At 72.6% G+C, this 110,445-nt stretch carries 109 protein-coding genes and 3 pseudogenes (2 of these 112 only partly in view); 48 read left to right on the top strand and 64 right to left on the bottom strand.

Annotated features, from left to right (window positions below; translation table 11 throughout):
• Together BLW85_RS31360 and BLW85_RS31355 are read left to right on the top strand one after the other, a co-directional pair.
• On the top strand, positions 1-228 hold the end of the coding sequence (locus BLW85_RS31360) for an AMP-dependent synthetase/ligase (protein ID WP_070023471.1). Its footprint begins 1,599 nt before the window's first position; the window shows 228 of its 1,827 coding nt (coding positions 1,600-1,827); its start codon lies beyond the left edge, outside the window; it ends in the stop codon at positions 226-228.
• A gap of 89 nt (positions 229-317) precedes the next feature.
• Entirely contained in the window at positions 318-1,154 is an 837-nt protein-coding gene (locus BLW85_RS31355) for an aldo/keto reductase (protein ID WP_074994338.1), read from the top strand.
• 100 nt (positions 1,155-1,254) lie between these two features.
• On the opposite strand, the gene BLW85_RS31350 is transcribed toward BLW85_RS31355, so the two are convergent.
• Positions 1,255-1,866 carry a hypothetical protein gene (locus tag BLW85_RS31350; RefSeq protein ID WP_074994335.1) on the bottom strand — a complete coding sequence of 204 codons (612 nt, stop codon included), beginning with the start codon at positions 1,864-1,866 and terminating at the stop codon, positions 1,255-1,257.
• Positions 1,867-2,076: 210 nt separating this feature from the next.
• Between BLW85_RS31350 and BLW85_RS31345 the strand changes: the two genes are divergently transcribed.
• Positions 2,077-2,772 (top strand): glycoside hydrolase family 75 protein, encoded by a 696-nt coding sequence (locus BLW85_RS31345; RefSeq protein ID WP_070023474.1) that lies wholly within the window; start codon positions 2,077-2,079, stop codon positions 2,770-2,772.
• 13 nt (positions 2,773-2,785) lie between these two features.
• On the opposite strand, the gene BLW85_RS31340 is transcribed toward BLW85_RS31345, so the two are convergent.
• Both BLW85_RS31340 and BLW85_RS31335 read right to left on the bottom strand, forming a co-directional pair.
• A complete protein-coding gene (locus BLW85_RS31340; RefSeq protein WP_074994332.1) occupies positions 2,786-3,487 on the bottom strand; it encodes an SDR family oxidoreductase in 702 nt (233 codons plus the stop codon).
• A gap of 108 nt (positions 3,488-3,595) precedes the next feature.
• Complete coding sequence (locus BLW85_RS31335) at positions 3,596-4,522, bottom strand: class I SAM-dependent methyltransferase (RefSeq protein WP_074994330.1); 927 nt, start codon at positions 4,520-4,522, stop codon at positions 3,596-3,598.
• Between the two features lie 150 nt (positions 4,523-4,672).
• Here BLW85_RS31335 and BLW85_RS31330 point away from each other — a divergent pair, with 150 nt between their 5' ends.
• Entirely contained in the window at positions 4,673-5,437 is a 765-nt protein-coding gene (locus tag BLW85_RS31330) for a phytanoyl-CoA dioxygenase family protein (RefSeq protein ID WP_074994327.1), read from the top strand.
• 25 nt (positions 5,438-5,462) lie between these two features.
• Here BLW85_RS31330 and kdpC read toward each other — a convergent pair whose 3' ends face one another.
• The 6 genes from kdpC to BLW85_RS31300 form a co-directional block, all read right to left on the bottom strand.
• The gene (gene kdpC / locus BLW85_RS31325; RefSeq protein WP_074996270.1) at positions 5,463-6,095 is read right to left on the bottom strand and encodes a potassium-transporting ATPase subunit KdpC; all 633 of its coding nucleotides are present in this window, start codon (positions 6,093-6,095) and stop codon (positions 5,463-5,465) included.
• 5 nt (positions 6,096-6,100) lie between these two features.
• Positions 6,101-8,227, bottom strand: coding sequence for a potassium-transporting ATPase subunit KdpB (gene kdpB, locus BLW85_RS31320; RefSeq protein WP_403424514.1), 2,127 nt, complete (start codon positions 8,225-8,227; stop codon positions 6,101-6,103).
• Positions 8,227-9,888, bottom strand: coding sequence for a potassium-transporting ATPase subunit KdpA (gene kdpA / locus BLW85_RS31315; RefSeq protein ID WP_074994324.1), 1,662 nt, complete (start codon positions 9,886-9,888; stop codon positions 8,227-8,229). The genes kdpB and kdpA overlap by 1 nt, the downstream gene beginning before the upstream one ends.
• A gap of 8 nt (positions 9,889-9,896) precedes the next feature.
• On the bottom strand, positions 9,897-9,986 hold the full coding sequence (kdpF, locus tag BLW85_RS39570; RefSeq protein WP_018533641.1) for a K(+)-transporting ATPase subunit F: 90 nt from the start codon (positions 9,984-9,986) through the stop codon (positions 9,897-9,899).
• 242 nt (positions 9,987-10,228) lie between these two features.
• Positions 10,229-10,978 (bottom strand): class I SAM-dependent methyltransferase, encoded by a 750-nt coding sequence (locus tag BLW85_RS31305; protein WP_070023479.1) that lies wholly within the window; start codon positions 10,976-10,978, stop codon positions 10,229-10,231.
• A 5-nt stretch (positions 10,979-10,983) separates the two neighbouring features.
• Positions 10,984-11,289: a 4a-hydroxytetrahydrobiopterin dehydratase gene (locus tag BLW85_RS31300; protein ID WP_070023480.1), complete on the bottom strand. Its 306-nt coding sequence runs from the start codon at positions 11,287-11,289 to the stop codon at positions 10,984-10,986.
• Between the two features lie 129 nt (positions 11,290-11,418).
• Here BLW85_RS31300 and BLW85_RS31295 point away from each other — a divergent pair, with 129 nt between their 5' ends.
• Together BLW85_RS31295 and BLW85_RS31290 are read left to right on the top strand one after the other, a co-directional pair.
• Positions 11,419-12,246 (top strand): helix-turn-helix domain-containing protein, encoded by an 828-nt coding sequence (locus BLW85_RS31295; protein WP_074994323.1) that lies wholly within the window; start codon positions 11,419-11,421, stop codon positions 12,244-12,246.
• A gap of 99 nt (positions 12,247-12,345) precedes the next feature.
• Complete coding sequence (locus BLW85_RS31290) at positions 12,346-13,209, top strand: helix-turn-helix domain-containing protein (RefSeq protein ID WP_070023482.1); 864 nt, start codon at positions 12,346-12,348, stop codon at positions 13,207-13,209.
• Positions 13,210-13,284: 75 nt separating this feature from the next.
• Here BLW85_RS31290 and BLW85_RS31285 read toward each other — a convergent pair whose 3' ends face one another.
• The 3 genes from BLW85_RS31285 to BLW85_RS31275 form a co-directional block, all read right to left on the bottom strand.
• Positions 13,285-13,710, bottom strand: coding sequence for an OsmC family protein (locus tag BLW85_RS31285; RefSeq protein ID WP_070023483.1), 426 nt, complete (start codon positions 13,708-13,710; stop codon positions 13,285-13,287).
• 111 nt (positions 13,711-13,821) lie between these two features.
• Complete coding sequence (locus BLW85_RS31280) at positions 13,822-15,918, bottom strand: alkaline phosphatase family protein (protein WP_074994322.1); 2,097 nt, start codon at positions 15,916-15,918, stop codon at positions 13,822-13,824.
• Positions 15,919-16,050: 132 nt separating this feature from the next.
• A complete protein-coding gene (locus BLW85_RS31275; protein WP_070023485.1) occupies positions 16,051-16,482 on the bottom strand; it encodes a hypothetical protein in 432 nt (143 codons plus the stop codon).
• Positions 16,483-16,567: 85 nt separating this feature from the next.
• Here BLW85_RS31275 and BLW85_RS31270 point away from each other — a divergent pair, with 85 nt between their 5' ends.
• Both BLW85_RS31270 and BLW85_RS31265 read left to right on the top strand, forming a co-directional pair.
• The gene (locus BLW85_RS31270; RefSeq protein WP_074996268.1) at positions 16,568-17,341 is read left to right on the top strand and encodes an MBL fold metallo-hydrolase; all 774 of its coding nucleotides are present in this window, start codon (positions 16,568-16,570) and stop codon (positions 17,339-17,341) included.
• Complete coding sequence (locus tag BLW85_RS31265) at positions 17,338-17,970, top strand: DedA family protein (RefSeq protein ID WP_074994319.1); 633 nt, start codon at positions 17,338-17,340, stop codon at positions 17,968-17,970. Before BLW85_RS31270 ends, BLW85_RS31265 begins: the two co-directional genes overlap by 4 nt.
• Before the next feature lie 55 nt (positions 17,971-18,025).
• On the opposite strand, the gene BLW85_RS31260 is transcribed toward BLW85_RS31265, so the two are convergent.
• The 3 genes from BLW85_RS31260 to BLW85_RS31250 form a co-directional block, all read right to left on the bottom strand.
• Positions 18,026-19,123, bottom strand: coding sequence for an MBL fold metallo-hydrolase (locus tag BLW85_RS31260; RefSeq protein ID WP_074994316.1), 1,098 nt, complete (start codon positions 19,121-19,123; stop codon positions 18,026-18,028).
• Positions 19,120-20,376 carry an aminotransferase class I/II-fold pyridoxal phosphate-dependent enzyme gene (locus tag BLW85_RS31255; RefSeq protein ID WP_074994314.1) on the bottom strand — a complete coding sequence of 419 codons (1,257 nt, stop codon included), beginning with the start codon at positions 20,374-20,376 and terminating at the stop codon, positions 19,120-19,122. Before BLW85_RS31255 ends, BLW85_RS31260 begins: the two co-directional genes overlap by 4 nt.
• Before the next feature lie 191 nt (positions 20,377-20,567).
• Positions 20,568-21,356 (bottom strand): hypothetical protein, encoded by a 789-nt coding sequence (locus tag BLW85_RS31250; protein ID WP_074994311.1) that lies wholly within the window; start codon positions 21,354-21,356, stop codon positions 20,568-20,570.
• A gap of 308 nt (positions 21,357-21,664) precedes the next feature.
• Between BLW85_RS31250 and BLW85_RS31245 the strand changes: the two genes are divergently transcribed.
• The 4 genes from BLW85_RS31245 (at position 21,665) to BLW85_RS31230 (ending at position 24,838) form a co-directional block, all read left to right on the top strand.
• Positions 21,665-23,461, top strand: coding sequence for a thiamine pyrophosphate-requiring protein (locus tag BLW85_RS31245; protein WP_074994308.1), 1,797 nt, complete (start codon positions 21,665-21,667; stop codon positions 23,459-23,461).
• A gap of 90 nt (positions 23,462-23,551) precedes the next feature.
• Positions 23,552-23,929: a DUF2795 domain-containing protein gene (locus tag BLW85_RS31240; protein ID WP_070023491.1), complete on the top strand. Its 378-nt coding sequence runs from the start codon at positions 23,552-23,554 to the stop codon at positions 23,927-23,929.
• Positions 23,926-24,213, top strand: a complete 288-nt coding sequence (locus BLW85_RS40350; RefSeq protein ID WP_244174945.1) for a hypothetical protein — start codon at positions 23,926-23,928, stop codon at positions 24,211-24,213. The genes BLW85_RS31240 and BLW85_RS40350 overlap by 4 nt, the downstream gene beginning before the upstream one ends.
• A gap of 82 nt (positions 24,214-24,295) precedes the next feature.
• Positions 24,296-24,838 carry a type 1 glutamine amidotransferase domain-containing protein gene (locus tag BLW85_RS31230; RefSeq protein WP_074994306.1) on the top strand — a complete coding sequence of 181 codons (543 nt, stop codon included), beginning with the start codon at positions 24,296-24,298 and terminating at the stop codon, positions 24,836-24,838.
• An 89-nt stretch (positions 24,839-24,927) separates the two neighbouring features.
• Here BLW85_RS31230 and BLW85_RS31225 read toward each other — a convergent pair whose 3' ends face one another.
• Complete coding sequence (locus tag BLW85_RS31225) at positions 24,928-25,215, bottom strand: DUF6158 family protein (RefSeq protein WP_074994303.1); 288 nt, start codon at positions 25,213-25,215, stop codon at positions 24,928-24,930.
• 57 nt (positions 25,216-25,272) lie between these two features.
• Here BLW85_RS31225 and BLW85_RS31220 point away from each other — a divergent pair, with 57 nt between their 5' ends.
• On the top strand, positions 25,273-25,533 hold the full coding sequence (locus BLW85_RS31220; protein ID WP_074994301.1) for a hypothetical protein: 261 nt from the start codon (positions 25,273-25,275) through the stop codon (positions 25,531-25,533).
• Positions 25,534-25,609: 76 nt separating this feature from the next.
• Here the strand turns inward: BLW85_RS31220 and BLW85_RS31215 are convergent, their stop codons facing one another.
• Both BLW85_RS31215 and BLW85_RS31210 read right to left on the bottom strand, forming a co-directional pair.
• Complete coding sequence (locus BLW85_RS31215) at positions 25,610-27,229, bottom strand: ABC-F family ATP-binding cassette domain-containing protein (protein WP_074994298.1); 1,620 nt, start codon at positions 27,227-27,229, stop codon at positions 25,610-25,612.
• A gap of 60 nt (positions 27,230-27,289) precedes the next feature.
• Positions 27,290-27,946 carry a histidine phosphatase family protein gene (locus tag BLW85_RS31210; protein ID WP_074994295.1) on the bottom strand — a complete coding sequence of 219 codons (657 nt, stop codon included), beginning with the start codon at positions 27,944-27,946 and terminating at the stop codon, positions 27,290-27,292.
• 146 nt (positions 27,947-28,092) lie between these two features.
• Between BLW85_RS31210 and BLW85_RS31205 the strand changes: the two genes are divergently transcribed.
• Both BLW85_RS31205 and BLW85_RS31200 read left to right on the top strand, forming a co-directional pair.
• Entirely contained in the window at positions 28,093-29,571 is a 1,479-nt protein-coding gene (locus tag BLW85_RS31205) for a bifunctional phosphatase PAP2/diacylglycerol kinase family protein (protein WP_074996267.1), read from the top strand.
• Positions 29,572-29,661: 90 nt separating this feature from the next.
• The gene (locus BLW85_RS31200) at positions 29,662-30,507 is read left to right on the top strand and encodes a class I SAM-dependent methyltransferase (protein ID WP_074994293.1); all 846 of its coding nucleotides are present in this window, start codon (positions 29,662-29,664) and stop codon (positions 30,505-30,507) included.
• 6 nt (positions 30,508-30,513) lie between these two features.
• Here BLW85_RS31200 and BLW85_RS31195 read toward each other — a convergent pair whose 3' ends face one another.
• From BLW85_RS31195 to BLW85_RS31140, 12 genes and pseudogenes are all read right to left on the bottom strand, one after another.
• Positions 30,514-30,795, bottom strand: a complete 282-nt coding sequence (locus tag BLW85_RS31195) for a gas vesicle protein K (RefSeq protein WP_074994290.1) — start codon at positions 30,793-30,795, stop codon at positions 30,514-30,516.
• Positions 30,792-30,992 (bottom strand): gas vesicle protein, encoded by a 201-nt coding sequence (locus BLW85_RS31190; protein WP_070023501.1) that lies wholly within the window; start codon positions 30,990-30,992, stop codon positions 30,792-30,794. Before BLW85_RS31190 ends, BLW85_RS31195 begins: the two co-directional genes overlap by 4 nt.
• A complete protein-coding gene (locus tag BLW85_RS31185) occupies positions 30,989-31,804 on the bottom strand; it encodes a GvpL/GvpF family gas vesicle protein (RefSeq protein ID WP_070023505.1) in 816 nt (271 codons plus the stop codon). The genes BLW85_RS31190 and BLW85_RS31185 overlap by 4 nt, the downstream gene beginning before the upstream one ends.
• Positions 31,801-32,148, bottom strand: a complete 348-nt coding sequence (locus tag BLW85_RS31180) for a gas vesicle protein (protein ID WP_070023507.1) — start codon at positions 32,146-32,148, stop codon at positions 31,801-31,803. The genes BLW85_RS31185 and BLW85_RS31180 overlap by 4 nt, the downstream gene beginning before the upstream one ends.
• Entirely contained in the window at positions 32,145-33,332 is a 1,188-nt protein-coding gene (locus BLW85_RS31175; RefSeq protein WP_074994287.1) for an SRPBCC family protein, read from the bottom strand. Before BLW85_RS31175 ends, BLW85_RS31180 begins: the two co-directional genes overlap by 4 nt.
• Positions 33,329-33,958, bottom strand: a complete 630-nt coding sequence (locus BLW85_RS31170; protein WP_074994285.1) for a DNA primase — start codon at positions 33,956-33,958, stop codon at positions 33,329-33,331. Before BLW85_RS31170 ends, BLW85_RS31175 begins: the two co-directional genes overlap by 4 nt.
• Positions 33,955-34,218: a gas vesicle protein GvpG gene (locus tag BLW85_RS31165; RefSeq protein WP_070023513.1), complete on the bottom strand. Its 264-nt coding sequence runs from the start codon at positions 34,216-34,218 to the stop codon at positions 33,955-33,957. Before BLW85_RS31165 ends, BLW85_RS31170 begins: the two co-directional genes overlap by 4 nt.
• Positions 34,219-34,253: 35 nt before the next feature.
• Complete coding sequence (locus BLW85_RS31160; protein ID WP_074994282.1) at positions 34,254-35,012, bottom strand: GvpL/GvpF family gas vesicle protein; 759 nt, start codon at positions 35,010-35,012, stop codon at positions 34,254-34,256.
• Positions 35,009-35,419 carry a gas vesicle structural protein GvpA gene (locus BLW85_RS31155; protein WP_070023517.1) on the bottom strand — a complete coding sequence of 137 codons (411 nt, stop codon included), beginning with the start codon at positions 35,417-35,419 and terminating at the stop codon, positions 35,009-35,011. The genes BLW85_RS31160 and BLW85_RS31155 overlap by 4 nt, the downstream gene beginning before the upstream one ends.
• A gap of 69 nt (positions 35,420-35,488) precedes the next feature.
• A pseudogene (locus BLW85_RS40960) lies at positions 35,489-35,758 on the bottom strand (gas vesicle protein GvpO); the annotation flags it as partial.
• A 304-nt stretch (positions 35,759-36,062) separates the two neighbouring features.
• Positions 36,063-37,910 (bottom strand): transketolase, encoded by a 1,848-nt coding sequence (locus BLW85_RS31145; RefSeq protein ID WP_074994280.1) that lies wholly within the window; start codon positions 37,908-37,910, stop codon positions 36,063-36,065.
• A gap of 50 nt (positions 37,911-37,960) precedes the next feature.
• Positions 37,961-38,581, bottom strand: coding sequence for a hypothetical protein (locus tag BLW85_RS31140; protein WP_143060476.1), 621 nt, complete (start codon positions 38,579-38,581; stop codon positions 37,961-37,963).
• A gap of 185 nt (positions 38,582-38,766) precedes the next feature.
• Here BLW85_RS31140 and BLW85_RS31135 point away from each other — a divergent pair, with 185 nt between their 5' ends.
• Complete coding sequence (locus tag BLW85_RS31135) at positions 38,767-39,726, top strand: LLM class F420-dependent oxidoreductase (RefSeq protein WP_070023533.1); 960 nt, start codon at positions 38,767-38,769, stop codon at positions 39,724-39,726.
• Positions 39,727-39,738: 12 nt separating this feature from the next.
• Here the strand turns inward: BLW85_RS31135 and BLW85_RS31130 are convergent, their stop codons facing one another.
• Positions 39,739-40,191 (bottom strand): phage holin family protein, encoded by a 453-nt coding sequence (locus tag BLW85_RS31130; RefSeq protein ID WP_074994274.1) that lies wholly within the window; start codon positions 40,189-40,191, stop codon positions 39,739-39,741.
• Between the two features lie 81 nt (positions 40,192-40,272).
• Between BLW85_RS31130 and BLW85_RS31125 the strand changes: the two genes are divergently transcribed.
• A complete protein-coding gene (locus BLW85_RS31125; protein ID WP_070023535.1) occupies positions 40,273-40,620 on the top strand; it encodes a VOC family protein in 348 nt (115 codons plus the stop codon).
• 3 nt (positions 40,621-40,623) lie between these two features.
• Here the strand turns inward: BLW85_RS31125 and BLW85_RS31120 are convergent, their stop codons facing one another.
• The 6 genes from BLW85_RS31120 to BLW85_RS31095 form a co-directional block, all read right to left on the bottom strand.
• Positions 40,624-42,615 carry a DUF5107 domain-containing protein gene (locus BLW85_RS31120; protein WP_074994271.1) on the bottom strand — a complete coding sequence of 664 codons (1,992 nt, stop codon included), beginning with the start codon at positions 42,613-42,615 and terminating at the stop codon, positions 40,624-40,626.
• Between the two features lie 40 nt (positions 42,616-42,655).
• On the bottom strand, positions 42,656-43,240 hold the full coding sequence (locus BLW85_RS31115; RefSeq protein WP_070023538.1) for a GNAT family N-acetyltransferase: 585 nt from the start codon (positions 43,238-43,240) through the stop codon (positions 42,656-42,658).
• Between the two features lie 62 nt (positions 43,241-43,302).
• The gene (locus BLW85_RS31110) at positions 43,303-44,226 is read right to left on the bottom strand and encodes a S66 peptidase family protein (RefSeq protein WP_074994268.1); all 924 of its coding nucleotides are present in this window, start codon (positions 44,224-44,226) and stop codon (positions 43,303-43,305) included.
• Positions 44,223-46,175, bottom strand: coding sequence for a S9 family peptidase (locus tag BLW85_RS31105; RefSeq protein ID WP_403424535.1), 1,953 nt, complete (start codon positions 46,173-46,175; stop codon positions 44,223-44,225). Before BLW85_RS31105 ends, BLW85_RS31110 begins: the two co-directional genes overlap by 4 nt.
• Before the next feature lie 16 nt (positions 46,176-46,191).
• Entirely contained in the window at positions 46,192-47,496 is a 1,305-nt protein-coding gene (locus tag BLW85_RS31100) for a M20/M25/M40 family metallo-hydrolase (RefSeq protein WP_074994263.1), read from the bottom strand.
• The gene (locus tag BLW85_RS31095; protein ID WP_070023545.1) at positions 47,489-48,322 is read right to left on the bottom strand and encodes a M55 family metallopeptidase; all 834 of its coding nucleotides are present in this window, start codon (positions 48,320-48,322) and stop codon (positions 47,489-47,491) included. The genes BLW85_RS31100 and BLW85_RS31095 overlap by 8 nt, the downstream gene beginning before the upstream one ends.
• 545 nt (positions 48,323-48,867) lie before the next feature.
• Between BLW85_RS31095 and BLW85_RS31090 the strand changes: the two genes are divergently transcribed.
• Positions 48,868-49,929 carry a glycoside hydrolase family 11 protein gene (locus tag BLW85_RS31090; RefSeq protein ID WP_074994260.1) on the top strand — a complete coding sequence of 354 codons (1,062 nt, stop codon included), beginning with the start codon at positions 48,868-48,870 and terminating at the stop codon, positions 49,927-49,929.
• A 127-nt stretch (positions 49,930-50,056) separates the two neighbouring features.
• On the opposite strand, the gene BLW85_RS31085 is transcribed toward BLW85_RS31090, so the two are convergent.
• From BLW85_RS31085 to BLW85_RS31070, 4 genes are all read right to left on the bottom strand, one after another.
• On the bottom strand, positions 50,057-50,776 hold the full coding sequence (locus BLW85_RS31085; RefSeq protein WP_074994257.1) for a methyltransferase domain-containing protein: 720 nt from the start codon (positions 50,774-50,776) through the stop codon (positions 50,057-50,059).
• A gap of 94 nt (positions 50,777-50,870) precedes the next feature.
• Positions 50,871-53,402, bottom strand: a complete 2,532-nt coding sequence (locus tag BLW85_RS31080) for an ATP-binding SpoIIE family protein phosphatase (protein ID WP_074994254.1) — start codon at positions 53,400-53,402, stop codon at positions 50,871-50,873.
• 152 nt (positions 53,403-53,554) lie between these two features.
• Positions 53,555-55,984 carry an MFS transporter gene (locus BLW85_RS31075; RefSeq protein WP_079172459.1) on the bottom strand — a complete coding sequence of 810 codons (2,430 nt, stop codon included), beginning with the start codon at positions 55,982-55,984 and terminating at the stop codon, positions 53,555-53,557.
• A 184-nt stretch (positions 55,985-56,168) separates the two neighbouring features.
• Positions 56,169-56,612 (bottom strand): SRPBCC family protein, encoded by a 444-nt coding sequence (locus BLW85_RS31070; protein WP_070022769.1) that lies wholly within the window; start codon positions 56,610-56,612, stop codon positions 56,169-56,171.
• A gap of 172 nt (positions 56,613-56,784) precedes the next feature.
• On the opposite strand from BLW85_RS31070, the gene BLW85_RS31065 reads away from it, so the two are divergent.
• The 5 genes from BLW85_RS31065 to BLW85_RS31045 all read left to right on the top strand — a co-directional run bounded on the left by BLW85_RS31065 (position 56,785) and on the right by BLW85_RS31045 (position 61,651).
• Entirely contained in the window at positions 56,785-57,813 is a 1,029-nt protein-coding gene (locus BLW85_RS31065) for an Rv2578c family radical SAM protein (RefSeq protein WP_074994251.1), read from the top strand.
• 147 nt (positions 57,814-57,960) lie between these two features.
• The gene (locus BLW85_RS31060; RefSeq protein WP_074994248.1) at positions 57,961-59,514 is read left to right on the top strand and encodes an alpha/beta hydrolase; all 1,554 of its coding nucleotides are present in this window, start codon (positions 57,961-57,963) and stop codon (positions 59,512-59,514) included.
• 57 nt (positions 59,515-59,571) lie between these two features.
• Positions 59,572-59,976: a RidA family protein gene (locus BLW85_RS31055; RefSeq protein ID WP_074994245.1), complete on the top strand. Its 405-nt coding sequence runs from the start codon at positions 59,572-59,574 to the stop codon at positions 59,974-59,976.
• 50 nt (positions 59,977-60,026) lie between these two features.
• On the top strand, positions 60,027-61,013 hold the full coding sequence (locus tag BLW85_RS31050; RefSeq protein WP_074994243.1) for a YihY/virulence factor BrkB family protein: 987 nt from the start codon (positions 60,027-60,029) through the stop codon (positions 61,011-61,013).
• Between the two features lie 161 nt (positions 61,014-61,174).
• Complete coding sequence (locus BLW85_RS31045) at positions 61,175-61,651, top strand: hypothetical protein (RefSeq protein ID WP_074994240.1); 477 nt, start codon at positions 61,175-61,177, stop codon at positions 61,649-61,651.
• A gap of 9 nt (positions 61,652-61,660) precedes the next feature.
• On the opposite strand, the gene BLW85_RS31040 is transcribed toward BLW85_RS31045, so the two are convergent.
• Positions 61,661-62,245 carry an adenylosuccinate lyase gene (locus BLW85_RS31040; RefSeq protein ID WP_070022775.1) on the bottom strand — a complete coding sequence of 195 codons (585 nt, stop codon included), beginning with the start codon at positions 62,243-62,245 and terminating at the stop codon, positions 61,661-61,663.
• A 397-nt stretch (positions 62,246-62,642) separates the two neighbouring features.
• Here BLW85_RS31040 and BLW85_RS31035 point away from each other — a divergent pair, with 397 nt between their 5' ends.
• The 9 genes from BLW85_RS31035 (at position 62,643) to pssA (ending at position 73,596) form a co-directional block, all read left to right on the top strand.
• A complete protein-coding gene (locus BLW85_RS31035; RefSeq protein ID WP_070022776.1) occupies positions 62,643-64,448 on the top strand; it encodes a 3-hydroxyacyl-CoA dehydrogenase family protein in 1,806 nt (601 codons plus the stop codon).
• Positions 64,449-64,593: 145 nt separating this feature from the next.
• Entirely contained in the window at positions 64,594-65,412 is an 819-nt protein-coding gene (locus BLW85_RS31030) for a TetR family transcriptional regulator (RefSeq protein WP_186785482.1), read from the top strand.
• A 414-nt stretch (positions 65,413-65,826) separates the two neighbouring features.
• Positions 65,827-67,170 carry a crotonyl-CoA carboxylase/reductase gene (ccrA, locus tag BLW85_RS31025; protein ID WP_070022778.1) on the top strand — a complete coding sequence of 448 codons (1,344 nt, stop codon included), beginning with the start codon at positions 65,827-65,829 and terminating at the stop codon, positions 67,168-67,170.
• Between the two features lie 9 nt (positions 67,171-67,179).
• Positions 67,180-69,228: a protein meaA gene (locus tag BLW85_RS31020; protein ID WP_070022779.1), complete on the top strand. Its 2,049-nt coding sequence runs from the start codon at positions 67,180-67,182 to the stop codon at positions 69,226-69,228.
• Positions 69,225-70,190 carry an HpcH/HpaI aldolase/citrate lyase family protein gene (locus tag BLW85_RS31015; RefSeq protein ID WP_070022780.1) on the top strand — a complete coding sequence of 322 codons (966 nt, stop codon included), beginning with the start codon at positions 69,225-69,227 and terminating at the stop codon, positions 70,188-70,190. The genes BLW85_RS31020 and BLW85_RS31015 overlap by 4 nt, the downstream gene beginning before the upstream one ends.
• A 5-nt stretch (positions 70,191-70,195) precedes the next feature.
• Positions 70,196-70,708 carry a MaoC family dehydratase gene (locus tag BLW85_RS31010; protein WP_070022781.1) on the top strand — a complete coding sequence of 171 codons (513 nt, stop codon included), beginning with the start codon at positions 70,196-70,198 and terminating at the stop codon, positions 70,706-70,708.
• A 3-nt stretch (positions 70,709-70,711) separates the two neighbouring features.
• Entirely contained in the window at positions 70,712-71,917 is a 1,206-nt protein-coding gene (locus BLW85_RS31005; RefSeq protein WP_070022782.1) for an acyl-CoA dehydrogenase family protein, read from the top strand.
• 181 nt (positions 71,918-72,098) lie between these two features.
• Positions 72,099-72,755, top strand: a complete 657-nt coding sequence (locus BLW85_RS31000) for a phosphatidylserine decarboxylase (protein WP_071828612.1) — start codon at positions 72,099-72,101, stop codon at positions 72,753-72,755.
• A 22-nt stretch (positions 72,756-72,777) separates the two neighbouring features.
• Positions 72,778-73,596: a CDP-diacylglycerol--serine O-phosphatidyltransferase gene (gene pssA, locus BLW85_RS30995; protein WP_070022784.1), complete on the top strand. Its 819-nt coding sequence runs from the start codon at positions 72,778-72,780 to the stop codon at positions 73,594-73,596.
• Between the two features lie 92 nt (positions 73,597-73,688).
• Here the strand turns inward: pssA and BLW85_RS30990 are convergent, their stop codons facing one another.
• A complete protein-coding gene (locus BLW85_RS30990) occupies positions 73,689-74,825 on the bottom strand; it encodes a glycerate kinase (RefSeq protein WP_074994235.1) in 1,137 nt (378 codons plus the stop codon).
• 153 nt (positions 74,826-74,978) lie between these two features.
• On the opposite strand from BLW85_RS30990, the gene BLW85_RS30985 reads away from it, so the two are divergent.
• From BLW85_RS30985 to BLW85_RS30975, 3 genes are all read left to right on the top strand, one after another.
• Complete coding sequence (locus tag BLW85_RS30985; protein ID WP_074994232.1) at positions 74,979-76,082, top strand: ADP-ribosylglycohydrolase family protein; 1,104 nt, start codon at positions 74,979-74,981, stop codon at positions 76,080-76,082.
• On the top strand, positions 76,079-76,576 hold the full coding sequence (locus tag BLW85_RS30980) for an NUDIX domain-containing protein (RefSeq protein WP_070022787.1): 498 nt from the start codon (positions 76,079-76,081) through the stop codon (positions 76,574-76,576). The genes BLW85_RS30985 and BLW85_RS30980 overlap by 4 nt, the downstream gene beginning before the upstream one ends.
• A 69-nt stretch (positions 76,577-76,645) precedes the next feature.
• On the top strand, positions 76,646-77,377 hold the full coding sequence (locus BLW85_RS30975) for an SIR2 family NAD-dependent protein deacylase (protein WP_074994230.1): 732 nt from the start codon (positions 76,646-76,648) through the stop codon (positions 77,375-77,377).
• 15 nt (positions 77,378-77,392) lie between these two features.
• Here the strand turns inward: BLW85_RS30975 and BLW85_RS30970 are convergent, their stop codons facing one another.
• The 11 genes from BLW85_RS30970 to BLW85_RS30920 form a co-directional block, all read right to left on the bottom strand.
• Positions 77,393-77,887, bottom strand: a complete 495-nt coding sequence (locus BLW85_RS30970; RefSeq protein WP_074994227.1) for a methylated-DNA--[protein]-cysteine S-methyltransferase — start codon at positions 77,885-77,887, stop codon at positions 77,393-77,395.
• A gap of 12 nt (positions 77,888-77,899) precedes the next feature.
• On the bottom strand, positions 77,900-79,387 hold the full coding sequence (locus BLW85_RS30965; protein ID WP_074994224.1) for an AlkA N-terminal domain-containing protein: 1,488 nt from the start codon (positions 79,385-79,387) through the stop codon (positions 77,900-77,902).
• Between the two features lie 77 nt (positions 79,388-79,464).
• The gene (locus tag BLW85_RS30960; RefSeq protein ID WP_074994222.1) at positions 79,465-80,334 is read right to left on the bottom strand and encodes a methylenetetrahydrofolate reductase; all 870 of its coding nucleotides are present in this window, start codon (positions 80,332-80,334) and stop codon (positions 79,465-79,467) included.
• A 182-nt stretch (positions 80,335-80,516) separates the two neighbouring features.
• Positions 80,517-81,353, bottom strand: coding sequence for an enoyl-CoA hydratase/isomerase family protein (locus BLW85_RS30955; protein WP_070022836.1), 837 nt, complete (start codon positions 81,351-81,353; stop codon positions 80,517-80,519).
• A 5-nt stretch (positions 81,354-81,358) separates the two neighbouring features.
• Positions 81,359-82,606 (bottom strand): cytochrome P450, encoded by a 1,248-nt coding sequence (locus tag BLW85_RS30950; RefSeq protein ID WP_074994220.1) that lies wholly within the window; start codon positions 82,604-82,606, stop codon positions 81,359-81,361.
• 95 nt (positions 82,607-82,701) lie between these two features.
• A complete protein-coding gene (locus BLW85_RS30945; RefSeq protein WP_070022793.1) occupies positions 82,702-84,057 on the bottom strand; it encodes a cytochrome P450 family protein in 1,356 nt (451 codons plus the stop codon).
• A 13-nt stretch (positions 84,058-84,070) separates the two neighbouring features.
• Positions 84,071-84,631 (bottom strand): GTP-binding protein, encoded by a 561-nt coding sequence (locus BLW85_RS30940; protein ID WP_070022794.1) that lies wholly within the window; start codon positions 84,629-84,631, stop codon positions 84,071-84,073.
• A gap of 3 nt (positions 84,632-84,634) precedes the next feature.
• Positions 84,635-85,018 carry a DUF742 domain-containing protein gene (locus tag BLW85_RS30935; RefSeq protein ID WP_070022795.1) on the bottom strand — a complete coding sequence of 128 codons (384 nt, stop codon included), beginning with the start codon at positions 85,016-85,018 and terminating at the stop codon, positions 84,635-84,637.
• Positions 85,015-85,857, bottom strand: a complete 843-nt coding sequence (locus tag BLW85_RS30930) for a roadblock/LC7 domain-containing protein (RefSeq protein ID WP_239697743.1) — start codon at positions 85,855-85,857, stop codon at positions 85,015-85,017. Before BLW85_RS30930 ends, BLW85_RS30935 begins: the two co-directional genes overlap by 4 nt.
• Complete coding sequence (locus BLW85_RS30925; protein WP_070022796.1) at positions 85,854-87,041, bottom strand: ATP-binding protein; 1,188 nt, start codon at positions 87,039-87,041, stop codon at positions 85,854-85,856. The genes BLW85_RS30930 and BLW85_RS30925 overlap by 4 nt, the downstream gene beginning before the upstream one ends.
• A 416-nt stretch (positions 87,042-87,457) precedes the next feature.
• Positions 87,458-87,910: a MarR family winged helix-turn-helix transcriptional regulator gene (locus BLW85_RS30920; protein ID WP_074994217.1), complete on the bottom strand. Its 453-nt coding sequence runs from the start codon at positions 87,908-87,910 to the stop codon at positions 87,458-87,460.
• Between the two features lie 123 nt (positions 87,911-88,033).
• Between BLW85_RS30920 and BLW85_RS30915 the strand changes: the two genes are divergently transcribed.
• A complete protein-coding gene (locus BLW85_RS30915) occupies positions 88,034-89,491 on the top strand; it encodes an MFS transporter (protein ID WP_074994215.1) in 1,458 nt (485 codons plus the stop codon).
• Positions 89,492-89,665: 174 nt separating this feature from the next.
• Here the strand turns inward: BLW85_RS30915 and BLW85_RS30910 are convergent, their stop codons facing one another.
• Positions 89,666-90,382, bottom strand: coding sequence for a hypothetical protein (locus BLW85_RS30910; RefSeq protein ID WP_070022799.1), 717 nt, complete (start codon positions 90,380-90,382; stop codon positions 89,666-89,668).
• Between the two features lie 812 nt (positions 90,383-91,194).
• Here BLW85_RS30910 and BLW85_RS40955 point away from each other — a divergent pair.
• Positions 91,195-91,410, top strand: a pseudogene (locus tag BLW85_RS40955) (IS481 family transposase); the annotation flags it as partial.
• Here the strand turns inward: BLW85_RS40955 and BLW85_RS30905 are convergent.
• The gene (locus BLW85_RS30905) at positions 91,406-91,741 is read right to left on the bottom strand and encodes an ArsR/SmtB family transcription factor (protein ID WP_074994213.1); all 336 of its coding nucleotides are present in this window, start codon (positions 91,739-91,741) and stop codon (positions 91,406-91,408) included. The pseudogene BLW85_RS40955 and the gene BLW85_RS30905 sit on opposite strands and share 5 nt — an antisense overlap.
• 269 nt (positions 91,742-92,010) lie before the next feature.
• On the opposite strand from BLW85_RS30905, the gene BLW85_RS30900 reads away from it, so the two are divergent.
• Positions 92,011-93,051, top strand: coding sequence for an LLM class flavin-dependent oxidoreductase (locus tag BLW85_RS30900; protein WP_074994211.1), 1,041 nt, complete (start codon positions 92,011-92,013; stop codon positions 93,049-93,051).
• Positions 93,052-93,294: 243 nt separating this feature from the next.
• Positions 93,295-94,584: an MFS transporter gene (locus BLW85_RS30895; RefSeq protein WP_074994209.1), complete on the top strand. Its 1,290-nt coding sequence runs from the start codon at positions 93,295-93,297 to the stop codon at positions 94,582-94,584.
• Positions 94,585-95,155: 571 nt separating this feature from the next.
• On the opposite strand, the gene BLW85_RS30890 is transcribed toward BLW85_RS30895, so the two are convergent.
• Positions 95,156-95,491: an ArsR/SmtB family transcription factor gene (locus tag BLW85_RS30890; protein ID WP_074994206.1), complete on the bottom strand. Its 336-nt coding sequence runs from the start codon at positions 95,489-95,491 to the stop codon at positions 95,156-95,158.
• 169 nt (positions 95,492-95,660) lie between these two features.
• Here BLW85_RS30890 and BLW85_RS30885 point away from each other — a divergent pair, with 169 nt between their 5' ends.
• Positions 95,661-96,776 carry an FAD-dependent monooxygenase gene (locus tag BLW85_RS30885; RefSeq protein ID WP_074994203.1) on the top strand — a complete coding sequence of 372 codons (1,116 nt, stop codon included), beginning with the start codon at positions 95,661-95,663 and terminating at the stop codon, positions 96,774-96,776.
• Here BLW85_RS30885 and BLW85_RS40950 read toward each other — a convergent pair.
• From BLW85_RS40950 to BLW85_RS30860, 5 genes and pseudogenes are all read right to left on the bottom strand, one after another.
• Positions 96,700-97,298: pseudogene (locus tag BLW85_RS40950) on the bottom strand (macro domain-containing protein). The gene BLW85_RS30885 and the pseudogene BLW85_RS40950 sit on opposite strands and share 77 nt — an antisense overlap.
• Positions 97,295-98,713, bottom strand: a complete 1,419-nt coding sequence (locus BLW85_RS30875; RefSeq protein ID WP_177329994.1) for a phytoene desaturase family protein — start codon at positions 98,711-98,713, stop codon at positions 97,295-97,297. The pseudogene BLW85_RS40950 and the gene BLW85_RS30875 overlap by 4 nt, the downstream one beginning before the upstream one ends.
• Positions 98,714-98,850: 137 nt before the next feature.
• Positions 98,851-99,699, bottom strand: coding sequence for an inositol monophosphatase family protein (locus BLW85_RS30870; protein WP_070022807.1), 849 nt, complete (start codon positions 99,697-99,699; stop codon positions 98,851-98,853).
• Between the two features lie 80 nt (positions 99,700-99,779).
• Positions 99,780-101,666 (bottom strand): gamma-glutamyltransferase family protein, encoded by a 1,887-nt coding sequence (locus BLW85_RS30865; protein WP_074994200.1) that lies wholly within the window; start codon positions 101,664-101,666, stop codon positions 99,780-99,782.
• A gap of 117 nt (positions 101,667-101,783) precedes the next feature.
• Positions 101,784-102,257 carry a MarR family winged helix-turn-helix transcriptional regulator gene (locus BLW85_RS30860; RefSeq protein ID WP_074994198.1) on the bottom strand — a complete coding sequence of 158 codons (474 nt, stop codon included), beginning with the start codon at positions 102,255-102,257 and terminating at the stop codon, positions 101,784-101,786.
• Positions 102,258-102,314: 57 nt separating this feature from the next.
• On the opposite strand from BLW85_RS30860, the gene BLW85_RS30855 reads away from it, so the two are divergent.
• From BLW85_RS30855 to BLW85_RS30820, 8 genes are all read left to right on the top strand, one after another.
• Positions 102,315-103,148, top strand: a complete 834-nt coding sequence (locus BLW85_RS30855) for an alpha/beta fold hydrolase (RefSeq protein WP_074994196.1) — start codon at positions 102,315-102,317, stop codon at positions 103,146-103,148.
• A gap of 182 nt (positions 103,149-103,330) precedes the next feature.
• The gene (lplAB, locus tag BLW85_RS30850) at positions 103,331-104,395 is read left to right on the top strand and encodes a lipoate-protein ligase LplAB (RefSeq protein ID WP_074994193.1); all 1,065 of its coding nucleotides are present in this window, start codon (positions 103,331-103,333) and stop codon (positions 104,393-104,395) included.
• 160 nt (positions 104,396-104,555) lie between these two features.
• The gene (locus BLW85_RS40345) at positions 104,556-105,098 is read left to right on the top strand and encodes an SAV_915 family protein (RefSeq protein WP_244174944.1); all 543 of its coding nucleotides are present in this window, start codon (positions 104,556-104,558) and stop codon (positions 105,096-105,098) included.
• Positions 105,095-105,397, top strand: coding sequence for a DUF6317 family protein (locus BLW85_RS30840; RefSeq protein ID WP_070022812.1), 303 nt, complete (start codon positions 105,095-105,097; stop codon positions 105,395-105,397). Before BLW85_RS40345 ends, BLW85_RS30840 begins: the two co-directional genes overlap by 4 nt.
• The gene (locus tag BLW85_RS30835; RefSeq protein WP_074994190.1) at positions 105,397-106,695 is read left to right on the top strand and encodes a WXG100 family type VII secretion target; all 1,299 of its coding nucleotides are present in this window, start codon (positions 105,397-105,399) and stop codon (positions 106,693-106,695) included. The genes BLW85_RS30840 and BLW85_RS30835 overlap by 1 nt, the downstream gene beginning before the upstream one ends.
• The gene (locus BLW85_RS30830; protein ID WP_074994188.1) at positions 106,673-107,209 is read left to right on the top strand and encodes a hypothetical protein; all 537 of its coding nucleotides are present in this window, start codon (positions 106,673-106,675) and stop codon (positions 107,207-107,209) included. The genes BLW85_RS30835 and BLW85_RS30830 overlap by 23 nt, the downstream gene beginning before the upstream one ends.
• Positions 107,206-107,730, top strand: coding sequence for a hypothetical protein (locus BLW85_RS30825; RefSeq protein ID WP_074994185.1), 525 nt, complete (start codon positions 107,206-107,208; stop codon positions 107,728-107,730). The genes BLW85_RS30830 and BLW85_RS30825 overlap by 4 nt, the downstream gene beginning before the upstream one ends.
• Positions 107,731-107,856: 126 nt before the next feature.
• A complete protein-coding gene (locus BLW85_RS30820; protein WP_074996265.1) occupies positions 107,857-108,525 on the top strand; it encodes a hypothetical protein in 669 nt (222 codons plus the stop codon).
• 31 nt (positions 108,526-108,556) lie between these two features.
• On the opposite strand, the gene BLW85_RS30815 is transcribed toward BLW85_RS30820, so the two are convergent.
• Positions 108,557-110,086, bottom strand: a complete 1,530-nt coding sequence (locus BLW85_RS30815; RefSeq protein ID WP_074994183.1) for an NCS1 family nucleobase:cation symporter-1 — start codon at positions 110,084-110,086, stop codon at positions 108,557-108,559.
• Positions 110,087-110,238: 152 nt separating this feature from the next.
• On the bottom strand, positions 110,239-110,445 hold the 3' end of the coding sequence (locus BLW85_RS30810; protein WP_070022816.1) for a TIGR03842 family LLM class F420-dependent oxidoreductase. It continues 816 nt past the right edge of the window; the window shows 207 of its 1,023 coding nt (coding positions 817-1,023); its start codon lies off the right edge, out of view; it ends in the stop codon at positions 110,239-110,241.

Genomic DNA, 110,445 nt, shown 5'->3' with positions numbered 1-110,445 from the left:
ATGGCGCCCGCGCAGCTGGTGCGCGACCCTGATCTGGAGACCGAGGTGCGGCGCGCGGTGGTCGCCGCCAACACCCTCGTCTCGCAGGCCGAGTCGATCCGCACCTTCCGGATACTGGCGCAGCCGTTCACCGAGGAGCACGGGCTGCTGACGCCGTCGCTGAAACTGAAGCGCAAGGCGATCGAGAAGGCGTACGAACGCGAGGTCGACGCGCTGTACAGAACGTGACGGCGGGGCGCGGGGCAGGAATGCTCGTCGGCGTGTGATCGTTGAGGACAGGAGTACCACTTGTCGAGAAGCGAAGGATCAACGAGCTCGTGAGCAGCAAGGTCCCCCCGATCATCCTCAACAACGGCGTCGAGATGCCCCAGCTGGGGTTCGGCGTGTGGCAGGTGCAGGACGACGAGGCCGAGCGGGCCGTCGCCACCGCACTGGAGGCCGGGTACCGCAGCATCGACACCGCCGCGGCCTACGGCAACGAAGAAGGCACCGGCCGGGCCATCGCGGCCTCCGGTCTGCCCCGCGAGGACGTCTTCGTCACCACCAAGCTCTGGAACAGCGACCAGGGGTACGACGCCACGCTGCGCGCCTTCGACACGTCGCTCACCAAGCTGGGACTCGACTACGTCGACCTGTACCTGATCCACTGGCCGCTGCCCGCCAGGGACACCTACGTCGACACCTACAAGGCGCTCGAAAAGCTGTACGCCGACGGCCGGGCCCGTGCCATCGGCGTGTCCAACTTCCTTCCCGAGCACCTGCGTCGGCTGACCGGCGAGACCTCCGTCATCCCGGCGGTCAACCAGATCGAGCTGCACCCCCATCTGCAGCAGCACGCGGCGCGGGAGTACCACGCCGAGCTGGGCATCGCGACCGAGGCGTGGTCGCCGCTCGGCCAGGGCAAGGGGCTGCTCGAGGTGCCGGCGATCGTGGCGATCGGGCAGAAGCACAACCGCACTCCGGCCCAGGTGGTACTGCGCTGGCACATCCAGCAGGGCACCGTCGTGATCCCGAAGTCCGTGACGCCGTCGCGGATCAAGGAGAACATCGACGTGTTCGGCTTCAAGCTGGACGACGAGGACCTGGCGGCGATCGGCGCGCTCAACGAGGACCGGCGGATCGGTCCCGACCCGGCCACGTTCGACATGGCCTGACGCCCGCCACGAGCCGGCTGCGGCACCGGACGTCCCGGTGTGCGGCCGGCTCGTGCCGTGTCCGGACGGTGTGTTCGGACGGTGCGTTCAGACGGTGCGTTCAGACGGTGTGGGCGTCGGCGTGGACGACGTCGAACTCCTCCAGGGCGACCACCGAGACATGGGCCTTGGCGGCGCCCTCGTGGCGGACGGCGGCCTGGGCCGCGCGGGAGGCCGCCAGCGCGTGGCGGTCGGTGAAGAGGGTGCCCGCGAGGCCGCGGCCGCGCTCGCGGTCCAGGAGGAGGGCCGTGCGGGCCAGGCCGGGCACGTTCTCCAGATGGGGCAGCGCCGTCGTGTGGAAGGTGTCGGCGAGCAGGTCCGCGTCCCTGGGGTCGAATTCCAGCCGCGCGACGCGCAGTGCGCCGCCGACGACGGGCCGCGGCAGGGCGTGGTAGACGGCGACCCAGTAGTGCTCGACCGCCACGGAGGCCGCGAACGGCTCCAGCAGCGCGGGCCGGCGCTCGCGCATCACCTCGTCGCTGTTGGCCTGCGCCTCCTCGGACTCCCACCAGCTGAGCGTGAGCAGTTTGCCCAGCTCCCGGTCGACGAAGACGCCCGCGCCCCGGTAGCCGGGCCGCTCCTCCAGCAGATCGTGGCCCCGGCTGTTCAGGGCGCGCAGGGCCGAGTCCAGCCGGGCCGGATCACCGGTCGCGTACACGGTGCGAACGAACATGACGCCTCGCCTCCCGGGTGCGGACACCGCCGACGCGCCGTCGGACGGCTGCCGATCCGTCCGGTGTCTCCAGTCTCGCCATCCGCGCAAACCGCCGCAATACGCACGGGTTTCGGGAGTTCGCAACCCGAGGGTTGACGCGAGCATGGCAGCTACGCCACGGTGGTGCCGCCCGGTAAGGAAACTTTCCTAACAGAAGGGTCCCCCACAGTGCGTCTTCGAACACTGACCCTCGCCATGGCCTCCGGGGCCGCCCTGCTCGCCGCCGGCCTCCTGCCCGCGAACGCGCTCGCCACGCCCGCCCCGAAGACCGCCCAGGAGGGCTCGGTCAGCGCGGCCGACCTGCTCGCCAAGGTGAAGTCCTGCTCGCAGATATCCAACGGCAAGTACAAGACCGACGACGAGACCTCGGCCACGGTTCCCGTGTGCGGCAAGAACGGCGCGGTGTTCTGGAAGGCCGACATGGACATCGACTGCGACGGCCAGCGCACCACCAACTGCAACGAGGACCGCGACCCCTGGTTCCAGGACGACACCGCCTTCCACCAGTCGGACGGCAAGCCGCTGAAGTCCGAGTCGCTGCCCTACGTCGTGGTGCCCAGCACCAGCAGCATCTGGAACTACTCCGACGCCGGGATCAAGGGCGGCGGCGTGGTCGCGGTGATCTACGACAACAAGGTGGAGTACGCCGTCGTCGGCGACACCGGCCCCACGAACATCATCGGCGAGGCGTCGTACGCCACCGCCAAGGCGCTGGGCATCGACCCCGACCCGGCGACCGGCGGCGCGGACTCGGGCGTGACCTACATCCTGTTCAAGAACTCCAAGGTCTCCCCCATCGAGAGCCACAGCGCCGCCGTCTCCCTCGGCGACCAGCTGGCCAAGCAGTTCCTGGCCGCCAACTGACGCCAGTCGTACGTCAGTTGGGCTGGCCCAGCGGGCGTACGACCACGGTGTTGACGTCGACCCCGGCCGGCTGCCGGATCGCCCAGACGACGGAGTCGGCGATCTGCTCGGCGGTCAGCAGGTGCCCCGGGGGCAGGCTGCCGTAGCCGTCCCAGAAGGGGGTCTCCACCCGGCCGGGGGCGACCAGGGTCACCCCGATGCCGAACTCCGTCACCTGACGCCGGGTGTTCTCCGCGAGGCCGGTGACCGCCCACTTGGTCGCCCCGTACAGGTTGCCGGGCGTGTTCACGAACCCGGCGACGCTGCCGACGAGCACGATCCGGCCTCGGGTCTCCTTCAGCGCGTCGACCGAGGCGCGGATCAGCAGGGCGGGGCCGAGGACGTTGGTGAGGACCATCTCGGCCCAGCCGGCCGGGTCGCCCTCGGCCACGGAGTCATGGGTGGCGAAGCCGGCGTTGGCGACGACCGTGTCCAGTCGGCCGTATGCCTCGAGCGTACGGTCGACCGCATTCCGTATATCGTCGTACGACGACGCGTCGCCGACGATCGTCTGCAGTCCTTCCGGATTCCCCAAACCGTCCGCGAAGTCCCGCAGCCGCCGCTCCGTGCGGCCCGTGACCGTGACCCGGTGTCCCGCGTCCAGCAACTGCCGGGCCACGGCCGCGCCGATGCCGCTGCCTCCGCCGGTGATGAGCGCGACCGGAGAGTCGTTCATGGTTCCCCCTTGGTTTCGGTGCACCTGTGCGGGCATCCGTGTGCCTGGTGCGTGCCGGGGAGTCCATCACTTGGAGCACTCTCGAAGTCAAGCGCCTGCCGCGCGGCTTCAGGCGGGTCGTACCGCCGTGTACACCGTGTGCGCGGACAGCACGAAGACGTCCGGCCGCTGGTGGACGCTCGCGGGGTCGGCGGGATCCAGCAGACGGTCCAGGGTGTCGCGGTCCTCGGTGGTCAGCGCGTCGGCGAAGCCCTCGCGCAGCCGGCCGAGGGAGGCGGCGACGTAGGCGCGGGCCCGGTCGGTGGCCGGGGCGGGCAGGTCCAGCAGGAAGCTGCGGGTCCCGGTGTGCCGCAGGCCCGCCGCGGTCAGCAGCGCGGGCCAGTCCTCGATCTCGGCGACCGAGCCCGGCAGTTCGGCGCGCATCCGGGCGAACCACTCCTCCTCCAGCGCGTCGAGCCGCGCTCCGAGGCCCGGACGGCCGATGCCGATGTCCCGGGGCAGGAAGCGGGAGGGCAGGCCGCCTTCGAGGAGGGCCAGGGTGCCGCCGGGGGCGAGCCGGCGGGCGAACGCGGTGAGCGCGGCCCGCTGGTCGCCCAGGTGGTGCAGGCTGCGGCTCGCCCACAGCAGGCCGGCCGGCTGCTCCAGCTTCTCCAGCACCTCGGGGAGTTCGCCGGTGAGGGTGTCGAAGCGGTCGCCGAAGCCCTCGCGGGCGGCGCGGGCGCGGGCGCGGTCCAGCAGCGGGGCGGTGCCGTCCACGGCGACGACCCGGGCGCCGGGGAAGGTCCGGGCGAACAGGCAGGACAGCACTCCGGGTCCGCTGCCCGCGTCCACGATCAGCCCCGGGTCGGGGACCTCGCCGGCGAGCCAGCCGAGGGCCTGCTCGTACAGCGGGCCGAACAGCTCCGCCTGGGCCTCCAGCAGGGGGGCCATCTCGTTCCAGTCGATGTCCGTGCCGTTGCCGTGACCGTGGCCGTGGCCGTGCCCATGGCCTTGCCCGTGGCCGTGCCGGGTGCTGTGCTGGTGGTCGTGCGCCATGGTGGTCAGCCTCTCTTCCGGGTGCCGTAAGAGTGCGACGGCACACCGGAACGTGGCAAATTCCGTTGCCGACACGGCAAAATCCGCGGCGCTCGATCGCCCGCCGAAAAACCGGATGCCCGACCGCCCGCCGTCGCCCAGGATGACCGCATGGACAACGACATGGTGGAGCGGTTCCTCGCCGACGGTTTCGTGAAGATCGAGGGCGCGGTGCCACCCCGGGTCGCCGAGGACTGCGCTCGCCTGCTGTGGCGGGAGACGGGGTACGACCCGCAGGACCCCGCCGGCTGGAAGGAGCCGGTGGTGCGGATAGGCGGCATGGCGCAAGGGCCGTTCGCGGCCGCCGCCAACTCCCCCGTGCTGCACGAGGCGTTCGACCTGCTGGTGGGAGAGCGGCGCTGGGTGCCCCGGTATTCGCTGGGCACGTTCCCGCTGCGCTTCCCGCACCCCGAGGACCCGGGCGACGCCGGCTGGCACATCGAGGGGAGCTATCTGCCCGAGGGCGCGTCCTGGTACCACACCAATCTGCGTTCCAGGGACCGGGCGTTGCTGATGCTGTTCCTGTTCAGCGAGGTGACGCACGAGGACGCACCGACCCGCATCCGGGTCGGCTCGCATCTGGACGTACCGCCGCTGCTGGAGCCGTACGGCGAGGCCGGGGTGTCGGGGCTGGACATCGCGCCGGCGCTGGTCGAGGCGAGTGCGCACCGGCAGCTCGCCCTGGCCACCGGGCGGCTGGGCGACGTCTACCTGTGCCATCCGTTCCTGGTGCACGCGGCGCAGCCGCACCGCGGCACCCGGCCGCGTTTCATGGCGCAGCCGCCACTGGATCCGGCGGTGCCGTACGAGCTGGACCGGCCGGACGGGGCGTACTCGCCGGTGGAGACGGCGATCCGCCGGGGGCTGGGCCGCTGACCCGTCCCCCGGCGGTGCCGTCGCCTCAGCCCTTGGCGACGAGGTCCCGGAGGGCGGTGTTGAGTTCCAGGACGTTCACCCGGGGTTCGCCGATGAAGCCGAGGGTGCGGCCGGTGGTGTGTTCCTCGACCAGTTTGCCGACCTCGGCCACCGGCAGCCCGGTGCGGGCGGCGACCCGGTGGACCTGGAGAGCGGCGTAGGCCGGGGAGATGTCGGGGTCGAGACCGGAGCCGGAGGAGGTGACGGCGTCGGCGGGGACCTGGGAGGGCCGCACGGGGTAGCCGGGCACGGAGTTGTCCTTGACGATCTTCGCCTTGGCGGCCTCGACCGCCCGGACGAGTTTCGGGTTGTCGGCGGCCAGATTAGTCGCTCCCGAGACCTCCAGCTTGTACCGCGTGTTGAGGGAGTTGCTGCCGAGACCGCCGGCCGGGCGGGGCTGGAAGTACTCCGGGCCGTAGCCCTGCTGGCCGATGAGGGAGGAGCCGACGACCTTGCCGTGCGAGCGGATCTCGGAGCCGTTGGCCTGATGGGGGAAGAGCCCCTGGGCGACCCCGGTGAGGGCCAGCGGGTAGACCACGCCGGTGAGCACGGTGAGGACGATCAGGGCACGCAGGCCCGCGGTGAGCAGGCGGGCGGTGTTCGTAAGGGAGTTGGTCATGTCCTTCACCCGATCCCGGGGATCAGCGAGATGAGCAGGTCGATGATTTTGATGCCGAGGAACGGGGCGACCAGGCCGCCGATGCCGTAGACGGCGAGGTTGCGGCGCAGCATCCGGTCCGCGCTCATCGGCCGGTACCGCACGCCCCGCAGGGACAGCGGCACCAGCGCGACGATGATCAGCGCGTTGAAGACGACGGCCGACAGGATCGCGGAACTCGGCGAGGACAGCCGCATGATGTTGAGCTTGTCCAGGCCCGGATAGACGGCGGCGAACAGCGCCGGGATGATCGCGAAGTACTTGGCGACGTCGTTGGCGATGGAGAACGTCGTCAACGCGCCCCGGGTGATGAGGAGTTGCTTGCCGATCTCGACGATCTCGATCAGTTTGGTCGGGTTGGAGTCGAGGTCGACCATGTTGCCGGCCTCCTTGGCGGCCGACGTGCCCGTGTTCATCGCCACGCCGACGTCCGCCTGCGCGAGGGCCGGGGCGTCGTTGGTGCCGTCGCCGGTCATCGCGACCAGTTTGCCGCCCGCCTGCTCGCGCTTGATGAGGGCCATCTTGTCCTCGGGGGTGGCCTCGGCGAGGAAGTCGTCCACGCCCGCCTCCCGCGCGATCGCCTTCGCGGTGAGCGGGTTGTCGCCGGTGATCATCACCGTCTTGATGCCCATGCGGCGCAGTTCCTCGAACCGCTCGCGCATGCCTTCCTTGACGACGTCCTTGAGGTGGATGACGCCGAGGACGCGGGCGCCGTGTTCGTCGTGGACGGCGACGAGCAGCGGGGTGCCGCCGGCCTCGGAGATCCGGTCGGCGATCCGGTCGGTGTCGGCGCCGGCGTCGCCGCCCTGCTCCTTCACCCAGGCGATGACCGAGGCGGCGGCGCCCTTGCGGACCCTGCGGCCGTCGACGTCCACACCGGACATCCGGGTCTGGGCGGTGAAGGCGATCCACTCGGCGTTCGCGAGTTCGCCCCGGTGGCGTTCGCGCAGCCCGTACCGTTCCTTCGCCAGGACGACGACCGAGCGGCCCTCGGGCGTCTCGTCGGCGAGGGAGGACAGCTGGGCGGCGTCGGCGACCTCGGCCTCGGTGGTGCCCTCGACCGGCACGAACTCGGCGGCCCGGCGGTTGCCGAGGGTGATGGTGCCGGTCTTGTCGAGGAGCAGGGTGGAGACGTCGCCCGCCGCCTCGACCGCGCGGCCCGACATGGCGAGCACATTGCGCTGGACCAGGCGGTCCATGCCGGCGATGCCGATCGCGGAGAGCAGCGCGCCGATCGTGGTCGGGATCAGGCAGACCAGCAGGGCGACCAGGACCACCAGGGTCAGATGGGTGCCCGCGTGGTCGGCGAACGGCGGCAGGGTGGCGCAGGCCAGCAGGAAGACGATGGTCAGCGAGGCCAGCAGGATGTTGAGGGCGATCTCGTTGGGGGTCTTCTGCCGGGCCGCGCCCTCGACCAGGCGGATCATGCGGTCGATGAAGGTGTCGCCGGGCTCGGTGGTGATCCGTACGACGATCCGGTCGGACAGCACCTTGGTGCCGCCGGTGACGGCGCTGCGGTCGCCGCCGGACTCGCGGATGACCGGCGCGGACTCACCGGTGATCGCCGACTCGTCCACCGAGGCGACACCCTCGACGACATCGCCGTCGCCGGGGATGATGTCGCCGGCCTCGCAGACCACCAGGTCGCCGACGACCAGCGCGGTGCCCGGTATTCGTTCCTCGACCCGGCCGGTGAGCCGGCGGGCGACGGTGTCGGTCTTCGCCTTGCGCAGCGTGTCGGCCTGGGCCTTGCCGCGGCCCTCGGCGACCGCTTCCGCGAGGTTGGCGAAGACGACCGTCAGCCACAGCCAGGCACTGATGGTCCAGCCGAACCAGTCGCCCGGGTCGGCGCAGGAGAAGACGGTGGTCAGGACCGATCCGATCCACACCACGAACATCACGGGGGACTTGACCATCACCCGGGGGTCGAGCTTGCGCAGCGCCTGGGGCAGGGACGTGACCAGCTGCCCCGGATCGAAGAGACCGGCCCCGACACGGCTCTTTTCGGGCCGGTGCCCGGTGGGCGCGTCCTGGTGGGGCGCGAGGGTGGAAGTGGACATCGCGTCCTCGTGGCTTTCCGTTCGGGTGGTCATCACGCCAGCCCTTCGGCGAGCGGTCCCAGCGCGAGGGCCGGGAAGTACGTGAGACCGGTGATGATCAGGATCGCGCCGACCAACAGGCCGGTGAACAAGGGCTTTTCGGTGCGCAGGGTGCCCGCCGTGACCGGTACCGGCCGCTGCCCGGCGAGCGAGCCGGCCAGCGCCAGCACGAACACCATCGGCACGAAGCGGCCCAGCAGCATCGCCAGTGCGGTCATGGTGTTGAACCAGTCGGTGTTGGCGTTCAGACCGGCGAAGGCCGAACCGTTGTTGTTCGCCGCGGAGGTGAAGGCGTACAGCACCTCGGAGAAGCCGTGCGCGCCGGGGTTGAGCGCGGAGTCCGGCGGGGTCGGCAGCGCCATCGACGCGGCGGTGAAGACCAGCACGAGCGCCGGGGTGACGAGGATGTAGCAGGCGGCGAGTTTCATCTCGCGGGCGCCGATCTTCTTGCCCAGGTACTCGGGGGTGCGGCCGACCATGAGACCGGCGATGAAGACCGCGATCACCGCCATGACGAGGATGCCGTACAGGCCGGAGCCGACGCCGCCGGGCGCTATCTCGCCCAGCATCATGCCGAGCATGGTGACGCCCCCGCCGAGGCCGGTGAAGGAGGAGTGGAAGGAGTCCACCGCACCGGTCGAGGTCAGCGTCGTGGCCACCGCGAAGATCGAGGAGCCGCCGACGCCGAAGCGGACCTCCTTGCCCTCCAGGGCGCCGCCCGCCGCCTGGAGCGCCGGGCCGTGGTGGGCGAACTCGGTCGCCATCATCAGCGCGGTGAACCCGAGCCAGATGGTGCCCATGGTGGCGAGGATGGCGTAGCCCTGGCGTGCCGAGCCGGTCAGCACACCGAAGGTGCGGGTCAGGCAGAACGGGATGACCAGGATCAGGAAGATCTCGAGGAGGTTGGTGAACGGCGTGGGGTTCTCGAAGGGGTGGGCCGAGTTGGCGTTGAAGTAGCCGCCGCCGTTGGTGCCCAGTTCCTTGATGGCTTCCTGGGAGGCGACCGCGCCGCCGTTCCACTGCTGCGAGCCGCCCATGAACTGGCCGACCTCGTGGATGCCGGAGAAGTTCTGGATCGCGCCGCACGCGACCAGGACCACCGCGGCGACGGCGGCGATCGGCAGGAGGACGCGCAGGGTGCCGCGCACCAGGTCGGACCAGAAGTTGCCGAGTTCACCGGTGCGGGAGCGGGAGAAGCCGCGCACGAGCGCCATCGCGACGGCCATTCCGACGGCGGCGGAGACGAAGTTCTGCACGGCCAGACCGGCGGTCTGCACGACGTGCCCCATCGTCTGCTCGCCGGAGTACGACTGCCAGTTGGTGTTGGTCACGAACGAGACGGCCGTGTTGAACGACTGCGCCGGGCTCACCGAGGCGAAGCCGAGCGAACCGGGCAGGAAGCCCTGGAGGCGCTGGAGGAGGTAGAGGAACAGGACGCTCACGGCCGAGAAGGCGAGCAGCGCCCGCAGATACGCGGGCCAGGTCATCTCGGCGTCCGGGTCGGCTCCGATGCCTCTGTAGAGCCATCGCTCCACCCGCAGGTGCCGGCGGGAGGAGTAGACCCGGGCCATGTAGGTGCCCAGGGGGACGTAGACGAGTGCGAGAGCGCCTATGAGGGCGAGTGTCTGGAGCACGCCTGCCGGTACGGGACCCATATGCCGTCTCAGAACCTCTCCGGATAGATCAGGGCGAGGACGAGATAGCCCAGGAGGGCGACGGCCACGACCAGGCCGACGATGTTCTCGGCGGTCACAGCTTCGTCACCCCCCTGGCGACGAGGACCACGAGCGCGAAGGCCGCGACCATGGTGCCGACGAAGGCCAGATCGGCCATCGTGAACTCCTGGGATGAGTCTCGGAACTACGGACGCTACGAGGAAACCTCTCCCCTGGCCGGATCCGGACCCCGTTGACGGCCCTCTTACGGCGGCGCGGCTCGCCTTGACGTGTCTCTTACGGCGGCCGGGCGACCCGCCGGCCGAAAAGGGTGATCGGGTCAGTCCACGACCGGTTTGCGGAAGGCGCAGAGGGTGAAGAGCGGGTCCGGGCGGGGCCGGTCCTGGTCCGGGAGCCCGGCGAGACGGGCGGCGTAGCACTCGGTGCGGGGGTCGTCGGGAGGCAGCCGGGTAAACCAGCCGCGGCGCAGGTCGGCGATGGCGCCGCGGGGACTGCGGCCCTGGCCGACGCCCCGGAAGACGGCCCGGCCGGCGGGGGCGAGCCCGTGCCGGGCGGCGTACGCGGTGACCTTGTCCGCGGCGTCCTCGGCGGGCCGTACCGGGCGGTCGGCGAGTACGGCGTCGATGTCGCTGCCCACGTCGTGTGCGGCGGCCTTGTCGACGGTGGTGACGTACACCCCGCCGGGCCGCAGGACGCGGGCGCACTCGGCGACGACGGCGCGCACGTCGCCGGGGTCGTCCGGCAGGTGCAGCAGCCAGATGCTGGTGACGGCGTCGAAGGTGGCGGCGGGGAACGGCAGCCGGCGGCTGTCGGCGCGGACGATTTTGCCGGGCAGACGGGCGGTGGCCATCCGGGTCATGGCGGGGGCGAGGTCCGCGCCGGTCACCCGGAGCGCGGGGCGGCCCGCGGCGATCTCACGGGTGACGATGCCGGTGCCGCAGGCGAGATCGAGGAGGCGGCGGGGACCGTCGGGTATGAGACCGAGGACGGCGGCCGCGGCGGCTTGGGCGCGGGCCTCGCCGCCGCGGGAGGCGTCGTAGACGTCGGCTTCCTTGTCGTAATCGAGCACGGCCCTCAGTGTGCGCCGTGGCCCGGGGCGATGTCCTCCACCTTGCGGGCGAGCGTGAAGTCCTTCTCGGTGAGGGCTCCGCCGGCGCTGTGGGTGGTGACGGCGAGGGCGACGCTGTGGTAGCCGAGGGTGAGGTCGGAGTGGTGGTCCAGCTCGTCCTGGATGCGGGCGATGTGGACGACCAGGGCGGCCGCGGCGAAGTGCGAGGCGAGCCGGTAGCTGCGGGTGAGCCGGCCGCCGTCCGCGGACCAGCCGGGGAGTTCGGCGAGCCGCTCCTCGATCTCCTTCTGCGACAGCGGTTCGACGGCCATGGCACGGTCTCCCTTCGGGAAGGCACGGGACGGAACCTCAGCCTGCCACGCGCGGGCCCGGGTCACGCGGGCGACGCGGCGGCGCACGGCCGGTCGTTGTGGTGACCGCTTCTCGTTTAGGGTCGGGGCATGACCATGGTCGCCGCCGAAGCCTCCGTGTCCACCGCCATCGACGGCAAGGGGGTGGGACATCTGCTGCGCGCCTGGCGGGAGCGGCGCCGTCTCTCCCAGCTGGAGCTGGCCCTGCGGGCGGACTCCTCCGCCCGGCACATCTCCTTCGTGGAGACCGGCCGGTCCCGGCCGAGCGAGGAGATGGTGCTGCGGCTCGCCGAGCACCTGGACGTGCCGGTGCGGGAGCGCAACGCGCTGCTGCTGGCCGCCGGTTACGCCCCGCGCTATCCGGAGACCCCGCTGGACGATCCCGCGCTGGACGCGCTGCGCGACGGGATGGAGCGGCTCATCCAGGGCTACGAGCCGTATCCGGCGCTGGTGGTGGACGCCGGGTACACCGTCGTCGCCGCCAACCGGGGCATCGCGATGCTGCTGGAGGGGGTGCCCGAGGAGCTGCTGCGGCCGGCGCCGAACGCGATGCGGCTGACGCTGCACCCCGAGGGCCTCGCGCCGCGGATCCGGAACCTGCGGGAGTGGCGCGGGCATCTGCTGGCCCAGATGGAACGCCAGCTCGCCCTGCACCGCTCGGACCAACTCCGCGCGCTGTACGACGAGGTGACGGCGTATCCGGTGCCCGAGGACGCACCGGGCGAGGAACCGGACGAGCCGGTGCCGTACTTCGCGCTGCCGATGCGGATCGAGCACGAGGGCCGCGTCCTGTCCTTCGTGTCCTCCATCTCCACCTTCAACACGCCGATGGACATCACCGTCGCCGAACTGGCCATCGAGACGTTCCTGCCCGCGGACGCCGCCACCACCAAGTACCTGCACACGCTCGTGGGTTGACCATGCTGTGATCCTTCCGTCCGGTCGATCTGCTGTGCGATCCGGTCCCGCGTGACAGACTGCTGCGCGCGTAAGGCGGCACACAGGGGAGGGCGTGGCGTGAGTGAGCGGCGGGCTGCGCCCACCGTGGGCCAGGTGGTGCTCGGCAAGCGGTTGCAGGAACTGCGGGAGGCCGCGGGGCTCGGCCGCGAGGAGGCCGCCCGGGTGCTGCGGGTGGCCGCGGCGACGGTTCGGCGCATGGAGACGGCCGAAGTCGCCCTGAAGATCCCGTACTTGCAGGTGCTGCTGGACACCTACGGGGTGCCGCGGGAGGAAGCGGCCGCGTTCGTGCGGCTGGCCGAGGAGGCCAACCAGCCGGGCTGGTGGCAGCGGTTCCACGATGTGCTGCCGGACTGGTTCAGCCTGTACGTCAGCCTGGAGGGCGCCGCCCGCATCATCCGCTCCTACGAGCCGCACTTCGTGCCCGGCCTGCTCCAGACGGAGGCGTACGCACGGGCCGTGCTGGAGGCGGGGACGATCGGGCAGACCGAGCCGCACGCCATCGAGCGGCATGTGTCGCTGCGGATGGAGCGGCAGCGGCTGCTGGAGCGCGAGCATCCCCCGCACCTGTGGGTGATCATGGACGAGACGGTGTTCAGGCGCCCGGTGAGCGTCTCCCCCGATGTGCTGCGCGACCAGCTGGACCGGCTGCTGGAGTACGCCGGGCGGGACGGGATCACGCTCCAGATCGCCGAGTTCGCGGCGGGCCCGCATCCGGGGACGTACGCGCCGTTCACGCTGTTCCGGTTCGCCGAGCCGGAGTTGCCGGACATGGTGTTCACCGAGTACCTGACCGGCGCCCTGTACCTGGACTCGCGCCAGGAGGTCGCCGCGCACCTGGAGGTGCTGGACCACATGACGGCCCGGGCCGCCTCGGCGCGGCGCACCCGGGAGATCCTGCGGGAGTACCGCGCCCGGCTGTGAGGGCCGGCGGCGTGCGGCCCGGGGAACGCCGGTGCCGCGCTCCGGAGCGGGGCGCGGCACCGAGGTCCCGGCGGATCAGGCGAGTTCCGCGGTGAGGGTGATGGTCGTGCCGGCGAGGGCCTGGCTGACCGGGCAGTTCTTCTTGGCGTCCTCGGCGGCCGACTGGAAGCCCTGCGCGTCCAGGCCGGGCACCTCGCCGCGCACGGTGAGGTGGATGCCGGTGATGCCCTCGCCGGGCTGGAAGGTGACGTCGGCCTTGGTCTCCAGCCGGGTGGGCGGGGTGCCGGCGCCGGCCAGGCCGTGGGAGAGGGCCATGGAGAAGCAGCTGGAGTGGGCGGCGGCGATCAGTTCTTCGGGGCTGGTCTTGCCGTTGGCCTGCTCGGCGCGCGACGGCCAGGACACCGGCTGCTCGCCGATGCCCGAGGAGTCGAAGGTGACGAGGCCCTTGCCCTCAAGAAGGTTGCCTTCCCAGACGGTGTGCGCGGTGCGCGTGGTAGCCACGATGGTTCCTTTCACGAGGGATCGCTCCCGTTGCCGGGTGTCCGTGGTCCCTATCCGATCACATCCGGGCGGCGGACGCGGAGGGTTGGGCGGTGGCACGGCCACGCGTCGTCAGGCCGCCCGCTCGTCCGTCGCGTCCTCGTCGGGTACGGCGGTGAGCGGGACCTCGGGTCCGGACAGCTCGCCGAGCCAGCGGCGCAGCACGTGGTGCACCTGCTCGGCGCCGGTCAGCCGCTCCCCGTCCGGGACCGGCGCGGACAGGTCCACCGGGGAGAGCAGGAACGGGCGGGACTGCGCCCCGCCGAGCCCGCCGTGGGAGCCGATCTGCTCCTCGAAGGCGAGGACCTCGCCGTCGGCGGGATCGTACGCGGAATTCACCATGATGTCGGCGGTGTGCGGGAACGCGTGGGTGCGGCGTACCGCCTCGACGGCTCCGGGTCCGAACCGCTCCAGCGGACCCGGGTCGCGGTCGAGGCGGGCCAGCGGGATCTCGGTGCCGTGCGGGCCCAGCACCACGCCGTCGTGCTCGGCGCTGGCCACCAGCAGGAAGCCGATGCCGGGGTGGTTGGCGAGGGTGGTGAGCAGGGCGGGGTGACGGGCGTCGATCTCCTCCTTGGTCATGCGGTGGCGCACGTCGGGGAAGGAGATCAGCCCCAGGTTGCCGGAGGCCAGCACGACCGGCTCGCTGTGCCGGGCCGGCCGGTGCTGCTCGCCTCCCTCCTCCACGGGCCGGTGCAGGGCGGCCCGCACGGCGGCCCGGGCCTCGGCGCCGCTGTGGGTGCGCTCGGCCCGGCGCGGCACGTGCAGCCCGCAGCCGGCCCGCACGAGGTCGGCGAGGGTGAGTCCGTAGCGGGACCGGAAGGTCTCGCCGGGGCTCTGCCCGTGGTCGGACAGGACGACGATGCGGTAGGGGCGCGGGGCGTGGTCGGCGACCCGTTCGAGCAGGGCGAGGCAGCGGTCGAGACGCTTGAGGACCTTCTCGGCGTCCCGGCTGTGCGGGCCGGAGTGGTGGGCCACCTCGTCGTAGGCGACGAGGTCGGCGTAGACGGCGGTGCGTCCCGCGAGCATGTCGCCCATCACCGCGGCGACCACGACGTCCCGCTCGACCACGGTCGCGAAGGCGCGGACCAGGGGGTAGAGGCCGCCGCGGGAGACCCTGGGGCGCTGCTTGCGCAGCCGGGCACGGGTGGACTCGCCGATCTCGCGGACCACCTCGGCGATGAAGGAGAGGGCGGTGCGGACGGCGTTGGCCGGGTCGGAGAAGTAGGCGAAGTAGCCGGCGCGGGAGCGGTTCTCCCGGCCGCGGCGGCGGGCCGCGATGGACAGGACGAGGGCCTGTTCCCCGGCGCCGCCGCTGAAGAGGTTGCCGCGGCTGGCGCCGTCCTCGCTGAGCAGTCCGCCGTCGCCCGTGTGCGCCACGGCACGCCGCTGGAGCTCGGCGGCGCTGGTCGGCCGGTTGCTCACCATCACCTCGCCGCGGTCCTTCTCGTACCAGCGGAAGGCGGGCACGTCGAAGGTGCTGCCGTGGAGGATGCCGAGCTGGCTGGCGCCGGTCTGGCTGGACCAGTCGGTGTGCCAGGGGGTGAGGCGGTGGGTGGGCCGTGGACCGTCGTCCCCCGCCAGCCACCGCGCCACCGTAGGCATCACCCCCCTGCCCACCGCCTCCCTGAGCACGTCGTGTCCCACCCCGTCGAGCTGGAGGAACACCAGCCCGGGCGTCACCGGACAAGGCGGATCGGTTCTGCGCCGGTGGCGGCGCGTGGCGAGGCGGTGCAGGCGGCGCCGGTACGCCTCGTCGTCGCGCACGGCGAGGGCACCACCGGTGGCCGAGGCGACGGCGGACATCACGGCGGCCACGATCACCGCGGTCTCCGGCGCGGCCGCGCCCCGCGCGGAGGGGTTGAGGCGCAGGGCGACCAGCAGCAGGGAGCCGTTGAGGAAGAAGACCAGCAGGCCGAGGACGAGGGCCGGGACGAGCAGCAGCAGCCGGACCAGCAAGGGCCACACCACGGCGGACAGGATGCCGAACGCGCCGGCGCCGCACGCGGCGGTGAGGGCGATCCGGGTGGCGCTGTCGCCGTCGGCGGACTGGAGCCGGAAGTCGGGCAGGACCAGCGCCAGCAGGAGCATGGTGAGGGTGGAGACGGCCCATACGGCGACGCTGCGCCCGATCTGACTGGCGATCCGCCGCCACCGTACGCCCCGCACTGCCGCGCTTCCTCCGTTCCGGCCCTCCCCCACCGTGCGGCGCGGGACACTGCGCCCGGTGCGCTGGGGCGACCGGGCCGGCATCCACCTTGTCATACCGGTCGGGAGCCGCCCGAACGGGTCACCGCGCGGTCACCGTCCGTCGTAGCCGGCGGTCGGCATGGACAGCCGGCGGTGCACGCGGGCCTTCATCTGCGCGTCGTACGACGGCTCGGCCCGGCCCACGGTCACCACGCGCACCCCGCGCCGCGCGCACTCGGCGGTGAACTCCTCCACGGAGGACAGGGCCCGGCGCAGCACCCGCAGGCTGGGGGCGACGAACACGTCCACGCCGGGGCGCACGCCGTCCCACAGGGCGCGGTGGTCGAAGCGGAGCCCGCCGACGAGGAGTTCCCGGGCGACGACGTAACCGTGTTCGGCGGCCCAGCGGGCGCACATGGCGTGCTGGGTGCGGGAGTCGACCAGGAAGGGGTCGTCGTCCAGCTCCTCCAGGGGGGTCAGGCTGGCGATGGCGATGACCCGTGACGGTGTGCGCGCGCCGAAGGCGCCCCGCGGCTGTCCCATGGCGTCCCCCCTCACCTCCGGTTTTCGCCGCCGACCCTACTCCTGCACGTAGGCTTCGGGGAGTCGCGTGAAGGAGGCGAAGAAGGTGCCGGTGGAGATCACCTGGTGGGGTCATGCCACCTGCACGGTGGAGGATTCGAACATACGGGTGCTCACCGATCCTCTGTTCGCCCGCCGTCTGGCACATCTGCGGCGCAGGCGCGGCGCGCTGCCGTCCGAGGAGGCGCGGCGCGCGGATCTGGTACTCGTCTCCCACCTGCACGCCGACCATCTGCATCTGCCCTCGCTGGCCGCGCTCGCCCCGGGCACGCGCCTGCTCGTGCCCCGGGGCGCGCGTCGCGCGGTACCGGGCGTGCGCCGGTTGCGGCATCTGCGCATCACCGAGGTCGCCCCGGGCGACGAGATACGGGTGGGGGAGCTGCTGGTGCGGGTGGTGCCGGCGCTGCACGACGGGCGGCGGCTGCCGGTGGGGCCGCACCGTTCGCCCGCGCTGGGCTTCGTGCTGGAGGGCGAGGCGCGGACCTACTTCGCCGGGGACACCGGGCTGTTCGACGCGATGGCCGAGCGGGTGGGTCCGGTGGACGTGGCGCTGCTGCCGGTGGGCGGCTGGGGGCCGTACCTCGGCGAGGGGCACCTGGACGCGGGGCGGGCGGCGCAGGCACTGGCCCGGCTGGCGCCGCGGGCGGCGGTCCCGGTGCACTACGGGACGTACTGGCCGATCGGTCTGGACGCGGTGCGGCCGCACGAGTTCCACGCACCGGGCGACGAGTTCGTTCGGCTGGCCGGCGGGGCCGCGCCGGACGTGGCGGTGCACAAGCTGGGGCACGGGGAGAGCGCCCGGCTGGAGGTCGCGCGGTGACATGGCTTCCCCCGGCCGCGGCGCTGGCCGCGGCCGCGCCCTCGGTCGTGCCGCCGGAGTCCACGCAGCAGGCCATCGGGTATCCGTCGTTGTTCCTGCTGGTGCTGATCGGCGCGCTGGTGCCGGTCGTGCCGACGGGGGCGCTGGTGAGTTCGGCGGCGGTGGTGGCGTTCCACCAGACGGCGCCGTTCGCGCTGGCGCTGGTCTTCGGTACGGCGTCGCTGGCGGCGTTCCTCGGTGACGCGGCGCTGTACTGGCTGGGCAGGCGGGGGATGCGCTCGCGGGGCGGCTCGCGGTGGCTGGAGGCGATACGGTCGCGGGCGCCGGAGGAGCGGCTGACGCAGGCGCGGGGGAAGCTGGCGGAGCACGGGGTGGCGGTGCTGGTGCTGTCCCGGCTGGTGCCGGCCGGGCGCATTCCGGTGATGCTGGCGTGTCTGATGGCGGACTGGCCGGTGCGCAGGTTTGTGCGGGGCAATGTGGCCGCGTGTCTGGCATGGGCGGCGACGTACCAGGTGATCGGCATCCTGGGGGGTTCGCTGTTCCCGGAGCCGTGGGAGGGCGTGGTGGTGGCGGTGGCGCTGACCGTCGTGATCAGCGCGGTGCCGGGGGTCGTGCGCCGGTTCCGGTGACGTCTACGCGGTGCGGGCCCGTGGCGGCCGGTCGCGGTCTCGCCGAGCAGGCTCGTCAGTCCAGCGTTCTGGAAGCGCCCACCGGCAGGTCCCACAGGTCCGCCCGGTCGAGTCCCGCCTTCTCCCAGGCCGTGCGCACCCGGGTGAGCGGCTCCAGCACCGGTTCCGCCGAGAGGACGAAGGTGGCCCAGTGCATGGGGGCCATGCGGCGGGCGCCGAGGTCGAGGGTGGCCTGGACGGCCTCCTCGGGGTCGCAGTGCACGTCGCTGAGCCACCAGCGGGGGTCGTAGGCGCCGATGGGCATGAGGGCGAGGTCGATGCCCGGGTAGCGGCGGCCGATGCGGGAGAACCAGTGGCCGTAGCCGGTGTCGCCCGCGAAGTAGACGCGCCGGCCGCCCGGCACGGTGAGGACCCAGCCGCCCCAGAGGCTGTGGCAGGTGTCGGTCAGGGTGCGCTTGGACCAGTGGTGGGCGGGCACGAAGTCGAAGCGGACCCCGGCGAGTTCGGCACCCTCCCACCAGTCCAGCTCGGTGACGCAGGTGAACTCCCGGCGCCGGAACCAGCGGCCGAGCCCGGCGGGTACGAACACCGGTGTGTCGCGCGGGAGTCGGCGCAGGGTGGGGGCGTCCAGGTGGTCGTAGTGGTTGTGGCTGATGACGACGGCGTCGACCCGGGGCAGGTCGTCCCAGGGCACGCCGACGGGGGTGACACGGGCCGGGGTGCCGAGGATGCGGCGGGACCAGACCGGGTCGGTGAGCACGGTCAGACCGCCCGCCTGGACGATCCAGCTGGCGTGGCCCGCCCAGGTGACGGCGAGGGTGCCGGCGTCCACGCGGGGCAGCGGCGCGGGCTCGTACGGGAGCCGGGGGATGTCGGCGAGTCCCTCCGGGCCGGGGCGTACGGCGCCCTCGCGGGCGAAGCGGGCGAGGGCCTTGAGTCCGGGCAGGGGCGCGGTGAGCCGGTCGTGGAACGTGCGCGGCCACACCCGGGGTTCGGCCAGCGGGCGGGGCTCGGCCAGCGGCGGGAAGGGGGGCGCGCCGAGGGTGGCCGGGGCGGGCGCCGGGGCCGGGCCGACCGCCGTGGGTGTCGTGGGAGCCGTCGCGGGGCCGGGGGCGGTCGGGGGCGTTCCGGGCTCGTGCGTCTGCTGCGTCATCGAGGAGGCTCCCATCGCTGAGCGTCGTCGCGGAGATCGTCGAAGACCGATTTCAGGGTGATCAACGAGCTGTGCGTCTGCGGCAGTTCTTCGGGTGCCCGAGCGGTGAGGCACTCCGTGCGCTCCTGCTCGGAGCCGCCCAGCAGGGGTGCGGTGGCGAGCCGTACGCGCAGGGCCGCGAGGTCGTCGCCGAAGCGGTGGCCGCCGGGCGCGGGCATGCCGAGCCGGGCGGTGAGAAGTTCCTCCAACTCCTGCGCGTCGCCGACGCCTCGGGCGGCGAGGGGTTCGCGCAACGGGGCGAGGTCGGCGTAGAGGTGGCGGCCGGCCGCCGGGGGGCGGGCGAGCGCGCCGGCCGCGGTGACCGTGGCGTGGGCGGCGGCGGCCAGGCGGGCGTGCAGCCGTACGGTCGCCGCGCGGCGTTCGGTGACCGGCGGGGGTTCGTCCAGGGCGTAGCAGGCGGCCGCGGCGACAGGGGCGGCGAGGCGGGCGCCGAGCGCGGTGAGGATGTCGAGGACGCGCGCGTGCAGGCGTCGTCCGTCGTCGGTGGCGGGGAAGCGGGCGACGGCGGCGGGCCAGCCGGGCGGCAGCAGGGCGCCGGCCAGGTCGGTGACGACGACGACCTGGTCGGGCCACATCTCGGCGGGGCTGAGCAGGACGGTGCCGTGCGGGTCGTGCACGGTGTCGCGCCAGGTCTCGTCGCTGACCAGGTACAGGCCCTCGGTGGCGGCGGCCTCGACGGTCTCGTGCAGCAGTTCGGGCGGGGCGACGGTGCCGGTGGGGTCGTCGGCGACGGACAGCACCAGCAGTCTGGGGTCGCCGCCCTCGGCGCGTACCCGGCGGACGGTCTCCAGCAGCGCGTACGGGTCGGGGACGCCGCCGCTCTCGGCGGGCGTCGGCACATGGAAGACGGGCCGGCCGAGGACCCGGGCGTAGGGGGCCCACCAGGCGGCGCACGGGCGCGGGACGAGGATGTCGGCGCCGTCTTTGGCGAGCGCGGCGGTGAGCGCGAGGAGCAGGGCGGGAGCGCCGGGTCCGGCGGCGATCCGGTCCGGGCCGCAGGGCAGGGCGCGGCGGGTCCAGTAGCCGCAGGCCGACTCCAGCAGGGCGGGGGCGCCGCCGACGGGCTGGGCGTCGGCGCGGCCCGCCGCGGCGGCGACCACGGCCGCCAGTTCGGGGAGGACGGGCAGTCCGTCGCCGGGCAGCGGCGGGCCGTAGCGGACCGGGCCGTGGCCCTCGGGGTCCGTCCGCCGCATGTCCGCCTCCGCGCAGTCCTGGTGCCGTCTGCCGTGCCGTCCCGGGGTGCCGCCCGGTGCGTGTTCCGGCCGTGCCGGACGATGCCCGAGGGGTGTCGATCGGTGGGTGGGTCTGTTGGGTCGGGTGGTGTCCTCCGATTGGTGTGTACCCGCTGGACGGACGTCCATGGGCCGGACGGGAGTTGTGCGGATCACACGTCGGCGGGCCGGGCTCCCCGGGCGGTGCGGACGCGTCCGTGGACGCGGTAACCGGCGCCCGCGCAGGCGGCGGCGATCAGGACGCCGCCGGCGACCAGGGCGGGGACGGACGCGCCGAAGCTGCCGCCCGTGCCGGCGGCCACGCCGTGCTGCGTCCCGGCCGGGACGCAGTCGCCGTCGTCGCCCTCGTCGCCTCCGCCTGCGCGGGGTTCGCGGCAGGAGTCCTCGTCGTCCGGGCAGCCGCCGCGGGCGCACTCGCGGTCGTCGTCACCGCAGGTGCCGTCGCCCGCCCCTGCCCTGCTCCCTTCCGCGCCGCCCGCGCACTGCCGTTCGTCGTCGGCGCACTGCTGTCCCGCCCGGCACCCGTCCTGCTCCTCGCAGGTCTCCCCCGCCCGGCACCGGCTGCCGGTCCCGGTGCACGACTTGCCCTGCGCGCATCCCGGTTGGGTGTCGCCGCAGGACTTCCCGTCGGCACAGGTGTGCGTGTCGCCGCAGGGCTTGGCCGGGGTGCCGCTCGGGCGGGAGGTGGGCCCGGGGACGCGGTCCGCGCCGTCGCCGGCGGCCGGGGCGGGGCCCGCCTGGGGCGGCCGGGTGGTGCCCGGCATCCGGGGGACCTGGTCGGTTATCGGGGCGCAGCCGGCCGACCCGGTGCCGGCGGTGGGCGCGGCGGGGGCGGCGGACCCGGTGCCGGGGCTGGGGGCCGCGGCGCCGGCGGGCCCGGCCAGGGCGAGCGCGGCGCCGGCGACGAGGGCGACGGACAGGACGCGGGCGGTGCGGCGCATGACAAGGGCTCCTCGGCGGACGGGCGGGCTGACGGTCGTACGGGCGGGGCGCCGGTACGGCAGTCGGCCGGCGCCGTGCACGGCGGCGCCCGCGGCTGCGGGGCCGTGCCCCTCGCAGTCATCACAGCCCGCCCCGGCGCCCGGCGCGCGCGGCCGGACCCCATTCGCGGGACACGGGCGCCCAGCCGGGTGACGGGAGCGGACCGGCGCGGGTCCCGGGGCCGAAGGAGGTTTTCCGGCCCCTGCACAGGTCACTCGACAAGAACTGACCGGATCGTCCGCTTCGTACCCCATCGGGGAGGTCCTTCATGAGCACGAAGGTGTCCGACCACGTCCTGGAACGTCTGCGCGCCTGGGGTGTGGACCAGGTCTTCGGCTACCCGGGCGACGGCATCAACGGACTGCTCGCCGCCTGGGGCCGCGCCGAGGACAAGCCGCGGTTCATCCAGTCCCGGCACGAGGAGATGTCCGCGTTCGAGGCGGTCGGGTACGCGAAGTTCAGCGGCCGCCTCGGGGTGTGCGCGGCGACCTCCGGACCGGGTGCGATCCACCTGCTGAACGGCCTGTACGACGCGAAGCTCGACCATGTGCCGGTGCTGGCGATCGTCGGGCAGACCGACCGGACCGCGATGGGCGGCTCCTATCAGCAGGAGGTCGACCTGCACACGCTGTACAAGGACGTCGCCTCGGAGTTCGTGGAGACGGTGACGGTCCCCGAGCAGCTGCCGAACGTGCTCGACCGGGCGATCCGGACGGCGTACGCCCGGCGCTGCCCGACCGCGCTGATCATCCCCGGTGACGTCCAGGAGCTGGACTACTCGCCGCCGACGCACGCGTTCAAGATGGTGCCTTCCAGCCTCGGCGCGAGCGAGTGGACGGCGACCCCGTCGGACGACGCGGTGCGCCGGGCCGCGGACGTGCTGAACGCCGGCGACAAGGTGGCGATCCTGATCGGCCAGGGCGCCGCGGGCGCGGTCGCCGAGGTGCGGGAGGTCGCCGAGCTGCTCGGCGCGGGCGTCGCCAAGGCGCTGCTCGGCAAGGACGTGCTCAGCGACGAGCTGCCGTACGTCACCGGGCCGATCGGACTGCTCGGCAGCAGGCCCTCGTACGAGCTGATGCGGGACTGCGACACGCTGCTGACCATCGGGTCGTCGTTCCCGTACACCCAGTTCATGCCGGAGTTCGGCAAGGCGCGCGCGGTGCAGATCGATCTCGATCCGCACATGATCGGTATGCGGTATCCCTACGAGGTGAACCTGGTCGGCGACGCCAAGGCGACGTTGCAGCGGCTGATCCCGCTGCTGAAGACCGACCGGGGCGGCCGGGAGTGGCAGGACACGGTCCGCGCCAACGTGCGGCGCTGGCACGAGACGATGGAGCGGCGCGCCGGGCTCGCGGCGGACCCGATCAACCCCGAGTACGTGGCGCGGGCTCTCGATCCGCTGCTGCCGGACAACACGATCCTCACCTCCGACTCGGGTTCGGTGGCCAACTGGTACGCCCGGCACATCACCATGCGGCCGGGCATGCGCGGCTCGCTGTCCGGGACGCTCGCGACGATGGGGCCGGGGGTGCCGTACGCGATCGGGGCGAAGTTCGCGCATCCGGACCGTCCGGTGGTCGCGCTGGTCGGGGACGGCGCGATGCAGATGAACGGGCTGGCGGAGATGATCACCGCGGCGAAGTACCGGGACCGCTGGTCGGACCCCCGGCTGGTGGTCGCGGTGTGGAACAACCAGGACCTGAACCAGGTGACGTGGGAGATGCGGGCCATGGAGGGCGCGCCGTCCTTCCTGCCGTCGCAGCAGATCCCGGACGTGCAGTACGCGGCGTTCGCTCGCACGCTGGGGCTGGAGGGCATCCGGGTGGAGAAGCCGGACGCCGTCGAGGCGGGCTGGCGGGCGGCCCTGGAGGCGGACCGGCCGTGCGTGATCGAGTTCCTGACCGATCCCGCCGTACCGCCGATCCCGCCGCACGCCAGCTGGGAGCAGATGCAGTCCGCGGCCACGGCGATCCTCAAGGGCGACGCGGACCGGGGGTCGATGGTCAAGCAGGGACTGAAGGCGAAGGTGCAGGAGTTCCCGCCGGGCCGGAGCAAGCAGTAGACACCGGGCGCGGTCCGCGCGGAGCGGGCCCGGTGTCGGTGGGGCCGCACCGGGTACGCGGGTGCGGACGATCTACCCCTGGAGGGAGACATGCAGCGAGGCAGTGACCGGCTGAACGTCCACCGGGACGACGAGATGAAGCACGAGCTGAAGGGGCTGCTGAGGTCCGGGCACCCGACGCGGGTCGAGGAGTGGAACGACCCGGAGCCGGCCGCCGACGACGACCCGGAGGTCACGGGCGGCCCGGTGGGCGGCCTGGGCTCCCCGGCCTCCCTGGAGCGGGTGCGGCTGGAGCTGGCCCGCAGCCTGAACCGCTCGGCCTTCCCTGCGCGGGCGGGCGAGCTGGCCTCGGCACTGCGCCGGGACAACGCCCCGGACCCGCTGGTGGAAGCGGTGGCGGAGCTGCCGCGCGGCGAGCGGTTCCGCAATGTTCAGCAGCTGGCCGAGGCTCTGGCCGGCGGCGAATGAGGCGGGGCCAGGCGGCGGAGATCGCACGGGGCGCCACGGTGGACGTCGGTGACGTCACCACCCGGTTCCTGCCGTGCGGGCTGCTGCCCGGCTGGTGCGCGCCGGGGCTCGCCGACTGGGCGACGCACCGGCGCACCCGTGTCGAGGACACGGCGGGGTTGAAGGAGTCCCTGACCGCACGGCGGTCGGCGGCGACCGCGAGGCACGCCGCTGGAGCAGCACACGAGTCGCTGTCCTTCGGCGCCTGGTGTCGCCGCCGACGTGTCCGCACTCCGATGAGGTGAGGTCGCTCGCGGACAGGACGAGGAAGCGGCGCGCCCGGGCCGTCGAGGACGCCCGGGGTGCCGGGAAAGGAATACGAGGATCATGCGTGTCGCGTTTCTGGTGGCGCCCGAGGGCGTCGAGCAGGTCGAGCTGACCGAGCCGTGGAAGGCCGCGAAGGACGCCGGGCACGAGCCGGTGCTGGTGTCGACCGAGGCAGGGAAGGTTCAGGGGTTCAACCATCTCGACAAGGCGGACACCTTCGACGTGGACGAGGTGGTCGGCGAGACCTCCGCGAACTCGTTCGGGGGGCTGGTGCTGCCGGGCGGGGTGGCCAACCCGGACTTCCTGCGGCTGGACGAGAAGGCCGTGGCGTTCGTGAAGGACTTCTTCGACCAGGGGCGCCCGGTCGCGGCGATCTGCCACGCGCCGTGGACGCTGGTGGAGGCGGACGTCGTACGGGGCCGGGTGCTGACCTCGTGGCCGAGTCTGAAGACGGACATCCGCAACGCGGGCGGCACCTGGGTGGACGAGCAGGTCAAGATCTGCGACCACGGCTCCAACCAGCTGGTGACCAGCCGTAAGCCGGACGATCTGAAGGCGTTCTGCAACGCGTTCCTGCATGTGTTCGCCGGAGAGGCCGGCTGAGGCGTACGGAGCGGCCGCGGGCGGTCGCAGGCGGGAGGGCCGGCCCGGCGGGCCGGCCCTTTCCCGTGCGTTACCGTGCGCGGACCGGCTCAGGTGCCGGGCGGTCCCGGGGTCACCGACTCGCCGCAGTGGCGGTCCCGGGCGCCCTCGCGGGTGCGGCCCGCGCTCACCAGGCGGCGCGGGTTGCGGCGCAGATACTCGCCCTCCAGCTGCGCCATGCGCTCGTTGTGGGCCCGCAGCGCGTCGTTGGAGCCGTACAGGAGGGCGTCGTGACGCGTGCGGTGGATCGTCTCCAGCTCCTTCATGAGCTGCTGGTCGTCCAGTCGGCTGGGGTCGACTCCGGTCATCGTGCTGCCCCGCTCGTCGTGTCCGTTCATGGGGTCCGGGTACCCGCCGGGCGCGCACTGCTCCCAAGCGGTTTTTGGGAGGAATCCATGGAGCTCGCGTTCCTGAGTCCACTGTACGAACATCCGGGGTCCTGGGCCTCCGCGTACGTCGACCTGTCCCGGCAGGACGAGGACACGGCGGCGGCGCCGCTGACCCAGGGCCCGCCGGACGGCCTGGCGCACTGGTGCACGCTGCCCCGGGCGGCCCCGCTGCCGGACCTCGCCGGGGAGGACCCGCTGTCGCCGGTGTGGTGCGTGCCGGTGCCCGGGGCGACCGGCGGACCGGCCGTGAGCGGGACCGGTCGGTGAGGGGGACCGGTACGTGAGCTGGACCGGCCGGTCCCGCCCCGTTCCAGCCCCGGCCGACCGACCCCGGCGCGCCTTCCTACCGTGCCCGCTCCACTCTCCGTTCGTCCCACACCGGTTCCTGGGTCTCGCGCACGCGGCCGTCGCTGCCGAAGACGAGGAAGCGGTCGAAGGAGCGGGCGAACCAGCGGTCGTGGGTGACGGCGAGGACCGTGCCGTCGAAGGCCTCCAGGCCCTCCTGGAGGGCCTCGGCGGACTCCAGGTCGAGGTTGTCGGTGGGCTCGTCCAGCAACAGGGCGGTGACGCCCGCCAGTTCGAGCAGCAGGATCTGGAAGCGGGCCTGCTGGCCGCCGGAGAGGCGGTCGAAGGTCTGCTCGGCCTGCTGGGTCAGTTCGTAGCGGCGCAGCCGGGACATGGCCCGCCCCTGGTCCTGCGCGTGCTCCTGCCACAGGATGTCCAGCAGGGTGCGGCCCTGGAGCTCCGGGTGGGCGTGGGTCTGCGCGAAGTGGCCGGGTACGACGCGGGCGCCGAGCTTCCACTCCCCCGTGTGCGCGACGTCCTGGCCGGCCAGCAGCCGCAGGAAGTGCGACTTGCCGGAGCCGTTGGAGCCGAGGACGGCGACGCGTTCGCCGTAGAAGACCTCCAGGTCGAAGGGGTTCATCAGGCCCGTCAGCTCAAGGCCGGTGCAGGTGACGGCCCGTACTCCGGTACGGCCGCCCTTCAGCCGCATGCTGATGTCCTGCTCGCGCGGCGGCTCCGGGGGCGGACCGGCCTCCTCGAACTTGCGCAGCCGGGTCTGCGCGGCGGCGTAGCGGGACGCCATCTCGTGGCTGACGGAGGCCGCCTGACGGAGGTTCAGCACGAGCTTCTTCAGCTGGGCGTGCTTCTCGTCCCAGCGGCGGCGCAACTCCTCGAACCGGGCGAAGCGTTCGCGGCGGGCCTCGTGGTAGGTGCCGAAACCGCCGCCGTGCACCCAGGCGTCGGCGCCGGCCGGTCCCGGCTCCACGGAGACGATCTTCTCGGCGGCGCGGGCGAGGAGTTCGCGGTCGTGGGAGACGAACAGCACCGTCTTGCGGGTCTCCTTGAGCTGCTGCTCCAGCCAGCGCTTGCCGGGCACGTCGAGGTAGTTGTCCGGCTCGTCCAGCAGCAGCACCTCGTCGGTGCCGCGCAGCAGCGCCTCCAGCACGAGGCGTTTCTGCTCGCCGCCGGAGAGGGTGCGCACCTGCCGCCACTGGGCCCGCTCGTAGGGCACCCCGAGCGCGGCGGTGGTGCACATGTCCCACAGGGTCTCGGCCTCGTAGCCGCGCACCTCGGCCCAGTCGGCCAGCGCCTGCGCGTAGGCGAGCTGGGCGGCCTCGTCGTCCACGGTCATGACGGCGTGCTCGGCCTCGTCCACCGCCTTCGCCGCCTCGCGGATGCGCGGCGGCGCGACGGAGACCAGCAGGTCCCGCACGGTCGTCTCGTCGCGCACGGAGCCGACGAACTGGCGCATCACGCCGAGCCCGCCGCTGACCGTGACGGTCCCGCCGTGCGGCTTCAGCTCACCGGAGATCAGCCGCAGCAGCGTGGTCTTGCCGGCGCCGTTCGGCCCGACCAGCGCGACGGCCGCGCCCTCGCCGACCCGGAAGGAGACATCGCCGAGCAGCGTCCTCCCGTCGGGGAGGTGGTACTCGAGGTGCGCGACTTCCAGATGTCCCATGGGGCGGCATTCTCCGGGCCCGGGGCCGGTGGCGGCAAACCGTTATCGGACAGCCCGTCCTCACCCGGTGGGGTCGAGGGGTTCGCCGGTGGGTCCGGGGGCGCCCGGCGGCCGCAGGGTGGTGGCCTCCCAGGCCAGGGCGTACCAGCCGGTGGCCGGGCTGCCCTCCAGGGTGATCATGCCGGTGTTGGCCAGCGGGCGGGCGGCGGCGAAGGCGATGTCGACGTTGCCGGCGCGGGCGGCGGTCCACACGCGGATGGCGGCGCCATGGCTGATCATCGCCACGGTGCCGGCGCCGCTGCGGTACGCCTCCTCGACCACGGCGTCGTACCGGGCCAGCGCCTCCACGCCGCTCTCCCCGCCGGGGATCCGCAGCGCGGTGTGCCCGGCGGACCAGGCGAACGCGGTGCGCATGTAGGGCGCGGCCTCCGGCGCGTCGCCGGGCAGCATCTCCAGGTCGCCGGCGGACAGCTCGCGGATGCCGTCGCGGACGGTCACCGGCAGGCCCCGGGCGGCGGCCAGCGGGGCGGCGGTCAGCCGGGTGCGGATCAGCGGGGAGGCGTAGAGGGCGTCGATGTCCTCGGCGGCCAGCACCCGGGGCAGGGCGGCGGCCTGGGCGGTGCCGAGCGGGGTGAGCCCGGGCCCCGGTGCGGCGGTGTCCAGCAGGTGGCGCACGTTGGAGAGGGTCTGGCCGTGGCGGATCAGGAGCAGGCGCATCCGGGCGTTCTCCTTGCGGCGTCCCGGCGGTGTCCTCGCGGTGCGGGGCGCGCCGTCGGCGAACGGTGGTACGGAAAGCACTGCGGTACAGAAAACCGGCACTTCAGGGTAACCGCAGCCGTATGAGCCCGGACATGGACCAGAAGATGACCCCAGATGTGGACCTGACGTCCGCGAAGAACGCCCTGCGCCCGCTGCTGACCGCCGACGCGCGGCTGTTCGAGCGGGCCGCCCGGTGGCGCTGGCCGGGGGCCGAGCGGGTGCTCCCCAGGCTGAGCCGCAGCGCCAACCACGGGGTGCTGTGGGGCGCGGTGGCCGTCGCCCTGGCCGCGAGCCGCACACCCCGGGCCCGGCGGGCCGCCGTACGGGGCCTGGCCTCGCTGGCCGTGGCCTCCGCGACCGTGAACACCCTCGGCAAGCGCTCGGTGCGCCGGGCCCGGCCGGTGCTGGACCCGGTGCCGCTGGGGCGCAGGCTGAGGCGGCAGCCGGTCACCACGTCCTTCCCGTCGGGGCACGCGGCCTCGGCGGCCGCCTTCGCCACCGGGGTGGCCCTGGAGTCCCCCGCGTGGGGCGCGGCGGTGGCGCCGCTGGCGTTCTCGGTGGCCGCGTCCCGGGTGTACACCGGGGTGCACTTCCCGAGCGACGTGCTGGCCGGCGCGGCCCTCGGCGCGGGCGCCGCCTTCCTGGTACGACGCCTCGTGCCGGCCCGCGCGGCGACGGTGCCCACCGCCCGGCCGCGCGCCGAGGTGCCGGCGCTGCCGGAGGGCGAGGGGCTGGTGATGGTCGTCAACCAGGGCTCGGGCACCGCGGAGCGGGTGCACGGGCTGCGGGGCGCGCTGCCACGGGCGGAGATCGTCGAATGCGCCCCCGCGGAGACCGGGGACGCGCTCGCCAAGGCGGCGGTGCGGGCGCGGGTGCTCGGGGTGTGCGGCGGCGACGGCACGGTGAACGCGGCCGCCGGGGTCGCCCTGCGCCACGGTCTGCCGCTGGCGGTGCTGCCGGGCGGCACCCTGAACCACTTCGCCCACGACCTGGGCGTGGAGGACGAGCGCGCCCTGGCCCGCGCGGTGCGGCGGGGCGAGGCGGTCCGGGTGGACGCCGGCCGGTTCGTCACCGACGGCACCGAGGGCCTGTTCCTCAACACGCTGAGCCTCGGCGCCTACCCGGAGCTGGTGCGCGCCCGCGACGCCTGGTCGCACCGGATCGGCGCCTGGCCGGCCGGGCTGCTGGGCGCGCTGCGGGTGCTGCGCGCGGGCCGGCACCCGCTGGAGGTGGAGGTCGGCGGTGCGCGCCGGCCGCTGTGGCTGCTGTTCGTCGGCAACGGCGTCTACCACCGCATGGGGCTCGCGCCGGGCCGCCGTACCGATCTGGCGGACGGGCTGCTGGACGTGCGGGTGGTGCACGGCAGCGGCCGGGCCGCGCTGCGCCTGCTCGCGGCGGCCGCCGCCGGCCCGCTCACCCGGTCGCCCGCCCATGCCGCCGTCCAGGTGAACCGGCTGCGGCTGACCGGGCTCGCGCCGGGCACCCCGCTGGCGTACGACGGGGAGGTCACGGAGGTCTCGGGAGAGGTGACGGTGGAGAAGCTTCCGGAGGCGCTGACGGTCTACCGCCCGCTGGCTTTCTGACACTTGGTCAGTCCACATGGCAAAACGAGGGTCTCATCATTCGGCATGCGCGCGTAGCGTGCTCCGCACAGTCGAAGAAGGAGAGCAGTCATGCCGAAGGCCCAGGAGACCGCCGTCTACACGCATGGGCACCACGAGTCGGTATTGCGTTCGCACACCTGGCGGACCGCCGCCAACTCCGCGGGCTACCTGCTCGGTTCCCTCAAGCCGCACATGCGGATCCTGGACATCGGCTGCGGCCCCGGCACCATCACCGCGGACCTGGCCGAGCTGGTCCCCGACGGCCGGGTCACGGGTGTCGACCAGGCGCCGGGCGTGCTGGAGCAGGCCCGGCGGACGGCCGCCGCCCGCGGCCTGGACAACGTCGACTTCGCGGTCGCCGACGTACACGCCCTGGACTACCCGGACGACACCTTCTGCGTGGTCCACGCCCACCAGGTGCTCCAGCACGTGGGCGATCCGGTGCAGGCGCTGCGCGAGATGCGGCGGGTGACGCGGCCGGGCGGGTTCATCGCGGTGCGCGACGCGGACTACGCGGCGATGACCTGGTACCCGGCGGTGCCGGGTCTGGACGACTGGCTGGAGCTGTACGAGCGGGTGGCCCGCGCCAACGGCGGCGAGCCGGACGCCGGACGCCGGCTGGTCTCCTGGGCGCGGGCCGCGGGGCTGCGGGACATCACCGCCACCTCCGGCACCTGGACCTTCGCCACCGAGGAGGAGCGGGCCTGGTGGAGCGGGCTGTGGGCGGACCGCACGCTCGCCTCCGCCTACGCCGAACGGGCGGTCGGGGGCGGCCACGCCACCCCCGACCGGCTGCGAGCGGTGTCCGAGGCCTGGCGGGAGTGGGGGCGGCAGGAGGACGGCTGGTTCGCGGTCCTGCACGGGGAGATCCTGTGCCGCAAGGAGAGCGCGGGGGACAGCGCCGGCGGGAACTGAGACGGCTCAGTCGCGGGGCAGCAGGGGGCCGAGCGGCCCGAGGTCCAGGTTCAGGTCCTCGGGCCGCAGGCCGTAGCGGTCGCGCAACTCGGCCATGCGGTCCTCCAGCAGCATCAGCGTCAGGCCGATCCGCTCCTCCTGCTCCTCGGTGAGGTCACCGGTGTCGAAGCGCCGTACGGCCTGCCGTTCCATCAGCTGGCGCAGCAGCTCCACCACCGTGAGCACGAGTTTCACCAGGTCGCGCTCGACCGTGTCGGGTTCGAGGTCGAGCCGTTTGGGGGCGGTCATCGCGACCTCCCGCCGGGCAGTTCGAAGGGTGAGGGCACGGTCTCGTTGACCGAGCTGATCAGCGCGTTCAGGTCGATGCGGACCAGGTCCACGTCGGCGATGCGCAGCGTGACGTCACCGGTGATGACGACGCCGCCCGCCAGCAGCCGGTCCAGCAGATCGACCAGCGCGATCTCCCGGCGTTCCACGACGGTCACCGCGCCTCCCCCGCCGTCACGCCACCGCCGGCCTCGCGGGTGCTCTCCTCGCTGAACCCGCTGAACGAGTACGCGGCCCAGGGGCCGGTCAGCTCCACCCGCAGCCCGGCCGCCTCGTCCTTCGTGCGGTCCACCAGTTCCACGAACTCCTCGGAGCGGTCGCGGGGCACCAGATAGGCCGCGTTGAGCACGTTGGTGCCGCGCGCGCCGGACAGCGCCGCGTTCTGCGGGGGGTGCAGCCGGCAGTCCTCGGCGTGCGCGCACAGCCGCTCGTGCAGGGACTGCGCGAACGCCTCGGCGGCCTGGAGGCCCTCTTCGTGGGCGCGGGTGTCCGCGCGGCGGCGGCGCAGGTAGTCCCGGCCGCTCATGGGCTTGTCGGCCGGCGCGGCGGGCGCCGCGGCCTCGGCCGCAGGGGGCTCGGTGTACACCTTGACGCCCCACTCCACCCGGCCCGCCAGCCGGTCCAGGGCACGCAGGAAGTCGGCCTCGCGCGCCTCGATCATCATGCGCACCGCGCTGTCGTCCCGGAAGACGGTGGCGAGGCGCAGCGGCAGCGGAGTGGTGACCGTGGTGAGCGCGTCGATCACGCCCTGGTGGGCGCGGGCGGTCGCGGCCAGCCAGTCCAGGTCCTCCAGGTGGGCCTTGAGCGCCTCCTCGGCGAAGTCGGCCTCGGGGACCGTACTGACGACCGCGGTCAGCCCGTGGTGCTGCAACAGGGCCGGCGGGGCCCCGCCGACGCCCGTCAGCTGGGCCTGCAGGGGCGCCCCGAGGGGACGGCAGACGGCGTAGACGTAGCGCAGCCCGGTCGTCATGGCGCCTCCTTCCGCGTGCGGTCCGGCTCCAGTTCCTCCAGCCGGGCCAGCCGCTCTCTCAGCTCGGCGTTCTCCCGTGCCAGCTCGTCCCGGCGGGCCCGGGACGAGAGGGCCGGGTCGGTCTCCCACCAGTCGATCCCCATCTCCTTGGCCTTGTCCACCGAAGCGACGATGAGCCGCAGCTTCACCGTGAGCAGTTCGATGTCGAGCAGGTTGATCCGGATGTCTCCGGCGATGACCACGCCCTTGTCGAGGACGCGTTCGAGGATGTCGGCGAGGTTCGCCCCCGAGCTGTGCCCGTAGGGTTCGGGGAAGCCGCCGGACCTCGGTGCGGGCGTCGTCATCGACGGCCCCCGCGCTCCGCGTACTCGGGTTCCTCTTCCTCGTAGTCGTCCTCGTACTCCTCGTCCTCGTCGCCCTCGCCGGCTTCGGGTTCCTCCTCCTCGTCCTCGTACTCGCCCTCGTCCTCGTACGGGCCCTCCTCCTCGTCCTCGTACTCCTCGGACTCGTCGGCGTCCTCGGGCTCCTCCGGCTCTTCGGACTCCGCGGTTTCCTCCTCGCGGTCCTCCGGCTCACCCGTGTCCTCCTCGGACTCATCGGACTCGGGTTCCTCGGACTCCTCGGACTCCTCCTCCGCGACCGCGTCCTCGTGGCTGCGGACGACCTCGCCGTCGCGTATCTCACCGCGCCAGCCGTCCTCCGCCTCCGCCTTGAGGGTGATGAAGCGGGCGAAGTGCTTCAGGTCCAGCCTGGCCCGGCGGCCCTGGGCGCGCCACAGGTTGCCCGTCTTCTCGAAGAGACCGCTGGGGTAGTACTCCATGACCAGCAGGATCCGGGTCAGGTTGTCGCCCAGGGCGTGGAAGGTGATCACACCCTTGGTGCTGCCCTTGGCACCCTCGGAGGTCCACTGGATGCGCTGGTCGGGGACCTGCTCGGTGGTGGTGGCCTTCCAGCTGCGGCTGGACAGGAAGATCTTCGCCTGCCAGTCGGTCTTGGTGTCGTCGGCGCGGGAGACGCTCTTGACGCCCTTGGCCCAGTTGGAGAAGTCCTGGAACTGGGTCCACTGGTCGTAGGCGGTGCGCAGCGGCACGCCCACGTCGATGAACTCCATGATCACGGTGGGCTTGCTGCCACTGCCCCGCTTGCTGCCCTTCTTGCCCCCACCGCCGAGGCTCTTGAACGCCTCGGTCACGCTGTCCTTGGCGCGGGACGTGCCCAGTTCCAGCGCGGTGCGCAGCGGGCCCTTGCCCTCGGCGAGCTTGCGGCCGCCGTCCAGCGCGAGCTTGGCGAAGCCCGGGCTGTTTCCCTCGGCGATGTCGTTCAGCTTGCCCGTGGTCTCGCCCAGCTTGCGGCCGAGACCGCTGAGCAGCCGCTCGGCCTGGGCGGCCAGGTATTCCTGCGCCTCCGACTTCAGCCGGTCGGCGGCCTCGCTGTGGGCGAGGTCGGTCAGGGGGTTGTTGCCCGCGGCGCCCGCGGCGTCCTTGGCCCGCCCCGCGGCCGAGCTCGCGGATCCCAGGGTCTCGGTCATCGTTCATCGCCGCCCTTCGCGGACCCGGCGCTGCGGGAGCCGGCCGGCTTCTTCGCGGTCGTCTCGCGGCGCGCGCCGGTCTTCTTGGCCGCCGTCTTCTTGGCCGCCGTCTTCTTCGCCGGGCCCGTGCGCTGCTCCGAGCCCGTCTTCCTGGCCGGTGCCTTCTTGGCGGCCGGCTTCTTGGCCTGGGACTTCCCGGCGCTCCGCGCCTCCTGCGGCTCGCGGTCCCCGTCGTCCTCGCGCTCCTCGCCGTCGCCCCGGTCCGCGCGGTCCTCGCCGTTCTCCGGCTCCTCCTCCGAGTCGTCCTCCGACGAGGCCGGGCCGCCGCGCATCTGGGCGGTGCGGTCGTGCAGGCGGTCGGCGAGGCTGCTCATCTGGCGTTCGACCATCGCCCCGGAGGCCGCCTTGCCGACACCGCGCAGTTCCTGGCGCAGCTGGTCGCCGATCTCCTTGAACTGCGGGTTGTCGCTCAGCTGCCGGCGGGCCAGCTCGGCGAGCGCGCCCGGGCCGAGGTTGAGCTTCTTGCCCGCGACCAGCGAGCCGACCGCGAGCGCCATCTTCAGCTTCCTGGTGCGTCCCAGGAGGTATCCGGCCCCTACGGCGAGGCCCAGTGTCGTCCGGTTCATCGTCCCGTTCCGTTGCCTGTGGTGTCGCCGGGGCCCTGTGTGGCCTCCAGCCGGTCGAGCAGTTCGTCCTCGCGCCGGTCGAACTCCTCCTCGGTGATCTCGCCCGCCGTCAACTGCTCTTCCAGGCGGGCGAGTTCGGCCCGTACGGTGGCGGGGTCGTAATAGATACGTTCCGCCTCGCGGAGCACCTGGTTGATCGCCCATCCGCTGCCGCGCACCGGCGCGAAGGGCAGCAGCAGCACTTCCTTGATCAGTCCCATGGACTCCTCCTTCCGGCCGGGCCGTCCGCCATCCGTCAGGGAGCCGCGGCGGTGACGTCCGCCGGCTCGGCGGGTCCCGGTTCGACGAAGCTGTACGGCGGCAACGGGCCGTTGAGCCGCAGTTCCAGGTGGGGGTGGTCGGCGCGGACGCGGTCCACGGCCTCCAGGAAGTCCCCGGCGCCGTCGCGGGCCACCAGGAACGAGAGGTTGAGCAGCCAGCCGGTGGACTGCGGTCCGGCGCTGACCGCGGCGGCGGCCGGCTCCAGCAGGCGCCGCACCTCGGCCGCGTCCTCCGCCTCGCGCGCCTTGACGGCGCCCGCGACCATCTCACCGAGGCGGATCTTGTCGTCGTAACTGCCGCCGCCCGCCTTGCGGTTGGCCTCGGCGAGGGCGCGCAGCTCGGACTGCTCGGCCATCACCAGGTGCAGCACGGCGTCCTCGACGTGATTGGCCTTGACGTTGTACTCGACCTTGCCGTCCAGGGCCGCGAGGCGTTCGCGGTAGTGGTCGGCGCGTTCGTCGAGGACCTGGATGACGGTGTCGTCGCCGGGGGCGACGTTGCCGAAGCGCATGGGCAGCACGCAGCCGGCCGCGCCGGCCTCGGCGAGCACGGTCTGGTGTGCCAGCAGGTCCCTGCGCTTGGGGCGCAGCCCCTCGGGGGCGTCGCTGACCACGGCGGCCAGGTCACCCTGGGTGAGGATCCGCACGGGCCGGGCCGGCTCGCCCACGCCGGTCAACCCCTCGGGGAGCGCCGGGTGCGAACGCGCGGTGATCCCGTAGACGTACGTGCTCACTCCTGCTCCTCCTTGCGGCGGGCCGGGGCCTTGCGCCGGGGCCGGGCCTCGCCCTCGTCTCGGGCCTGCTTGAAGGCGTCGGATATGGTCTCCGCGGCACCGGAGAGCGCGCCCTTGGACTTGCCGCGCGCACCGGATTCGGTGACCTGACCGACCACGTCGGGCAGGCCGGGGCTCTTGTTGGGGCCGGATTCGAGATCGAGGCGGTTGCACGCCTCGGCGAAGCGCAGATACGTGTCCACGCTCGCCACGACGACCCTGACGTCGATCTTCAGGATCTCGATGCCGACCAGGGAGACACGCACGAAGGCGTCGATCACCAGGCCGCGGTCGAGAACCAGCTCCAGGACGTCGTAAAGTCCGCTGCTGCCTCCGCCGCCGGTCTGCTGTGCCGGGACTACGGTCATGCCGGCCGTTCCTCCTCCTGAATAGCTGTGATTGCTCGTGGACGGGTCGGGTGCCGGGGGCCGGGCCCTCTAGTGGCCGGCCCGGGGATCGGCTCTGCCACGCTCGTAGCGGCGGACCCTGCGATAACCGGTGAGCTGCCCTTCCGGGTCGAGTTCGACCTGGTAGCCGCCCATCAGGCTCATGGTGTCCGGCACTCGGGAAAGCTCCAGCACCTCCACCTCCAGGGACCAGCCGTCCTCGGTCTGCTCGAAGGAGGAGACCGACTCCGGCACCAGCCCGGTCAGCTCGGCGAGCTGCGCGCGGGCCTGGCGCAGTACCTCCATGGGGGTGGGGCTCCGGTCGCCGCCCTTACGGGATGTCCCGGGATCCTCCCGGGAACCCTCCTTCTTCCTCCGGCGCGTTTCCCGCCCGGTCTCCTCGGATTCCGGCTCGGTCTCCTCGGATTCGGTCTCCTCGGATTCGGTCTCCTCGGGTTCCTCTTCGATTTCCGCTTCTTCCTCTTCGGGCTCTTGCGGGATTTCCTGTGAATTCCGTGTTCGCGATGTGCGATGTGTGTTCGACATGGCCACCTCTTCCTGCGGGTGGCCGCTCAATCCCAGGCCAAACCTTCACGCCCGTACGGGCACCGCGACTCCGTCCGGTTCACCGCACCACGGCCTCCTCCACCAGCAGCTTCGCCGCCGCGGCGATGCCCAGGGCGTCGATGCCGGCGGCGTGCAGCTGCTCGTCCGGGGCGGCCGAGCCCGGCATCGTGCGCACTCCGAGCCGGACCAGCCGGGGAACCGGCCGGCCGTCGCCGAACGCCTCCGCGACCGCGTCCCCGAGACCGCCCTCGGGGTGGTGGTCCTCGACGGTGAGCAGACAGCCGGTGTCCTCGGCGGCCCGGCGCAGCGTCTCGGCGTCGACCGGCTTGACCGAGTAGAGATCGATCACCCGGACCGCGATGCCGCCCTCGGCGAGCCGGTCGGCGGCCGCCAGCGCCTCGGGCACGGTGACCCCGGCGGCGACGACCGTCAGCCGGTCCTCCTCCGAGGAACGCAGCGTCTTGCTGCCGCCCACCGGGAACTCCTCGTCGGGGCCGTAGAGCACCGGCGTCTTGCCGCGCGAGGTGCGCAGATAGCGGACGCCGTCGAGACCGGCCATGGCGGCGACCAGCCGGGCGGTCTGGTTGGCGTCGCAGGGGTAGAGCACCGTGGAGCCGTACACGGAGCGGAACATCGCGAGGTCCTCCAGGCCCATCTGGGAGGGCCCGTCCTGCCCGATGGAGACCCCCGCGTGCGAGCCGACCAGGTTGATCCCGGAGCCGCTGATGGACGCCATCCGCACGAAGTCGTGGGCGCGGGTGAGGAACGCGGCGAAGGTCGCGGCGAACGGCACCCAGCCGCGGGCGGCCATCCCGACGGCCGAGGCGACCAGTTGCTGCTCGGCGATGTAGCACTCGAAGAAGCGCTCGGGGTGCGCCTTGGCGAACTCCTCGGTGCGGGTGGAGTCGCCGACCTCGCCGTCCAGGGCGACGACGTCGCCGCGGGCGGTGCCGAGCGCGGCGAGGGCGGCGCCGAAGGCGTCCCGTGTGGCCACCTCGTCCCCCTCGTCGTAGCGCGGGAGCCGGATCACCTCGGTGGTGCGGTCGTGCAGCGCCGCGGCGGCCGGCGGCTCGTTGACGCGGATGTGCAGGTCCCGGCGGCCGCCGAGTTCGGCGATGGCCTCGTCGGCGTCGGGCAGCGGCTTGCCGTGCTGGCCCTCCCGGTCCTCCACGGCGGCCACCCCCTTGCCCTTGAGGGTGCGGGCGAGGATCACGGTGGGCTGTCCGTCGGTGGACAGCGCCTCCCCGTACGCCCGGTCGATGGCGTCGGGGTCATGGCCGTCGATCTCGATGGTGTGCCAGCCGAAGGCCTGGAACCGGCGGGCGTAGGCGTCCAGGTCGTGGCCGTGCCGGGTGGGGCCGCGCTGCCCGAGCCGGTTGACGTCCACGATCACCTTGAGGTTGTCCAGCTCCTCGAACCCGGCGTGCTCGGCGGCCTCCCACACCGAGCCCTCCGCCAGTTCGCTGTCCCCGCACAGCACCCACACCCGGTAACCGGTGCGTTCCAGGCGCTTGCCGGCGAGGGCGATGCCGACGCCGACCGGCAGGCCCTGGCCGAGGGAGCCGGTGGCGGTCTCCACCCAGGGCAGCCTGCGGGGCGTCGGATGGCCTTCGAGGCGGCTGCCGAGCTTGCGGAAGGTGACCAGCTCACCGTTCTCGAGGGCGCCGGCCGCCTTGTACGCGGCGTACAGCAGCGGCGAGGCGTGCCCCTTGGACAGCACGAAGCGGTCGTTGGCGGGGTGCTCGGGACGCTCGAAGTCGTAACGCAGATGGTGCGCGAGCAGGACGGCCACCAGGTCGGCGGCGGACATCGAGGACGTCGGATGCCCGGAGCCGGCCGCGGCGGCGGCCCGTACGCTGTCGACGCGCAACTGCTGTCCGAGTTCTGCGAGTTCGGCGGTGTCCATGGTTCTCCTAGCACGAAGTGGTGGGTAAGTCCCGGCGGGTGGGCCCGGGTTCACCGGGCCGGGGCGCCGGGCGGCTCGCGCGGCGGTTCCGGCGAGGCCGAATCCGGTGGGGCGGCCCAGGGCCGGACGAGCCCGAACCGCACGCCCTGGCAGAGCGGTACGGTGCCCGGCGGCCGGTCGGCGGCCCCCGCAGGCGGTCGCCCGGCAGGGCGAGCGGGTGGCGGGCGCGGACGACCGCGCCGGCCACCGGTCCGGACGGCGGGACGCCCGACGGGGCCGACGGCGGTCAGGGCGCCGCCGGGATCGACGGCGAAGCCCGGCTCCCGGTGGTGGTACGGGCGGCGGCGCCGTCCGAGGCCGGGCGAGGCGGCCACCTCCTGTCCGGCGAGCCGGCCCTGCCGCCAGGCGTGCCGGGCGGTCGTCGGGGGGAGCGCACCGGGCTCCCCCACGTCGGGAACGGCGCTCGCGGTCCCGCACGCGAACACCCCGGGCCGGCCCGACGGCAGGGCGCCGGTCAGCGGGACGGCGACCCCGCGGGCCTCCAGGACTCCGCCGGCGACCCGCGGCGGCAGAGGCGGGTACGGGAAGTGGTCGGCGGGGTTCAGCAGGGTGATCCCGGCCCGGTACCCGCCGGAACCGGCCCCGACGATCACCACGCGCGGTCGACTCACGGTTGCGCCTCCGGCGGTGCGGCTCGTCCGAGGTGTTCCGCGTATCCGGGGGCATGGCAACGAAACGCTCGCGCGGCCCACCCGTGCGCGGGGCCCGCCGGTCCCGGCGGGCGTTTCGCGGCGGTGGGTCCGGTTACCCGGGGGCGAGCCAGTCACACCCGGTTCCCGCACGCGGAGGTGCGTCCATGCCCGAATACGGTTATTTCCTGGCGAGCGAGGAGCACGGGCCGGCGGCTCTCGTCGAGCAGGCCCGGATGGCCGAGCAGGCCGGGTTCCGGGCATTGTGGATCTCCGACCACTTCCACCCGTGGAACGCCGCGCAGGGTCAGAGCCCCTTCGTCTGGTCGGTGATCGGGGCGCTGTCACAGGCGGTGTCGCTGCCGATCGAGACGGCGGTGACCTGCCCGACCGTGCGGATGCACCCGGCGGTGACCGCGCACGCCGCCGCGACCAGCGCGGTGCTGACCGGCGGCCGCTTCCGGCTGGGCCTGGGCACCGGCGAGGCGCTCAACGAGCACATCCTCGGCGACCGCTGGCCCCCGGTGCACGTCCGCCTGGAGATGCTGGAGGAGGCGGTGCAGGTGATGCGCCGGCTGTTCACCGGCGAGGAGGTCAACCACCACGGCACGCACTACACCGTGGAGAACGCCCGCCTCTACACCGTCCCGGACGAGCCCGTGCCCATCGACATCTCCGGGTTCGGCCCCAAGGCGATCTCGCTCGCCTCCCGGGTGGGCGACGGCTACATCACGATGATGCCGAAGGACGAGATGGTCACCGCCTACCGCAAGGGCGGCGGCGGGGCCGGGCTCGTCAGCGGCGGTACGAAGGTCTGTTACGGCGCCGACCGCGACGAGTGCGTCCGCACCGTGCACCGGCTCTGGTACAACGAGCTGCTGCCCGGCGAGATGGGCCAGGTGCTGCCCTCCCCGCGCCACTTCGAGCAGCTGCACGAGCTGGTCACCGAGGACATGGTCCGGGAGAACGTCGTCTGCGGCGACGACCCCGACGACCACGTCTCGGCGCTGCGGGCCTTCGCCGACGCCGGTTTCGACCGGGTGTACGTCAACCAGATCGGCCCGGACCAGCGCGGCTTCTTCGACTTCTACCGGACGAAGGTGCTGCCGAGGCTGGCCGAGGTCTGACGCCCCGCGCCGTCAGTGGCCGCGCGGGACGTCCTCCTCCGCGGCCATGTCGGCTGGAGTGCGGGGCGGGTCGTGCGGCATCGGCGGGTACGGGAGGCCGAGCCCGCCCGGCGGGCTGGCCGGCGGGGTGCCGCCGGCCACGCGGTGCGGCGTGTGCGGGCCCCGGTGGGAGCGGGCGCCGGCGCGCAGGGCGTAGGCCGCCGCGGCCAGCAGCGCCGCGGTGATCAGCGCGGCCGCCCAGCCGGGCAGGCCGATGGCCAGGGCCAGGCCGACGGCGAGGGCCACGGCGCCGCCCGCGTACAGCGCGGTGGCGCCCGAGGCGGCGTAGAGCGTCGCGGTGCGGCGCTGCTTGCGGGTCTGCTCGCGCAGTTCCTCGCGCACCGTCACGCGCGCCACCTGAGCCAGCTCCTCGACCAGCTCCTTGTCGAGATGTTCCAGATGATCCAAAGGCTGTGAACGGTTCATGCCACGCGAGTACCCTGAGCGCACGGCGGGTAACTCCGGGGGGCCTGCGCGCCGGCGGCGGTCCCAACTAGGCTCGGCCGCATGGAGATTATGGGCGCCTCGCTGCGCATCTGCGTGGCCGACATCGAGACCGCGATCCCCTTCTACGAGCGTCTGGCCGGCGGCACGGCACAGCGTTTCGAACGCGGTGGGGTCCAGGTCGCCGCGATCGGCTCCTTCCTGTTGATGAGCGGCCCCGAGGCGGAGCTGGAGATCCTGCGCAAAGTGAAGGCGACCATCGCCGTCAAGGACGTGGGCGAGGCGCACCAGGTGCTCACCGGTCTCGGCGCCCGGATCCTGGTGGAGCCGGTGCCGACGCCGGCGGGCCGCAACCTGCTGGCGATGCACCCCGACGGCTCGATCTTCGAGTACGTGGACCAGCGCGGCTGACCCTCAGGCCGGGTCCGGGCGCATCCGGAAGTCGTAGTGGCCGGGCAGGGGTTCGTCGGTGAGCCGGGCCCACACCCGGTCGAGCACGTCCGCGCCCTCCCTGAGGTCCGCGATCTCGAAGTCCGCGTCGAAGACGGCCCTGGCCTCGGCCCCCCGCCCCTCGGCGAGCAGCAGTTCGGCCTCCAGCAGCCGGAAGCGGCCGCGCCGGCGGACGGCGGGCGGCAGGCGCTCCCAGACGGCGCGGGCGTCCGCCGTCCGCCGGGCGGCGAGCAGCGCCTGGAGGCTCTCGCGGCCGAGCGCCGCCCGGACGGCGGTCCAGGTCTCGTCGCCGGCGTCCGGGGCGCCCGCGTCCGGGAGTTCGCGGCGCGGGTGCTCGCACAGGTCGTCGAAGGCGGCGGCGTACCGGTCGGCGGCCCGTTCGTGGTGGCCGTCCGCCTGGTCGGCGACGGCCAGGCAGCGCAGCAGCGGCCAGCGGGCGGGGGCGCCGGGCAGGGCCCGTTCCCAGCTGCGGACGGCCTGGGCGCGGTCGCCCGCGTGCCACTGGGCGACGCCGAGGTGGTACTCGGTGTGCGGGGCGGCGGGCGCGGACTCCAGCAGGTCGCGCCAGTGCGGGGCGACGAGGGTCTCGCCGGGCGGCTCCGCCCGGCGCGGCGCGGGCAGCGCGCCGGTGCGCAGCAGTTCCCGCCAGGGCTCCTGGGCCTCGCCGAGGGTGGACTCGGGGAACGGGGTGCCGGGCAGCTTCCGGTTCGCGCGCAGTACTTCGAGTGCGCCCCAGCCGGAGCCGGTGGCCAGGAATTCGCCGGGTTCGGCGTCGGCGTGCGCCCGCCAGGCCGCGTACGCCGCCTCGACGCGGGCCCGGGGCAGGGCCGTCTCCAGCCGTTCGGCCGCGCCCCGGACGGCCTCGCCCCACTCCCCCTCGGCCGGTGCGTCCAGCGGGCCGTACGCCTCCAGCCAGGACACCTCGCCCCCGGCGTCCAGCGGGACGTGTTCCAGCTGGGTGCGGGCGAGGCCGGCCTGGATCTCGCAGTAGCCGCCGGTGCCGGGTTCGGTGAGCCACCGCTGCCAGCGGCGCCCGCCGGGCCCGCTGCCCCAGACGAACAGCTTGCGGCCGCGCAGCGCGTCGGTGGAGGTCTGCACCAGCCCGTGCCCGTCCGCGCCGACGGCGGCGATCCAGCGGCGCCGGCCGTCGGGTACCTCGTAGAAGTAGTCGGCGGCGTGGGGCCCGGCGAGGGGGCGGCTGCGGTCGGCGCCCTCGTACGAGGGGAAGGGCACCCGGCGCAGCCGGCGCTCGTGACCGAAGTACCAGGCCTCGTCGGCCGGGACGAGGATCCGTACCTCCTCGGGCACGGCGGTGTTGGACCACCAGTAGGTGGGCACCGGGCGGTCGTGCGGGTTGCGGATCCGGACGCCGACGTACAGGAAGTCGGAGCCGTCCGGCAGCCACAGGTCGACCTGGAAGGGCAGGTCGCGCAGCCGCTCCCACTCCCACAGGCGCAGCATCCGCCCGCCGTCCGGGGCGGGCACGGGGGCGGCGTGCAGGGGGGCGCAGGACAGGGTGGTGTGGCCGGTGGCGCCGATGTTCCATTCGATGCCGCCGGAGAACCAGGCGCCGTTGAGGGCGAAGTTCGCGGGCTGGAACACCGGGTTGCGGTAGAGGAGTTCGCGTCCGGTGGGCAGGTGGAGCAGGGAGGCGACGCGGCCGCCGAGGCCGGGCAGGACGGTGGCGCGCAGCCGGTCGTTCTCGATCACCAGGGCGTCCAGGCGGCGGGGTTCGCGGGTTCTGCCGTAGCCGTCGCGCACGCGGACCGGGAGCAGGTCGCGCAGTGGGGCGTGGCCGAGCTGGTGCGCCATGTCCCGGGGCGTCCCGCCCGGTACGCGGCCGTCGACGCGGTGGACCTCGTCGAGGGGGCGCAGCGGGGGCAGCGGGTTGTCGGGGCCCAGCTCGGCCGCGGGCAGGGTCAGTACCGCACGTCGGATCCTCGTCACGAGGGCCATGGAACCCGGCGTTCGGTGGCTCGGCCAGGGGAGCTGACGGTCAGGATTGCGCAAAGGGCGTGGTCGGCGCGGGTCGGCCGGTGGTGGGCATCTCGGCGGTGAGCGCCCAGCGTTCGTGGTCCCGCCAGTCCCCGTCGATGTAGATCATCTTCGGGGAGAAGCCCTCCAGGCGGAACCCGGCGCCCCGGGCGAGCGCGAGGGAGGCGGTGTTGCCCGGCTGGGCGTTGATCTCCAGCCGGTGCAGCCCGAGCGGACCGAACGCGTGGCCGATCACCAGGGCCAGGCCCTCGCGCATCAGGCCGCGCCCGGCGGCGTGCGCGAACGCGCCGTAGCCGAGGGCGCCGCACTGGAAGCCGCCCCGGACGATGTTGTTGATGTTGATGAACCCGGCGATGTCCCCGCCGTCCTTCTCGCACACCAGGAACCCGGCCTTCGACGGGTCCTCGATCAGCCGGCCGGCGTACTGCGCGTACGCCTCCTCGCCGTCCGGCGGGAACAGCCACGGACGGTGCAGGTCCTTGCTCTCGCGGGCGCGGGCGGTGAACTCGGGGCCGTCCCCGAGGGTGAAGTGACGGATGCCCACGCGGGGGCCTTCGGCGAGGTAGCGGGACGCGGTGTGCGGCATCCGGCCAGCCTACGACGCGTCCGCGCCGTCTCGCGCGCACGGCCCCCGCGCGGGGGGCCGGGTCAGCTCAGCGCGGGTTCCTCCAGGGTCAAGGTCGCGGTGTCCGCGTCCAGTTCGGCGGGGACGCCGAGGGGCACCGTGAGCGCGCCCTCGCAGTGCCCGAACCCCATCTCCTCGACGACCGGCACCCCGAGTCCGCCGAGCCGGTCGGCGAGGACCGCGCGCACCTCCTCGTACGGTCCGCAGCTCTCCCAGGACCCGAGCCCGATCCCGGCGACGCCGTCGAGCCAGCCGGAGCGCAGCAACTGGGTGACCAACCGGTCGATGCGGTACGGCGTCTCGGTCACGTCCTCGATCATGAGCAGTCCGCCGCGCGCACCGTCGTGGGCGAACGGGGTGCCGAGGTCGGCGGCGAGCCCGCCGAGATAGCCGCCGAGGGTCACCCCGCGGGCCCGGCCGGGCACCAGCGCCGCTCCGGCCGTGGCGATCGTCCGCACCGTCTCCGGCGCGAAGAGGGTGGCCTTCAGGTGTTCCTGCGTCCGGGCGTTCTTGACGAAGTCGATCCCGGCGGCGACCGGCCCGTACAGGGTGACCAGGCCGAGCCGGGTGGCGAACGCCTGGTGCAGGTGGGTGACGTCGCTGAAGCCGACGAACACCTTCGGCCCGGCCGCGGCCATCGCGTCCCAGTCGACCAGGTCGGCCATGCGCTGGGCGCCGTAGCCGCCGCGCGCGCACAGCACCGCGGCGACGGACGGGTCGCACCAGGCGCGTTGCAGGTCCGCGGCCCGGTCGGCGTCACTGCCCGCGAGGTAGCCCAGCGTGTCGTGGCGGTCCAGGACATGGGGCATGACGACCGGGTCGAGGTCCCAGCCGCGCAGCACGTCCAGGCCCGCCTGGAGGCGTTCCTCGGGCACCGGTCCGCTGGACGCGACGACGGCCACCCGGGCGCCGGGGGCGAGTCGCGGTGGTCGCACGAGTGCTCTCACGTGTGCAGCTCCAGTCGGGGTACGTCGGGTACGTCCAGCTTGAACACCTGGGCGTACAGGGACAGTTCGGCTTCCAGGGCGCGGATCATCGTGTCGGCCCGGCGGAATCCGTGGCCCTCCCCCTCGAAGGTGAGGTAGGCGTGCGGGACGCCCTGGCCCTGGACACGGGCGAGGAGTTCCTCGCACTGGGCGGGCGGGCAGATCACGTCGTCCAGCCCCTGGAGCAGCAGGAACGGCGCGGTGAGCCGGTCGGCGTGGGTGACCGGGGAGCGCTCGGTGTAACGGGTGGGCACCTCGGTGAACGAACCGATCAGGTACTCCAGGTAGCGCGACTCGAAGTCGTGGGTGCCGCCGGAGGCCCAGGCGGTCAGGTCCAGGACCGGGTAGATGACGGTGCCGCAGGCGTAGACGTCGGTGGTGGCCAGCGAGGCCGCGGTGGTCCAGCCGCCGGCGCTGCCGCCGCGGATCGCGAGCCGGGCGGGGTCGGCGGTGCCCTCCTCGGCGAGGGCGCGGGCGACGGCCGCGCAGTCCTCGACGTCGACCACGCCCCACTGCTCGCGCAGCCGCTCGCGGTAGGCGCGCCCGTACCCGGTGGAGCCGCCGTAGTTGACCTCGGCGACGCCGATGCCGCGGGAGGTGAAGTAGGCGATCTCCAGGTCGAGGACGAGCGGCACCCTGCTGGTGGGCCCGCCGTGCGCCCAGATGACGTAGGGCGGCAGCTCGCCGTCGGGCGCGGCGTGCCCGGGGTGGTGCGGCGGGTAGACGTGCGCGTGCACCTCGCGGCCGTCGGGGCCGGTGAAGACGCGGATCTGCGGCTCGGGGTAGTAGGCGGGGTCCACGGGGTCGCGGTGCCGCGCGCCGAGGGCGCGGGCCCGGCCGGTGGTGGTGTCCAGCTCGACCACCTCGTACGCGGTGCGCGGGCTGGCGCCGACGGCGACGATCCGGCTGCCGTGCGCGGCGAGGCTGCCGGCGAACTCGGTCCAGGGCCCGGCGGCGTCGACGATCTCGCCGGATTCGGGATCCAGGATGCCGAGTACGGTCGACCCCTTGCCGTGGACGACCGCGATCAGCCCGTTGTCGAGCGGCGCGAACCAGCGCAGGCCCAGCTGCCACAGCGGGCCGCCGAACTCCTCCTCGCGGGGGCACAGGGGGGTGCCGTCGCGGTAGAGGTTCCACCAGCCGCTGCGGTCGCTCGTGTACAGGATCCTGCCGTCCGTGGACCATTCCACCTGCGCGACGGCCTCGTCCGGGCCGCCCGCGACGGTACGCGCCTCGTGCAGGGTGCCGTCCTCCCCGACCTCCGCCACCCGCAGCTCGGTGCCCTCCCACGGCATCCGCGGATGGTCCCAGGCGAGCCAGGCGGCGCGCCGGCCGTCCGGCGACAGCCGGGGCCCGGTGACGAACCGGTGTCCGTCGGCGGTGAGTTCGCGCACCGCGGCGCGGTCCTCGGCGGCCGAGCCGTCCAGCGGTACGGCGGCCAGGACACGCCGGACGTCGCCGGGCTCCTCGCCGGTGAACTCCTCCAGCACGCACCACACTTCGCCGCGCGCGAGGTCGATGTGCGGCTCGGCCCAGCGCAGTCCCCCGCCGACCGGCGAGAGGGGGGTGAGCGGGCGGGGGGTGCCGCCGGGCTCGTACCGGTAGAGCCGCTGGTCGGCGAAGTGCGCGAACACCACCAGGGGCGCGCCCTCCTCGGCGACGGCGGTCCAGGGCCGGCCGCCGTACTCGATGACGCGGGTGCGCACGTTCCACGGCGGCGGCAGCAGCGACTCCTCGGAGCCGTCCGCGCGGCGCCGTATCAGGGCGCGCCGGCCGCCCTCGCCGGGGCGGGGCTCGGTCCACCAGGTCTCCTCGCCGACGATCCCCACCCAGTCGGGCCGGCCGTCGTGGGCGGCGGCGAGCGCGGCGTCGATGGGCGACGGCCAGGTGCCGTACGGCGTCTTCATCATGTCCTCCCCCATTTCGTCAGGCGGTGCGCAGGAAGCGGTCCAGGACACGGACGCCGAAGTGCAGCGCCTCGACGGGCACGCGTTCGTCCACGCCGTGGAACAGCGCCTGGTAGTCGAGTCCTTCGGGCAGTTTCAGCGGCGCGAAGCCGTAACCGGTGATGCCGAGCCGGGAGAACTGCTTGGCGTCGGTGCCGCCGGACATGCAGTACGGCACGACATGCCCCTCGGGCGCGAACTCCCGCACCGCGTCCCGCATCAGGTCGAACAGCCGCGCGTCCACCGGGGCTTCGAGGGCGACCTCGCGGTGGGCGAACTCCCAGGCGACGTCCGGGCCGGTGAGCCGGTCGAGGGTGGCGGTGAACTCCTCCTCGCCGCCCGGCAGATAGCGTCCGTCCACGTGGGCGACGGCCTCGCCGGGGATGACGTTCAGCTTGTAACCGGCGTCCAGCATCGTCGGGTTGGCGCTGTTGCGGACGGTCGCCTCGACCAGCTTGGCCGCCGGGCCCAGCTTCTCCAGCAGCCGGTCGACGTCGCGGAAGTCGGGCTCGATGCCGTAGAGGGCGGCCAGTTCGGTGAGGGCTGCGCGCACCGTCGGGGTGAGCCGCAGCGGCCACTGGTGCTCGCCGATGCGGGTGACGGCGGCGGCCAGCCGGGTCACCGCGTTCTCCTTGTTGACCTTGGAGCCGTGTCCGGCGCGCCCGCGGGCGGTCAGCTTGAGCCAGCCGGTGCCGCGCTCCCCCGCCGCGATGGGGTAGATCTGCCGCCCGGCGCCGTCGTGGAAGGTGAAGGCACCGGACTCGCTGATGCCCTCGGTACAGCCCTCGAACAGTTCCGGGTGGGCGTCGGCGAGGAACCCGGAGCCGTCCTCGGCGCTGGCCTCCTCGTCGGCGGTGAACGCGATGACGAGGTCCCGGCGGGGCCGTACGCCCTGCCGGGCCCAGGAGCGGACGACGGCGAGGATCATCGCGTCCATGTTCTTCATGTCGACGGCGCCCCGCCCCCACACGACCCCGTCCCGGACCTCCCCGGAGAACGGGTGCACGCTCCAGTCGGCGGCCTCGGCGGGGACCACGTCGAGGTGACCGTGGACCAGCAGGGCGTCGGCACACGGGTCGGTGCCCGCGATCCGGGCGACCACGTTGGTGCGGCCCGGGGTGCGTTCCAGCAGTCGCGGCTCCAGGCCGGCGCCGGCCAGCCGCTCGGCCGCGTACTCGGCGGCGGGCCGCTCCCGGCAGTCCCCGCCGCCCCGGTTGGTGGTGTCGATCCGAATCAGCCCGGAGGTGAACTCCACGACCTCGTCGAGGGCCTGCGGGTCAGCCATACTGCTCCTCCACGGCGGCGGAGGCGATCGTGGTGACCGCCTTGAACGTGCGGATGCCCTCGTACATGGTGGCGCTGGTGTAGACCACCTTGCGTTCACCGGCGCGCGCGACGCCCGGCACGACGGTCGCGGCCATCGCCAGATGCTCGGCGTCGAACTCCACGGCGATGGTGAACGGCCCGGCCTCGACGGGCTCGTGGCGCACGGCGAGCCGCGCGGCCTCCTTGGCGGCGGCGCGGATGTCGGCGGCGGTGCGGGCCGGGGTGCGGCAGACGGCCGCGTACCGGGACACATGGTCCTTGACCGCGACCTTCAGCGCCTCGGGCGCGTAGCCGAGCGCGTCCTCGCAGGCCACGTCGTCGCCGGTGACGAGGACGACGGGGACGCCGTACTCGGCGACGACATGCGCGTTGAGCAGGCCCTCGCTGGCGCGGACGTCGTTGATCCAGACGCCGGTGATCTGGTTGGCGAGGAAGGTGTGGGCGAGGACGCCCTCCATGCCGGCGCCGGCGTGGTAGCCGACGAAGGCGATGCCGTCGACATCGCCGTGCTGGACGCCCTCCACCATGGACAGCGCCTTGTGCCGTCCGGTGAGCATCTCGACCCGCTCGTCGAGCCGTTCGAGCAGCAGGTTGCGCATGGTCCAATGGGCCTCGTTGACGAGCACCTGGTCGGCGCCGCCGTCGAAGAAGCCCTCGACGGCGGCGTTCACGTCCGAGGTGAACATCGTCCGGCACCGCTCCCACTGCGGCGTCCCCGGCAGCACATCGGCCGGCCAGGTCACGCCCGTGGCCCCCTCCATGTCGGCACTGATGAGGATCTTCATGCTGCGCCACGTTACGCGCCGGAGGGGAAAGTTCCTACGAGCCGGAAGAAGGTCGGGGCCGATCGCCTCCCGCGCGCCGGGGCGGAGGCGCCGTGCGCCCCGCCCCACCGCGGCCGCCGCCTCACACGGAGACGTCTGGTCAGGGAGCGGCGCGGACTGTGCCATCGGTCGAAACTTTCGAAATCGCATGTACTCGCCGGTCCTCCAAATGCCCAAAACTTTGACCGAACTCGGGAGAGCATGTGATCGCAGCAACAAAACGACTGCCTGACCAGCAAGTTCGTTTCTTGTCGGTGAAATTCGCCGAACAGAAAGATTTCGAAACTTCTACCGAAACTGTTGACACACACCGGCCGCCGTCCAGACTGTTCGCCATCGCCGGTGCCCGTCGCCGGCGGCTCGGGCCGCACGCCGACCCGGTTCCCGGCCGCAGCGCCCGGCGGCCGAATGTGTCATGCACCTGTCACTACGGGTCTCGGTCGGTGACGACCCGGGACCTGGCGCACCGCAGGCCCTCCACACCCGCACAGGGAGGAAACACCCCCATGAGTACGCTGATCCACGGGATGCGCCGCAGACGCGGCCTCGTGGCTGTCGTCCGAGGGCTCGTCGCCGCCGCGGCGGCGGCCGTGCTCGCCTTCGCGCTGCCCGGCGCCGCGCAGGCCGGCACGACGATCACCTCGAACAGCACCGGCACCAACAACGGCTACTTCTACTCGTTCTGGGAGCAGTCCAGCGGGGCCACGATGACCCTGGGATCGGGCAGCAACTACAGCCTGACCTGGAACTCGGCCGCGCAGAACGTCGTCGCCGGCACCGGCTGGAACCCGGGCAACAACAACACCGTCTCGTACTCGGGCACGTGGAACTGCAACGGCAACTGCTACCTGTCGCTGTACGGCTGGACCACCAACCCGCTGATCGAGTGGTACATCGTCGACAACTACGGCAACTACAACCCGAGTTCGGGCGCCACCAAGCTGGGCTCGGTCAGCAGTGACGGCAGCACGTACGACCTGTACAAGACGACCCGCGTCAACGCGCCGTCCATCGAGGGCACCGCGACGTTCGACCAGTACTGGGCGGTCCGCCAGGCCAAGCGCACCGGCGGCACCATCACCGTCTCGAACATCTTCAACGCCTGGAAGAACCTCGGCCTCAACCTCGGCACCCCGAACTACGAGATCCTGGCCACCGAGGGCTACCAGAGCAGCGGCAGCTCCAACATCACCGTCACCAGCGGCGGCAGCAGCAGCGGTGGCGGCGGCACCACCCCGCCTCCCAGCGGCGGTGGCGGCGGCAGCGGCGGCTGCACCGCGACCTTCGCCAACTCCTCCGACTGGGGCTCCGGCTTCACCGGCTCGGTGGCGGTCAAGAACACCGGCTCCTCCAGCATCAACGGCTGGACCGTCAAGCTGACGTTCCCCGGCAACCAGACGGTCACCAGCCTCTGGAACGGCAGCTACACCCAGTCCGGCAACACGGTCACCGTGACGAACGCGAGCAACAACGGCTCGCTGGCCGCCGGCGCCGGCACCTCCTTCGGGTTCAACGCCGGCTACTCGGGCAGCAACGGCGCTCCGACGGTGTCCTGTACCGCCGGCTGAACCATTCCGGCCGACCGGCCGGCCACCGCGGCGAGGTCGCCGCGGTGGCCGGTCTCGCCCGGCAGGAGGGCGCGGGCGAGCGACGCAACGTCCCGGCACCGTCGCCGGCCCGCGCCCCGCGGCGCCGCTACCTGCCCGCGAGCACGAACCAGCGGGCCGGCAGGTCGATCCGGGTGCCGTCGGTGAGGTGCTCGGTCTGCGGGAGGGCGGTGTCGCCCTCGGCGAGGACGGTCATGCCCGCCTCGGCGAGCAGCCGGGGGATCTCGGCGTCGTCGGCGTCGGCCGGCTTGAGCTGGTGGTGGAAGACCCGCTGGAGCTTGGGCGGCGGGCCGGAGGGCTCGGCCGCGGCGCGGCGCAGGACCTCGCGCGAGGCCGAGGTGAGTTCGACGACGAAGGCGCGGCCCGCGCTGCCGATGAGCGTGGCGACGGCGGCGGCGACCGCGGGCCGCGCGGCGGGCTCGCTCTGGTGGATGACGGCCCGCATGTAGACGTTGGTGTCGCCGAGCCGGTCGTGCAGGGCCTTGACCGCGTCGCCGTCGGTCAGGTCGAGCTGCTCGAACTCCACGGGCGCGTCCCCCGCGGCGCGCCGGGCGTGTGCCACGGCCGCGTGCGACAGATCGACGCCCACCGCACGGGCGAACCGGGTGGCGAGATAACGGGTCTGCGTACCGTTGCCGCAGCCCAGGTCGACTATGGTGCGCGCCGGGTCCGCGTGCGGCAGGAGCAGCGCGCTGTGCGGCTCGGCGGTCAGCGAGGGGTCCGAGTCCCAGATCGCCTCTCCGGGAGCGTCGGAGGTCTCGCTCCAGTAACTCTCCCAGTTGTCACGGTAGTTGTCCGAAACGTTCATGCGCTCTCCCACGATCGGTTGCGTGATCGGGATATCGCGGGGAGCGGGCCACGGGCAAGGGCCCGGTGGCCGCCTTCACCGGACGTACCGGCGTTCAACGGCTCCCCGTGACCGCCTGTTCGAACCAGACCGTCTTGCGGTGCCCGGTGGCGCTGGCGCCCCACTCGCGGGCGAGCCTGCTGACCACGCGCAGTCCGCGGCCCGACTCGTCGAGGGGGCCCGCGGCGATCATGTCGGGCAGGTCGGGGGCGTCGTCGGTGACCTCGAACAGCAGCGCGTCGGTGCGCACCACCTTCAGCCCGACGCGATCGCCCTCCGCGTGCCGTACGGCATTGGTGACGACCTCGCTCACCAGCAGCTCGGCGGTCTCCACGGCCTCCGGTAGACCCCAGGCGCGCAGCTGCTCGCGGACCAGGCGGCGGGCCCGCCCGACCTCGCGGGGCTCCGCGTCCAGCCGCCACTCGGCGACATGGCCGGCGGGGATGCCGTTGAGGCGGGCCATGAGCAGGGCGACGTCGTCCTTGCGGCCGCCGCGGGTGTTGAGGGCGCGGATGATGGTGTCGCAGGCGTCGTCCATGGAGGCCGCGGGGTGCGCGGCGGACTCGCAGAGCGCGGCGAGGCCCTCGCCGATGTCCGAGCCGCGCACCTCGACCAGGCCGTCGGTGCACAGCACCAGCCGGTCCCCGGGCGACACCCGTACCCGGGCGGCCTCGAAGGGGACGCCGCCGACGCCGATGGGCGCACCGGTGGGCAGGTCGAGGAGTTCGCTGCTGCCGTCCTCGGCCCGGACCAGCACCGGCGGGATGTGTCCCGCGTTGGCGAGGGTGACCTCGCCGCGGATCGGGTCGTAGACCGCGTACAGACAGGTGGCGAGGTAGTTGTCGCCGAGCCGGCGGGCCAGGTCGTCCAGGTTGCGCAGGAGCTGGGCGGGCGGGGTCTGCATCGCGGCCATGGTCTGCACCGCGGTGCGCAACTGGCCCATCATGGCGGCCGAGTTGAGGCCGTGCCCCATGACGTCGCCGACGACGAGGGCGGTGCGGGAGCCGGGCAGTTTGACGGTGTCGAACCAGTCGCCGCCGATCCGGCCGAGCCGGGTGCCGGGCAGGTAGCGGGTGGCGACGTCGCAGCCGGCCGTCCTCGGGGCGACCTGCGGGAGCATGCTGTCCTGGAGGGTGTCGGCGACGTTCTCCTGGTAGGTGTACATGCGCGCGTTGTCGAGGACGAGGCCGGCGCGGGCGGCGAGTTCGGCGCCGGTGGTGCGGTCCATGTCGTCGAAGGCGGGACGGTCGGGGCGGCGGATCAGCACCATGAAGCCGAGCACGACATTGCGCGCCTTGAGCGGCACGATCAGCAGGGAGCGGCCGTTGATCAGCGGGCGCAGATCGCGCTTCTCGAACTGGCCGGAGATGCGGTCGCCCATCTCGTCGGTGACCCGGGGGATGAGGACCGGTTCGCCGGTGACCATGCACTGGTAGAACGGGGTGTGTTCGGGGAAGGCGAAGGCCTCGCCGACCGGCACGGTGTCGTCCCAGCGGCCGGGTTCGTCGTTGTGCTCGACCCAGACGCGGAACATCACGGTGCTGGCGTCGGGCGGGCCGTCCGGGAAGCCCTCGCCCGCGAGGACGGCGGCGCGCAGATGGGTGCCGGCGAAGTCGGCGAACCGGGGCACGGCGGCACTGGTGACCTCGCGGATGGTCTCGCCGAGGTCGAGGGAGGAGCCGATGCGGGAGCTGACCTCGTTGAGGAATTCGAGGCGTTCGCGGACGGCGGCGTATTCGAGGTCCTGCTCGGCGCCGGGCGGCACGGCGGGCACGGGGGCGGTGCGCTGGCGCGGTACGAGGGTTTCGGCGGCGTCGGCGGGGACGCGGCCGGGGCGCCGGGGCACGCCCCAGTACGGGGTCACCGGCACCCGTTCGCACTGGCTGAACTCCAGCACGGGATAACCCAGTTCGAGGATCTGGGAGACGATGCGGCCGCTGAGCCCCGGGCCCATGTTGGGCAGGATCTCCGGCAGCCGCCGTTCGAGTTCGTCGAAGGCGGGCAGTTCGGTGTGGCGGGCGAAGGCGGGCGCGACGCGTTCGGCGGTCTCGTCGTCGTGGCCGCGCTCCTCGCGCAGCCGGGTGGCGTCGGCGGCGAGCACCAGCAGCCGGGCGGGGCCGGGGCCGATCAGCGGGTAGGCCCACCACAGCACGTCGAGCCGCTCGCCGTCCGCCCGGTCCTCGTCGTCCGGTGTCCGCCGGGGCGGGGAGAGGCGGGCGCGGCCGGCGGTGGCGTAGGAGGTCCCACCGCCGAGGGATGCCTCCAGGTCGGGACCGAGCTCGTCGTCGGACGAACCGCCGTACCCGGCGGCGCCGTTGGGCTCGCCGTCGTACGCCGCCGGGCGGGCGTCCGGCGTGGAGCCGCCCTGGAGGTGGTCGGGCAGGGTACCGGTGACCGGCAGCAGATCGGCCGCGGGGCGGCCGACGGCGTCCTGCCGGCCCACGCCGAACAACCGCCGTGCCCCACTGCTCCAGTGGGACACCAGGCCGTCACGGTCGACGACGATCACCGCAAGCGGAATCCGGCCCGCAGCTGTGTCGCCGGCGCCGCGCCCGGGAGCTGTGTCCCGCTCGCTGCCACGGTCCATGGCCCAGGCCCCTTCTCCCCACGGCTGTTCGCAAACGATCTGTGCCGCCGGCCACTACGGTACGGCGGTGGCCGGTGGCGATGTGTGGCAATCCGGGAATTGGTTTACCTGATCGCACCGGCCCCCGCCCCGGTGCCGCCGCGGGCGCCGCCTCAGTCCTCGTGTCCCAGCTGGAGATCCCGTTCCGTGCGGCCACCGCCCGCGACCTGCAAGACCGTGGCGACCGGCGGGTAACCCGCGGCGATCACCGTGTACTCGCCGGAGGACAGGTCCACGAACCGGAAGGCGCCGTCCGGTCCGGTGGTGAGGGTGTCCACCACGTTGCCCGCGGCATCCAGAAGGGTGACCCGGGCGTCCTCCACGGGCCGTCCCCCGCTCGCCCGTACGACGCCGCGCAGCACTGCGCCGCCGGCGAGCTCGACGTCCTGCCGGGTCTCCCGGGCGGCCTGCACGCTGACCGGGAGCGCGGCCGGGCGGAAGGCGGGGGCGCTGGCGGCGAGGGTGTACTCCCCCGCGACCAACTCGGTGATGACGTAGCCCCCTTCGCGGCCGCTGCGGGTGGTGGCGACCACCTCGCCGTGCACATTGGTGAGGGTGACGGTGGCGTCCCGCACGGGGCTGCCGTCGGCGGTGAGCACACTGCCCGCGAGGCGTCCGGCGCCGCCGAGGACGACGTCGAGTTCGACGGGGCGTTCGCCGACGGTGACCGAGACGGCCTGCGGCTGGTGGCCCCCGGCGGCGGCGATCAGGACGTACGACCCGGAGCCGGGGGTGCTCAGCGCGTACCGCCCGTCGTCGCCGCTCGCGCCCCGGCCGATCTGCTGTCCGGTGACGTCGATGAGGGTGAGCGCCGCGCGCGGCACCACGGTGCCGTCGGGATGCTGCACGGTGCCGCACACCGGGATTCCGGCGGCGTACGGGGAACGCGCCTGGGGGATGTGGGTGTGGGGGCCCTGGGGGTCGGTTTCGGCGGTGTGGTGGGACACCAGTGGTTTCTCCTTGAGGAAGAAGGCGGCGAGGAGACCGAGGACGAGCACCGGGACGAGGTACAGGAAGACCCGGGGCATGGCCTCGGCGTAGGCGCGGATGTAGGCGTCGCGCAGCGCCGGGGGCAGGGCGTGCACGAGCTGCGGGGTGAGGGATTCGGGGTCGGGCAGCCGGGCGCCGGCGCCCGGGGGCAGTTCCCTGCGCAGCGCGTCGGCGAGCCGGTTGGCGAACAGGGTGCCGAAGACGGCGGCGCCGACGCTGCCGCCGATCTGCCGGAAGTAGTTGTTGGCGCTGGTCGCGGTGCCGAGGTCGGCGGGCCGCACCGAGTTCTGCACGGCGAGGACCAGAACGGGCATCACCAGTCCGATGCCGGCGCCGAGTACGGCCATCCAGAGGCTGTAGTGCAGCCGGGGCGTTCCGGCGTCGAGGCGGGACAGCAGCCACATCCCGGCCACGGAGACGGCGCCGCCGAGCACCGGGTAGACCCGGTAGCGGCCGGTGTGGCTGATGAGCTGGCCGGAGAGCAGTGACGTCGCGACGATGCCCGCGGTCATGGGCAGCATCAGCAGTCCGGAGCCGGTGGCGCTGGCCCCGTCGACCATCTGGAGGAAGGTGGGCAGATAGCTGGCGGCGCCGAACAGCCCCACGCCGATGACGGCGCCGACCAGGCCGGTGACGTTGAAGACGGAGTCGCGGAACAGCCGGAGCGGGATGAGGGGTTCGACGGCGAAGTGCTCGACGACGAGGAAGAGCACGACGGTGGCGAGCGCGCCCGCGCCGAGGCCGAGGATCTGCCGCGAGCCCCACGCGTACTCGGTACCGCCCCAACTGGTCAGCAGCACCAGGCAGGTGGAGGCGGCGGCGAGCAGCAGGGCGCCCAGCACGTCGAAGCGGCCGCGGACTTCGGGCTTGGGGAGTTTGAGCACGACGGCGACGACGGCGAGGGTGACCAGGCCGAAGGGCACGTTGACGTAGAAGCACCAGCGCCAGGAGAGGTGGTCGGTGAAGTAGCCGCCGAGCAGCGGTCCGGCGACCGAGGCGAGGCCGAAGGCGGCGCCGATCAGGCCCATGTAGCGGCCGCGCTGCCGGGGCGGCACGATGTCGGCGATGATCGCCTGGACGCCGATCATCAGGCCGCCCGCGCCGACGCCCTGGAGGGCGCGGAAGGCGATCAGCTGGTCCATGCTCTGCGCGCGTCCGGCGAGCGCGGAGCCGACGACGAACACGGCGATGGCGAACTGGAAGACGCCTTTGCGGCCGACGAGGTCGCCGAGCTTGCCGTACAGCGGCAGGCCGATGGTGGAGGTGAGCAGGTAGGCGGTGATCGCCCAGGACATCCGGTCCAGGCCGTGCAGTTCGCCGACCACCTTGGGCAGGGCGGTGGCCACGATCATCTGGTCGAGGGCGGCCAGCAGCATCGCCAGCATCAGCCCGAGGACGACCAGCCGCACCCGGCGCGGGCTGAGCGGACCGGCCGGCGGCGGGGCCGCGGGGCCGGCCGCCGGGGGCTCCTCCCGGGCCTCCTCGGCCGGTTCCTTCCGGGCATCCGGGAGCAGCACGAGCGTGTCGTGATCCACCAGAGTCGTCCCGCCCACGTTCCGCTCCCCTCGCGCCACCTTCGCGGCTGTCGTACCCGTGCAATTTCTCGCGCGAGGCGACAACTACGAACAACCGTGGTGGGTTACGGGGCGGTTCCCGGTGGGCGCCAGTTCCACTCGAACCGGTGAAGGGAAACCCCGCGAAGGCGCACAACTCCCCTTCGCGGGGCGGGGGTTGGTGCTACTTCTCGACCTCGGTGGCGAGCCGGGCGAGCACGGCGTCGTAGATGCGGCCGAGCCCCTTGGGGGCGAAGGTGCGCTCGAAGAACCCGCCGATGCCGCCGGCGCCCTGCCAGGTGGTGGTGACGACGACGCGGGCCCTGCCCTCGCCGGCGGGGGTGACGCGCCAGGTGGTGACCATGGACGAGTTGCGGTCCTTCTCGACCAGCTCGCCGTCGGTGGGCTCGGTGACCTCCAGCAGGCAGTCGCGCACCCGCTTGCTGGTGGCCTGGAGCTTCCAGTGGACGAGGGTGCCCTCGCCGTCCCCGCCCTCGCGCACCTCGTACTCGCTGAACTGCTCGGGCAGCAGCTTGCGCCGCGTGCCGCGGTAGTCGGCGAGGGCGTCGAGCACCTTCTCCGCGTCCGCCGCGACGACCCGCTCCGTAGTGGCCTCGACCTGCGCCATTGCGTTCCTCCAGGACCTGATTGCTCGGGGTTGGGAAAAGCCAACCACTCCGGCGCCCGGCCCCCCAAATCGGGGGCCGCGATCGGGGTCCGCGCCCCACCCCGCGCCCTGCTCCGCACGATCATGGGAACAGATGTTCTATTGTGTGGGCGAGTTCCACCGAGGAGGCGTCATGCGCTGGGACAACCTCAACGTCGAGCACGGCCGGGCGGCCGACACCGCGCTGTTCGGCGCGGACGCCGTCACCACCCGTACGTTCGACACGCCCGAGTTCCGCGGGATCACCTTCCACGAGGTCCGGGCGCGCTCGGTGCTCAACCGGGTGCCGGGCGCCTCGCGGATGCCGTTCGAATGGACGGTGAACCCCTACCGGGGCTGCTCCCACGCGTGCGTGTACTGCTTCGCCCGCAAGACGCACGGCTATCTGGACCTGGACACCGGCATCGGGTTCGACACGCAGATCGTGGTCAAGGTGAACGCCCCGGAGGTGCTGCGCCGCCAGCTGGGTTCCGGGCGCTGGCACGGCGACCACGTGGCGATGGGCACGAACGTCGACTGCTACCAGCGCGCCGAGGGCCGCTACCGCCTGATGCCGGGCATCATCTCCGCCCTCACCGAGCACGCGAACCCCTTCTCGATCCTGACCAAGGGCACGCTCATCCTGCGCGACCTGGATCTGCTGGTGCGGGCGGCGCGGGTGACGGACGTGGGCATCTCGGTCTCGGTCGGCTTCCTGGACCCCGCCCTGTGGCGCACGGTGGAGCCGGGCACACCGGCGCCCGAGCGGCGGCTGGACGTCGTGCGCACCCTCGGCGAGCACGGCATCGGCTGCGGGGTGCTGATGGCGCCGGTGATCCCGTTCCTCAGCGACCACCCGGAGCAGCTGCGGACGACGGTGAAGGCCATCGCGGACGCCGGGGCCACCTCGGTGACGCCGCTGGTGCTGCATCTGCGGCCGGGGGCGCGCGAGTGGTTCACGGCCTGGCTGGGCGAGCACCACCCGCACCTGGTGCGCCGCTACGAGCGGATGTACGCGGGCGGGTCCTACGCGCCCACCTGGTACCAGCGCCGGATCACCCGTCAGGTGCACGAGCTGGCGCGGGAGTACGGCATCGGGCCCACCCGCGCGGGCGCGGCCCGCCGGATCCGCCCGGCCGGGCCCGCGCCACGGCCCGAGCCGACCCAGCTGACCCTCATGTGAGCGCCCCGCGGGAGCGTTCGAGGGCTTCGCGCGGGCAATAGGGTCAACTATCGGCGCGGGACGTTCTCCAGGGTCCCCGCTCCGGGACGATGCGGCCAAAGCCGCGATCCTCGCGGTTCACCCGACCTCTCCGTCCCGGGAGGACCCATGAGAAGACGCGCAGCCGTGCTGTGCGCGGCCGCCGCCGTGCTGGCGGGCTCCGTCACCGGCGTGCCCGCGCGGGCCGCCGCGCCCGCGCGGCTCGACTGGAAGAAGTGCGGCACCGGCGACTACCCGACGCTCCAGTGCGCCTCGCTCCAGGTGCCGCTGGACCACGCGGACCCGGACGGCCGGCGGATCACGCTCGCGCTGTCCCGCGTGCCGCACACCGCCAAGACCTCCGAGGGCCCGCTGCTGGTCAACCCCGGCGGCCCCGGCGGCAGCGGGCTCACGCTCGCCGGGTTCGTGGCCGCGGCGCTGCCCAAGGACGTGGCGGCGCGCTACGACGTCGTCGGCTTCGACCCGCGCGGGGTCGGCCACAGCAGCCCGGCCCTCAACTGCGCGCCCGGCCACTTCGATCCGGTGCGCCCCGACAGCGTGCCCGCCACGCCCGCGCTGGAGCAGGCGAACCTGGAGCGCGCCCGGTCCTTCGCCGCCGACTGCTCCCGGCACTACGCCGATGTGCTGCCGCACATGGACACGGTCAGCGCCGCGCAGGACATGGACATCATCCGCGCGGCCCTCGGCGCGCCCCGCCTGAGCTACTTCGGCTACTCGTACGGCACCTATCTGGGCGCGGTCTACGCCAAGCTGCACCCCGAGCGGATCCGCAGGCTGGTGCTGGACTCGATCGTGGACCCGACCGGCGTCTGGTACGACGACAACATCGGCCAGGAACACGCCTTCGACGACCGGCACCGGGCGCTGATGGCCTGGATCGCGAAGTACGACGCGACGTACCGGCTCGGCAAGGACCCCGCGAAGGTCGAGGCGCAGTGGTACGCGATGCGGGCCGCGCTGGCGAAGCGGCCGGCCGGCGGCCGGGTGGGCGCCGCCGAACTGGAGGACACGTTCATCCCGGGCGGCTACTACGACGGCTACTGGCCCTACCTCGCCGAGGCGTTCGCGGCCTATGTGCACGACAAGGACACCGGGCCGCTGGTGGAGGCGTACGACGAGTTCGCCGGTGTGGACGGCTCCGGCGACAACGGCTACAGCGTCTACACGGCCGTGCAGTGCGGGGACACCGCCTGGCCGCACGACTGGGCACGCTGGCGCCGGGACGCCCGGGCGGTGTACGCGAAGTCGCCCTTCATGGCATGGAACAACACCTGGTACAACGCGCCGTGCGCGTTCTGGCCGACCGGCCGGACGGGGCACCCGGACGTCGCCAACACCCGGCTGCCGTCCTCGCTGCTGTTCCAGGCGACGGACGACGCGGCCACCCCGTACGCCGGGGGCGTCGCGGCCCACCGGCTGCTGGCGGGTTCCAGCCTGGTGGTCGAGCAGGGCGGCGGCAACCACGGCATCACACTGAGCGGCAACGCCTGCCTGGACCGCTATCTGTCGGCGTACCTGGCCGACGGCACGGTGCCGCGCGGCAGCGGCACGGCCGACGCGGTGTGCGCCAGGTCCCCGGAGCCCGAGCCGCCGGCGGCGAAGGCGGCCTCGACGTCCTCGCGCGGCTCGATCCTGCACGGCCTGCTGGGCTTCCGCCGCTGACCGCCGCCGTCCGCCCCGGCCCGGGGCGCTGTCGGTGGCGTGGTCCATCATGGGCGCATGACCGAACGGATCACCGCCCCCGCCGGCGTCGCACCCGCCGCGCAGTACAGCCATGTCGTCTCGGCGACCGGCCGGCTCGTCGCCGTCTCCGGCCAGCTGGCCCTGGACGAGGACGGCGCCCTGGTGGGCCCCGGCGACCCCGCGGCCCAGGCCCGCCAGGTGTTCGAGAACCTCCGGCGCTGCCTGGCCGCGGCGGGGGCCGGGTTCGAGCACGTGGTGAAGCTGACGTACTTCGTCACCGACATGGCCCACATGCCGCAGATCCGTGCGGCCCGCGCCGCGCACATACCCGACGACCGGCTGCCGGCCGCCTCGGCCGTGCGGGTCGCGGGGCTGGTGGCCCCGGAGTTCCTGATGGAGATCGAGGCCCTGGCGGTGGTGCCGGAACCCGCCGACGGGTGACGCGGCCGCCGGCCCGCTGTCGATCCGGTGCCGCGGGGTACCCGGCGGCCATGAACGAACCTCGCATTCCGGGGCAAACGGATCAGCACGGCGGCGTGCCGCGGGCGCCGAAGCCCGCGTGGGGGGCGGTGTTCAAAGGCAGCCTGCGGGAGTTCCGGAAGGACCAGCTGACCGACCGGGCCGCGGCACTGACCTACTACGGCATGCTCGCCCTGTTCCCGGCGCTGCTGGTACTCGTGTCCCTGCTGGGGATCACCGGCCGCTCGACCACCGACCGGCTGCTGGCCGACATCAGACAGCTGGCGCCCGGCTCGGCGCGGGACGTGCTGACCCGGTCCGTGGAGCAGTTGCAGAACAGTGCCGGTACGGGCTCGGTCCTGGCCGTGGTGGGCATCGTCGTGGCGCTGTGGTCGGCGTCCGGGTACGTGGCGGCCTTCATCCGCGCCGCGAACGCCGTCTACGACATGCCGGAGGGGCGTCCGGTGTGGCGACTGCTGCCGGTGCGGGTCGGGGTCACGGCGGCGCTGCTGGTGCTGGCCGTGCTCAGCGCGGTCATCGTCGTCTTCAGCGGCCCGCTGGCCCGGCGCACCGGACAGGCGCTCGGCATCGGGGACACGGCGCTGACCGCGTGGTCGATCGCCAAGTGGCCGGTGCTGGTGATCCTGGTGGTCGTGATGATCGCGATCCTGTACTGGGCGTGCCCCAACGCCAAGGTCCGGGGCTTTCGGTGGATCACTCCGGGCAGCGTGCTCGCCCTGGTGATCTGGATGGCCGCCTCCGCGGGATTCGCGGTCTACGTGGCGAACTTCGCGTCGTACAACAAGACCTACGGCACCATGGCGGGCATCGTCGTCTTCCTGGTGTGGCTGTGGATCAGCAATCTGGCGCTCCTGCTGGGCCTGGAGTTCGACGCGGAGACCGTGCGGCAGCGGGCCGTCGCCGGCGGCGGTCACCCCGTCCGCGGCAGGCCCGTGGTCGAGCCGCGCTCCACCACCATGTGGGACGAGCAGGACGTACGCCGGACGAGGGACGTCTGACCGCTTTGGTGCGCCGGGCACGCGGGGCCCGCGCGCCCATGTGCTCCCACTGCCCCTTGCCCGCTCCCCCGGGCGCCTGCCAGCCTCGGCTCGGGCGACTGCGGCGACGGTGTGTCAGTGATCGGTGACACCCCGCAGTCGGCGGCAAGAGGGGCACAGGCATGACCAACAAGTACGGGGGCCTCATGGCCGCGATGGCCGGCGTGGCGGTGCTGGCCACCGCGTCGGTCGCGACCGCGACGGCCGCCCAGGAGGCACGGCCGGCGCGGGCCGCGGCCTCGTGCGGGACCAGCGTCGACCCCAACACCCACATCCCGGGCGGGCGCCGGCACACCGGGCCCACGGTGCGCATCGGCGGTGCCACGGTCCAGGTGCGCTACGGCAACGCGAAGACCGGGGCGCCGTACTACGTCTGGGCGGTGATCTCGGGGGCGCGCGGCGGGGACACGGTCTCGCTGGAATGGGACGTCGACCACGGGTCCTGGGCGGACTTCGGCGTGTGCTCGGGGACCGTGCACACGGGCGGCAAGCAGAACACCCGCGCGGTCAAGTACGTGCACGGCAGGGGCTGGCACCTGGAGGCACAGGCGTGCGGCCGGCACGCGGGGCGCCGGCTGTGCACCGCGTACTGGCCCTGACCGCGCCGGTCAGCCGGCCGGCTCCTCCTGCGGGAGCCGGGCCAGTGCGTGCACCGCCGCCTCCGCGAGGGCGGGGTGGGCGAGGGCCTCGGTCAGGACGCGCCGGGCGCGTCCGTCGCCGAGGGCTCCGAGGCCCTCCACGCAGGCGAGGGCGACCCGCCGGTAGGGGTCGTGCGGGCGCAGCCGCCGCTCCAGGGTGGTGATCAGTGCGGGCACGGACTCGGGGGCGCGCAGGGCGACGAGGAGCCGTACCGGGTGCAGGGCGTAGGCGACGCGGAGTTCGTTGGTGGCGAGGGCGGCGGCCGCGCGGGCCGTGCGCGGGTCGCCGAGCCGGGCGAGGGCGTGTGCGGCGGCGGCGCAGCGCGGCGGGTCGCGGTGGTTGAGCAGCAGCACCAGGGACTCGAAGGCGCGCCGGTCGCCGGCCCGGCCGAGCCGGAACGCGGCCAACTCGCGCGCCCACAGCGGCTGTCCGGGCGCGGTGAGCACCTCCGCCAGCTCGTCCGGGTCCCCGGTGGCGAGCAGCCGGTCGAAGGCGGCCGTGCCGCCCGACTCCTGCCGTAAGCGTTCCGTGAGCGATCGCGACTCTTCGTCCACGCCCTCAGCGTAGGCGCCTTGAGCGGGCCGCGGGAGGCGCCTGGCACAAAGTCCCCCGCAAGGGCTGGCGCGCTCGTTACCCACCGGTTAAGCTCATACGAGCGAGCAACCCTCTCGCACCCGCTGGCGACGGTCTGGTGACGCGGCCGTCGTGGGCATCGGTCGGTTCGGTACCCGTGTGCGCTCTGTGCGCCAAGTACCGCTTGTACGACCCGGCTTCGGGACAGAGCCGGTCGGAAACACCGTCGCCGCCGGGCGCCTCGAACGCCCGCCGGTACGGCACCGGGCGTGTGCGCTCGATGGCCCGGCAACACCCGCACTCCTTTCCGCACCGTGGTGCGCCCTCCGGCGCACCCGGCGCGTTCCTCGTCGTCACCCTCATTCCTGGAGTCCCGCGATGGCCACTCCCCTGTCCCACACCCCTCCCTCCGCGCTCACGAAGGTCGCCGTCGTCGGCCTCGGCACCATGGGCACCGGCATCACCGAGGTCCTGGTGAAGGCCGGCCGCGAGGTGGTCGGCATCGACGTCGGCGAGGCCCAGGCCGCGCGGGCGCTGGCCGCCCTGGAGGCCTCGACCGCCCGCGCGGTGGAGCGCGGCCGGCTCACCGGGGCCGAGCGCGCCGACGCGCTGGCCCGGGTGCGCGTCACCACCGACCTGACCGCCGCGGCCGACGCCGACCTGGTGATCGAGGTGGCCCCGGAGTCGTACGAGATCAAGCACCAGATCTTCCGCGAACTGGACGGCATCGTCCGCCCGGAGACCATCCTCGCCACCGGCACCAACGCGCTGTCCGTGACCCGGCTGGCCGCCGACTCGGCCCGTCCCGAGCGCGTGCTCGGGCTGCACTTCTTCAACCCGGCCCCCGCGATGAAGCTGGTGGAGATCGTCTCCTCGGTGCTGACCGCGCCGCAGGTCGTCGCCGCCGTCACGGACCTCGCCCTCGAACTGGGCAAGGAGCCGGTCGCGGTCGGCGACCGGCCCGGCTTCGTCGCGGACGGCCTGCTGTTCGGCTACCTCAACCAGGCGGCCGCGATGTACGAGGCCCGCTACGCCTCCCGGGAGGACATCGACGCGGCGATGCGGCTGGGCTGCGGCCTGCCGATGGGCCCGCTCGCGCTGCTCGACCTGATCGGCGTGGACACCGCGCGGACCGTCCTGGAGGCCATGTACGCCGAGTCCCACGACCGGCTGCACGCCCCGGCCCCGATCCTCAAGCAGCTCAGCGAGGCGGGCCTGACCGGCCGCAAGTCCGGGCGCGGCTTCTACACCTACGAGGCGCCGGGCAGCGCCACCGTGGTGCCGGACGCCCTGACCCCGGCGGCCGGCGGCGCCCGCGCCGAGGGCCGCGAGGTCCGCTCGGTCGGCGTCGCCGGCTCCGGCACCATGGCCTCCGGCATCGCCGAGGTGTTCGCCAAGGCGGGCTACGGCGTCGTCCTGGCCGCGCGCAGCGAGGAGAAGGCCCAGGCGGCCAAGGCCCGGATCGGCACGTCGCTGGCCCGGTCGGTGGACAAGGGCCGGCTGACCGCCGAGGCCGCCGCCGAGACCCTGGACCGGATCACCCCGGCCGGCTCCTACGACGCCTTCGCGGACGTCGACCTGGCCGTCGAGGCCGTCGCCGAGGACCTGGAGGTCAAGCGGCAGCTGTTCCAGACCCTGGACAAGGTCTGCAAGCCCGGCGCGGTGCTCGCCACCACGACCTCCTCGCTGCCCGTCGTCGCCTGCGCCCGCGCCACCTCGCGCCCGCAGGACGTGATCGGCATGCACTTTTTCAACCCGGCCCCGGCCATGAAGCTGGTCGAGGTGGTGCGGACGGTGCTGACCGCCGACGACGTGCACGCCACCGTCCGCGAGGTCTGCGCGAAGATCCGCAAGCACCCGGTGGACTGCGGCGACCGGGCCGGGTTCATCGTCAACGCGCTGCTGTTCCCGTATCTGAACAACGCGATCAAGATGGTGCAGGAGCACTACGCGTCGCTGGACGACATCGACGCGGCCATGCGGCTGGGCGGCGGCTACCCGATGGGTCCGTTCGAACTCCTCGACGTGGTCGGCCTGGACGTCTCGCTGGCCATCGAGAAGGTGCTGCACCGCGAGTTCCGGGACCCCGGGCTCGCCCCGGCCCCGCTCCTGGAGCACCTGGTGGCCGCCGGCTGCCTGGGCCGCAAGACGGGCCGCGGCTTCCGCGAGTATGCCCGCCGCTGACGGCGCCGGCGACGGCCCTCGTGCGCGGACGGACTGGGGCGGGCTGCTCGATCCCCGCACGGGGTGCCCGCCCGGTCCGCCGGGACCGCAGGTGGGATACGGGACCGCGGCGCACCGCACCGGGTCCATGCAGTACGTTCGGGTCATGTCCCAGCCCGCCAAGTCCTCACGTACACCAGCTACGCCCGACGCGCCGGAGAGTGCCGCAGGCAGCCGCGCCGCCGCCCAGCGGCTCAAGATGCGCCGGGAACTGGCGGCCGCAGCGATGGAGCTGTTCGCGACCAAGGGGTACGAGGCCACCACCGTCGACGAGATCGCGGCGGCGGCCGGCGTCGCCCGCCGTACCTTCTTCCGCCACTTCCGCTCCAAGGAGGAGGCGATCTTCCCGGACCACGACGACACCCTGGTCCGCGCCGAGGCGGTGCTCAACGCCGCCCCGGCGCACGAGCACCCGCTCGACACGGTGTGCCGTGGCATCAAGGAAGTCATGCGGATGTACGCGGCGCAGCCGGAGATCTCGGTGGCCCGCTACCGGCTGACCCGCGAGGTGCCCACCCTGCGCGAGGCCGAGATCGCCTCGGTGGCCCGCTACGAGCGCCTGTTCACCCGTTATCTGCTCGGCCACTTCGACGAGCGCGCGCACGCCGACGACGCCAACGACGACCCGTTGCTGGCCGAGGTCGCCGCCTCCGCGGTCGTCACCGCCCACAACCACGTGCTGCGGCGCTGGCTGCGGGCGGACGGCCAGGGCGACGTGGAGGCGCAGCTGGACCACGCCTTCGCGATCGTCCGCCGGACCTTCGGCACCGGCATCGGCGCGGGGCGCGGCACGACCGCCCGGCCGGCCGCGAGCGCCCCGGCGGCCGTCTCGGCGCACGGCGAGGTGCTCGTCACCGTCGCCCGCACCGACGCACCGCTGGACGAGGTCATGCGCACCATCGAGGAGGCGCTGAAGGAGCGCTGAGCCCGCTCCCCCGCTGTGATGACGGCCACCCTTCGGGGTGGCCGTTTTGGCATGTCAGAGCCCATTTTCCGGTGGATTTGGGAGGCCGTTCGATCGATCATCGCTCATTTGTTACGTAAAGATTTCATCTGAGAGCAAGTTCTGGCACTCAGTGCCTTGTCACCTGACACGCGGTGTCATACGTTGAAGATGTCCGGGCGGCCGGCGAGCGAGGACCGATCGCTCTTCGGCTGTCCCAGCGGGCCCTCGGTCCGCGCGCCCGGACGCCTGCGTCACAGGCAACCTCCCGCGCCACAAAGCGCTGCCGAAGCACCATCCGCCGAACCGACGGCACCCCGAAAACCCTCAGCAGCACAGCACCGACGATCCCTCAAGCGCCCCTCCCTCAGGGCGCTCACCGCCGGAGGCAACACCGTGACCGTGAAGGACATCCTGGACGCGATCCAGTCGAAGGACGCGACGCCCGCGGACTTCGCCGCCCTGCAACTCCCCGAGTCGTACCGGGCGATCACCGTCCACAAGGACGAGACGGAGATGTTCGCGGGCCTCGAGACCCGCGACAAGGACCCGCGCAAGTCGATCCACCTGGACGACGTCCCCGTGCCCGAACTCGGGCCGGGCGAGGCCCTGGTGGCCGTCATGGCCTCCTCGGTCAACTACAACTCCGTGTGGACCTCGATCTTCGAGCCGCTGTCCACGTTCGGGTTCCTGGAGCGCTACGGCCGCACCAACGAGCTGGCCAAGCGCCACGACCTGCCGTACCACATCATCGGCTCCGACCTCGCGGGCGTCGTCCTGCGCACCGGCCCCGGTGTCAACGCCTGGAAGCCCGGTGACGAGGTCGTCGCCCACTGCCTCTCGGTGGAGCTGGAGTCCTCCGACGGGCACAACGACACGATGCTCGACCCGGAGCAGCGCATCTGGGGCTTCGAGACCAACTTCGGCGGCCTCGCCGAGATCGCGCTCGTCAAGTCCAACCAGCTGATGCCCAAGCCCGCGCACCTGTCGTGGGAGGAGGCGGCGGCCCCGGGCCTGGTGAACTCCACCGCCTACCGGCAGCTCGTCTCCCGCAACGGCGCCGGCATGAAGCAGGGCGACAACGTCCTGATCTGGGGCGCGAGCGGCGGCCTCGGCTCCTACGCCACCCAGTTCGCCCTCGCCGGCGGCGCCAACCCGATCTGCGTCGTCTCCAGCGAGCAGAAGGCGGACATCTGCCGGTCGATGGGCGCCGAGTCGATCATCGACCGCAACGCCGAGGGCTACAAGTTCTGGAAGGACGAGCAGACCCAGGACCCCAAGGAGTGGAAGCGCTTCGGCAAGCGCATCCGCGAACTCACCGGCGGCGAGGACATCGACATCGTCTTCGAGCACCCGGGCCGCGAGACCTTCGGCGCCTCGGTCTTCGTCACCCGCAAGGGCGGCACCATCACCACCTGCGCCTCGACGTCGGGCTACATGCACGAGTACGACAACCGCTACCTGTGGATGTCGCTGAAGCGGATCATCGGCTCGCACTTCGCCAACTACCGCGAGGCATGGGAGGCCAACCGGCTCATCGCCAAGGGCAGGATCCACCCGACCCTGTCGAAGGTGTACTCCCTGGAGGACACCGGCCAGGCCGCCTACGACGTCCACCGCAATCTGCACCAGGGCAAGGTCGGCGTGCTCTGCCTCGCCCCCGAGGAAGGCCTCGGCGTGCGCGACGAGGAGATGCGCGCCAAGCACATCGACGCCATCAACCGCTTCCGCAACGTCTGAGAGCCATAGATGACAGAGCGTCAGCCTTCGGACACCCGGAGGGAAAAGGACCGTCCGTGGCTCATGCGGACCTACGCCGGTCACTCCACGGCCGAGGCGTCCAACGAGCTGTACCGGCGCAACCTCGCCAAGGGCCAGACCGGTCTGTCGGTGGCGTTCGACCTGCCGACGCAGACCGGCTACGACCCCGACCACATCCTCGCCCGCGGCGAGGTGGGCCGGGTCGGCGTGCCGGTCTCGCACCTCGGTGACATGCGCCGGCTGTTCCAGGACATCCCCCTGGAGCAGATGAACACCTCGATGACGATCAACGCCACCGCCATGTGGCTGCTGGCGCTCTACCAGGTCGTCGCCGAGGAGCAGGGCGCGGACATCACCAAGCTCCAGGGCACGACCCAGAACGACATCGTCAAGGAGTACCTGTCCCGCGGCACCCACGTCTTCCCGCCGGGACCCTCGCTCCGTCTGACGACGGACATGATCGCGTACACGGTCTCCCACATCCCGAAGTGGAACCCGATCAACATCTGCAGCTACCACTTGCAGGAGGCCGGGGCCACGCCGGTGCAGGAGATCGCGTACGCGATGTCCACCGCGATCGCCGTGCTGGACGCCGTGCGCGACGGCGGCCAGGTGCCGCAGGAGCGCATGGGCGACGTGGTCGCCCGGATCTCCTTCTTCGTGAACGCGGGCGTGCGCTTCGTCGAGGAGATGTGCAAGATGCGGGCGTTCGGCCGCATCTGGGACAAGGTCACCCGCGAGCGCTACGGCATCGAGAACCCGAAGCAGCGCCGGTTCCGCTACGGCGTCCAGGTCAACTCCCTGGGGCTGACCGAGGCGCAGCCGGAGAACAACGTCCAGCGGATCGTCCTGGAGATGCTGGCGGTGACCCTGTCCAAGGACGCCCGCGCACGGGCCGTCCAGCTCCCGGCCTGGAACGAGGCGCTGGGCCTGCCCCGCCCCTGGGACCAGCAGTGGTCGCTGCGCATCCAGCAGGTGCTCGCCTACGAGAGCGACCTGCTGGAGTACGAGGACATCTTCGAGGGCTCGAAGGTGATCGAGGCCAAGGTGGACCAGCTGGTCGCCGACGCCCTCGCGGAGATGGACCGGATCCAGGAGATGGGCGGCGCTATGGCCGCCGTCGAGTCCGGCTATCTGAAGTCGCAGCTGGTCGCCTCGCACGCCGAGCGGCGGGCCCGGATCGAGTCCGGCGAGGAGAAGATCGTCGGCGTCAACGCCTTCGAGGGCACCGAGCCCAACCCGCTCACCGCCGATCTGGACACCGCGATCCAGACGGTGGACCCGGCGGTCGAGGCCCGCGTCGTCGCCTCGCTGCGGCACTGGCGGGACACCCGCTACCAGCCGCCCTTCAACCATCCGCGCCCCTGCAAGGCGCTGGAGCGGCTGAAGGAGGCGGCCCGCGGCACCGAGAACCTGATGGAGGCCACCCTGGAGTGCGCCCGCGCCGGGGTGACCACCGGCGAGTGGGCGGGGGCGCTGCGCGAGGTGTTCGGCGAGTACCGGGCCCCCACCGGGGTCTCCTCCGCGCCGGTGGCCGTCCCCGCACAGGCCGGCTCGGCGCTCGCCGAGGTCCGCGCCAAGGTGGACGCCACCGCCCGCGACCTGGGCGTCGGCAAGCTGCGCTTCCTGGTCGGCAAGCCGGGCCTGGACGGGCACTCCAACGGCGCCGAGCAGATCGCCGTCCGCGCCCGCGACGCCGGCTTCGAGGTGGTGTACCAGGGCATCCGGCTCACCCCGGAACAGATCGTGGACGCGGCCCTCGCGGAGGACGTGCACGCGGTCGGCCTGTCGATCCTGTCCGGCTCGCACGCCCAGCTGGTCCCGGACGTGCTGCGGCGCCTGCGTGTGGCCGGTGCCACAGATATACCGGTGATCGCAGGTGGCATCATCCCGAACGGTGACGCCGAGCAGCTGAAGGAAGCCGGAGTGGCCGCCGTCTTCACCCCGAAGGACTTCGACATCACCGGGATCATCGGCCGCATCGTCGACGAGATCCGCACCGCGAACAAGCTCGACCCCCTGGAGGTCCCCGCATGACCACCCCCGTGAACCGCCTTCGCCCGCGACGTTCGTGCCTGGCCGTTCCCGGCTCGAACCCGCGCTTCCTGGAGAAGGCGCAGGGCCTCCCCGCGGACCAGGTCTTCCTGGACCTGGAGGACGCGTGCGCCCCGCTCGCCAAGCCCGAGGCGCGGCACACCATCGTCAAGTTCCTCAACGAGGGCGACTGGACGGGCAAGACGCGGGTGGTCCGCGTCAACGACTGGACGACCGAGTGGACGTACCGCGACGTCGTCACGGTGGTCGAGGGCGCCGGGCCGAACCTCGACTGCATCATGCTGCCGAAGGTGCAGAACGCCGAGCAGATCGTGGCGCTGGACCTGCTGCTGACCCAGATCGAGAAGACGATGGGCTTCGAGGTCGGCCGGATCGGCATCGAGGCGCAGATCGAGAACGCGCAGGGCCTGAACAACGTCAACGCGATCGCGCAGGCCTCCCCGCGCATCGAGACCATCATCTTCGGCCCCGCCGACTTCATGGCCTCCATCAACATGAAGTCCCTCGTCGTGGGCGAGCAGCCGCCCGGCTACCCGGCCGACGCCTACCACTACATCCTGATGAAGATCCTGATGGCCGCCCGCGCCAACGACCTCCAGGCGATCGACGGCCCCTACCTCCAGATCCGCAACGTCGACGGCTTCCGCGAGGTCGCCGGCCGCGCCGCCGCCCTCGGCTTCGACGGCAAGTGGGTGCTGCACCCGGGCCAGGTCGACGCCGCCAACGAGGTGTTCTCGCCCTCCCAGGAGGACTACGACCACGCCGAGCTGATCCTGGACGCGTACGACTACTACACGTCCGAGGCGGGCGGCAAGAAGGGCTCCGCGATGCTCGGCGACGAGATGATCGACGAGGCCAGCCGCAAGATGGCCCTGGTCATCTCCGGCAAGGGACGCGCCGCCGGCATGCGGCGCACGTCCAAGTTCGAGATCCCGGAGGGCTGAGCGCCATGCAGTTCGGACGCACCTACGAGGAGTTCGAGGTCGGGGCGACGTACAAGCACTGGCCGGGAAAGACGGTCACGGAGTACGACGACCACCTGTTCTGCCTCCTCACCATGAACCACCACCCGCTCCACATGGACACGAACTACGCGGAGCGCACGACGGACTTCGGCAAGAACGTCGTCGTCGGGAACTACGTCTACTCGCTGCTGCTCGGCATGTCCGTGCCGGACGTCTCCGGCAAGGCGATCGCCAACCTGGAGATCGAGTCGCTCAGGCACGTGGCGCCGACCTTCCATGGCGACACGATCTACGGCGAGACGACCGTGCTGGACAAGTGGCCGTCGAAGTCGAAGGACGACCGCGGCATCGTCTACGTCGAGACCAAGGGCTACAAGCAGGACGGCACCCTGGTGTGCGTCTTCCGCCGCAAGGTCATGGTGCCCACCGAGACGTACATCAAGGAGCGCGGCGGCGAGCAGCCGGGCCGCCCTGAACTCAAGCAGCAGGAGAAGTAGGACATGGCCCGTCTCGCCCAGACCGCCGGTCTGACCGACGTCCAGCAGGAGATCGTCTCCACGGTCCGTGACTTTGTCGACAAGGAGATCATCCCGGTCGCCACGGAGCTGGAGCACCGCGACGAGTACCCCCAGCAGATCGTGGACGGCCTCAAGGAACTGGGCCTGTTCGGTCTGATGATCCCCGAGGAGTACGGGGGCCTGGGCGAGTCGCTGCTCACCTACGCGCTGTGCGTGGAGGAGATCGCCCGCGGCTGGATGTCGGTGTCCGGCATCATCAACACCCACTTCATCGTCGCATACATGCTCAAGCAGCACGGTACGCAGGAGCAGAAGGACCACTTCCTGCCGCGGATGGCGGCCGGTGACATCCGGGGCGCCTTCTCGATGTCGGAGCCGGCGCTGGGCTCCGACGTGTCGGCGATCAGCTCCAAGGCGGTCAGGGACGGCGACGAGTACGTCCTGACCGGCCAGAAGATGTGGCTCACCAACGGCGGCACCTCGTCCCTCGTGGCCGTACTGGTGCGCAGCGACGAGGGCCACCCGGAGGGCACGGCCCCGCACAAGTCCATGACGACCTTCCTGGTGGAGAAGGAGCCGGGCTTCGGCGAGGTGCGCCCCGGCCTGACCATCCCCGGCAAGATCGAGAAGATGGGCTACAAGGGCGTCGACACCACCGAGCTGATCATGGACGGGCTGCGGGTACCGGCCGATCGGGTGCTCGGCGGCGTCACCGGCCGGGGTTTTTACCAAATGATGGACGGCGTGGAGGTCGGCCGGGTCAATGTCGCGGCCCGCGGCTGCGGCGTCGCCCAGCGCGCCTTCGAGCTGGGCGTGGGCTACGCCCAGCAGCGGCACACCTTCGGCAAGCCGATCGCCCAGCACCAGGCCATCCAGTTCAAGCTGGCCGAGATGGCGACCAAGGTCGAGGCCGCCCATGCGATGATGGTCAACGCGGCACGCAAAAAGGACTCCGGGCAGCGTAACGACCTGGAGGCCGGGATGGCGAAGTACCTCGCCTCCGAGTACTGCAAGGAGGTCGTCGAGGACGCCTTCCGGATCCACGGCGGCTACGGCTTCTCCAAGGAGTACGAGATCGAGCGCCTGTACCGAGAGGCGCCGATGCTGCTCATCGGTGAAGGAACCGCCGAGATCCAGAAAATGATCATCGGCCGCAGGTTGCTCGAAGAGTATCGATTCCAGGGCTGATTGTCCGGGTACGGGGTGTTTTCTTCGAGGGGAAGATCACACCCCGTAGACGTTGTTCCGCCGCTCTTCGGCCGCCGACTCGGCTTCCTGGCTTGCCGAGTTGCGGCCCGCGACCGGTACGATCCCCGGAAAAGCCGCCGTCCCCCGTCTTGCGCGGCATCATCCGCTACGAAGGTCATCCATGCCCCACAGCCAAACCTCTGCATCTCGCGACAGCCGGGCCGGCGTACGCCTCGCGCGCGGAGCATCGCCGTGGCTTCTTCCGACCGTCGCCACCGCAGCCCTCAGCCTGGCCCGCGCCCGCCGCTCCGGCGCCGCCCGGGCCGTCGCCGTGCCCGCCACCGCGCTCGCGGCGGGCATGCTGTGGTTCTTCCGCGACCCCGAGCGCGAGATCGCCCAGGGCCGGGTCATCTCCCCCGCCGACGGCGTGGTGCAGAGCATCATGCCGTGGAAGGACGGCCGCACCCGCGTCGCCATCTTCATGAGCCCGCTCAATGTTCATGTCAATCGCGCGCCGCTCGCGGGCACGGTGACGTCGGTCGAGCACATCCCCGGCGGCTTCGTTCCGGCGTTCAACAAGGAGAGCGAGAACAACGAGCGCGTAGTCTGGCACTTCGACACCGAACTCGGCGACATCGAGATGATCCAGATCGCCGGCGCGGTGGCCCGCCGCATCGTGCCCTACATCCCCGAGGGCACGAAGGTCGAGCAGGGCGACCGAATCGGTCTGATCCGCTTCGGCTCGCGTGTCGACCTCTACCTGCCCGAGGGCGTGGAGGTCGCGGTCGAGGTCGGACAGAAGACCGTGGCTGGGGTGACTCGCATTGACCGTGATTGATCCGGAGACCCAGGCGAACTGGGTGCCCGAGGCCGACGAGGTGGACGAAGAGGAGGAGATGCCGCTCTCGCTCCGCCTGTCGATAGCGGACACCCTCACGCTCGGCAACGCCACGTGCGGGTTCATGGCGGTGTACTTCACCACCACCGGCATCCTCATCCCGCACCTCACCGGAGGCCAGGAGTCCGGCATGGCCCGCCACAGCGCGGCCACGGCGGTCATCCTGATGCTCTGCGCGGCGGTGTTCGACCTCTTCGACGGACTGGTGGCGCGCAAGCTGCGCTCCTCCCCCATGGGCGCGGAGCTGGACAACCTCTCCGACCTGATCAGCTTCGGGCTGGCGCCCGCCTACTTCGTGCTCGTCTACGGCATGGTCGCGGACGACGCGCACCAGCGGGTGGCGGCGCTCGGGGCGATCGTGGTGCTGCTGGCCGTGGTACTGCGGCTCGCGCGCTTCTCGTGCGTGACGATGAAGGACGGCATGTTCCAGGGCATGCCCTCGCCGTTCGGCGCGCTGACGGTCGTCTCGATCGTGCTGCTGGAGCTGCCGTTCGTGGCGACGCTGCTGGCGATCGTGGGCACCGCCTGGCTGATGGTGAGCCGGGTGGAGTACCCGAAGCCGCGGGGCCGCCTCGCCGGGGCGATGCTGTCCTGGATCGTGCTGTCGATGGGACTGCTGGCCGCCTGGGCCTTCGACGCCCCGTCCGGGCAGCTGCTGCTCCAGACGGGCTGCGCGCTCCAGCTGGTCATGGGCGCGGTGATTCCCCTGTTCGCCACGGCGCGCCGGGTGAACAACTTCCGCGACAACCGGCGGGAGGCGCGCGCCGCGCAGCTGCCGTGACGGCGTCGTGACCGAGGGCCCCGAACCCAGGGTTGGCTGGGTTCGGGGCCCTTTCCCTGTGCCCGGCGCCCGGCGGCGCGGCCCTCGGGCGGTCAGCGCAGGAAGTCCTCGGCGATGCGGGAGGCGACGCGTTCCAGGATCGGGCCCGCGTCCGCGACACACCGGGCGACGTCCGGCTCGACGGACGTCAGGGGGTAGGCCCGGCCGATCCCGGCCCCCCGCAGCAGCGGCTCGGACAGGGCGAGCCGGCCGCACACCGCCACGACCTCCTTGCCGGCGGCCCGCGCGGCCGCCGCCACCCCGGCGGGCGCCTTGCCGTGCAGGGTCTGCTCGTCCAGCGACCCCTCGCCGGTGATCACCAGCGACGCCCGCTCCAGCGCCGGCGCGAAGCCGAGGACGTCCAGCATGACCTCGATCCCGGGCCGGAACCGCGCCCCGAGCAGCAGCGCGCCGTACCCGATACCGCCCGCGGCCCCCGCGCCCGGCGCCGCCGCGTACTGGGCCGCCCGCGCCCCGACCTCGGCCTCCAGCACCTTCGCGTAGTGCCCGAGGGCCGCGTCCAGGGCCCGCACCTGAGCCGGGGAGGCCCCCTTCTGCGGGGCGTACACCGCGGGCGCGCCCTTCGGCCCGGTCAGCGGATTGTCGACGTCGCTGGCCAGCACCAGCTCCACCGCGGACAGCCGGGGGTCGAGCCCGGACAGGTCGGCGCGGGCGAGACCGGCGAGGCCGCCGCCCCCGGGCGGCACCGGCGCGCCGTCCCCGTCCAGGAACCGCGCTCCCAGTGCCGCGAGCATCCCGGCGCCGCCGTCGGTGGTGGCGCTGCCGCCGACGCCGAACACGATCGTCCGCGCGCCCGCGTCCAGCGCGGCCCGCAGCAGCTCACCGGAGCCGTACGTGGAGGCGGTCAGCGGCGCGAGGACACCGGCGGGCAGCCGTTGCAGGCCGCTCGCCTCGGCCATCTCCACCACCGCGGTGCCGTCGCGCAGCGCGAACGCGGCCGTCACCGCCTCGCCCAGCGGCCCGGCGACCCGCACCTCGCGGCGTTCGAAACCGGCCGCGACCGCCGCGGCCACGGTGCCGTCGCCGCCGTCGGCCACCGGCAGCGCCTCCACCGGCAGATCCGGCACGACCCGGCGCAGCCCGGCCGTCACCCGCTCGGCGACCTGCACGGCCGTCAGCGAGCCCTTGAACTTGTCAGCGGCGACGAGGACCCGCCGGGTCCCGTCCACTGCAGCGTCCGCCACTTGCCATCCCCTTGCTCTCCGGGCCCCGCGCACGTCGGGGCCAGTCGCGCCGCTGTGACCTTAACCTCGCCGGGCCCCCGCCGTCATGCCCCTGCCCACGGGCCGAACAGGGCCGGGAAAAACGGGTAGACGCCAGCCATGAGCTGCGATCACCCCGCACCCGCTGGGCTCGCCGACCGGATCCACGGCGGCTGGCTCGGCCGGATCGCGGGCAACATGCTCGGCAAACCGGTCGAACAGGGCGAGGTGTGGACCCGCGAGCGCATCGACGGATATCTGCGCCGGGCCGGCGCGCTGCCGCTCACCGACTACCTGCCCGAGCCCGCCGGCGAGGCCGACGCCGCCGCCCTGCGCCCGGAGTGGCGCGCCTGCGTGCGCGGCCGGATCCACGGCAGCTGCCGCGACGACGACGTGGATTACACCGTCCTCGGACTGCACCTGCTGGAGACGCGCGGCTTCGGCTTCAGCACCGAGGACGTCGGCGAACTGTGGCTGCTGCGGCTCCCCTACCTCCAGACCTTCACGGCGGAGCGGGCGGCGTACCGCAATCTCGCGACCGGTCTGCGGCCGCCGCTGACGGCGACGTACGACAACCCGTACCAGGAGTGGATCGGCGCCCTCATCCGCGCCGACGTCTTCGGCTGGACCTGCCCCAGCGATCCCGTCCGCGCCGCCGGTCTGGCCCGCCGTGACGCCGTGCTGTCCCACACCGGCAACGGGGTCTACGGCGCCATGTGGGCGGCGGCGCTGATCGCGGCCGCGTTCACCGCGCCGACCGTGCGGGCCGCGCTGGACACCGCGCTCGGCGTGATCCCGGGGAGCAGCCGTCTCGCCCGTACCGTGCGGCGCGTCATGTCGCTGCACGAGACCGGTCTCGCGTGGGCGGACACCGTCGCCACCGCGACCGGGGAGAGTGCCGGGGGCTGGATCCACACCGTGCCGAACGCGGCCGTGCTCACCGCCGGGCTGCTGTACGGCGACGACGACTTCACCCGCACCCTCGCGCTCACCGTGCGCGGCGGTCTGGACACCGACTCCAACGGGGCGACGGCGGGCTCGGTGGCCGGGGTGCGCACCGGGGCCGCCGCCCTGCCGGGCCGCTGGAAGGACCCCCTCCAAGACACGGTCCGCAGCGCGGTCTTCGGTTTCGACGGGGCGCGGATCAGTGCGCTGGCCGAACGCACCGTGCGCCTGGCGACGGCCGGTTCACAGGGCCCGCCACTGGTTACCCTTCCCCCATGACGACCACGACTGCCGACTACGCCGCGTACATCGCGGGTCTGCCCCGGGTGCTCGCCGGGGCCGCCGCGCTCTTCCGGGACGCCGAGGGGCGCGTGCTGCTGGTCGAGCCCAACTACCGTGCGGGCTGGGGACTTCCGGGCGGCACGGTCGAGTCGGATGACGGGGAGACGCCCCGTCAGGGCGCGCGCCGGGAGACGCTGGAGGAGATCGGCCTGGACCGGCCGCTCGGGCGGCTGCTGGCCGTGGACTGGGTGCCCGGCGCGCAACGGCCGCCACTGGTGGCGTACGTGTACGACGGCGGGGTCCTCACGGAGGACGAGCTGAAGTCGATCCGGTTGCAGGAGGAGGAGCTGCTGTCCTGGCGGCTGGTGCCGCGCGAGGAGCTGCCCGCCCATCTGCCCGGCGCGCTCGGCCGCCGCGTCCTCGCCGCCCTCGACGTCCTCGCCGACGGCTCGGGCCCGGCGGAGCTGGAGAACGGCCACCGCGCCGCCTAGGGCCGCTCCGGCACCGCCCGTCCCGATATCCGTTCGCCCCGGTGAGCCCGGCGATCTACCCTCGGCCCCATGGGCAAGCCTCTCGTGGCCATTCTCAGTGGCGCAGGTATCTCCACCGACTCCGGCATCCCCGACTACCGGGGTCCGGCCGGGCTGTGGCGGCGGGATCCGGAGGCGGAGAAGCTGGTCACGTACGAGTACTACATGGGCGATCCGGAGATCCGGCGCCGGTCCTGGCGGATGCGGCGCGACAACCAGGCGCTGCGGGCCGAACCCAACGCCGCCCACCGGGCCGTCGTGGAGCTGGAGCGGTCCGGCGTGCCGGTGCGGGTGATCACCCAGAACGTGGACGGGCTGCACCAGGCGGCCGGGCTGCCCGCCCGCAAGGCGCTGGAACTGCACGGCACGGCGCGCGAGTTCGTCTGTACCCGATGCCATGCGCGGGGCCCGATGGCGGACGCCCTCGCCCGGGTGGAGGCGGGCGAGGACGATCCGCGGTGCCTGGAGTGCGGCGGCATCCTGAAGTCCGCCACCGTGATGTTCGGCGAGCGCCTCGACCCCATGGTGCTGGGCCAGGCGGTGGCCGTCACCAAGGCATGTCAGCTGTTCATCGCGGTCGGCTCCAGCCTCCAGGTGCAGCCCGCCGCCGGACTCGCGGGGGTCGCCGCGGACCACGGCGCCCGGCTGATCGTCGTCAACGCGGAGCCGACGCCGTACGACGACCGGGCCGACGAGGTGGTCCGCGAACCCATCGGGACCGCGCTGCCCCGGCTGCTGGGCGACCTGGCCCGGCAGGTGTAGGCCGGCGGGAGCAGGTCAGAACAGGGCGGTGCCGCGCTCGAAGTCCAGCAGCCGGCGCTTGCGTTCCAGGCCGCCGCCGTAGCCCGTGAGACTGCCGTCGGTGCCGACGACGCGGTGGCAGGGCACGATGATGCCGACGGGGTTGCGGCCGTTGGCGAGGCCGACCGCGCGGGAGGCGCCGGGCTTGCCGAGGGCGTCGGCGAGCTGGCCGTAACTGCGGGTCTGCCCATAGGGGATGCGGGTCAGCTGCTCCCAGACGCTGCGCTGGAACGGGGTGCCGCGCAGCGCGAGCGGGACGGTGAACTCCCGCAGCTCGCCGGAGAAGTAGGCGGTCAGCTGCTCCCGCGTCGCGCCGAAGCAGGACGGGGAGTCGTCGCGCGGGCCGAAGCTCTCCTCGGCCGGGCGGTGCCGCTGCGCGGTCATGTACAGACCGCACAGGGCGTCGTCGTCCTCGTCGGCGACCAGGGTGAGCGGACCGTACGGGCTGTCGATCACGGTGTGACACGTCACGGTGGAACCTTCTTACACGGGCAGGAAGTTGATGGGATGGCTGTCGGTCGCCCACAGATACTGCACCGCGTACGCGCGCCACGGGCGCCATGCCTCGGCGCGCGCGGTGAGCGCGGCGGGGGTGGACGGCAGGCCGAGCGCGCCGGCCGCGCGCCGGATGCCGAGATCGGTGGGGAGGAAGGCGTCGGGGTCGCCGAGGGCGCGCATGGCGATGACGTCGACCGTCCAGGGCCCGAAGCCGGGCAGGTCGAGCAGCCGGGCGCGCGCCTCGGCCCAGTCGGATTCCACCCCCAAGTGGAGGGTGCCGTCCGCGAGTTGACGCACGAGGGTGGTGAAGGTGGTGCGCCGGGTGCGGGGCATCGCCAGGGTCTCGGGGTCGACGGCGGCCAGCGCCTCGGGGGACGGGAAGAGGTGGGTGAGGCCGCCCTCGGGGTCGTCCAGGGGCTTGCCGTGGGAGGTGACCAGGCGGGCCGCGTGGGTGCGGGCGGCGGCCGTGGAGACCTGCTGTCCGAGCACGGCCCGGACGGCGAACTCGGCCTCGTCCACGGTGCGCGGCACCCGGCGGCCCGGCCCCTCGTCGACCAGCGGGGCGAGCAGCGGGTCGGTGCGCAGCGGGTCGTCCACGGCGACCGGGTCGGCGTCCAGGTCGAGCAGCCGGCGGCAGCGGCTGATCGCCACGGGGAGGTCGCGCAGGTCGCTGAGGGTGAGGCGGCAGGCGATGTGGTCGGGGCGGGGGGTGAGGGCGACGATCCCGTGGCCGTACGGCAGCCGCAGGGTGCGGCGGTAGGCGCCGTCGCGCCATTCCTCGACGCCGGGCACGGCGGTGGCGGCGAGGTGGCCGAAGAGGTTGGACGGGTTGAGCGGGGCGCGGAACGGCAGGCGCAGGGAGAGGGTGCCGGGGGTGCCGTCGCCGGGCGCCCGGCGAGCGGGGACCCGGTCCCGCAGCTCGCTCGGGGAGAGGGCGAAGACCTCGCGGACGGTGTCGTTGAAGGTGCGGATGGAGGAGAACCCGGCCGCGAAGGCGATCTCCGCCATGGGCAGCGCGGTGGTCTCGATCAGCAGCCGCGCGGTCTGGGCGCGCTGGGCGCGGGCCAGTGCGAGGGGGCCCGCGCCCAGCTCGGCGAGGAGCTGCCGCTCCACCTGGCGGGTGCTGTAGCCGAGCCTGGCGGCGAGGCCGGGCACGCCCTCGCGGTCCACGACGCCGTCGGCGATCAGCCGCATGGCGCGCGCCACCAGGTCGGCGCGCAGGTTCCACTCCGGGGAGCCGGGGCTGGTGTCCGGGCGGCACCGCTTGCAGGCCCGGAACCCGGCCTGCTGGCAGGCGGCCGCGCTCGGGTGGAACGTCATGTTCTCGGGCTTGGGCGGGACGACGGGGCAGCTGGGCCGGCAGTAGATGCCGGTGGTCAGCACGGCCGTGTAGAACCATCCGTCGAACCGGGCGTCCTTGGACTGCACGGCGCGCACGCAGTGCTCCCGGTCGAGGTGCGTCGCTGTCTGCATGTCTCCAGGATGGCGAGCGCGCGGGCCGGCCGCTGGCGGAATTCCGACATGTGCGTGGGCCGGCGTCCGCGCGGGTCCTAACGGGTCCGGCGCTGGAAGTCCGTGATCCATTCCGCCGTGGTCCGCAGGCCGCCGAAGGTGTAGAAGTGCACCTTGACCGTGCCGTGGCGGGCCGGGTCGTAACCGTCGGACAGGTCCCGCAGGAAGCGGTCCGGGCCGGTGGTGCCCATCAGGTTGGTGAGCGAGAAGCCGTACTTGCGGGCCACGGAGGCGCTGGTGGAGATGCCGAAGCGGGTGGCGTAGCCGAGCAGCCGGCGCACGCCCGCCGGGCCGGGTACGCCGATGCGCACCGGCAGGTCGACGCCCCGGGCGCGCACCTGCGCCAGCCAGTCGAGCACGGGCTGTGCGTCGAAGCCGAACTGGGTGATCACGTCGCCGGTGAAGGGCCCCGTGCCGATGGCCGCCGCCTTGTCGGTGAGCGCCGACCACAGCGCGGGGCCGGTTATCGCGGGGTGGCCCTCCGGGTAGCCGCTGATGCCGACGTGCCGGACGCCGTAGCGTTCCAGCAGCCCGGTGCGGATGACGGCGAGGGCGTCCTCGTACGGCCCCTCGGGGCGGGCGGGGTCACCGCCGACCACGAAGACGTTGTCGGCGGTGCCGTCGGCGGCCAGGCCCGCGAGGAACTCCTCCAGGGCGGCGCGGGAGGGCAGCCGGCGGGCCGAGACGTGGGGGACGGGCACGAAGCCGCAGCGCCGTACGGCGCGGGCCGCGGCGAGCCGGGCGGCGTGGTCCTCGCCGGCCAGGAAGGTGACGTTGATCCGGGTGCCCTGCGGGATGCTGTCGCGCGCCTCCTGGAGCGCGGGCACGTCCTTGCCCGTCATCTCCAGCGAGAAGTCGTCCAGGAGGGCGGTGCCCACCGCGGCGGGGGCGGTGACGGCGGGGTTCATCGTGCTCCTTGCGGCTCGGTGCGCTGCGGCGTCTGCCGGCCGGGGTCCCGGCCCCGGCCGATGATGCCACGCGTCCCGGGCGCGTCGCGCACGGCCCCGCGGGCGTGCCGGCGCGGCACGGCTGGGCACGGATGATCAACGGCCCCGTCACGGTGGGGGAGGCGAGGACGGGGCCGGACCGGTCAGTGGTGGGAGCGAACCGGCACGGGGGGCTGGGCCGGCTGTCCGGCGCGGGCCAGTCCCAGATGGGCGCTGAGCAGATGGGCGTCGAGCAGGCCCACCTCGGAGGTGCGGGCGGCCCGCGCGTATCCGGTCAGCATGCGCTTGGTGAGGACGAGCGCCTCGGGCGAGCGCCGCAGCAGCGGCCTGATCCAGGCGTCGACCGCCGCGTCCAGGGAGTCCGGGGACGCGACTTTGTGCAGCAGGCCGATCCGCTGGGCGGTGGCCGCGTCGAAGTTCTCGCCGGTGAGCATGAGTTCGCGGATCCGGGCGGCACCGGCCTCGGCGATCAGCCGGCCCATGGCGCCGCCCCACGCGGGGGGCAGGCCGAGGGCGACCTCGGGCATCCGGAACCGGCAGTCGTCGGCGCCCGCGCGCAGATCGCAGTACGCGGCGAGGGCGAGCCCCGCGCCGATCACCCTGCCGTGCAGCCGGGCGACGGTGACCGCGTGGGTGGACTCCAGGGCCTCGCAGACGCGGTGCGCCTTGTCGTTCATGCGGCGCAGGGCGGTGCCGGTGGGGTCGTGCGCCAGCGCCGACTGGAACTCGGTGCGCTCGGCGCCCAGGTTGAAGTCCGCGCCCGCCCCGGTCAGCAGCAGGACCCGGATGTCCGGCCGCTCGTGGAGGCCGTCGAGGACGGTGAGGAGGTCGTCGAGGGCGGCGACCGTGAGGGTGGTGTCGCTCGGTGTGGCGCCGAGCCGGACGCGCAGCACGGGGCCGTCGAGGTCCGCCTGGATCGCCGTGCAGGCGAACGGGCGGCGGGGGCCGGTCGGATGGACCGTCGCGGGTATGTCGGTCATGTCGGTCATGCGAGGGTGACGTCCAGGTTCAGCAGCCGTCTGAAGGCCACGCGCGGGGCCCAGGTCGGCCTGCGGACGAGGGTGAGCCGGGGGAAGCGCGTGACCAGCTGGTGGAGGAGGGTCGTGGCTTCGAGGCGGGCCAGGGGCGCGCCGAGGCAGTAGTGGATGCCGCCGCTGAAGGCGAGGTGGCCGGGCTTGCGGTGCAGGTTGAACAGCTCCGGGTCCTCGTGCTTGGCCGGGTCGCGGTGGGCCGCGCCGATCAGCAGGTGGACCATCTCGTCCTTGCGGATCTCCACCCCGCCCAGTTCGCAGTCGCGCGAGGAGACGCGGCTGATCACATGGGTGGGCGGGTCGTAGCGCAGCGTCTCCTCGACGGCGGCGGGCACCAGGTCGGGCTGGACGGTGAGCCGGTCCCACTGCCTGGCGTGCTCCAGGAGCAGCAGGGTGGTGGTGGACAGCAGGGTGGTGGTGGTCTCCAGGGCGGCCAGCAGGACGAACAGGGAGAGGAAGTAGACGGCCTCGTCGGCCTTGTCGCGGTCGCTCTCCATGCCGTCCCACACCGATATCCAGCGGGAGACGGGGTCGTCGCCGGGGCGGGCGCGGCGTTCGCGGACCAGATCCGTGAAGTAGGCGCGCAGTTCGGCGGTGGCCGCGTCCGACAGCGCCAACTGGCTGGCGGAGGGCAGCAGTTCCTGGGTGAACACCTGGTCGTGGGTCAGCTCGCGCAGCCGGGGGTGGTCGGCGGTGGGCAGTCCGAGCCAGTGTCCGATGACGGCGACCGGCAGTTCCTCGGCGACCAGGGCGTTGAAATCGGCCTCGCCGTCGTGCAGCCGCTCGGCCAGGTTGTCGAGCAGCCTGGTGGTGAACCGCGCTGTGATCCCGCGCATCTGGTCGAGCGAGCCGCGGTCGAACATACCGGCCGAGCGGCGCACCCAGGTGTGCTCCGGCGGGTTGAGCGCGGGCAGGGTCCGGCTCATCTCCCGGGAGGACGGCGCCGTCCAGCGGGTGCCGTGGCCCTGCTGCTCACGCCAGCGGGCGTCCGGCTCCAGCCAGTCCCGGCTGCGCACGACCTGGTCGCAGACGTCGAAACCGGTCACGAGGTGACCACCCCAGGGTGCGGGCGCGACCGCACCCCGGGAGCGGAGTTCCGCGTAGACCGGAAACGGGTTGGACTGGCCCTTGGCCGTGCGCAGCCGGGAGAAGAGCGATACGGCGAAGCGTCTGTCGGCGGGCGACGTGGTGAGTGTCTCCACAATGACCCTTTCTTGATCTAGACATCAGCCCGCATGCATACCCTCCGCTTCCTACGCACATACAAGGTGACTATGCACGGAGCGAGTTGCCTTCGTCACTCGCCCCTGGTCCAGGCCAGGAAGCGGCTGAACAGGCCCGTTTTGGGCTTCGGCGCACCGTTCACCGGGGGCCGAGGGGTGGCCGCGACCGGGGAAGCGGAGGACGTCACCGGGGATTCCGCCTTCTGGGCCGCCGTCGGCACCACGATGCGCGGGGTGAAGCGCACCGGCAGTGCCACCAGGGAGCGGCTCCAGGGGGCCGGAATCCAGCTCAGGTCCTTGAAGGGCATCCGGGTCTCGATGTCCGGCAGCCGGTTCAGCAGGGACTCCACTGCGGTCACCGCGATCACGAACGCCGGGTCCTTGGCGGGACAGGCGTGCGGGCCCGCGCCGAAGGCCAAGTGGGCCTTGGCACTGAGCTGTTCGCGGTGCTCGGCCAGGCGCGGGTCGGTGTTGGCCGCCGCGAAGGAGATCAGCACCGGGTCGTTGGCCTTGATCACCCGGTGGCCCAACTCGACGTCGTGCGTGGGGTAGTGGGCCGCGTAGTTGGCGATCGGCGCGTAGTTCCAGAGCACCTGGGTGACGGCGTCCTCGACCGGCAGCCCCGACTGCCACTCCTCGCCGAGGATCAGCGCACTGGCGGTGCCGATCACGGCGGACAGCGGCGTGGTGCCCCCGGAGAGCAGGGTGACGAGCTGGTGCAGCACTTCCTCGTCGGTCAGCTGCGCCGAGTGCTGCATCAGACGCGTCGTCAGGTCCTCGCCGGGGTTGCGGCGCTTCTGTGCGATCAGCTCGCTCAGCGCCTCGGCCAGCAGCTGGTCGGCGCCGTTGCTGCCGGAGAAGATGCCGGTGATGCCGGCGACGACCCGGTCACCGATCTCCGGCGGGCAGCCGAACAGCTCGCTGAAGACCAGCAGCGGCAGCGGCTGGGCGTACTCGGCCATCAGCTCGGCCTGGCCCATCCGTTCCGAGCTGAAGCGGCTGATCAGGTAGTCGGCCGAGGCCTGCGTCTGGCGCACCAGCTGGAGCTCGTTGACGCTGGCCAGGCTGTCGGTGACGGCCTGCCGCAGCCGGGCGTGCGCCGCGCCGTCGCTGAACAGCGCGTTGGGCCGGTACGCCAGCATCGGCAGCGCGGGGCTGTCCTCGGGCACGCGGCCCTCGTTCAGCGCGTTCCAGCGCCGCGAGTCGCGGACGAACGAGGCGGGGTTCTGGAGGATGTAGAGCGCGGCGTCGTAACTGGTGACCAGCTCGACCTCCACGCCCGGCGCGATGTCCACCGGCGCGCTCGGGCCGAGGGACCGCAGATGGGCGTAGTGGCCGTCGGGGTCGGAGCCGAAGTGGGGGCCGTAGAGCGGGAGGTTTGCGTGTGCGGGGCAGCCGGGGGGCGGCTCTATGCCGGGTCGCTGCTGCATGAGCGGGGGGCTCCTAGTCGATGAGGGAGAGGAGGTGATGCACGAGGGTGATCAGCGCGTGCGCCGACGACTGCTGGTCGCGGACGTCGCAGGGGACGACGGGGGTGTCCGCGGACAGGTTCAGGGCCTCGCGCACCTCTTCGAGCGGATAACCGGGGGTGCCGTCGAAGTGGTTGACGCCGATGGCATACGTCAGGCCGAACCGCTCGACCAGGTCGAGGATGGGGAACGACTCGGACAGCCGCTCCGGGTCGACGAGGACGAGCGCGCCCAGGGCGCCCCTGGACAGCTCCTCCCACATCTCCTTGAAACGTTCCTGGCCGGGGGTGCCGAAGAGGTAGAGCACCACCTCGTCGTTGATGGTCAGACGGCCGAAGTCCATGGCGACCGTCGTGGTGGTCTTGTCGGGGGTGCCCGACAGGTCGTCGAAGCCCTCGCTGGCCTCGGTGATCTCTTCTTCGGTCCGCAGCGGCTCGATCTCGGAGATGCTGGCGATGCATGTGGTCTTGCCGACCCCGAAGTGCCCCACCACGAGCACCTTCACCGCCGTACGGACACCTGAATCCAGGTACACGAATCACGCTCCGAATCGGGCTCTGAGGCCGTCGAGCACGGCGTTCAGTACTTCTCGGTCGACACGTTCCGCGCGGGGCACCGGCTTCCGCGCGATGATCAGGCCGCTCTCCTCCATCTCGACCAGCAGGATCCGGACGACCCCCAGCGGCAGATGGGTGTGGGCGGCCACCTCCGCCACGGACAGGAATCCGTCCATGACCAGGTCCAGGACCTGACGGGCCTCCGGGGTGAGCGTGCGCACCGTGGTGGCGGCGTGCTCGCTCGCGGACACCAGCGTGGTGTGCCCGTAGGCGTGTTCCGGGGGCAGTGACCGCCCGTTCGTGATCACGAAGAACGGGACTAACGCGGAGGTGAGTTCCAGATCCTCGTCCGGCTCGTCGCTCACGTGCGGCTCGCCTCCCCGCGCGGGGACAGATATCCGCCGAGCCGGGGCACGACCTGGTGCAGCCGGGTCGTGAAGTCCTCGATGTCGGCGTCGTGCTCGGCCGCGGCGGCGAGGAAGGCGCCCCGGCCGGCCGCGATCAGGAAGATCCAGCCGTGCTGGAACTCGATGACCGTCTGCCGCCAGACCGCGTCCGGCTGGACGCCGGCGAACTGGGCGGTGGCCCGGCTGTAGGCGTGGATGCCGGTCATCGCCGCGGAGATGGTGTCCGCGAGGTCCTGGCTCATGCCGGTGGTGGCGCCGCGGGGCAGGCCGTCGGCGCCGAGCAGTACCGCGTGCCGGGCGCCGTGCACCTTGCCGATCACCTCGTCCAGATCGGCGATCCGGATCCCGGTGCCGACCTCCTGGCCGGTGTGGGCGCGCTGGGCGCGCGCCGTCCCGGCCTCGTCCGCGTGCACCCGGGGCGGCGAGGTGAGGTTGTTGCCGAGCCGGGCGACGAGCCGGTGCATGCGGAAGGAGATCTGCTGCATGTCGACGTCGGGCGCGGCGGCCGCGGCCAGATAGGCACCCTGCCCGGCCCCGATCAGGAAGATCCAGCCGTGCGAGAACTCGATGATCGTCTGGTTCCACTGCCGGTCCGGGCCGTCCCCGGCGAAGTGGGCCGTGGCCCGGCTCAGCGACTGCATGCCCGCCATGGCGGCGGAGATGGTCCGCACGTCCTTCTGCGCCATACCGTCGGTCGCCCCGCGGGGCAGGCCGTCCGCGGACAGCAGGACTGCGTGGCGTGCCTTGGGCACGTTGGCCACGATGTCCTCAAGCATCCACGACAGGTCTGTGATCATGTGTCATCGGACCCTTCGGACGGTGCCGCGGAGAGGTTGCGGCCCGAGAGCGTGCCGCGCTGGAAGGCGCCCAGGCTGCGGCCGGCCGCCCGGCCGGCGTCCTCCTCAGCCGGGACGTGCGGCAGGCCGACGGTGTCGTGGTCGGGGACGCTGGCGATGGGCACCTGGCGGGCGCCACGCCGGGGCAGGCCGTTGGCGGTGCGCGCCACGGGCTCGGGCCGGGCGGCGCCGCCGGGCTCGGTAACGGGGGGCTGGACGTCTTCCACCGGTGCCGTCTCCTCCTCGGTCCACAGCTCCTCGGGCAGCAGCACGACCGCGCGCACGCCGCCGTAGCGGGAGACACCGGTCACGTCGACCCGGAAGCCGTACTGCTGGGAGAGCAGGCCGATCACCGGAAAGCCGAACTTGGGCTGGTTGCCCAGCTGGGACAGCCGGGGACGGTACTGACCGGAGAGCAGGGCGGTGGCCTTCTGCCGCTCCTCGTCGTTCATGCCGACGCCCGCGTCGTCGATGACGATGCACAGGTTCTTCTGCACCCGCTGGAACGTGACCTCGATCGGCGAGCCCTGCTGGGAGAAGCTGGCAGCGTTGTCGAGCAGCTCCGCCACGGCGAGGGCGACGGGCGAGACCGCCGACGCCTTCAGCGCGAGGCCGGTCTGCTGCATGATCTCCACGCGGCGGAAGTTGCGGATCTGCCCCTGGGCGCTGCGCACCACGTCGTAGACGCTCGCGGCGCGGCTGCGGCGGCCCAGCGGCGCACCGCACATGACGGCGATGCCCTGCGCCTTGCGCGCCATCTGCGCGTTGGCGTGGCCGACTTCGAGCAGGTCGGCGAGGACCGAGTGACCGCCGTACTTGCGCTGGATGTCCTCCAGCAGGGCCAGCTGCTCGGCGGCGAGGCTCTGCAGGAAGCGGGCGGAGCCCTTGAGTACGGCCTTGGTGCTGTCCTCCGCCGCCTCCTCGGCTTCCTGGATGGTCTTGGCGTGATCGGTCCGGTGCTGGTGGAGCTCTGCTCGTAAGGCGGCGAGCCGGCCGTCGGCCTCGCTGAGCCGCTGGGTGAGGGCGGCCTCGGACCTGTCCTTGTTCGCCGCTATGGCCTTGGCGCGACGACTGAGCACCAGGGCCGCGGCGACGCCGAGCGCCGCCACGACGACCAGGCACCAGACAAGTGCGTCTCGAATCATGGAAACCTTTCCTGGCGTTTGGCCTGCGGCCGTTGGCGGAAGTGCACCGCGCGCACCGATGGGACGACCGGTCGCGTACGGGCCGGGACAGGTCAGGGGGACGACCGGACCGAAACCGTTTTCTGCGGTGCCTGAGCCGAGGGGACCAAGGTCACAGACGCGGGGATGCTATCACCCGCTTAGCGGAACCTTTACCACCGCGAGGCGGCCCAACGACCCTGCTCACCGGGTGGGTTGCGCCGGTTACGCGCGGCTCGTCCAGCAATTCCGGATACGGGTGCGGGAGTTGCCGCGGGAGGCGGGAGGCACCGGTTCCGAAAGGGCCGCGCGGCAGGGGAACTGACGGCGGGACACGTACGTCTCGGTGCGCGCGCCGGTGCGGACGGGAAAGGCGGGAAGGGCGGGCGGGGCGGGTCTCAGGCGCGGGGCCAGGGCTGGCCGGTGATGCGCTCCACGCTGGTGTTGAAGCGCTGGAGGTAGCGGGCGAAGGTCTCCACGTCCTCGGCCGACCAGTCCTCGAAGACCCGGTCCAGGTCCTTGACGTGGGTGTCGCGCTCCTCGCGCAGCCGCCGCTCGCCCTCCTCGGTCAGCCGGAACTTGCGGGCCATGCCGCCCTCGGGGTCGGGGATCCGCTCCAGGAGGCCGGCCCGCATCGCGTGCGCGGTCTGCCGGTTGACGGTGGAGGCGTCGAGCTGGAAGGCGTCGCTGAGCTGCCCGATCGACATGGGCCCCTGCACCTCGATCCGGCTGAGCATGATGTAGGCGCTCCGCTCCAGCCGGCCCTCCTGGTGCCGGCGGGTGGTACTGCTCAGCTGATGCCGCCCGAGGACCATGTGCTCGAACTCGACCAGGTGCGACGGCTTGCCCATGTACGTGCCTCCTTCTGGACCGACCGTATCTCAGTGCCCCTCGGCGCAGCGTCCGCTGAGATGTGGTCGATACATAGAGTATGTACGATGCACATCCTTGCCAGCACAAGCCGAGGAGCACCCATGAACGCCCCACAGCCGAGCAGCCGGACGGGCGGCATCGTCGCCGTCCTGGCGCTCGCCGGAACCGTCGCCGCGATCATGCAGACACTGGTCACCCCGCTGATCGCGGAACTTCCACAGATCCTGCACACCTCCTCGTCGAACGCCGCCTGGGTGATCACGGTCACCCTGCTCGTCGGCGGCGTCTGCGTGCCGGTGTCCGGACGGCTCGGCGACCTCGTGGGCAAGCGGCGCATGATGCTGATCTGCGTGGTGCCGCTGGTGGCCGGCTCAGTGGTGTGCGCCCTGTCCACCTCCGTCGTGCCGATGATCGTCGGACGCGGCCTCCAGGGCATGGGCATGGGCATGATCCCGCTGGGCATCGCGCTGCTACGGGACGTCGTCCCCGTCGAGAAGCTCAGCGGCTCCATCGCCCTGGTCAGCGCCTCCATGGGCATCGGCGGCGCGATCGGCCTGCCGCTCGCGGCCGCCGTCGCGCAGTACGCCGACTGGCAGGAGCTGTTCTGGGGGGCGGCCGCCCTCTCCCTGATCATCGGGGTGCTGATCTTCGTCGTGGTGCCGGACGTCCCCGCCGCCGCCAAGGGCCAGCGCTTCGACGCGCCCGGTGCGGTCGGTCTGGCGATCGGCCTGGTCGCCCTGCTGCTGGCGATCTCCAAGGGCGCCGACTGGGGCTGGGCCTCGGGCACCACGCTCGGCCTGTTCGCCGTCGCCGTCATCGCGCTGCTGGTCTGGGGCTTCTGGGAGCTGCGCACCCGCGACCCGCTGATCGACCTGCGCACCACGGCCCGCCCGCGGGTGCTGATCACCAACGCCGCGTCGATCCTCGTCGGTGTCGGCATGTACTCGTTCATGCTGATCGCGCCGCAGCTGCTGCAGTTCCCCAAGGCCACCGGCTTCGGCCTCGGCCAGTCGATGCTCGCGGCGGGCCTGTGGATCGCGCCCGGCGGCATCATGATGATGCTCATCTCCCCGCTCGGCGGAAAGCTGATCAACTCCCGCGGCCCGAAGCTCACGCTCCTGGCCGGCGCCCTGGTGATCGCCGTCGGCTACGCGGTCGCGCTGCCGCTCATGGGCACGGCCGCGGGCATCATGGTCGCCGGTATCGTGATCAACAGCGGTGTCGCGCTCGCCTACGGCGCCATGCCCGCGCTCATCATGAGTTCGGTGCCGCTGTCCGAGACCGCCGCCGCCAACGGCTTCAACAGCCTGATGCGCTCGCTCGGCACCACCATCGGCTCGGCCGTGATCGGCGTCGTCCTCGCCCACATGACCATCAATCTGGGCGGCCACACGATCGCCTCGAAGGACGGTTTCCGCACCGGCCTGCTGATCGGCTGCGGTGTCGCGCTGCTCTCCGCGGCCGTCGCCGCGTTCATTCCGGCGCTGCGCCCGGCGGGCGGCGAGGAGGCCGCGGAGCAGCCGGCGGCCGGTGCCGACCAGGCTCCGGCGCGCGGCTGACCGGACACCCGGGGGCGGCCGGTCTCACCCCGCCCCCTGCGGCCCGAGTCCCTGTACGTGGGGTGCTTGCCAGTAAGCGTGTCCTTGGGCGGACCGTTTCTCGAGCTTGCGCCGCAGCGCCTTGGCGGCCTGGATGTACGCCGCGTGGGCGGTTGCGCGGCGGCCGGCCGGGGGTCAGCGCAGGATGCTGACGGCCCGCGCGATCACCAGGAGCGAGGTCAGCAGAGCGGAGATGCTCTGCACCCCCATCAGGGCTTTGGCGCGGGTCGACAGCGGCATGGTGTCGGTCGGGCTGAAGGCGGTGGAGTTGGTGGTGGACACGTACAGGTAGTCCATCAGTGTGGGGACCCAGTCCGAGGTGCCGCTGGCTCCGTCGGCGACTTCCTGGACGGCGTCGTCGTTCTCGTCCTGGGAGAAACGGAAGTCGGCCAGCGGCATGGCCGAGCGGGGTGCCTGGGTGCGGCTGACCGGGCCGCCCCGGTCCAGCTCCCAGTAGGCCAGCCCGAAGACGATGATGTTGGTGAGCCAGATCTGCAGCGCGGCCACCAGCAGGGACCGGCCGTCCTTCACCCCGGCGTAGAGCAGTTCGTGGACCAGGATGACCAGCGCCACCAGATTGCTGACCACGATGACGCCCACGAGCGTCAGCGACAGCACGCGGAACGTCTTCGTCTGCCGGGTCAGCCGTTTGGGGTTGATCGCGATAAGCGGGATGAGCAGCAGGCACTCCAGGGCGGGCAGGACGTACCGGGGAGCGATCAGCAGCCGCTGCGGCAGCAGCAGGTACAGGGCGATCGCGGCGAGGGTCGCGACCACCGCCGGGAGCCGTGCCTCTCCCCTGCGCTCATGCCTGGGATGCCGGGTGCTCGCCTGTGCCCGCGTACGTGCCATACCTCGTGGCCTTCCGGTCGTTCCCGCACGGACCGTGCCACGGCGCCTGAGCATTCCTCGGTGCCGGGCGCCGCGCACCCCCAGCAGGTACCCCCGAACAGGCGGCTCGTGCCGTGGGACCGCGGGGGCCCGGAAGGCGAGGGACCCGGTGATGCCAGCCACTACGCAGAAGGACTGCTCTGTCGGCGGAGGCGCGTTCGGTGAGCCGGCACACCGAACGCGCAGCAGGAAACCGCCATGCCACTCACCGAGGAGCAATCCGCTTCCGCAGCACTGCGGGGCCGCCGCCGGCGCAACCAGGACCACGCGCGCGGTCTGTCCGCCCGTGTCCCACCGCATGCCGCCGCCCGGTGGGCTGCACGGCTGCGCGAATGGGGAATGTCCGCGCAGGACATCGCCGACCGGGCCGGGCCGGCCTGTCCGTGACCCTGGTCCGCCGCGTGCTGCGCACCCCGGCAGACGGCCAGACCGCCCGGGACATCGCCCGCACCTCCGCCGACGCCCTCCTCGGCATCCCGCTCCCCCACCGCCGCAGCCACCCGACACACCCCGCCGACCATCGTTTGAACCGGGCAGTCCAGCAGCCTCCGACCACGGGCACCGGGAGGTGCTGGCGGCCGGGCACTCGTTCCGCTTGACCGCTGGTTGGGCAGACCAGCGAAGGGCCCTGGGCAGGGAGGATGGCCGCCGGAGCGGGCGGCAGACCCGGGATGACCTGGGACAAGCTGGGATGGTGTCCGCGGCCCGTGCGTACCGACCAGGGTGCCGTCGGGCATAGGGCATCTGCCCGACGAGGGCGGCGATGTGGCCGGGGCCGGTCACCAGGTGGGAAGTGGCGGGCGGGTGCCGACGAGGGCGACGGCGGGTTCGCCGTGACGCACCGAGGGGACACCGCCCTGGACGACCACTCCCGCCTCGCCTACACCGAAGACCTCCCCGACGAGACCGCCGCGACCTGCGCCGGCTTCCTACGACGAGCAACCGCCTGGTTCGCCCGGCAAGGCATCACCATCGAGCGGGTCCTCACGATGCCGGGTTGACCCGGCTGAACTCCGCGGCGAGCAGGTCGAGGAGCCCCGGGAAGCGGCGGTCGATCTCCGCTCTGCGAAGTCTGACGCCCTTCTTGTTCCCGTAGTTGGTCTCGCAGATCAGCCCGGCGTCGCGCAGGGTGCGGAAGTGGTAAGTCCTGGTCTGCTTGCTCACGGGAAGATTGAACGAGTGGCAGGTGCGCTCACCGTCACTCCTGTCCGCGGCCAGCTCGATCATCACCGCGCGCCGGTGTTCGTCGCCGAGAGCACGCAGCACCGCACCCAGGTCCAGGACATCGGTGTCGGCCTGGGTCACGACCGCTTCCACCATTGAGCCCACCTCCAACAAGTACGACGTCCACGGTACCTGAGAAGGCGATTCTGCCGACCACCCATCAAGTACGACTTGTCTCGTACCTTGCGAGCATGCTTCACTAAGGTACGACATTGGACGTACCTATTGCCGGTCGTGGCCGCCGTCACCTCCGCCCGGAAGGGCGCCGGTGCTCACCAATCGACGAAACCGCGACCCGCCTCCAGCGACCGTCGCGCGACCGGCCGGATTCGGACCCTTTTCCAGGGCCGAAGGAAGGCGAGAAGATGAGGAAGCGGCTCGGACTGCTCTCTTTCGGACACCACCAGCACACGCCCGGCTCACAGGCCGGCGGCGCGACCGAAGCGTTGACCCAGCACATCGACATCGCCGTCGGCGCCGAGCGCCTCGGCTTCGACGGCGCCTGGGTCCGCGTGCACCACTACCAGCGGCAGTTCGCCAGCCCCTGGGCACTGCTGGCGGCGACGGCGGCGCGGACGCGGCGGATGGAACTCGGAACCGCCGTCATAGACATGCGCTACGAGAACCCGCTCATGATGGCCGAACTCGCCGCCGCCGCCGACCTCATCAGCGGCGGCCGCCTGCAACTCGGCCTGAGCCGGGGGTCACAGGAACCCGCTCTGCGGGGCTACGAAGCCTTCGGCCACCACCCCGGCCCCACCGACGATTCCCGCGCTGGGGACATGGCACGGGCACACACGGAGCGTTTCAGGGCGGCGATCGCGGGGGCCCCGATGGCGATGAGCGACCCCGCGGAAACCGGTGCCACCGTGCCGCTCTCGATCGAACCCCGATCCGGCACCCTGCCCCAGCGGATCTGGTGGGGCTCGGCCACACGACAGAGCGCCCAGTGGACCGGAGAACAAGGGATGCACTTGCTGAGCAGCACGCTGCTCTCCGAGGACACCGGGGTCCCGTTCGCACAGCTGCAGACGGAACAGATCGAGCTCTTCCGCGACGCCTGGCACCGCGCGGGCCATCCGGGAACACCCAGGGTGGCGGTGGTACGCAGCATCCTGCCCATCGTCTCGGACCGCGACCGCGCCCTGTTCGGTGCGGCCGCCGCACAGGGGTCGAGAGAACACGTCGGCGTTCTGGGCGGAGCCGTGTCGCGGTTCGGCAAGAGCTTCATCGGGGAGCCCGACACGGTGGTGGAGGCTCTGTCGAAGGACGAAGCGGTACGCACCGCGGACACCCTGCTGGTCACCATCCCCAACCTCCTCGGAAGCGACGAGAACCTCCGGATCCTGGAGAACATCGCCGAGCACATCGCCCCGGCGGCCCTCGGCTGGAGCCGGAGCCGCTGACGCGACGCCGAGGCGGTCGTGCCCGACCGGTCGGCCGGGCGGGCACGACCGCCTGCCCGACCGCCGACAACGCGCCTGTCCGTCAGATCACATCAGGTACGGCTTGATTCGTACCTACACTTCCTGCTTGACTCTAGGTATGAACATTTTCGTACCTAGAGGGGTTGCCCAGTGACCAGCACTGCGAGGCATGCGGAGGGGGCGAACCCGCCATGGTTCCTGACGCCCGTCATCCTGCTCACGATGTTCGTCCTGCCCATCAGCATCGCGGGAACAGCGATCGCCCTTCCCGACATCTCCCGAGACCTGGGCGACTCCCCGACCGCTCTCCAGTGGGTCGTGAATGGGTTCAACGTCTCGTTCGCCCTGTTCACCCTGGTCTGGGGAGCACTCTCCGACCGGCTCGGACACAAGCGCACCTTCATGATCGGTTCCCTGTTCATCCTGGGTGCCTCCGTGCTCAGCGTCGTGTCCCCGAACCTGTACGTTCTCGACGCGGGACGCCTGCTCGCCGGAGTGGGCGGCGCCGCGGTGGCCACCGGTGGCACGGCCCTGCTGTCCAACGCGTATTCCGGTGCCCGGCGCGCTCGTGCCTTCGCTTTGCTGGGCACAACGGTCGGTCTGGGCCTGGCCGCAGGACCGACCCTCTCCGGGGGGCTGGTGACGTTCGTCGGGTGGCAGGGCGTCTTCGCCGCCGCCGGTGCCATCTCGATCGTGGCCCTGCTGGCCGGTGGTGCCCTGCCGAAGGACCACAGGCACCCTGTGGAGGGCAACCGCAAGCTGATCGACTTCTCACCGGTCCGCAACCGGTACTTCCTGGCCGTCATCCTGGTGCCGGTCGCGGGGTCCCTGGGCTACGTGACCCTGCTGACCTATCTGCCCGTCGCGCTGAGCGCGGTCCTCGGCATGAGTGCCGGCCAGGCCGGCGTGTTCCTCCTGCCCCTGACGCTGCCGGTGCTCGTCGCTCCGGTCCTCGCCACGACACTGGTCCACCGCGTACGCCGGATCACCCCCATGGTGATCATCAACGTGTCGCTCGCCGTGCTCGTCGTCGGTGATCTCGGCATGCTGCTCCTCGGCCCCGACGCCCCGAAGTGGACCCTTGTGCTCCCCATGGTCCTCCTGGGATTCGGCTGGGGTCTCCCGATCGGCCTCATCGACGGGGAGGCCCTCGCCGCCGTGCCCGCCCGTAGTGCGGGGGCCGCGGCCGGTGTGCTGAACTTCGTCCGTCTGGGCAGTGAGGCGGCCGCCGTAGGGGTCTACGCCGCGGTGACGGCCGGACTCCTGTCCGCCCGCGTCGACGATCCCGGCCTCGCCCGGAAAGTCTCGGCAGGTGGCAGCGGAGCCGCCGGGGCCTACGCGGAGGTCTTCCATCTCGTGGTGATCGCGTTGGCGCTCCTGCCCCTGCTGCTGGCCGTGGTCATCAACGTGCTCCACCGGGCGCACAAGAGCCCGGCTGCGCGCACCCTGTCGGCCCACCCGGACCAGCACCAGGAAGACCCGATCGCCGATCAGGTCGGCACACAGGCGTGAACCACCGGGCCGCCGCGCGGAGTGGCCGAGGCCGCCGGCGTGTGACTGCACGGTCCTCACACCCGCGCGGGGCCCGAGCCACGGACAGGCACCACGGCACAGCGTGCGGCGGACACCGCGGACCCGCTCCGAGTGCGTGGTGTCCGCGGTGACCGTGCCGCTCGTGTCAGCTACACGTCGCGCTCCGGCCGGTCGCTCGTCCCTTCCCGGACGGTCCGGACCGCGAGATCGAGTACGGCGGCCGCGGCTTGCCGGGGGTCGCCGCTCGGTCGATCGGGGTAGGTGGTGGGCGCTCGGTTCCATCGGTCGGCACCCGTTGACGGTGGGTTGTCGCGCCTCCGATGGAGGTCGCCTCCCGCACGCAGGTTGAGGAAACCTCAGTGGGTGTTGGCGTGAGGGAGCGCGCGGAAGAGCTCGGCGCCGATCATGAGCGCGGGACGATGGTCGAAGCGACACCGATCCATTCGTGTCCGCGTCGCGCTCGGCCACCTGCGAGCCGGGCACGAGCCGGATCCGGCCGAGCTCGCGGCCCAGGGCCGACTCGGACTCCTTCCAGTGTGCTCAGCCGTGTTCAGCGAGGAGCAGTACCGCCCGGGGACTCTGCGCCCAGGAGTGCGAGCAGCCGGGGGAATCTCTTCTCGATGTCCACGCGTCGCAGTCGGATGCCCTTGCGGTTGCCGTAGTCGATCTCATCGATAAGACCTGCTTCGCGCAGGACCCGGAAGTGGTGGGTCTGGGTCTGCTTCGAGATCGGAAGATTGAACGAGTTGCAGCCCCGCTCGCTGTCGCTGCGGTCGGCGGCCAACTCCGTCACCACCGAACGACGGTGCTCGTCGGCGAGGGCGCGAATCACCGCACCCAGATCGAGCGCATCGACCTCGGGGCCGACCAGGTTGATCCCGGCCACGCGGCACTCCCTTCAGGTACGGCTTGCATCGTACCTCAAGATATGCTCCACTGAGGTACGAATCTGACCGTACCTTGACCCGTTTGCGCTGCCCGGTGCCGCCTCCCCCTGAGACCCGGCCCGGCACTCGCCGGGGGCCTGGTCATCGATACTCCGCGAGGTCATCGTCATGAAGAAGCCCGAGGTGCTGATAGTCGGTGCCGGAATCGCAGGGCCCGCACTCGCATACTGGCTCTCCCGGAATGGATTCCGGCCGACGGTCGTCGAACACGCCCGGCAGCTGCGCTCCGGTGGTAGCGCGGTGGTCGTGAAGGGGCCCGCGATCCCGGTCGCCGACCGCATGGGCATCCTTCCGCAGCTCCGCGGGCTCGCCACCCGCAATCGATCGCTGACCCTGCTCGACCCCGACGGCAGGCGGATCCTGCAACTCCCGCTCACCTCGGACAAGGCGCCGACGGTCGAGGTGACCCGGGCCGACCTGTCCGAGGTGCTCTACCGGTCGGCGCAGACCGAGGCCGAGTTCCTGTTCGACGACACGGTCACCGCTCTCGACCAGGATGAAAGCGGGGTGGACGTCACCTTCCGGCGGTCCGCGCCACGGCGCTTCGACTTGGTGGTCGGTGCCGACGGGATGCACTCCACCGTACGGCGCCTGGTATTCGGCCCCGAGCGGCAGTTCGCGAGCGACCTGGGCCTGTACGGCGCGACCGTCCCGTTGGAACCCGACGCCATCGAGGACCCGACCGAGATGACGATGCTGACCGTGCCGAACCGGATGCTGGTCCTCCACCCTTCGCGGACGACTCCACTCGCGATCTTCACCTTCCGGGCCGCACAGCCGGCGCCCCACGACCGCAAGAACATCGCCCTTCACAAGCAGACCGTGGCCGACGCCTACGCCGACGTGCGGTGGCGGGCACCGGAACTCGTGGCGGCGTTCCTCGACCACCCGGCTCCGTTCTTCGACCCCCTGACCACCGTCCGGCTGCCCTCATGGTCCCGCGGACGGGTCGTACTGCTCGGGGACGCGGCGGCGGCGACATCCCTGCTGGGCGACGGGTCCAGCATGGCGATGGCGGGCGCGTACGCCCTCGCAGAAGAGCTCTCCGCCCACCCCGGTGATCACGCCCGCGCCTTCGCCGCCTACGAGTCGCGGCTCCGCCGTGAGGTAGGCCCGCGGCAGCGACGCGTCGGTCTGCTCTCCAGGCTCATGGTGCCCCGCACCCGACCGGGCCTCGCGGTGCGCAACGCCGTGGGCCGCGTGGTCGGTCGCACGCGGGCCTGACCCGTGGAACAACTTCAGACAGGTCCGGCCGCCGACGCTCCGTCAGCGGCCCACCAAGAGGTTGCGCCGGCTTCCGTTCCGCTGCTCCTCGTGCCCCACGATGCGCCGACCACGGGCTCTCGTCAGTCCGCAATGGTCCGTCGACGGCGCCGGGCAGCCGGGGCGCCGGGAACGCGACGGTCCGGGCGCCCGGCTCGTCGGCCGCCCGCAGCGACTCCCGGTAGCAGGAGGCGACCGGCGCGGGATCGCTGTCCGGGCCCTCGTACACCGGGCCGACGGTGTGGATCACCCACCGCGCGTCGAGTTGCCCCGCCGTGGTGGCCACGGCCTGGCCGGTGGGCAGTCCCCGGCCGTAGCGGGAGGCGCGCAGCGCCCGGCACTCCGCGAGGATCGCGGGGCCCCCGCGGCGGTGGATGGCGCCGTCCACCCTCCCCCGCCGAGCAGCGAGGAGTTCGCCGCGTTGACGATCGCGTCGGCGCGCCGGCGGGTGATGTCTCCCCGCACCGGAAGGAGGGCGGTCATGTCTGCCGCAGCCTGCGCCAGACGGCCCGGGCCGCGTTGTGCCCGGACATGCCGTGCACCCCGGGGCCCGGCGGGGTGGCGGACGAGCAGATGAAGACGGCCGGGTGGGGGGTCTGGTACGGGAACAGGGTCGGCCGGGGCCGCAGCAGCAGCTGGAGTCCGGAGGCCGCGCCGCAGGCGATGTCGCCGCCGATGTAGTTGGCGTTGTGGGCGGCCAGCTCGGCGGGACCGGCGACGGCGCGGGCGAGCACGCGGTCGCGGAAGCCGGGGGCGAAGCGCTCCAGCTGGCGTTCCATGGCGTCGGTGAGATCCCCCGACCAGCCGCTCGGCACATGGCCGTACGCCCAGAAGACCTGCTTGCCCTCGGGGGCGCGGGTGGGGTCGACCACGCCCGGCTGCACGGTGATCATGAACGGCCGCTCGGGGGCGCGGCCCTCGCGGGAGGCGGCGCGCAGGGCGGTGCCGATCTCGGCCTGGCTCGCGCCGATCTGCACGGTGCCGGCGACGCGGGCCTCCGGCGCGGTCCAGGGCACCGGGCCGTCCAGCGCGTAGTCGATCTTGAAGACGCCGGGGCCGTAGCGGTAGCGGTCGTAATAGCCGCCGAAACCGGCGATGCGGGCGAGGGCGGCGGGCGAGGTGTCGAAGACGTAGGCACGGGCGGGCGGCAGGTCGTCCAGCCGCTTGACCTCGTAGTCCGTGTGCACCGCGCCGCCGAGGTCCGCGAGGTGGGCGGTGAGGGCGTCGGAGATCGCCTGGGAGCCGCCGCGGGCCACCGGCCAGCCGTGGGCGTGCGCGGCCAGCGCGAAGACCAGGCCGATGGCGCCGGTGGCGAACCCGTCCAGCGGGGCCATCACATGGGCGACCAGCCCGGCGAACAGGGCCTTGACCCGTTCGTCCTTGAACCGGCGCATCAGCCAGGTGGACGGCGGCAGCCCGGCGAGGCCGAAGCGGGCGAGGGTCAGGGGGTCACGGGGCAGCGCGGTCGACGGCAGCGACATGAAGTCCCGCACGAGGGTGTCCCAGTGGGCGACCAGCGGCTCGACCAGTCGGCGGTACGCCCCCGCGTCCCGCGGCCCGAAGGAGGCGGCCGTCTTGGCGACCGAGCGGGCCAGCACCGCGGCGGTGCCGTCCGGGAACGGGTGGGCCATGGGCAGCTCGGGGTGCAGCCATTCGAGGCCGTAGCGGTCGAGGGGCAGGGCGCGGAAGGCGGGCGAGCTGATGCCGAGCGGATGGGCGGCCGAGCACGGGTCGTGCCGGAACCCGGGCAGGGTCAGCTCCTCGGTGCGGGCGCCGCCGCCCACGGTGGACCGCGCCTCGAACACGGCCACGGTGAAGCCCCGGCGGGCCAGCTCCACGGCAGCGGTCAGCCCGTTCGGCCCCGCCCCCACCACGACCGCATCGAGCATCGCCGGCACCTTCGGACCCCTTCGTCAGCCGATGGCCACTCGGGGCCAGGATATGCCGGACGGCGGGGGGTGGTGGGGGCGAGTGCGTTTTGTGCGGGTGGGACGCGATCAAGGGCGGGACGGGGCCGGACGCCGGGGCGCCGGGTTCAGACCGCCGCCGTGCGCAGCAGCTCCGTGAGGCGGTGGGCCGTGGCCGTGTCGCGGGCGGCGGTGAAGGGCAGGGCGTTCCGGCCGGCGATCCGGAAGGGTTCGCCGGAGCGGGTGAGGTGGGTGCCGCCCGCCTCCTCGACCAGCAGCAGTCCGGCCGCGTGGTCCCAGGCCGCCTCCCAGGAGAACGCCACGGCGTCCAACTCGCCCCGGGCGACGGCCAGATACTCCAGGCCCGCGGAACCGCACGGGCGCGGGGCGACGCCGTCCGTCCACAGGGGGCGGAGCGCGCGCTTTTGCGCATCGGTGGTGTAGTCGGGGTGGGACGTGGCGACGACCAGGTCCCGGCCGGCCGCCGGTACGCCCGCCGACAGCCGCTCGCCGTCCAGGAACGCGCCCCGGCCGCGGACCGCGGTGGCGAGCCGGCCGCGCGCCGCGGCGTACGTCCAGGAGGCCAGCACGACGCCGCGGTGGGCGAGCGCGACCAGGGTGCAGAACCCGTCGTCGCCGTGCACGAACTGACGGGTGCCGTCGACCGGGTCGACGATCCAGACCGGGAGGTCGCCCTGTATCGCCCGGTACGTCGCCGGGTCCGCGTGCACCGCCTCCTCGCCGACCACGACCGAGCCGGGCAGCAGCGCGCCGAGCGCCTCGGTGAGCCGCTTCTCGGCCAGCCGGTCGGCGTCGGTCACCAGGTCGTGCGGGCCGCTCTTCTGGTCCACGTCGGCCGCCGTGAGGCAGCGGAAGCGGGGCAGGATCTCGGCGGCGGCCGCCGCGCGGATCGCGTCTTCCACGTCGGCCGCGCGGCGGGTGAGAAACTCGTCGATGGTTTCCGTCTCTTCGTTCATGTCCCCTATGGGACCACGCCCCACTGACAATCCCCGCCCGCCCGGTGCACACCGGGTGGAATCGGGTTGAAGAACAGGGGTCACCGGCCCACCGCATACCCCTGCATGCCCCGCGGGTTGGCGGCCGCCGACAGCACACCGGTCTCCGGGTCGCGGGCGACCGCGCACAGCCGGCCCTCGGACCAGGCGGGCCCGAGCGTGATGTCGTGGCCACGGCGGCGCAGTTCGGCGACGACCCCGGCGGGCATCCGGGACTCCACGGTCACGGCGCCGGGTTGGTGGCCGCGCGGGTAGAAGGAGCTGGGGAAGCCGTCGTTGTGCCAGTTCGGGGCGTCGATGGCGCCCTGGAGGTCGAGGCCGCCGCGGACGGGGGCGCGCAGCGCGACGGCGAGGAAGAAGTGCGGCTGCCACTGGTCCTGCTGGTCGCCGCCGGGCGTGCCGAACGCCATCACCGGCACGCCGTCGCGCAGCGCGAGGGACGGGGTGAGGGTCGTACGGGGGCGGCGGCCGGGGGTGAGGGTGTTGGGCAGGCCCTCCTCCAGCCAGGCCATCTGCAACCGGGTGCCGAGCGGGAAACCCAGTTCCGGGACGACGGGGTTGGACTGGAGCCAGCCGCCGCTGGGGGTGGCCGCGATCATGTTGCCCCAGCGGTCGACGACGTCGAGGTGGCAGGTGTCGCCGCGGGTGGCGCCGTCGGGGCCGGTCGCGATGTTGTCGGGACCGGTGCCCGCGCGGCCGGTCGCGATGCCGTCGGGGGCGGCGCCGTCGCCGCTCGCCCGGGGCCGTTCGGGGACCTCCGCGACGGTCGGCTCCCCCGCCCCCATCGGGTCGACGCCCCGGGTGCCGTCCGGTACGGGCGCGTGCGCCCACGCGGGCAGCCGCGGGGTGCGCCCGCCGGGACTGCCGGGACGCAGTTCGTACGACGCCTCGGCTCCGATCAGGCCCCGCCGCCCGGCGTTGTAGGCGTCCGACAGCAGCGCGGCGACGGGCACCTCGGCGGCGTCGCCGTACCAGGCCTCCCGGTCGGCCATGGCGAGTTTGCAGCCCTCGATGAGCAGGTGCACGTAGTCGGCGGAGCCGTACGCGGGCAACTCCCCCGGGAGCAGGGCGAGTTGCTGGAGGAAGGCGGGGCCCTGGCTCCAGGGGCCGGCCTTGCAGACGGTCCAGCCGTGCCAGTCGTACGTCACCGGGTCCTCGTACGACGCCGACCAGCCGGCCAGGTCGTCCCCGGTGAGCGTGCCGGTGTGCCGCTCGCCGCTGGTGTCCAGGGTGGGCCGCCGGGACTGCCGGACCAGGGCCTCGGCGATGAATCCCGAGCGCCACACCTCGCGCGCGGCGTCGATGCGGGCCTCCCGGTCGCCGGCCCGCGCGGTCTCGGCGAGCAGCCGGCGCCAGGTGGCGGCGAGGGCGGGGTTGCGCAGCCGTTCACCGGGGCGGGGCGCGCGCCCGCCGGGCAGGTACACGGCGGCGGACGAGGTCCACTCGGTCTCGAAGAGCGTCCGTACGGTGTCGACGGCCGCGCCGACGTTGTCGACCGTCGGGTGCCCGTGTTCGGCGTAGCCGATCGCGTACTTCAGCACGTCGTCGAGGGACTTGGTGCCGTGGTCGCGCAGGAGCAGCAGCCAGGCGTCGAAGGCTCCGGGCACGGCGGCCGCGAGGGGTCCGGTGCCGGGGACGAGGTCCAGCCCGAGATCCCGGTAACGGGCGGCGGAGGCACCCGCCGGGGCCACCCCCTGGCCGCACAGCACCCGCACCCGTCCCCCGGCCGGCGCCAGCAGGATCGGCACCTCGCCCGCGGGCCCGTTCAGATGCGGCTCCACGACATGGAGCACGAACGCCCCGGCCACCGCCGCGTCGAACGCGTTCCCCCCGTCCTCCAGCACGGCCATCGCCGACTGGGAGGCCAGCCAGTGCGTGGAGGACACCATGCCGAAGGTGCCCTGGAGGGTGGGACGGGTGGTGAACATGCTTCCCCTCACTGTCCGGACCCGGCGGCGCGGCCGTTTCGGCGCCCAAGATAGATCCTCGCGAGCGCACCGGGGAGACCGCCCGCACCGTCCGCCGTCAGGCGCGAGTCGGCGACGCTAGGGCACGTCCGCTTCGTCGAAGAGCGCGAGCATCCGGGTCAGGACGCGTACGCACGCGTCCACGTCGGCGCCGGTGAGGTCGCCGCCCACCTGTCGCAGGGCCGCGTGTTCGCGGGTGTGCACCGCGGTGATGGCCGCCGTGCCGTCGGCGGTCAGCCGGATCAGCGAGGACCGCTGATGGGCGGGGTTGGGGACGGCCTCGACCAGGTGCCGGGCGGCGGCATCGTTGACCATGCGCTGCACGAACTGCCGGCTGAGCGTCTGGGCGCGGCCCAGCTGAGGGACGGTCATGGGGCCGTGTAGGTGCAGCAGATCGAGGACGGCGCGCACGCCGACGGACAGCCCTTCGATCGGCTCGGCCTGCTCCACCTTGCGGTGCACCCGCCGGTACAGCGGCCCCACCAGCGCGAACACCTCCGTCAGTCGGTCGGCCAGCTCGTCGGGCGGCAGCGGGGTGTCGGGGCCTGTCATTCCCCAAGAATGACACTTCGGTTGCCAACTCTCGCCAATGATGACACCTTGGTTGTCATGTCTGCTGTCGCCGACCACCCCGAGACGCTTTCGTTCACGACCTCCGACGGCTCCCTCGCCTATCGCGACGCCGGCGAGGGGCAGCCGCTGGTGCTGCTCCACGCCGGGTTCTTCGATCACCGCATGTGGGACGAGCAGACAAGGGCGTTCGCCCCGCGCTACCGGGTCATCGCACCGGACGCCCGCGGACACGGCGCCTCCTCGAACGCGACCCGGCCGTTTCGTCCGGCCGACGACCTGGCGGCCCTGCTGCGTCATCTCGGCGTCGGGCCGGCGGTGCTCGTCGGGGTCTCGATGGGCGGGGGTACCGCGGTCGACACCGCGCTGGAGTACCCCGGACTGGTCCGCGCCGTGGTCGTCAGCGGCGTGGGCACCAGCGAACCGTACTTCGAGGACCCCTGGAGTCTGGAGGTCCTCGGGGACCAGAACAGCGCGCTGGCGGCGGGCGACATCGAGGGCTGGCTCGACGGGCACGTGCGCTTCGCGGCAGGCCCGCACCGCTCGCCCGCGGATGTCGACGCGGACCTCGCGAACCGCCTGCGCGCCATGGCGTCCCGGACGATCTCCAAGCACACGGCGGGCGAGCCGGACCATCGCCTGCCGGTTCCGCACACCTGGCGTCGTGCGGCGTCCATCGACGTCCCCGTCCTGGCGATCAACGGCGCCCTCGACGTGAGCGACCACGTGGCGATGGCCGAGCGCCTGGTCCAAGCGGTACCCGACGGCCGCGCGGTGTCCGTCGAGGACACGGCGCACTTTCCCAACATGGAGCAGCCGGCCGCGTTCAACGCCCTCCTGGCCGAGTTCCTCGAAGCCCTGCCGCCTTCGTGACCACCCTGGCGGGAGAGCGCGGGGCGCCGCGCAGCGCCGTCCTCGCGGCCGCCCCCGCCTCTCGGGGCCGCTTGTCCGCTCCCCAGCGGCAAGCATTAAGGTGAAATCCGAGAGATGTGCGCTTCCATCCGAATGTCGGAGCAACGGGCTCAGGACGCCGCGCGCTGGGAGGAATCGAAGCCGTGCATGGCGAGTACAAGGTGCCCGGTGGCAAGTTGGTCGTCGTGGATCTGGACGTCGAGGAAGGCGTCCTGCGCGACGTGCGAGTCGCCGGGGACTTCTTCCTGGAGCCGGACGAAGCGATCCTCTCGATCAACGCGGCTCTCGAGGGTTCGCCCTCGTCGACGGACGCGACTGGGCTGGCCGCCCGGATCGAGGCGGCGCTGCCCACGGGCACGGTGATGTTCGGACTGACGGCGGAGGGCGTCGCCATCGCGGTGCGCCGCGCCCTGGCGCACGCCACGGACTGGACCGACTACGACTGGCAACTGGTCCACGAGGGCCCCCAGTCCCCGGCCCTGCACATGGCGCTGGACGAGGTGCTGACCGCCGAGGTGGCCGCGGGCCGGCGCCCGCCGACCCTGCGGGTGTGGGAGTGGGGCGCGCCCGCGGTGATCATCGGCAGCTTCCAGTCGCTGCGCAACGAGGTGGACCCGGACGGCGCCGCCCGGCACGGCATCGAGGTGGTGCGGAGGATCTCCGGCGGCGGCGCGATGTTCGTGGAGCCCGGTAACACCATCACCTACTCGCTGTCGGTGCCCGAGTCCCTGGTGCACGGCCTGTCCTTCCAGGACAGCTACGCCTACCTGGACGACTGGGTGCTCGGCGCGCTCGGTGACATGGGCATCCGGGCCTGGTACCAGCCGCTGAACGACATCGCGACGGACCAGGGCAAGATCGCCGGCGCTGCGCAGAAGCGCGTCGTGGGCCCCGGCGGCGGCCCTGGCGCCGTGCTGCACCACGTGACCATGTCGTACGACATCGACGCGGACAAGATGACCGAGGTGCTGCGCATCGGCCGGGAGAAGCTCTCCGACAAGGGGACGAAGAGCGCGAAGAAGCGGGTCGATCCGCTGCGCCGGCAGACCGGACTGCCGCGTGAGACGGTCATCGACCGCATGATCGACTCCTTCCGCGCGCGCTATGGACTGACCCCGGGCAAGATCACGGACGAGGAGCTGGTCCGCGCCCGGGACCTGGTGCGGACGAAGTTCGGCACCGAGGAGTGGACCGCCCGGGTGCCGTGAGCCGCGCCCTGCCGCGGATGCGGTTCAGGGACAGGTCAAGGCATGCCCATGCCCCGATCAAACACGTGTATGGGTTCCGTGCACGTCGGGCTCACGGGCACTGACATAACAGGATTTGCCCCACCGCCCGCTGGCTACCGTGGTCGGGCCTGAATCGGCCATGCACGACCACGGGGAAGAGGTGACGGCGGTGTCGGCGCGGATACGTTCACGCCTGCTCGATTTCGTGGGGACGGAACCGGCGCCGCCGGAAGCCGACCTGGCGCAGCAGGCTCCGCGACCGCGCCGCTCCCGGCTGCTGGACCTCGCCGAGTCCGCCCCTCCCCCGCCCCCGGCCGGCGACGACCGGCCCGGCCCCAAGCCGGGCGTGCCGCCGTACCAGACCCCGGTGTGCGTGCCGGCGCATCCGCGCTCCGTCCTCGGGACGGGCACCCAGGGCCGCGCCGCCCGTGTCCCGTTCATCATGATCGAGCTGTTCGCGCATCCGTCCCACGGCACGGTCGCCTTCGCCTTCACCACGCCGGCGAAGCTGGCGGCGGCACTCGGCGAGGCGCAGCCGTGGGTGGCCGGTTCGCTCGGCCCGCTGGCCGAGAGCATGGACGAGCAGGGCGTCACCGTCCTCCTCGACCCGCAGGTCGCACCCCAGGAGCCCAACTGGCGGCCCGCGGACCTGGCCGCCCTCGCGCGGGAGGTGCGCCGGTGACGGCCGACTTCAAGGTCATCTACGACGACCTCTCCACCCTGGCGAAGACCTTCCACGACCAGGCCGGGGACTACCGGAAGCTGGCCCCGGACGTGTCACCGCCCATCGTCAGCGGCGGCGATCCCGCGCTGGACGCCGCGATCAAGGAGGTCGCGAACCTCGTCATCGCGCTGCACATCGGGCTCGCCGACCACCTGGACGACCGCGGTGACAAGGCCGCGTACGCGCGCGACTCCTTCCACCGGCACGACGTGGACATCCACGGTGTCTTCGAAGACCTGACGGAGGGTCTGGACTGATGGGTGACAGCTGGGTCGGCGGCGACATCGGTGGCCTGCACACGATGGCGACCACCTACAAGAACGCCAAGGACAAACTCGACGGCGTGGTGAAGGTGCTGAGCAAGGCCGTCGACAAACTTGCGGACGACGCCAGTTGGAAGGGCGAGGCGGCGAAGACGTTCCGCGGCGTGTGGTCCGAGGACGAGTTCACGGCCGGCGCCTTCGCCGAGCTGGTGTCCGAGGTGGGCGGCATCCTGGGCGACCTCGCCGACGCGTTGTCGACCTGCGAGACGTCGCTGCAGAACGCGGAGCACGTCGCCGCCGGCAAGGGCGTGTCGACGGACTCCAAGGGCGCGCCGGTGCCGATCATGACGGCGAACCCGCCGAGCGCGGACGACCAGAAGGCCATCTCGGCGATGAACGAGTACGCCAAGGTGCGCGACGGGATCCTGCACACCGCCCAGCACGCGCGTCTGGACGCGGCGCAGAAGCTGTCGGACCTGTACGACAAGGTGACGGCCAAGGACGGCTCGGTGTCCACCGGGGACAAGACCACCATCGCGGACTACCTGCGCGGCCTGTACGCGTACGACGCCGAGGACGCCCGGGCCGGCGGCGCGAAGGCGCGCGAGAAGCTCGACGACGCCAAGCAGGCGGCGCACGACGCCAAGAAGGAGCTGCGCGCGGAGCGCAAGGCGTACCAGAAGGCGGGCAAGGCGCTGCCCAAGGACCTGCCCGCCAAGAGCGCGTACAAGGACGCGCTGACCAAGGTGGACGACCTCGAGGACGCGATCGCGCGCGCCGAGAACGGCAGCACCAAGCTGCCCTACGACCGCGCGCTCAACGTGAAGGTGGCCGACGCGGCGGAGCTGCTGCGCGCGGGCAAGAGCCTGGAGGCGGTACCGGACTTCCTGAAGGAGATCCCGGTGCTGGACGTCGCCGCGGCCGGTGCGTGCGGTGTGCTGGAGGCGTCCGACGACCACGACAAGGGCTGGTCGTGGCAGAAGTCGATCGCCGTGGACGGCGGCGCCAACGTCGGCGGCCTGGTGGCGGGCACGGCCATCACCGCGGGTGTGGTGGCCGCCTTGCCCGTCGAGGTGCCCACCGCGTTGGTGGCCGGGGCCGGTGGTCTCGTGGTGATCGGCGCGACCAGCCTCATCGACCACTCCTTCCACGAGCACTGGAGCGAGGACATCCACGACCACGGTGTGGTCGGTGGCGTGTGGACGGGGACGAAGCACGTCGCCTCGGAGACGTACGACGACGGCAAGCGACTGGTGAAGGATGTCTGGCATGGCGTCAAAAGCATCTTCTGAAGCCCCGGCCCCCGGCTTCTCCGTGCCCGTCCCCGCCCTGCCGAAGCTCGGCCGGACGTGGTACAGACGCGGCGCGCTGTACTGGCTGTGCCGGGTCCGCACGGCGGTCTTCTTCCTGCTCGTCGTCGCCATGTTCGGCTTCTTCGCGCTGAGCCTGTACTCCGGATTCCGCGACATCCTGCCGTCCACGGCGCGGGGCGTGTGGGACGTGGTGCAGGTGGTGGCGTCCTGCGTGACATTCGTATGGGGCTGGGTGACCCAGCGCCGCAGCCACCGCAAGGCGCTTCTCGATCCCCCCTCCCCCGGTGAGACCTACCAGGCCAAACGCGACCACAGCAGGCGAACCCCGGGCCTGGTCGCCCTGGGCCGCGGGCTGGTCATCCTCGCCGCGCCCGTCATGCCGGCCTTCGCCGCGTACGCCGCCGGCTGGTTGATCGCATGGGTCACCGTCCGCCAATACCCCAGCGAGGTCGGCGCCCGCCGCTGGATGGAAGAACACCACGCCGCACCATGAGAACGCGCACGACCGCCGTGGAGGTCCCGTCCCTGCCGGGACTCGGCACCACCTGGTACGAACGCGGCCCACGCTACTGGCTGCGCCGTACCGTCAACGCCCTCTTCCTGCTCACCGTCCTGGCCTTGTTCGGCTGCTTGGCGCTGAAGCTGTACTCCGGCGCTCCTCGCACCTTCATGCCGCCCCGCGTGCGCCGGGTATGGGACGCCGTGCAGATCGTCGCTTCCTGCGTGACCTTCGTCTGGGGGTGGGTCGGCCAGCGCCGGAAGCTGCGCCGGCAACTGGTGGACCCGCCGGCACCCGACGCCTTCCGTGCGGCCAAGCGCGCGGAGGGGAGCCGCGCCGTGTACTGGTCCCGGGCCGGTCTCGTTCCGTTGCTGCTGGCGACGCCGATCCTGCCCCCGATCGTCGCGTGGTGCGTCGGCTGGTCGGCCGCCGTCCTCACCGTCCGCGAATACCCCGGAGAAGTCGGCGCCCGTCGTCGGCTGGAGGCGCGAACCGGGCGAAGCGGCACGTCGTGAAGGGTGCCGGGTGACCGGCCGAGTACGCAGCGAGTTCCCGCTTCCGCTCACAGGCCGTCATGTGAGACTGTCGTCCCCCGTCCATCTTGCGGACCTCTTCCGCACCCCTCCCCCGAGATGTGCGCCGTGCGTTCTCTGCCTCTGCCGCTCGCCCTCACCGCCCGGCTGACCCCGGTCGTGGTCCTCGCCTGTGCCGGGTGGGCGCTGTCCTCCGCTCCGGCCGCGCCGTCCGCCGCCGCGGGGCACCCGGCGGATTCCAAGGCGTCCGGGGGGTCGTCCGCGCCCGCGCCCTCGGCCAGTGCGCGGGCGAAGGCGTACTCCACCGCGCCCGCCCCCTGCTCCGCCGTGCCCGCGTCGACGGTCAAGTCCCTGGTGCCCGGGGCGAAGACGGGCGGCAAGGAGATCCCCTCGACGGATCCCACGCTGCGCCGCACCTGCTCCTGGAACGCCCTGCACGGCTACAGCTACCGCTGGCTCGACGTGTCGTACGAGATCGGCGAGTCGGTGCAGGAGGCCACCCGGCAGTACCAGCAGCAGATGGGCAAGAAGAGCGGCGGCGGCACCGTGCCGGGGCTCGGGGACAGCGCGTACTCGGTCGTGAACCTCAGCACCGAGGACAAGCAGCAGACCCGCGAGGGCGTGGTGATGGCGCGCGTCTCCAACGCCCTGGTGGTGGTGACGTACAGCGGCAGCGACTTCGACACCAAGAAGGCGCCGGGGACGGACGAGATCAACACCGGCGCCATCAAGGCGGCGCGGGCCGCCGTGGCGGCGCTCGGGGGCGGGACGTCCTAGCCCGCGCGGACCAGGACGTCCCCCGGCGGGATCAGACCGTGCTGCGCCGCCGGCCGCCGGTCGTCAGGGACAGGGCCACGTACAGCACCAGGGACGTGCCCAGGCCGACCGCCCAGCCGTAGTCGGCGAGCGGGGCGAGGGCGGGGATCGGACGGCCGTCGAACAGCGGCTCGAGACGGGCGCCGCCGATCGCGAGGACACCGCCGGCCAGGAAGGCGGCGACCGCCCGCCAGTTCCAGCCGCCCGCGTACCAGTATCGGCCGCCGGTGCGGTACAGGTCGGCGAGGTCCAGCCGGGTGCGGCGCAGGAACCAGTAGTCGGCGACGAGGATGCCGGCGACGGTGCCGAGCAGCCCGCCGACCAGGCCGAGCCAGGTGAAGATGTAGCCCTGCGGGTCGGAGTAGAGCTTCCAGGGGAAGATCAGCACCGCGAGGACCGCGGTGACCAGCGCCCCGGCGCGGAAACTCACCTTCCGCGGCGCCACGTTGGAGAAGTCGAAGGCCGGCGAGACCAGGTTGGCCGCGATGTTCACCGAGAGGGTCGCCACCAGGACGGTGACCAGGGCGTAGAGCAGGCCGACCGGGTTGTCGGTCTTCGCGGCCAGCTGCACCGGGTCCCACACGGGCTTGCCGTAGACCGCCTGGGACCCGGAGGTGACCAGGACGGAGAGGAAGGCGAAGAGGGTCATGGTGGTGGGCAGGCCGAGCGCCTGGCCCCAGGTCTGGGCGCGCTGGCTTCGGCCGTAGCGGGTGAAGTCCGGGATGTTCAGGGACAGGGTGGACCAGAACCCGATCATGCCCATCAGGGACGGCCAGAACAGCTTCCAGAACGACCCGCCCCAGCTCAGCGTGGAGGGCTGGTCGAACAGCGGGCCGACACCGCCCGCCCTGCTCGCCATCCACCACAGCATCACGAACGCGCCGACCAGCACGAACGGCGCGGCCCAGTTCTCGAAACGGCGGATGGTCTCCATCCCCCGGTGGATGATGGCCACTTGCAGCGCCCAGAAGACCGCGAACGACAGCCACATGGTCCAGGCGTATCCGCCGACGTGCGCCGCGTTCGACCAGCTGCCGCCGATCAGTTTCCCGGCGAGGAAGTAGATGGCCTCCCCGCCGATCCACGTCTGGATGCCGAACCAGCCACAGGCCACCAACGCCCGTACGACGGCGGGCAGGTTGGCGCCGCGCACCCCGAAGGAGGCGCGGGCGAAGACGGGGAAGGGGATGCCGTACTTGGGTCCCGCGTGCCCGGTCAGCAGCATCGGGACCAGCACGATCAGATTGGCGACGGCGATGGTGAACACCGCCTGCTTCCAGTCCATGCCGACGGCGATCAGACCGGAGGCCAGCGTCCAGGACGCCGTGTTGTGGGCCATGCCGACCCACAGCGCCGAGAAGTTGTACGTCGTCCACGTCCGCCGGCCGACCGGGACCGGCAGCAGGTCCTCGTTGGCGTAGCGGCCGCTGGGCTGCGGAGCGCCGGGGGCGATCTCCACCCGGCCGTCGGGAAGGGTGACTTGGGCCGACGGCGGTATGCCGGCGGGAGCGGTGTCGGTCATGGGCAGGCCCCAATCGGAAACGGGGTGGGTCGGCGGAGGCCGTGCGGGCACCAGCCCCTCCCCGCGGGGAGGCGGGGAGGGGTGACCAGGGGTGGGGGGTTGGGGCGGACCCCCGAGGGGATCGGCGGGAGGGACGAACGGACGACGGACGGTCAGGAGTTGACGGCCGGGATCACCTTCGTGCCGTAGGCGTCGATGGTGGCCTCCTGCGCGTCGTGCATGTCGTACAGCGCGAACTGGTCGACGCCCAGGGCGCGCAGGGCGTTCAGCTTCTCGATGTGCCGTTCGGCCGGGCCGATCAGACAGAACCGGTCCACGATCTCGTCGGGCACGAACTCGGTGTCCGGGTTGCCGCTGCG

It is taken from the genome of Streptomyces misionensis (assembly GCF_900104815.1).
Classification (GTDB): Bacteria; Actinomycetota; Actinomycetes; order Streptomycetales; family Streptomycetaceae; genus Streptomyces; species Streptomyces misionensis.
This window is presented reverse-complemented; position numbering and strand designations above follow the sequence as displayed.

Excerpts from the sequence above, each read along its gene's own strand:
- BLW85_RS31350 (WP_074994335.1), bottom strand. The coding sequence starts at position 1,866 with ATGTTCGTTCGCACCGTGTACGCGACCGGTGATCCGGCCCGGCTGGAC.
- BLW85_RS31340 (WP_074994332.1), bottom strand. The coding sequence starts at position 3,487 with ATGAACGACTCTCCGGTCGCGCTCATCACCGGCGGAGGCAGCGGCATC.
- BLW85_RS31335 (WP_074994330.1), bottom strand. The coding sequence starts at position 4,522 with ATGGCGCACGACCACCAGCACAGCACCCGGCACGGCCACGGGCAAGGC.
- BLW85_RS31330 (WP_074994327.1), top strand. The coding sequence starts at position 4,673 with ATGGACAACGACATGGTGGAGCGGTTCCTCGCCGACGGTTTCGTGAAG.
- kdpC (WP_074996270.1), bottom strand. The coding sequence starts at position 6,095 with ATGACCAACTCCCTTACGAACACCGCCCGCCTGCTCACCGCGGGCCTG.
- kdpB (WP_403424514.1), bottom strand. The coding sequence starts at position 8,227 with ATGACCACCCGAACGGAAAGCCACGAGGACGCGATGTCCACTTCCACC.
- kdpA (WP_074994324.1), bottom strand. The coding sequence starts at position 9,888 with ATGGGTCCCGTACCGGCAGGCGTGCTCCAGACACTCGCCCTCATAGGC.
- BLW85_RS31300 (WP_070023480.1), bottom strand. The coding sequence starts at position 11,289 with ATGGCCGTCGAACCGCTGTCGCAGAAGGAGATCGAGGAGCGGCTCGCC.
- BLW85_RS31295 (WP_074994323.1), top strand. The coding sequence starts at position 11,419 with ATGACCATGGTCGCCGCCGAAGCCTCCGTGTCCACCGCCATCGACGGC.
- BLW85_RS31275 (WP_070023485.1), bottom strand. The coding sequence starts at position 16,482 with ATGGGACAGCCGCGGGGCGCCTTCGGCGCGCGCACACCGTCACGGGTC.
- BLW85_RS31260 (WP_074994316.1), bottom strand. The coding sequence starts at position 19,123 with ATGACGCAGCAGACGCACGAGCCCGGAACGCCCCCGACCGCCCCCGGC.
- BLW85_RS31255 (WP_074994314.1), bottom strand. The coding sequence starts at position 20,376 with ATGCGGCGGACGGACCCCGAGGGCCACGGCCCGGTCCGCTACGGCCCG.
- BLW85_RS31250 (WP_074994311.1), bottom strand. The coding sequence starts at position 21,356 with ATGCGCCGCACCGCCCGCGTCCTGTCCGTCGCCCTCGTCGCCGGCGCC.
- BLW85_RS31245 (WP_074994308.1), top strand. The coding sequence starts at position 21,665 with ATGAGCACGAAGGTGTCCGACCACGTCCTGGAACGTCTGCGCGCCTGG.
- BLW85_RS31240 (WP_070023491.1), top strand. The coding sequence starts at position 23,552 with ATGCAGCGAGGCAGTGACCGGCTGAACGTCCACCGGGACGACGAGATG.
- BLW85_RS40350 (WP_244174945.1), top strand. The coding sequence starts at position 23,926 with ATGAGGCGGGGCCAGGCGGCGGAGATCGCACGGGGCGCCACGGTGGAC.
- BLW85_RS31230 (WP_074994306.1), top strand. The coding sequence starts at position 24,296 with ATGCGTGTCGCGTTTCTGGTGGCGCCCGAGGGCGTCGAGCAGGTCGAG.
- BLW85_RS31225 (WP_074994303.1), bottom strand. The coding sequence starts at position 25,215 with ATGAACGGACACGACGAGCGGGGCAGCACGATGACCGGAGTCGACCCC.
- BLW85_RS31220 (WP_074994301.1), top strand. The coding sequence starts at position 25,273 with ATGGAGCTCGCGTTCCTGAGTCCACTGTACGAACATCCGGGGTCCTGG.
- BLW85_RS31215 (WP_074994298.1), bottom strand. The coding sequence starts at position 27,229 with ATGGGACATCTGGAAGTCGCGCACCTCGAGTACCACCTCCCCGACGGG.
- BLW85_RS31210 (WP_074994295.1), bottom strand. The coding sequence starts at position 27,946 with ATGCGCCTGCTCCTGATCCGCCACGGCCAGACCCTCTCCAACGTGCGC.
- BLW85_RS31205 (WP_074996267.1), top strand. The coding sequence starts at position 28,093 with ATGACCCCAGATGTGGACCTGACGTCCGCGAAGAACGCCCTGCGCCCG.
- BLW85_RS31200 (WP_074994293.1), top strand. The coding sequence starts at position 29,662 with ATGCCGAAGGCCCAGGAGACCGCCGTCTACACGCATGGGCACCACGAG.
- BLW85_RS31195 (WP_074994290.1), bottom strand. The coding sequence starts at position 30,795 with ATGACCGCCCCCAAACGGCTCGACCTCGAACCCGACACGGTCGAGCGC.
- BLW85_RS31185 (WP_070023505.1), bottom strand. The coding sequence starts at position 31,804 with ATGACGACCGGGCTGCGCTACGTCTACGCCGTCTGCCGTCCCCTCGGG.
- BLW85_RS31180 (WP_070023507.1), bottom strand. The coding sequence starts at position 32,148 with ATGACGACGCCCGCACCGAGGTCCGGCGGCTTCCCCGAACCCTACGGG.
- BLW85_RS31175 (WP_074994287.1), bottom strand. The coding sequence starts at position 33,332 with ATGACCGAGACCCTGGGATCCGCGAGCTCGGCCGCGGGGCGGGCCAAG.
- BLW85_RS31170 (WP_074994285.1), bottom strand. The coding sequence starts at position 33,958 with ATGAACCGGACGACACTGGGCCTCGCCGTAGGGGCCGGATACCTCCTG.
- BLW85_RS31165 (WP_070023513.1), bottom strand. The coding sequence starts at position 34,218 with ATGGGACTGATCAAGGAAGTGCTGCTGCTGCCCTTCGCGCCGGTGCGC.
- BLW85_RS31155 (WP_070023517.1), bottom strand. The coding sequence starts at position 35,419 with ATGACCGTAGTCCCGGCACAGCAGACCGGCGGCGGAGGCAGCAGCGGA.
- BLW85_RS31145 (WP_074994280.1), bottom strand. The coding sequence starts at position 37,910 with ATGGACACCGCCGAACTCGCAGAACTCGGACAGCAGTTGCGCGTCGAC.
- BLW85_RS31135 (WP_070023533.1), top strand. The coding sequence starts at position 38,767 with ATGCCCGAATACGGTTATTTCCTGGCGAGCGAGGAGCACGGGCCGGCG.
- BLW85_RS31130 (WP_074994274.1), bottom strand. The coding sequence starts at position 40,191 with ATGAACCGTTCACAGCCTTTGGATCATCTGGAACATCTCGACAAGGAG.
- BLW85_RS31125 (WP_070023535.1), top strand. The coding sequence starts at position 40,273 with ATGGAGATTATGGGCGCCTCGCTGCGCATCTGCGTGGCCGACATCGAG.
- BLW85_RS31120 (WP_074994271.1), bottom strand. The coding sequence starts at position 42,615 with ATGGCCCTCGTGACGAGGATCCGACGTGCGGTACTGACCCTGCCCGCG.
- BLW85_RS31115 (WP_070023538.1), bottom strand. The coding sequence starts at position 43,240 with ATGCCGCACACCGCGTCCCGCTACCTCGCCGAAGGCCCCCGCGTGGGC.
- BLW85_RS31105 (WP_403424535.1), bottom strand. The coding sequence starts at position 46,175 with ATGATGAAGACGCCGTACGGCACCTGGCCGTCGCCCATCGACGCCGCG.
- BLW85_RS31100 (WP_074994263.1), bottom strand. The coding sequence starts at position 47,496 with ATGGCTGACCCGCAGGCCCTCGACGAGGTCGTGGAGTTCACCTCCGGG.
- BLW85_RS31095 (WP_070023545.1), bottom strand. The coding sequence starts at position 48,322 with ATGAAGATCCTCATCAGTGCCGACATGGAGGGGGCCACGGGCGTGACC.
- BLW85_RS31090 (WP_074994260.1), top strand. The coding sequence starts at position 48,868 with ATGAGTACGCTGATCCACGGGATGCGCCGCAGACGCGGCCTCGTGGCT.
- BLW85_RS31085 (WP_074994257.1), bottom strand. The coding sequence starts at position 50,776 with ATGAACGTTTCGGACAACTACCGTGACAACTGGGAGAGTTACTGGAGC.
- BLW85_RS31080 (WP_074994254.1), bottom strand. The coding sequence starts at position 53,402 with ATGGACCGTGGCAGCGAGCGGGACACAGCTCCCGGGCGCGGCGCCGGC.
- BLW85_RS31070 (WP_070022769.1), bottom strand. The coding sequence starts at position 56,612 with ATGGCGCAGGTCGAGGCCACTACGGAGCGGGTCGTCGCGGCGGACGCG.
- BLW85_RS31065 (WP_074994251.1), top strand. The coding sequence starts at position 56,785 with ATGCGCTGGGACAACCTCAACGTCGAGCACGGCCGGGCGGCCGACACC.
- BLW85_RS31060 (WP_074994248.1), top strand. The coding sequence starts at position 57,961 with ATGAGAAGACGCGCAGCCGTGCTGTGCGCGGCCGCCGCCGTGCTGGCG.
- BLW85_RS31055 (WP_074994245.1), top strand. The coding sequence starts at position 59,572 with ATGACCGAACGGATCACCGCCCCCGCCGGCGTCGCACCCGCCGCGCAG.
- BLW85_RS31050 (WP_074994243.1), top strand. The coding sequence starts at position 60,027 with ATGAACGAACCTCGCATTCCGGGGCAAACGGATCAGCACGGCGGCGTG.
- BLW85_RS31045 (WP_074994240.1), top strand. The coding sequence starts at position 61,175 with ATGACCAACAAGTACGGGGGCCTCATGGCCGCGATGGCCGGCGTGGCG.
- BLW85_RS31035 (WP_070022776.1), top strand. The coding sequence starts at position 62,643 with ATGGCCACTCCCCTGTCCCACACCCCTCCCTCCGCGCTCACGAAGGTC.
- BLW85_RS31030 (WP_186785482.1), top strand. The coding sequence starts at position 64,594 with ATGTCCCAGCCCGCCAAGTCCTCACGTACACCAGCTACGCCCGACGCG.
- BLW85_RS31020 (WP_070022779.1), top strand. The coding sequence starts at position 67,180 with ATGACAGAGCGTCAGCCTTCGGACACCCGGAGGGAAAAGGACCGTCCG.
- BLW85_RS31015 (WP_070022780.1), top strand. The coding sequence starts at position 69,225 with ATGACCACCCCCGTGAACCGCCTTCGCCCGCGACGTTCGTGCCTGGCC.
- BLW85_RS31010 (WP_070022781.1), top strand. The coding sequence starts at position 70,196 with ATGCAGTTCGGACGCACCTACGAGGAGTTCGAGGTCGGGGCGACGTAC.
- BLW85_RS31005 (WP_070022782.1), top strand. The coding sequence starts at position 70,712 with ATGGCCCGTCTCGCCCAGACCGCCGGTCTGACCGACGTCCAGCAGGAG.
- BLW85_RS31000 (WP_071828612.1), top strand. The coding sequence starts at position 72,099 with ATGCCCCACAGCCAAACCTCTGCATCTCGCGACAGCCGGGCCGGCGTA.
- BLW85_RS30985 (WP_074994232.1), top strand. The coding sequence starts at position 74,979 with ATGAGCTGCGATCACCCCGCACCCGCTGGGCTCGCCGACCGGATCCAC.
- BLW85_RS30980 (WP_070022787.1), top strand. The coding sequence starts at position 76,079 with ATGACGACCACGACTGCCGACTACGCCGCGTACATCGCGGGTCTGCCC.
- BLW85_RS30975 (WP_074994230.1), top strand. The coding sequence starts at position 76,646 with ATGGGCAAGCCTCTCGTGGCCATTCTCAGTGGCGCAGGTATCTCCACC.
- BLW85_RS30965 (WP_074994224.1), bottom strand. The coding sequence starts at position 79,387 with ATGCAGACAGCGACGCACCTCGACCGGGAGCACTGCGTGCGCGCCGTG.
- BLW85_RS30960 (WP_074994222.1), bottom strand. The coding sequence starts at position 80,334 with ATGAACCCCGCCGTCACCGCCCCCGCCGCGGTGGGCACCGCCCTCCTG.
- BLW85_RS30955 (WP_070022836.1), bottom strand. The coding sequence starts at position 81,353 with ATGACCGACATACCCGCGACGGTCCATCCGACCGGCCCCCGCCGCCCG.
- BLW85_RS30945 (WP_070022793.1), bottom strand. The coding sequence starts at position 84,057 with ATGCAGCAGCGACCCGGCATAGAGCCGCCCCCCGGCTGCCCCGCACAC.
- BLW85_RS30930 (WP_239697743.1), bottom strand. The coding sequence starts at position 85,857 with ATGATCACAGACCTGTCGTGGATGCTTGAGGACATCGTGGCCAACGTG.
- BLW85_RS30925 (WP_070022796.1), bottom strand. The coding sequence starts at position 87,041 with ATGATTCGAGACGCACTTGTCTGGTGCCTGGTCGTCGTGGCGGCGCTC.
- BLW85_RS30920 (WP_074994217.1), bottom strand. The coding sequence starts at position 87,910 with ATGGGCAAGCCGTCGCACCTGGTCGAGTTCGAGCACATGGTCCTCGGG.
- BLW85_RS30915 (WP_074994215.1), top strand. The coding sequence starts at position 88,034 with ATGAACGCCCCACAGCCGAGCAGCCGGACGGGCGGCATCGTCGCCGTC.
- BLW85_RS30910 (WP_070022799.1), bottom strand. The coding sequence starts at position 90,382 with ATGGCACGTACGCGGGCACAGGCGAGCACCCGGCATCCCAGGCATGAG.
- BLW85_RS30905 (WP_074994213.1), bottom strand. The coding sequence starts at position 91,741 with ATGGTGGAAGCGGTCGTGACCCAGGCCGACACCGATGTCCTGGACCTG.
- BLW85_RS30900 (WP_074994211.1), top strand. The coding sequence starts at position 92,011 with ATGAGGAAGCGGCTCGGACTGCTCTCTTTCGGACACCACCAGCACACG.
- BLW85_RS30895 (WP_074994209.1), top strand. The coding sequence starts at position 93,295 with ATGTTCGTCCTGCCCATCAGCATCGCGGGAACAGCGATCGCCCTTCCC.
- BLW85_RS30885 (WP_074994203.1), top strand. The coding sequence starts at position 95,661 with ATGAAGAAGCCCGAGGTGCTGATAGTCGGTGCCGGAATCGCAGGGCCC.
- BLW85_RS30870 (WP_070022807.1), bottom strand. The coding sequence starts at position 99,699 with ATGAACGAAGAGACGGAAACCATCGACGAGTTTCTCACCCGCCGCGCG.
- BLW85_RS30865 (WP_074994200.1), bottom strand. The coding sequence starts at position 101,666 with ATGTTCACCACCCGTCCCACCCTCCAGGGCACCTTCGGCATGGTGTCC.
- BLW85_RS30860 (WP_074994198.1), bottom strand. The coding sequence starts at position 102,257 with ATGACAGGCCCCGACACCCCGCTGCCGCCCGACGAGCTGGCCGACCGA.
- BLW85_RS30855 (WP_074994196.1), top strand. The coding sequence starts at position 102,315 with ATGTCTGCTGTCGCCGACCACCCCGAGACGCTTTCGTTCACGACCTCC.
- BLW85_RS40345 (WP_244174944.1), top strand. The coding sequence starts at position 104,556 with ATGCACGACCACGGGGAAGAGGTGACGGCGGTGTCGGCGCGGATACGT.
- BLW85_RS30835 (WP_074994190.1), top strand. The coding sequence starts at position 105,397 with ATGGGTGACAGCTGGGTCGGCGGCGACATCGGTGGCCTGCACACGATG.
- BLW85_RS30830 (WP_074994188.1), top strand. The coding sequence starts at position 106,673 with ATGGCGTCAAAAGCATCTTCTGAAGCCCCGGCCCCCGGCTTCTCCGTG.
- BLW85_RS30825 (WP_074994185.1), top strand. The coding sequence starts at position 107,206 with ATGAGAACGCGCACGACCGCCGTGGAGGTCCCGTCCCTGCCGGGACTC.
- BLW85_RS30815 (WP_074994183.1), bottom strand. The coding sequence starts at position 110,086 with ATGACCGACACCGCTCCCGCCGGCATACCGCCGTCGGCCCAAGTCACC.